The sequence below is a fragment of the Enterococcus sp. DIV2453a genome (genome assembly GCF_050533535.1).
GTDB lineage: Bacteria > Bacillota > Bacilli > Lactobacillales > Enterococcaceae > Enterococcus > Enterococcus faecalis.
Map to the genome: position 1 here is coordinate 1,832,744 of NZ_CP172899.1, position 115,343 is coordinate 1,948,086.

A 115,343-nucleotide genomic window follows, 5' to 3' on the forward strand; every position below is an offset into this window, starting at 1 on the left:
TAATAGTTCATACATATCATCTGCAATGTAATCATCACTGTCTACGAAACCTAAATACTCACCTGTCGCTATTTCAATTCCAGCATTACGAGCATCGCTCAGCCCTCCATTTTCTTTATGGATAACTTTTACCCGTTGATCTTGTTCAGCAAACTGATCACACATTGCTCCAGAACTGTCTGGAGAGCCATCGTCCACCAGAATTAATTCGAAGTCAGTAAACGTTTGAGCTAAAATAGAGCGTACACATTTTTCTAAATATTTTTCTACATTGTATACAGGAACAATAATACTAATTTTGGGCATATCAATTTCCGCTACCTTCTAAAATTTTAATTGTATGTTTTAATGGTTCTTCCATACTGTCGTACAGAGGCCGCCAACCTAATGCGTAGATTTTTTGATTGTCTAGTAGTGCTTTTGTTGCTTTAGAAAATCCTTGTTTTTCTTGGGCGGTGGCTTCACCATGAATCACTTTTGTTCCAGCCACATTGGCTAATGTTTCCGCAAAAGTACGTAACGTAATATCGCAATGTTCGTTTGAAACATTGTAAGCTTCCCCCTTTTGCCCTTTAACTAATAAAAATAAAAGAGCAGATACAATATCTGCAACGTATGCATAAGAGTATAGTTGGGTCCCTGCGCTTTTTAACACAATGTTTTCTTTATGAACTGCATTCATAATAAATTGAGAAGAAGCTTTACTATCCGAAAGTAACATCGTAGGCCCGAAAGTACGACTAATTCTTGGAATAACAACATCAATACCATATTTCTGAATATAGGCTTGACATAATGATTCACTTGCTCTTTTTCCTTCGGGATAACCGGCCCGTAGCGTGTTACAGTCAATATAGCCGCAATAGTCTTCCGTAAATTTATCAAGATCTCCACGATTTTCTCCATAGATTTCAACAGTTGATAAAAATAACACTTTTTCACTATTCGCTTTGACCGCATAATCTAAAATATGCTGCGTACCAGCAATATTGGTCATAATCGTTCCAATTGGATCACTGGCATATGATTTAGGATGTGTATTACTAGCACAATGCAACACATAGTCACAAGCTTCTGCTATCTGAATTTCTTCTGTGACATCTCCGATAACTATATGGAATAACGGATCTTCTAGATAACTAGTAAATCGCTCTTCTAAACGCGACAATGTTCGTCCCATCGCCCAGATCGAAATATTCGCATTTCTCGTTTTATTTTGGTACATAAGCACATCAATTAAAAAGGTCCCAATCATGCCTGAAGCACCAGTTATAAAAACAGATTTATTAGTTACTTTCGTCCAATCTGGTGTCTTCTCTAAAACTCGTTCAACGTCTGATAAATAATTATCGTCTGTAAATAACATGGTATCCCTCCACTACTCTTCTTTCATTTTCAAGAAGCCTTTAAATAACTGTAAGTCATCTTGTGTGGTTAACTTAATGTTTTTATCTGAGCCTAAAGCAAAATACAATGTTTCGCCTAAATCCACCATCATAGTATTTGTGTATGACGATTCAGAAATACCAATATTCTCACGGAATGCTTTTTCGTAAGCCCAAGTTAATTTTTCAAATTTATAGGCTTGTGGTGTTGACACGCGACGTAATGTTTCACGATTAATATATTGTCGAGTTGTTTCCTCAGTTTCTTTTACAAAAATTTGTTCATTATATGGCAACGAAGTCACTGCATTTCCATATTCTTGACACTTAACAATTACATCAGATAAAACTAATTCATCAACTAATGGGCGAATCCCGTCATGGATAACAATAGTATCTTCTGGATTTGAATGTTCTTTTAAGAAATTAACCCCATTGTTAATTGATTCTTGACCAGAATTTCCTCCTGGAATAATCCATTGTAATTTGTCAATATGGTACTCTTTTGCATAGGCATCTAGTGTTTGTTCCCAACCTTTTTTACACACAACTAAGATTCGATCAATGAGTGGATGCTTTTGAAAAGATTCCAATGTGTAGATAATTATCGGTTTTTCCTCTACCATAATAAATTGTTTAGGAATCTCCTGCCCCATTCGTTTACCGACCCCACCGGCAATAATTAAAGCTGTAATCATTTGATACAAAATCCTTTCTCTAACTAGTCAACAACTAGTTTTATTTCAATTTTGTTTAACTTATATATTCATCAACACAGCCAAAACTGCATTCAATCTTTTACATTTTCTCATAACTATCAGTAAGTTTCAATAATTTATCGTAGACCTTAATCGAACTGTAAATATTTGATTAAGAAAAAACTCATTGATGAATATAAATCTGGACAGGTTTCGGAAAGTTTGACTTTTTATTAAGTGTATTTTCCACTTTATTTTTAATTGTTGTTCTTGACAAAAATTGATAGGAATTGCCAAACCAAGTGTTTCTTTACTTCGATGATCGTTATACTAATAAATGTAGCTCCCAATGATCTTCTTCAATTATTGTTAACTTTCAAAAATAGTATTTTCTTTAAGAGCCTGTCCATAATACATTCTTTAACAAACCCTACCTTAGTTGAAATAAAAGATACGACGATAAGAATACTCCTTGATTCATTGACTTTATGTTTTAAACTAGTTGTATAATTCCAATTGTTATACAAGTCCACAACTAATATGAATTAAATTTTTAGATAATAACTTTCCTTGAAATATTTTCAAAATAAAGGAATTCAATAGTACATATTATTGCTTTTTGATGAGGAACCAACGTATGAGATAGTCGCTAAATAAATTTTTTAATCTATGTTTCCATTGTCTCTCTAGTAGTCTCACTTTGTTAGGGAAATCTGCCATTAAAACCTACTCTCTTGCATGAATTTCAAAAGAGTACTCCTTAAATTTGCGACTACGGCGCACTTCCCTTTCCAAAATTCTTTAGAAGAATAAGAAGGACCTTCACCGAATTCTTCAATCTCTTAGTCCTTTAAGACTTAGAAATTGAAGAGATCGAAACGAAGTGTAGTGTACGATGATTTCATCTATTCATGCTTCACAGTGAAACATTGCAACTTTTAACGCTTTAGCTCTTTTGACGGCCGGACTGTGACGAGACGTATGTCGAGAAAACACCATAGAAGTTGTTGAGAACAATGCAACGCGTAGTGTTGCTACTGTTTCCGCCGTTTATCAATTTTTAAGCCTGGGACAAAAATCTGAAGTGATTTTTGTCCCAGGCTCTTTCTGTGTGTGATTCAATAAGTATTTTCACTATTATTTTTTTAATGCTCGACTATCTACCCAGCCGATTGTTTTGCCATTCAATTGAAATTGGTATGTGGTCAGACCATTAGATAATTTTGCAGACTGGATAATAGTTACGACTTGGTTGGCATATTGAGAGGCACGTCCCAAGTTCTCGCCATCTTCGGCAGTATTGTTCGCTTTACTAAAGACCCCATGTCCATTAGAAATTGATGCATCTGCGATAATGCCTTGTTTGTTCATTTTCGTGTAAGTCGCTGTATTGAGAGTAGGGGTAAACGCCTGCTTATTCATCCAGCCAATTGTTTTGCCTCCAATCGCAAATCGCAAAAATTCTGCACGGCTAGTCTTCGCATACCCTGTAATATGGGCGGCTTGCCCTGCGTATATGTCCCCTTTACCCATACTAGAAACTCCTGGACCGACATTGTAAATTCCATTGTATACATCATGTTTTTTTGCTTCACTCGCTACTTTTACTTTTGCGTTGTAATCGTAGTTTTTTTGACTAATTAAATCATCAAAGATTGTTCCAAATGCCCGACTATCTACCCAGCCGATTGTTTTGCCATTCAATTGAAATTGGTATGTGGTCAGACCATTAGATAATTTTGCAGACTGGATAATGGTTACGACTTGGTTGGCATATTGAGAAGCACGTCCCAAGTTCTCGCCATCTTCGGCAGTATTGTTCGCTTTACTAAAGACCCCATGTCCATTAGAAATTGATGCATCTGCGATAATGCCTTGTTTGTTCATTTTCGTGTAAGTCGCTGTATTGAGAGTAGGGGTAAACGCCTGCTTATTCATCCAGCCAATTGTTTTGCCTCCAATCGCAAATCGCAAAAATTCTGCACGGCTAGTCTTCGCATACCCTGTAATATGGGCGGCTTGACCTGCGTATATGTCTCCTTTGCCCATACTAGAAACTCCTGGACCGACATTGTAAATTCCATTGTATACATCATGTTTTTTTGCTTCACTCGCTACTTTTACTTTTGCGTTGTAATCGTAGTTTTTTTGACTAATTAAATCATCAAAGATTGTTCCAAATGCCCGACTATCTACCCAGCCGATTGTTTTACCATTCAATTGAAATTGGTATGCGGTCAGACCATTAGATAATTTTGCAGACTGGATAATAGTTACGACTTGGTTGGCATATTGAGAAGCACGTCCCAAGTTCTCGCCATCTTCGGCAGTATTGTTCGCTTTACTAAAGACCCCATGTCCATTAGAAATTGATGCGTCTGCGATAATGCCTTGTTTGTTCATTTTCGTGTAAGTCGCTGTATTGAGAGCAGGGGTAAACGCCTGCTTATTCATCCAGCCAATCGTTTTGCCTCCAATCGCAAATCGCAAAAACTCTGCACGGCTAGTCTTCGCATACCCTGTAATATGGGCGGATTGACCTGCGTATATGTCCCCTTTACCCATACTAGAAACTCCTGGACCGACATTGTAAATTCCATTGTATACATCATGTTTTTTTGCTTCACTCGCTACTTTTACTTTTGCGTTATAATCGTAGTTTTTTTGACTAATTAAATCATCAAAGATTGTTCCAAATGCTCGACTATCTACCCAGCCGATTGTTTTGCCATTCAATTGAAATTGGTATGCGGTCAGACCATTAGATAATTTTGCAGACTGGATAATAGTTACGACTTGGTTGGCATATTGAGAAGCACGTCCCAAGTTCTCGCCATCTTCGGCAGTATTGTTCGCTTTACTAAAGACCCCATGTCCATTAGAAATTGATGCGTCTGCGATAATGCCTTGTTTGTTCATTTTCGTGTAAGTCGCTGTATTGAGAGCAGGGGTAAACGCCTGCTTATTCATCCAGCCAATCGTTTTGCCTCCAATCGCAAATCGCAAAAACTCTGCACGGCTAGTCTTCGCATACCCTGTAATATGGGCGGATTGACCTGCGTATATGTCCCCTTTACCCATACTAGAAACTCCTGGACCGACATTGTAAATTCCATTGTATACATCATGTTTTTTTGCTTCACTCGCTACTTTTACTTTTGCGTTATAATCGTAGTTTTTTTGACTAATTAAATCATCAAAGATTGTTCCAAATGCTCGACTATCTACCCAGCCGATTGTTTTGCCATTCAATTGAAATTGGTATGCGGTCAGACCATTAGATAATTTTGCAGACTGGATAATGGTTACGACTTGGTTGGCATATTGAGAAGCACGTCCCAAGTTCTCGCCATCTTCGGCAGTATTGTTCGCTTTACTAAAGACCCCATGTCCATTAGAAATTGATGCATCTGCGATAATGCCTTGTTTGTTCATTTTCGTGTAAGTCGCTGTATTGAGAGTAGGGGTAAACGCCTGCTTATTCATCCAGCCAATTGTTTTGCCTCCAATCGCAAATCGCAAAAACTCTGCACGGCTAGTCTTCGCATACCCTGTAATATGGGCGGCTTGCCCTGCGTATATGTCCCCTTTACCCATACTAGAAACTCCTGGACCGACATTGTAAATTCCATTGTATACATCATGTTTTTTTGCTTCACTCGCTACTTTTACTTTTGCGTTATAATCGTAGTTTTTTTGGCTAATTAAATCATCATACTGTTTTCCACCACTAGATGTAAATCGTCCAGTGTAATCAGCATTAATATCAAACACACCTACGCCGATATCAACACCTGGAATCGTTAATAATGAAGACCATTGCCATGCCGCATAACCTTCATTTTTGTGCCATAACTGATCTGCAGTCGGTTCAAAAGGATACTGAGCAATCCAAATATTTTCAGTCCCTAGTTGTGTAGGCGATAAAACTCCTTCTGTAAACCATGCTGCCATTGAATAATGTAATACATTCGTAAAACCTCTTGCTTTTAATTGATTAGCAAAAGCAATTGAATTAGCTGTCAATTGTCCATTATTCATGCTACCTTCTTCTGCATCATTAATCATTAAAGTGTCTTTTGGTAATCCAGTATTAATTGCTGTATCGGCAAAGTAGTTTGCTTCTTTTATTGCCTGATCTTTTGTTGTAAAGTGACTATAGTGATAGGCGGATACTTTTATTCCCACTGCATTTGCATTTTGAACTTGTGCAAATCTTTCTGGATTTTGATAAGTTGTCGCTTCGGTCATTTTAACGACCACTCCGCCTATCCCATAACTTTTCATAGTTTGATAATTTGCTACACTTAAACTACCATTCCAAGAAGATACATCGATAAAGTTTTTAGGCGGACGATTTGCCTCTGTTATGCTAATAGGATCACCATAGGCATATGCGGCTCTTTTTCTTCTCGTTCCTTTCATTCCTGATCCCATAGGTTTGTTCATATCCTCTGTTATTACGATTTCGTCTTCATCTTTATTATTAGCTTCTGAAGAACTAGTCGTTTCCGAAGTTTCTTCAGCATCTTTTGATTGCCAAGTGTCTTTAGCATCACTCGTGTCCAAACTATTTTTTGTTTCCGAAGGAACTGAAGATGAGGTGCTAGAAGAACTTTCTATCGAAGTTTCCCCGCTAGATGACGTAGAGTTTAGTGTTTCTGCTGTATCCGTAGAAATTACTTCTTCTGCACTTTCACTACTTGATGCATCGATTGCATACACTATTGATGAACTAGGAACCAATGCTGTCAACATTAGCATTGTAATAACAGATATTTTATTTATTCTCTTCATTATTTATTTAACCCTTCTTTTTGCGTATTGTTTACAATTAATCCTCATTTAATTATAGTATGTAAATTTTACTTGAAACCAACAATTTTTTACTTTTCAAATTGAAATTTCTCAAAACTGATTAGAATGAGCACTAGTTTCAAATAATTTTCTAATAAATTTTAGCTTACGTCAAGAAAATCTTGCTAACTTTTTTTTACTATTTTATTTCTAAACTTTATCTTTTTATTACATTGATTATGTTATTTATTTTTTTACAACAAAATGCTGAACGCTATTTATAGATAACGTTCAGCCTCAGTATAAATAATTGAAGTTTTTAAAGATATTCTGTGTACGATTTTTTAGTATCAACAATTAGCGCTTCATGATGGGGTTGGCGATCTTCCTCTGGTGGCAATTGCATATAATCCCCAAAAACCTGTGTTAAGTAGCGCTTGTAGCCCACTGGTATTGGCATTTTTGTATCTTCAAACGGAACAAAAATAGCAGATTTAAAATCTTCCAAATGATAAATATTACCCATGTAGCGTGGTCCGACACATAATTCTGTAACATAAGGAGTGGAGCCGAAGGAATACTTAGTCATTCTTTTTTCAGCAAAGCGCCAAATATGATAGCGAACCTTTTTCGATGGAAAGATATTCAATAATACCCGACTCCCCGTTGCTAAAATGCCACCATGTTTTTCTGGTACCACTTGTGAACAGAATAAAGCATAAATTAATGCCCAAATTTTTTGTTTCTTCCTTTGAAAATTTCCTTTTGGCGCACCATCTAAAGGAAAAATATCGATAGGAATACCATGAGGAATCGCTAATCCATCTTGATAGGTTTTAATAAACGTTGTCTGTGCATCCCTAATTGTCATAAATGAATTATGATCATTATAAGTTTTTGAAGCAACTAACAATGGATAACGTTCTGTATCTGCATATTTAGGCCAAAGCACTTTTAATTTTTCATAATCTGGTCTTGGCATAAAGAAATCTAAGTCATCATCCCATGGAATAAAACCTTGACTGCGGATTGCTCCAATACAACCGCCTCCACAAAAATAACAGGTTAGATTATGTTCTTCACAAAAAGCCACAAAATATTTTGACATGCGTAAAACGACTTGTTGAATTTCTACTAATTGCGTCTGTGTTGTTTGTTCCACTTTTCCTTTTCCTCCCTATTCATTCTTTGCATATTTAAATGTTGTATAGAATAAAAAACGCATTAAGTAGAATGAACTTTTAATAACTGAAAATTGTTCATTTTGACGCAAAATTTTCCAAACCCAACTGATTGTATTCCATTTGTTAGAAGATGTAGAGGTGGTTAGCTTACGATAAATGGCTAATTTTTCGTTAATAAAATAAACCATATTTATTTCTTTTAAAATGTTTAACCAAGTAGCATAATCTTCATGTTTTAAATCCGGCATTAAATGGCGTTTAAGCAGATTGGATTCGACTACGACCGTTAAGCAGCCGATAGTATTTGTTTTTAAAAGATCTTGATAGGTTTGTGGTCCCTCACTAAAATTACGCTCATGAGTAATTTTGCCCCCTTCATTACATACAAAATAAGAACTACATGTAAATAAAAGTTTTTTTTCTTCCATCCACTTGATTTGAACTTCTAATTTATTAGGAAGCCATAAATCATCACTATCTAAAAAGGCAATATATTGTCCCTTTGAAGCTTCAATTCCTTTATTTCTGGTCTTTGCAATGCCCATGTTCTGTTCATTTTTCAGTAAAAAGATTCTTGAATCTTTTTCCATAAAGGCAAGTGCAATATCAATAGAATCATCTTTACTTCCATCATCAATGAGTAATAATTCCCAATTCTGATAGGTTTGTTCCAGAACGCTTTCAATAGATTTTGATAAAAATTTGCCTGCATTGTACATAGGCATAATAATTGAAACAAGTGCTGTTTCCATTTGTTCACTCCTCGTTGCATTTTATGTAAGAATGTAACAGTTTATATTATCGCATAGCTCTTTTATTATTTCAACGTTCCTTGTTTCCAAAAAAAGTTTGAGACATAAGCTTAAATAACTTATGTCTCAAACTTTTAACGGTAAATTCTAATAGCATTCTCTTTACAATAATCCATCGTCAATTCTTCACGTTCTTCAGACTCATCCAATCCTCTTGATGATACTTTATCAAAGAGAATTTTGATGGTTTGAAGCAGAATTTTCATATCCAATAGCAATGAATAATTCTTGATGTACAGTAAATCAAAGTTCAATTTACTATTGTAGTCAGAAGCATACTTCCCATAAACTTGGGCATAGCCGGTAATCCCCGCACGTACATTGTGACGTAAATAGTAATTCGGGTTTTCCTGATTAAATTGATCAACAAAGAATGGTCGTTCAGGACGTGGTCCAACAATGGACATATCCCCGCGAATAACATTGATTAGTTGTGGCAACTCATCAATACGTAAAGCGCGCAAGTATTTACCAACTGTAGTGACGCGACTGTCGTTACTTGTAGATAAGACTGGACCTGATTTTGCTTCCGCTGTTGCCGACATCGTTCTAAATTTTAAAATCGAGAACTCACGTTGATCTAATGTAATCCGAGTTTGTTTGTAAATCACTGGTCCCGGTGAGGTTGCTTTGACTAAAATCGCTGCAATAAGCATTAAGGGTGAGGTAATCACAAATAGGCAAACAGAGACTAAAATATCGAATAAACGTTTAATAAAATTCTCTTCTGGTTGAATTTCAAAATTTGAGACTTCGATAATACTTTCATCTTCAAAGTTCATCATGTTTGGTTTTAACATAATTAGATTTTCAAAACTTGTATCTAAAAAGATTTTTTTCTTGTGTTTGACAATTAATTGATACAATTTTACTTTTTCGTTCTCATCAACATTACTTGAAATATAAACAATATCGATTTCATCGATAATTTTTTTTAAGTTTTCATAGTAATTGCTGACAACAACGCTCGTTACTTTATGCTTGTTATTTTTATCAGACATAAAGTTTTGAATTGAACGCATGACTTGATTTTCTTTACCTAGCAAAACAACTTTTCGCTCATTGCTGACCTTTAAGTAAAGATAATAAACAAGAATTCGCCAAAGACTTAGAACAATAATTCCGATTATAAAGGAATATCCTAAAACAGAACGCGGGAACGTAAACCAACGTCCGGCAAATGTCACAATCATAATCGTTAAAGTCATTAAAATTTGACCAATCACCGTGACAAAAATGATGTCACTAATTTTGCGATTATAAAAAATATACGCACCTAACAACAAATTCAAAAAGATAAAAAAGATTGAAATGTAAATTGCAGATTTTTCATAAGCCACAAAGTTAAATGAAGGAATTTCTCGGCCAAATTTCACCATAAACCCTAAGATGATTGATAAATTATAGAGCAAAACGTCTGCTAAAATAATTACAATTCGTCTTGCATTACTCCATTCACTTTTTGATGTCATTAAAAACTTCCTCTCTTCACTTCCAGTAATTACATTATTTGTAATAACATGCAACCCCTATATTACCATAATGTCAGCGGACAAGAAAGTTCTATAGGATGAAAATTATCTGCGATGTCTTTGGACACGACTTAATTCTTCAGGTTGGTCCCAGCCCTCTTCGTCAACAGGTGCTATCGGGCGCTCTTCATTGCTAACAGGACTTGTTTGTTTCATTCGTTTTCTTCTTTTAGGCGTCGTTGGTCTTTCATGTCTTCCTCGTTTTTTCTCTGGCCGGAAGTAGAAGGCTAGCCCAAGGAAACTATAAACAATCGGCATCCAATGAGGCGCTAATAAAATATCTTCCATAAATGAATGAATCCAGATTAAAAGGAAGCCTAAAAGCAAACTAACTTGCAAACGATCCAATGTTTTTTTGCGGAAACCAATCAATAAAATCATACTGACTAAAAAACCAAATAAAATCAGATAGCCAATGACACCAAAATTACTTAACGTAAATAGAAAAGCATTATGTGTCCCCAGCGGTTTCCATGAGGCCACAAAAGGCTCCATACCGACTTTAATATGTTGAGGATCAGATAACCATTTAGCAAAAAACTCATGCCAAATTCGTTCTCTTCCTGTAAATAAATCAACAGTATCCGATTCCGCACATAAGTAAAACAACAATGGTCCCAATGCAGCTACTCCGACAAAACCAAACAGCCAAACTTTCGAACGTTGCAAGAAACGTTTGGGGAAAAGATTATCCACCAGAATAAAACCAACTAAAATGGCAAAAGACGTTTTGGATTGACTGACCCATGTACCTAAAACACCACCAATGTATACAGGTAAAAGCAGCAGGTTAAAAACCTTATTTCTATATGCTTTGATCAAACTACTGGCCATCATTGTTGAAAACATCAATGTTGCACCAATCGTATTGGTATTAATCCAAATACTTTCGAGTTTATTTGATTCTTTAAAAATTTCGTCTGCTGGAATCAACTGAGGCAACTCCACGGACATCCGATACAAAGTCGCGCTCAAAGCAACTAAAGAGACAATTAATAAAAGCGTTTGATCCAAACGATCAAAGACACAAACTTTAAAACAAAGGACCAACAAAATAATTAAAGGAATCATTGTATCTGTTTGCATTGTGCTATGACGGATTGATTCCGTAAAGTGAAACAAGAGCCAGGTGGCTAACGCCAACGCAACGGTTAGCCAGTCAATAAATTTTAATTTCGTACAATTTAATAGCAGTACAAGTATTACTGCTATTAATAATAAAATTGAACTATTGGCATACATATATTTTGTGACTGGCGCATCAATTCCTACGACCCACATCGTATACGAGCCGATCATTGTAACTAATAAAATAAGTCGACCGATTCTATTCAATACTTTTCCCATATTCAAACCTCATTCCATGAATGAATCACTAGTCGTTTATTCGATAAATATATGCCCCGTTCTGATCAGGTCCATATAATTTTTCAAAATGAATCGTTGGTGTGTCTAACGGTTCTAATGGTTTATAAACGACCGCATATTTAATCCCATATTCTTTTAATTTTTCTGGAGATAAACGAGCAATAATCGCATCTTTTTGCATCAACTCTAAAACAGGGGTCTGATTTCCTACTTCAACATTGATGTGCGCATAGCGATTATAAATAAATGTGTCTTTTCCTTTTGGATCTAATGGTTTCCAAGCCTCTAAGTCAGGTGTAAAAGCAACACCGTTAAATGTATGCACACCTAACATTGGCAAATAGCCATACATCAAGCGTTCGCCCACCCACAATTGGTTGGGGTCTTTTTTGTTAATTTCTTCCACTTCTACCGCTAATTTTTTTCCATAGACAGCAGAAACGCCTCGAGAAATTGGATTAACAAAGGCACCAGAAACCATAATGATTCCTAATAAGACAAGGACAAATAACGTGCGCCAACGTTTAAATAAAGCAACAATTAAAACGGTAGCGACAACTAAGACACCAATGATGTCCATTCGTGTAACGTATAACCGTAAATTGCCCGTATATAAAACAAAGAAATACAGAACAACATTTAATCCTAGCGCCCCTAACCAGGCCATCATTGGAATTTTTGCTTGGCGATTCCATAAATAATCGATGAACCATAAACTCAATAACACAGCGGCAAACCCAAAGGATAACATCGCCCGTTGTTCTGGCACATAAGACCACAATGTCAACTTAGCAAAAATTGTTGGAAATTGAACGCTCATCCAAACTAAGTTAAATAAACAATACACGAATAAGACAAAACCGTAAATGTTTTCTTTGATTTTTTTATAAAAAATAAATGGTGAGAGCGGCAAAATAACAAAAAATAATTGATAAAAACTACTGATTTCCGAATTATTTGAATATGGAACATCTTGAAACGGCATTTTCCAATTTGTTAAAAATAACAAAATATCGCGTTTAGGCATATCGCCACCTAAACTTACCCGTTTTCCTGGATAAGCGGTATCCATTACTGCTTTTAAGGAATCCAATGAGCCATATAGCGATCCGCCAACAATAATCGCCGTCATCAAGAGTGCCCCACCTATCAGGACCCCATCCCACTTATCCAACTTAATTTTTTTACGAAATTCTAAAAAGAATAAAATTAAAAATAATAAAATCAAATAACCAAGTGGTACTTGTAACGCAGGATAAATAACTAAAACAAATCCTGAAGCCATAATAACAGCCGTTATCGCACAAATGACACGACGTCGAACACTACTATGATAATAGAAATAATTATAAATTCCCACTAAAAAACCTAAGCCAAAAAATACTAAATCTCCAACTGGCGAGACAAACCACCATTGAAGGGCCGAAGAAAACGGAATCCAAACACTTGCTAACAAAGCTAAATATTTATTCCGCCGTGTGACGATCAAGCCAATTTCAAAAGAAAATAAAATTAAGCCAATTAATTTAAGATTCCAATACCACGATAAGCCATATTCTTTGCCTAATAGTACATAGCCCCACGTAAAAGGTTTCGCTAACGTGGCCAAATTCCACGCTGGTGAATTATAACCTACCACCATGTCTTGCCCATTTAACGTAATCACATCATTATGTGTTTTCAAACCTGTTTGTGTTTGTGAGAGGCTAAATGGGGTTTGAACGAGCCATTCATCCGAGCGAACACCTCTTGGTTCACCAGCAATTAATGAACTTTTTTGACCATCCGCATATTCAGAAACATACGCATCCCACATGTTTAATGAACTACCATGGACTTTAAAGGCGACCAGTAAAATAAAAATGACTGCCGCTAGCAGATAGCGCCAGCGTAACAAATGATCAACCAAGCGAGCGCTCTGCTCAGCTTGGTTGCGTAATGGTTGTTTTTCTTTTCTTGTAGTTAGTTGTTGTTCCATCTTTTCGCTCCATTTCGTCATCCGCAATTGCATCTAGTCAATTCGTAATGAAAAGTTGGGAATATCCCTTGTCAGATTAGGATTATAAAATGGATCATTTTCAATTAAAGGTCCCCATTTTTCTTCCATCATCACTTTTTCTTGTTCAAAACGTTTTTTCTTTTTGCCTTTATCATCATATCCACGAGTTTGAGATTCAAAATGATAAAGCTCTGCTTCATGAAGCCAGACGTTGTCACGTCCTAAAGCTTGGACTTTCAGGCATAAATCAACATCATTGAAAGCTACGGTAAACGCTTCTTCAAAACCACCAACTGCATCAAAATCTGCTTTTTTCATAAGTAAGCATGCGGCAGTTACTGCTGAATAATTAACATTAATAGCTAACCGACCAAAATAGCCTAAGTCACCATGGGGATAACCATAATGACCATGTCCAGCGACACCACCTAATCCTAAAATAACGCCTGCGTGTTGGACCGTATTATTTGGATACAATAATTTCGCACCTACACAGCCAATCCGTTCTTGCTGAGCAAATGAAACCATCAAGGTTAACCAATTCTCTGTAATCACTTCGGTATCATTATTTAAAAATAACAAATACTCTCCGTGCGCTTTTTTCGCTGCACGATTGTTAATAGTTGAGAAATTGAATGGAATATCGATTGATTCAACGAAAAAGCGGCCAGGTAATTGTTGTTCAAATTCTGCATACAATTCGTGCATTTTGGGATCTGTACTTCCATTGTCTGCCATAATAATCTCGTAATTTTTGTAGGTTGTTTTTTCAATAATCGATGAAACACAACGTTGTACGTCTTTATAGCCATTTTTAGTTGGAATAATAATTGAGACTAACTTTTCAGATTCAATGTCATAATAAACATCGTATAAGCCATTAGCCGCCCCATGCGTTGCATGACCATTAATACCTCGACGAACGAGCGCATCTTGCACGGCCCTTAGCCCCGCTTCAAAAGCATAACCTTTGGAACCCTGGTCCACTGCTGTTGAGGTTGGCAGCATCCGCCAATAGTAAAGAACTTTTGGAATATGTTTGATGCGTTCTTTTGTCGTTTTTTCAGTAAATCTTAAAACTAAATCATAGTCTTGAGAACCTTCGTAACCTTTTCGAAAGCCGCCAATTTCTTCTAGAATACTCCGACGATACACGCCTAAATGCGAAATGTAATTGGTTCCTAAAAGTAAATCAGGTGACCAATCTGGTTTAAAGGCTGGATCAGAACGATTTCCATCCATGTCAATCTTATCTTCATCACTATAAATTAAATCCAGTTCTGGGTTTTCATTCAGCACTTTAACCACTTCATAAAAAGCATTGATCGCTAATTCATCATCGTTGTCTAGTAAGGCGACAAATTCTCCGGTAGCAATCGCTAAAGCAGAGTTGGTTGCTTCGGAAATATGACCATTTTGTTCACGAAAGACGACCCGAATTCGCTCATCCAATTGCTGGTACTCTGTTAAAATCTTTTTGACATTGGGATCTGTTGAGGCGTCATCGGCCATACATAATTCCCAATTAGTATAGACTTGATTCAAAATAGAATCAATGCACAACCGAAGCCATTTTTCTTCAACATTATACACTGGCATCGCAATGGAAATTTTAGGTTGATAATGAAATGTTGCGATTTCTTGCGTCATCGCTTCTATGTCTAGTACTTCATTTCTAGCTAACCAGTTAGGATACGAAGCTTGATTTCTTAGTTTCTCAATTTTCGCTCGTTGAATGGTATGAGAAATACCATTTTTAGCCATATACTTAAATCCTTTTTTGGCTTTTATCCAGAGACGAGTCACTTTATCTTCTGTCCCTGGAATCACTGGATATTTTTTATTCAAGGGAAAATCCACCGTTACAACATGTGCTGATGATTGAAAATGAAAAGGGAGTACTTTTTTTTGTTTAATTCCTTCAAGTGTAACAACAAAGCCAGCTTCAATCGCAGGCTCTGTTTGATAAATTTGATTAACATCTTCACGTAAAACGCGCTGAATGTTATAAGCGGACACTTGGTTTTCATTATTAATTGTGAAAGTTGGGCTTTCTTTAGTGATTGTATCTAACGCCCAACCTGTAATGGTCAAATTATTTGTTGCTTTGTCGCGATAGATACTATCAAAGATCACCTTAATGTCTTCATTCATGTGCATTCTCCTTATAGATGTTTCGGATTTCGGTAGGGATCAACTAAAGCTTCCGCGGTCCATTTTTCCGCAAGTTCTTTATAAGATCCTTTTTTATCATGGTTTTGCATTTTTTCGTCTGCTTTCAAAATTGCATAGGACACATATACATTTCGTTTACCAGCGCTAGCAAATTGTAACGATAAATCGACACCCATCCATTCTTTTCCTAAGTTTTCGTTAATTCCTTCTAAATTTAGGTAAAGTTGTTTGTTGAATAGTAAGCAGTCTTCAGTTGCTGCTTGAATATTTCTTGGTAAAGCAATTCTGTAATAGTAACCTAAGCTTTTACCAGGGGTGCCTTTTTCGGGATAAAGTAATCGACCTTTGTCTGTATCAACTGATACTCCTACTGTTTCCACACGATAGCGTGCGTCAACTACGCGGCCAGTCACTAAACCAGAGGTCTCTTGTTGACCAATGTTCATTAACTCTTTTAACCAATCATTTTTCGTTGGTACCAATCCAGCATTTAATAAAGCCACATATTCTCCCTTAGCAGCTTGAATCATGCCATGACGTGTTTCTGTTGAAACATAACGAAGACGGTCATTTTGGATATTTATTTGATTCTCGAAGCGTGCAGGCAATAGAATTTCATAATTTGTATAGGCAGTTTTTTCTAATAATTGACGTAAGTAACTACTCATATTCTCTGTATCATTCGTAATAATCAATGATACCATCGGCACATGATCATAAAGATAGTTAATTTTATAGGAACCATAAAATTCGGCAATCTCTACTTGTGCTTTTAAGCCACGGCGTTCCGTTGCCGCTTGGACCGCTTTTTGACCAGCTACATAGGCGTAACCTTTGCTTTCAGGGTTTAGAGCAGTCGATGATTCAATGGCACGCCAATGATACATCATACCAGGAATATGCTTGATTTTCGTTGCTTGTTCCGTTGCTCGTAATACGAAATCATAGTCTTGAGCGCCGTTATATGCTGAGTTCAATCCGCCTACTTTTTCTAATAAATCACGTTTCACAACAACAAAGTGTGTAATGTAATTATGGTTTAAAATCAGTTCTGGATTCCAGTCCGATTTGTAAAACGCGTTGAAGCGACGACCATTTTCTGTAATTTTATCTTCATCAGTATAAAGAAAATCAATCGTTGGGTCTGTATTTAAAGCTTTGACCACTTCATATAATGCTTGTGGCGCTAATTCATCATCGTTATCCATGAAACCAACAAAATCGCCAGTAGCAATCGACAAAGCTGAGTTAGTTGCTTCTGAAATATGTCCGTTTTCTTCGCGATAAATAACTTTGATTCGTTGATCTAGTTCTTTATATTTTTCTAGCATAGGCTTAATATGTTCGCTTGGCGATGCATCATCTGCTAAACATAACTCCCAATTTTCATAGTACTGATTTTGTAAAGAAGAGACACATGCTGCAAGCCATTTTTCTTCGACATTATAAACAGGCACAGCGACAGAAATTTTAGGCTGAAATTGGAACGTTTTAATTTCCGCTAAAACTGCCTCCACGTCAACAGGGGCTTCTGCTTTTTCTTGTCGTTTAAAGTACCACTTCACTGAGCCCATCAAACCACGTGTCTGAATCGAACGCCATGCTCGATCAAATTTCGTGCCTGGTTGAACCATGTTTGGACGCTCCACCACGTATTGAACCTTCTGGCCTGATTTGGTGTCAATGTTTAGCGTGTAGGCTGGTAAATCTTCTGGATCTTTAATCGTAATGACAAAACCATAATCTTGATCGCCTTCTAATTCAAACATATCAATAACATCCCGACGATATTCTGTTTCCACCGTATAAGTGACTGATTCACTAGCTTCTGCAATGCTGAATCTTAGCGGATAATTTGTTTGTTTGTCATACGCCCACCCTCTGATAACAGAAACGTTATTTTCTACATCGCGAGCAATATCATCGATGGTTAAATTAATCATTTTATCAAATTTAGTTAACGTGATTCGTTTATATTTTCCAGTAGGCATAGGGGCAGTCTCCGTCTGTTTATTCATTTCTTCTAAAAATTGATTTCTTTCATCTAACAGTGCATGAATAAAGGTATTTTCACGTTCTGAATAGTTGCCTTCAAAGAAATAATCAATGGCTACTGTCAGGTCTTTGCCTGCCATTTGTGCATCGGTTACTTCGATTACAGGTACTTGCGTATCTAAGAAATAATAGATATTCTCTTGTACCAGAAAAGCATTCGTGGCTGCGACTGGGACTGTCTCGCCGTCTATCGTCATGGATAATTTAACAATTGCCCCCGTTAAACTTGGGAATAATTTTATCAGTTGGACGTCTTCTGGTATCTTCAGTTGGAACTGTTTTGTTTCAGGTTTTTGTAAATCAACTGGTTGATCCAACTCAGTCTCTTTTTCTTCGCCGCAATTAATTAAAATATGAACGTTTTTTTCATTGTATGAATTTACTGGTGTCACTCGCTCTGGCTGTTCTACTGGTTCAGCAGTCAAGGCAAAAAAGTACTGATACACTTCGCCAAAGGGACGCGCTTTAAAAGCTGCTTGTACTTCTACAGGTAACGCTTCATACGTCGTAGGAATTTCGTTGTAGCCAACTTGATTAAATGTAAAATCTTCTTTGGCAATGTATAAACCTACTTCTGCAAAAACTTTTTCAAATCCTTCTTGTAAATAGAATGATTTATGCGTAGCATCCAACAGCCCAGTTTCATTCCACGTTAAACGATTATTAAATAAATCAATTAAGACCGAATTATGCGCCAAATTAGGGAACGTGATTAAAATTTGACCACCTGGTTTTAAAAATGGTTTGACTTTTGCTAAGGCGCTTTGAGGATTCATTAAATGTTCCAACACATCTGCAAAAACGATATAATCAAACGTCTTACCAGCAAAGTATTCGACCCAATCATTTTCATCAATATTGCCATAAAAGGCATCTGTTGAAAATTGACTGACATGATCATAAAGTTCTTTGTCTAATTCAACAATTGAGACCTGGCACTTTTTTTCTTCCATCAAATAGCTAGTCATTCGCCCATTACCTGGACCAAATTCCAAGACATCACTATTTTCTTTGATTTGTGCTACGATTTTCCCAACACTGGTACTCTCGTCTGTTTCCATTTCAAAATCATACTTCATCTTTTGTCGTATCCTTCCATTTATGATCTAAGATGACAATTCCTTCTCCGGCATAACGACCGGTAATAAACATCGTCACGTATTTTGTTTTGTAGACTAATGGGACTGTTGCATGTTCCTCAAAGAAAGCAATATCAAAATAATATTCACCTGTTAATAATGACATTTTTTCATATTCTAAATAAAAAACATTCCGTCCTTTTTTCCAAGGAATTTGCACGCCATCTAATAACGTATTTAAGCCACAGACATAATGGTTGTCCACTGTTCGAATAGCGACCCCACAAACAGGCTTCTTAATTTGGTCATTTTTGACAGTATATTCAATTTTTACAATCACTTTTTCATCTTGCGTTACCATTTCTAAGGGTTCATAATCCGCGTTTAAAAGTTCCGCATGATCCACTTCAATAATATCTGGCGTTGGGGTTTCATCTTTCATGGTCGCTTCGCGGTCAACTGTTTTAATTGATTTCTTTTTCAAAAAGTTTTCGTAATTGGTAGTCACGTCCATCGTATCTCCATATTCAACGACTTTCCCGTGTTGCAACCAAAAAGTTCTATCACAAAAACGGCGGATGGAGTTTACATCGTGAGAAACAAATAAAATTGTTTTACCAGAATTTTTAATTTCTGTAAATTTTTCCATACATTTTAATTGAAACTCTAAATCCCCGACAGCCAACGCTTCATCGACAATTAAAATATCGGGATCCACGTTAATGGCTACCGCAAAAGCCAAGCGGACAAACATACCACTAGAGTATGTCTTAACTGGTTGATACAAATGATCGCCGATGTCAGCAAAATCAATGACATCTTGGACACGCTCTTCCATCTCTTCTCGGGAAAAACCCAAGACCATTCCATTTAAGAAAATATTTTCATATCCTGAATATTCAGGGTTAAAACCTGAACCTAATTCAAGCAACGCTGAAATTTTCCCATTAATCACCATGGACCCGGAGGTTGGCGTTAATACTCCTGTAATAATTTTTAACATGGTTGATTTTCCAGAACCATTTTCGCCGACAAAGCCAATCATCTCGCCTTTTTTAATTTGCATCGTGACATCGTCTAACGCATAAAACAAATCGTGGTAAGATTTTTTGGTTGGACTAAGCGCTTCTTTAAACCGATCGGACGGCTTTTTATACATGTTGTATGTTTTGGTAATATGTTGGATATCGATTGCATATTCTGACATGTCGTTCTCTCCTTATAGTACATCTGAAAAATGTGGTTTTAAGCGTCTAAACACGGTTGAGCCAATTAATAGTAAAACAATAGTAACTCCCCAGAAATATAAGCTATATTGCCAATGTTCCCAGAACCATGCACCGCCTAAATAAGATTCGCGGTATCCTTGAACAATATAATATAATGGATTGATTTTTAAGATTGTCGCAATCATTCCAGTTGGTTGCCATAAAATTGGCAATGTCCACATAACTGTTTGCATAATGATATTGATAAATTGCATAATATCAGGTAAAAATGGTTGTGTTGAAGCAGTAATCCACGTAATTGCTGTTAAAAAGACTAATAAACAAGCTAAGTAGTAAATTAATTGCAAACTGTACAAACTTGGATAATAACCGTTAGCTGTAGTAATTACAAAACCAATTAGAATGAAAAACAAGTGGGTGTACAAGTTCGATAAAATTTTAGACGTTGGTAAAATTTGTACATTAAACACGACTTTTTTAACTAAATAACTATATTCACGAAACACATTCGTGGCTGATAATAACGAATCTGAAAAGAAGAACCAAGGTACCATCCCTGTTACTAAATAGACAATGAATGGCATATTGTCGCCAGCTCTAGAACGAAGGCCTACAGAAAAGACAAACCAATACGTCAAAACAGTTACTAATGGCGTTAAAAACGCCCAGACAATTCCTAGTGCTGAACCAGCATACTTGGCCTTAAAATCATTAAATGAAAATTGTAATAACAATTTTTTGTTCTGAAAAATATTCTTGAAAATTGAAAATGTTTCTTTAAACATATACTTATTCCTTCCGTAATAAACTATTTTTATCTAAAATTTTTGGATACAAAAATGCCATTTTAAACAACATTTCTATTTTATCGATAAACGCCTAGCTTTTCAATAGTAGACCCCTTTTTATAAAGAAAAATTTAACTGATTTCGCTATATTAAAAAATCTTGTCCAATTTTTAGGAGATTATGCTACAATAATGGAGGTCTTGCATTTTTTGCACGGAAACTATTTTTGAGAGAAGGGAAATTATGGTTCTTTTTATTATTTACGTATTTCTGTCTTCTGCTGGTCTGGTCTTATTTAAACTAGGTTCTAGCAGTTTGAACATCCAACTCCAACAAACAATCTTTTCAATGAATATCTCACTTATTTCTTTATTAGGTTTATTTTGTTATTTAATTAGTTTTATTTTATGGATGTTAATTATTAGTCGTTCCGATGTTTCTTACATTGTTCCTTTAGGCGTTGCCTGTACAAACATTGCTATTTTAATCGCTTCAAATCTGATTCTAAAAGAGACGATCACAACGAACGCCCTTATTGGTGCTGTGGTTATTATTGTCGGCATTGTGATTATGAATCTTAAATAAAAAAGATCGCTATTCATTGAGCTGACCCTTAAAAATTAGACTTTCAGGTCCAACTTTTAAGGGTCACTACACATTAGCGATCTTTTTTATTTTCTTCAGATTTCATGATAGATAATTCCTGCAATAATGTTTTAATGCGATTTTCGTGTTTTGAAATCAACACAGAATTTTTAATTTCCATAATTAAAAGGACAATCACTGCAGCTGATAATAAAAAGTTTGACGTTGTTTCAAACCCAACGGCCATTGCTAACCATTCTGCCAAATGCGGGAAAATAGCAAAAATAATTAAGACAATTGAGATTAATAACCAAATCAAAGCATTTTTTAGGAGAAAAATATTTTTATTAATTCCTCGAATAATGTATAAGAAAAAGCCAATTGCAAATAAAAATAAAGCTAGCCATAACACGGTTGGTAGCATTAATCTCCCTCCTTCATAAAGGCAGCAATCAGAATTGCTGAGCCGACTTCCAGCATATACTTCACAGAAGCCAATGCACGAATCGAAGAAACACCACCAAGCCGTTCCATCATATTGACAGGTCTTTCAACAATCACAAAGTGTTTTTTTATTAAGTGAACAATCGATTCTGGCTCAGGATAATTTGTCGGATAACGCTTTGCAAAAAAAGCAATCACTTTCCGATTTCCCGCTCGATAACCAGAAGTCACATCATAAATTGTTTTACCAGAAGCCATTCGAATACAAAAGGATAACAAACGAATACCAAAACGGCGCATTTTCGTACTTTGAAAAGCCGCTTCGTTTCCAGGAAGGAAACGAGAGCCAATCGAAAAATCGCATTTACCCTCTGCTAATGGTTCCAGTAAGACAGGTAAACTATTGATATCATGTTGACCATCACCATCAAACTGAACCGCCACATCATACTCATTTTCTAAGGCGTATTTATAGCCTGTCTGTACTGCCCCGCCAATACCTAAATTCAACACTAAATGAATGGCATTAATTTGGTTGGCTTCTAAAATTTGTTTGGTTCTATCTGTCGAACCATCATTGATTACCACATAATCCAATTCATGTTGAAAATGCGTAACTTCCTGTTTAAATGTTTCAATGGAAGCAATCGTCCGCAAAATATTTTCTTCCTCATTGTAAGCAGGAATGATTAAAAGAACTTTCATAGAAGAACACCTTTCCACTTTCTCTCTACCCAAAAACCCTTTAGTTAAGTTTTTTATTGTTGAACATTTTCTAACATTTGTGCTAAGGCTTCTTGCCAAGTAGGAATTTTAAAGCCTAACGCTTCTGTTTTACTTAAATCCATGACAGAATATTGTGGTCTTTGCGCCTTTTGTGGAAATTGAGTTGAATCCACTGGCAGTACTTCCACTTCAGTATCTTTTAAAATTTCTTTAGCAAACTGATACCAGCTACAGCTGTTTTCATTAGACAAATGATAAACACCAAATGGCGCTTTTTCTGCAATAACAAATGCCATAAATTCGGCTAACGTTCTTGTCCAAGTTGGGCGGCCAAACTGATCGTCCACTACCGTTAGTTGGTCTCTTGTTTCCGCTAATTTTTGCATGGTAAAGACAAAGTTATGACCGTATTGACCAAATACCCATGATGTTCGAATAATATAATAGTCGTCCAGGATTTCTTGTACCGCTTGTTCCCCTAATAACTTCGTCCGACCATACTCATTTAAAGGATTCGGTTGATCATCAATCGCATAGACGCCTTCTTTTTTAGTTCCATCAAAAATGTAATCTGTACTTACGTAAACAAGTGTCGCCCCCACTGCTTTAGCAGCTTCTGCAACATGACGTGTGCCATCTACATTCACTTTTTCATCTAATTCCTTGCCTTCGTCTTCTGCTTTATCAACAGCTGTATAAGCAGCACAATGATAAATGACGCTTGGTTGAATTTCTTTCACTTTTGCCAACGTACTATCCGCATCAGTAATATCTAATTCTGTTGAATCCGTCGAAACATACTCAATTCCTTGTTCGTCTAATAGGTGACGTAATTCTGTGCCCAATTGGCCATTTCCACCAGTAATTAAAATCATTTTTTTCGCTCCTTCTTGAAAAAAAGGCAGGGCAAAGTAGCTTTTGTACTTTGCCATCGCCTTTCGACTGTTATCTCACATGTCAGAAAAAATTACTGACCATTTTGTGCATATTTTGCTTCAACAGCTTCTTTATCTGCACGCCACCAGTCTTCATTTTCTGTATACCACTTGATTGTTTCTGCCAAGCCTTCACGGAAATTCGTGAATTCTGGTTCCCAACCTAATTCTTCGCGTAATCTGGTTGAATCAATCGCATAACGTAAGTCATGTCCTGCACGATCGTTGACATGCTCATAGGCATCAACAGGTTGTCCCATTAATTCTAAAATTAATTCCATCACTGTTTTATTGTCTTCTTCACCATCGGCTCCGATTAAATATGTTTCGCCAATTTGCCCTTTTGTTAAAATTGCCCAAACAGCCGAAGAATGGTCGTTTGTATGAATCCAGTCACGAACATTTTTACCAGCACCATAAAGTTTTGGTGTAATGCCACTTAAGACATTGGTAATTTGACGAGGAATAAATTTTTCAATATGTTGATATGGCCCATAGTTATTTGAACAATTTGAAATTGTTGCTTGTAAGTTGAAAGAACGAACCCACGCTTTGACTAACAAGTCAGATCCTGCTTTTGTTGAAGAATAAGGACTTGAAGGATTGTAAGGCGTTTCGGCAGTGAATTTTTCCCCTTCGCCTTCTCCATGTCCTGGTAAATCTTCTCTTAAAGGTAAATCGCCATAAACTTCATCAGTCGATACGTGGTGGTAACGAACATTGTTTTTACGGCAAGCTTCGATCAATGTGTACGTCCCAATCAGATTGGTTTGTACAAATGGGAATGGGTCGTTTAATGAGTTGTCGTTATGCGATTCAGCAGCATAGTGAACGACCGCATCTGTTTCAGCGACTAAACGATTAACTAATTCAGCATCAGCGATATCTCCTACGACTAATTCCACACGATCACTTGGTAGACCTTCAAGATTTTTTTCATTTCCTGCATACGTTAATTTATCTAATACAGTTACATGAACTTCTGGATGATTCTTTACAACATAATGAACAAAATTTGAGCCGATAAAACCAGCTCCACCTGTTACGATGATTTTTTTCATAATTGAAACTCTCCTACTTTTTTCTTAAATTTCGCCATAGATAAACGGATTTTCCGCTTCAAATTCTTTTAAGGTTGGATGTTTTTGATCCTTTTCTGACGTAATCGCTTTTTCTGGCGCAATTGGCCAATCAATAGCTAACGCTGGATCGTTAAAAGCAATACCGCCGTCTGCTGCCGCATTGTAGTAATTGTCACACTTGTACATAAAGTTCACGTTCGGTGTCAAGGTGACAAAACCATGAGCAAAACCTTTTGGTACTAAAAGCTGACGGTGATTATGTTCTGATAAAATGTAGCCTTCCCATTGACCATAGGTTGGACTCCCTTTACGAATATCAACAATCACATCTAATACCGCACCTGTTACAACGCGAATTAGTTTTGTTTGCGCAGCTTCGCCTTTTTGAAAATGCAATCCACGCAAGACACCTGCTTCTGTTGATAATGAATGATTATCTTGGACAAAATCAAAGTCTAATCCATGTTCTGCAAATTTAGCTTTGGAATAACTTTCTGTAAAAAAGCCACGATGATCACCGAAAACATCCATTTCGATAATTTTGACATCTTGTAATTTTGTATCAATAACTTTCACGTTTCTTCGCTCCTATTCTGCTGCTAAACGTAGCAAGTATTGGCCGTAGCCATTTTTCTTCAATGGTTGTGCCAATTCTACCAATTGTTCTTTTGTAATATAGCCCATTCGATAAGCAATTTCTTCCAAACAAGCGACTTTTAAATTTTGACGTTTTTCAATTGTTTCAATAAATGTTGACGCTTCTAATAAGGATTCGTGTGTGCCTGTATCTAACCAAGCAAAGCCACGGCCCATTACCTCAACAGAAAGTTTATTTTTTTCAAGGTAGACTTTATTAACGTCTGTTATTTCTAATTCCCCACGTTCTGACGGTTTGATCCCTTTCGCAATTTCAACCACTTCATTGTCGTAAAAATACAAACCTGTCACTGCATAATTTGACTTTGGTTGTGCTGGTTTTTCTTCAATAGAAAGCGCCCGCATCTCTTCATCAAATTCTACCACGCCGAAACGCTCTGGATCATTTACATGGTAACCAAAGACTGTTGCCCCTGATTCTTTAGAAGCCGCTCGTTGCAACATTTTTGATAAGCCGCCACCATAATAAATATTGTCCCCTAAAACTAAGCAGACACTATCATCACCAATAAATTCTTCACCAATAATAAATGCTTGCGCCAAACCATCTGGGCTTTCTTGTACCGCGTATTCGATATGAATGCCTAAATCATGGCCATCGCCGAATAAGCTTTCAAAACGTGGTGTATCTTCTGGTGTAGAGATAATCAAAATTTCATTAATTCCCGCCAACATTAACGTTGACATTGGGTAATAAATCATTGGTTTGTCGTAAATTGGCATTAATTGTTTTGATGTTGCTTTTGTTAACGGATATAAGCGTGTCCCGCTTCCGCCTGCTAAAATAATTCCTTTCATGAACAATCTCCTTAAATACTTCTATTTTTAGTTTCTATAAAACCAAATATCCTTCCCTATTATCGCATTAAGCATAGGGTTTGTCATGTTTTTTACGTAAATTTTACAAATCTGTAAAGGTTTAGCGCTGTTCCTTTAAACGCTGATGTAAAGCTTTTAATAAATTCACACGCCAATTTAATTTTTGTTGGAAACTTGTTTTGGTAATAATGGGGCTGACATTCGCTCCATGTCTTCGGTAAAGCACTAATGGTTCTTTAATGAGACCCGTTTGCTTCTTCCGTGCAGCTAATAAACCAATCCACATATCATGCATAGGAACTTCCGGCGGAATGGGTAAAATGACGTTTTTCATCTCTTGACGAAAGGCCATACCTGCCCCAATATAGCCACTTTTTATCGCATTTCGCCAAAATCCTGGTTTGACTTTTCGAAACTTAAAATAAGAGGGATTGGTAACTTGTAAATCCGCATCAACAATTTTCAAGTCACTAATAACCACTTGGATGTCAGGGTGCGTTTCAAAATATTCTGTCACCGTCGTTACTTTATTTGGCAACCAAACGTCATCTTGATCTGCTAAAAATATTACTTCGCCTTTCGTATGCGTAAGCGCAAATGCAAAATTAGCAATCACTCCTTGCCCTGGACCTTGTAACAATTGAATTTGGGGATAATTCGCTGCATACGTCCTCAAAATTTCCAACGTATGATCAGTAGAACCATCATCTGAAATAATTAGTTCATCTTCTTCACTGACTTGTAAAAGAATACTATCTAATTGTTCCGCGAGATATTTTTCTCCATTATATGTCGCAATACAAACTGAGATCATAGATTATCCTTTCATTAACTTGAGAAATTCTGCCAATGTTTGCCGCCAAATTTGGCGATTTTTGACAGTTAAAAATTGCTTACTACTGCGTAAAAATAAATGGCGTCGATGATGGGAAAACTTTTCTTGATCATATCGACGATAAAATAACGTTTCTGCTTCAATAATAGAGCGATAACGTTGAGGACTCATTGTACGATAATCTAAAACAGACAATTCTTGTTTTAGGTGGATTGGTAAGACTTCAATCTTTTTATTGGCTTGATTTAATTGATAAAAGAACCAATGGTCTAAATAGTCCAAAGGAAATTCTTCCGAAAATCCTTCCAACCAGCGTAGCGTTTCTGCCGTAATAACTGTACCAGAATTGATAGCCATCAACGGTTGGTTGGCTATCCCTGCTGCTGGCTTTGCTCCTTTAAGCCCAACGTATTGATCACTATATACTGGCGAAATTTGTTGTCCATTTGCTTCTACAATTGGAACATAGACTGCCACAGTCGGATCTAATGGCATGATGATCAACGTATCAAAATAAGAGGCTGGCACTTCTGTGTCTTGGTCAAGGAGCAACAATAATTCACATTGATTCGCTTGACTAAAAGCAATTGCTTCATTATAAGCAGTCGCTAAGCCTGGATTATCAGGATTATGTCGATAAGTAACATTTTGTTGTAAAAATAATGCATCTTCTTGAGGAAGTGGACTGTTGTCATAAATAAACAAGTGCAATTCGGGATGATTTACCACTTCTTTTAATAACAAATAATTCGGCGTATCAGCCATTTTCATTTGATATAAGACGATGACTACCGCTAATCTTTGACTCATTAAAAGAACCTCCAGCCCCATTTGTTAAAAAATTTCCCCATTGATTGCATAAAGATTTTAAACAATTTTCGACTTTTATGGGCGCCCTTTTCATACATGTGAACAACCGTTTCAAAAGGCGTATAGAGAATCCGATAGCCTGCTTTGCCAAAACGTAAACATAAATCGTTGTCTTCAAAGTACATGAAGAAACGTTCATCGAACCCACCAATTTCAACGAATTTTTCACGATCAATCAACATAAAACAGCCTGAGCCCATTTTAATATCCGTTGTTTCTGTATCCGACAAATCGCGACATTCATAAATACTCAAACGTTTATCAAAAATTTTCTTTACAAATTGAAAGGGAATAAAACGTAACATATAATCGAAGACATCTAATTTTTGACGAACTAAATATTGCGTCGTGCCATCTTCATTTAACACTTTAGGGCTAACGACTGCAATGTTCTTATCTATTTTGATACGGTCTAATAGACGATCAAGCACGTCTTTAGTAACCAAAACATCGGGATTAAAAATAATTGCATATTTTGTCGAAGCATTGAATAACACTTGATTATGACCATGACCAAACCCTTGATTTTCTTCAGCGCGATGGATAGTAATAAATGGTTCATATGTTGTTAATTTTTCAAGATACGCTGTTTCAGAATGATTGTCATAGATATGAATATCATAAATACTATCAGTACCTAGTTCAGCTTTTAATTGGTCTAGTACATTAAAAATGTAACGACTATTATAAGTGACAATCGAGATTGTTACCATTTCTTGCATGCTCATTTCTCCTTACTACTGAAACATCGTCTTAAAAAAAAAGCATATGTTTCACACATATACTTTTTTAAGTTTAATGGAATTATATCATAGGTTTACGCTCTCGCAAAGCAACCTAAAGATTTCTTTACTTTCTCTTAGAATGCTTGCCAAGTCGCTTTTTCATTTGCTCCTGACGATATTCACGATTCCCTAAAATCCGTAACAAATACATCAACGGTTGATGTCCTTCGCCAACTAGACCGATTAGTTCAATGAATAGTTCTAAGCCAATTAAACAAAAGACAATTAATAAAATTGATGCTACTGTACTTGAATAGCTGAACAATAAAGAAACAAAGGAAAAAACTAACGCTAACGCATAAATAGTCATGACCGCCCCTTTATGGGTAAAACCTAAAGATAACAAGCGGTGATGCAAATGCATTTTATCTGCTGAGGAAATGGGCTTCTTGTTCAATAGCCGTCGAATAATTGCATAAACCGTATCCGTAATTGGCACACCTAAAATCACCATTGGCGTAATTACCGTAATAAACGTAGCATTTTTCAAGCCCTGTAACGACATTACTGCAATCATAAACCCGAGGAATAACGCCCCGGTATCTCCTAGAAATATTTTAGCCGGATAAAAATTGTATGGGAAAAATCCCGCAATGCTCGCAACTAAAATAAAAATAACAATTGGAATATAGACCGTTTTAGCATGTAGGAAAAAATACCCTGTAATACCAATCGTGGTTAATCCAATAATGGATACGCCTGATGCTAAACCATCCAAACCATCAATTAAATTTACTGCATTCGTAATCGCTAAAATCCACAATAAAGTTAGTGGTAAACTAAACCAGCGTAAATCAATCATTCCAACAACTGGCAACGTCACAAAATCTATCCGAATTCCAGCAACAAAATAAATAACTAATGCTGCTAACAAAATACCGATTGTTTTTTTCATTGGAGTAATCTCTTTAATATCATCAATGAGGCCTGTCAAAACAACCATTCCACCAGCCAAAATAATCGGCCAAATATAATCTTGTGGGATAATCGAACGAAAAATCAATAAACATGAACTAGCAAAAGCAATGTAGATTGCAAGTCCTCCTGCTGTAGGCATATTTTTGGTATTGATTCGTCGCTCTCCTGGTGCATCATAGGCGCCAATCCGAAACGCTAGAAGCTTAACAAGTGGTGTTAATAGCAAAGATAAGATAAATGTCATAAATAAACGTATCAAAACTTCATAAATAAATAGTGACATAGTCGAACCCACTTTCTTCTCGTTCAGGGTATATTATACCGTAAACTGAAGCATTTACAAGCTGAAACATGTGTTCTGGCAACGGTTTAGACTTTTTTAAAGAAATCCATTTATTTTTTCCTTTTAAACCATCTAAACAAGCGTTGTTCAAAACTTGGTTGTTTTTTTTCTTTATCTCCAGATAAATATTCATCAACGACAGCGTTGACAATCGCTCCTAAAATAATAATCGTGGCAGCAAAATTCAACCATAACATCAAGATGATAAAACTCCCGATGATTTGATAACTTGCGATTCTAGAACTAAAATATTTTACGTACAAACCAAAAATTTGTGATAATAGCATCCAACCGACTGTCGAAAAAATAGCCCCTGGCAAAATAGAACGTAACGATAATTTCCGATTAGGAACGACCGCATAAATCAAACACATAATCACTAATAAAACAACGGTCGTTAACGGCCATTTTAACGCTTGGAAAGTATCGATCACAGATGTTGAGTAATGGAAAATTGGTTGCAGTAATTCAATAATGTACTGACCCAGACCTAAAATTACTACTACACCAACAATCGCTACCATAAATAACAAAATAACTAAAAATGAGACCACTCTTACGAGAATAAAATTTTTCCTTTGTTCGACACCAAAAGCTTTATTCATCGCATTTTGTAGTGCATTAATACTTTGACTGGCACTCCAAAATGCTGCTAAAGCGGAAACAGAAAGCAACCCGCCTGAACGTTGAGTCAGTAGTGAACGAATCGCTGGTTCTAAGTTCTTATAAACATCTTTCGGAATCGCCTCTGCAATATAAGGCAACACAGAATTAGGGTCGATTCTTAAATAAGGTAAGACATTACCTACCGCAATCAGTAATGGAAACAGCGAGAGTAATAAATAATAGGCAACAACCACTGAGCTGTTGCCTATTTCGGCTGTGACCATGTGACTTTGCGTTGTCTCAATAAAACGCATCAAAGATTGATTCTTTTTGATGTTGTCGAGAAACTTCATCACACACTCTCCTTATTAATAAGTCAATTCTTCGCCTTGTGACGTTAAGATTCTTGGACCTTCTTTCGTAATCGCTAATGAATGTTCATATTGACAACTTAGACCGCCATCTTCAGTATAAGCAGTCCAACCATTTGGGTCCATTTTCATGCGCCAAGTTCCTGTGTTAACCATTGGCTCAATGGTAATAACCATTCCCTCTTTTAAACGTAGCCCTTTACCTGCTTCACCATAGTGAGGGATCATTGGACTTTCATGGATAGTTGGGCCAATGCCGTGGCCTACAAAATCGCGAACTACCCCGTAGCCTTCTCCTTCTACATACGTTTGAATTGCATGACCAATGTCGCCAATTCTATTTCCTACTTGTGCTTGTTCAATCCCAAGATATAGCGCTTTTTTGGTTACTTCCATCAAGCGATTAATTTCAGGTGTTGATTCACCCACGACATAAGACCAGCATGAATCAGAGATTGCGCCCTTTAAGTCGACACACATATCTACTTTGATTAGGTCGCCATCTTTTAATACTTTTTTACGAGGAAATCCGTGGCAAATTTCGTCGTTGATACTACAACAGGTAGCATATTTGTAACCTTCATAGCCAATTTGAGCCGCCACGCCACCATGACTTTCAATAAAGTCTCTCACAAATACTTCAATATCCCAGCTTGTAATGCCAGGTTTAATAAACGTCCGTAAATGACGGTGAACATCCGCTAATAATTCCCCTGATTCATCCATCATTTCAATTTCTCGTGGTGATTTTAATGTAATCATACTATCTCTCCTAAACTTGTTTCATTCAAATTATTTTATCACATTTTTGGCAAAAAAGATTGTTCAAACACCAATTTTCAAAAAGTCCCTTAATAAAAGCACTCGCTAGTCTTTTATAAGAAATGCGCATCTGCTATAATAAGTGACAGAATTGTATGAGGGGGAAGAAAGTTTATGACGTTAGCTAAAATTGTGTATGCAAGCATGACTGGGAATACAGAAGAAATTGCCGACATTGTTGCAGAAGCATTTGAAGATTTAGAATTAGAGGTCGAAATTGATGAGTGTACGCAAGTCGATGCCGCTGATTTTGAAGAGGCCGATATCTGTGTAGTAGCTACATATACGTATGGCGATGGCGATTTACCTGATGAAATTGTCGACTTTTATGAAGACTTACAAGAGATTGATTTATCAGGAAAAATCTTCGGCGTTTGTGGTTCAGGAGACACATTTTATGATGATTTTTGTAAATCGGTGGACGACTTCGAAGCAGTCTTTACTCAAATTGGGGCAAAAAAAGGCGCCGACAGCGTTAAAGTTGATTTAGCCGCTGAAGAAGACGACATCCAACGTTTAGAAGAATTTGCGAAAAAATTAGCAACTGCCGCAGAATAACTACGTTGAAATAAATAAAATAAACACCAGAAAAAAATGGCTAGTTCCCATTTTTCTCTGGTGTTTTGATATTCCTAATTTAAAAATAAAATACTGTAATTTAAAGCTGCCGCAAAAGTAACCCAAAGAATATAAGGAATCATCAACCAGCCACGCGTTATTAATTTATAACGCAAGTAGTCCCACTGTTGAACTATTAATAATAGCCATAACAATGAGATATCAATCACAGATAATAAATTATTTTGTAAAGAAAAAAAGAAAAATGTCCAGAAAAAGTTTGCAATAAATTGTAAAATAAATAGCGTAATCATCCGTTTTTTCTGTTGTTTATTTGGATGAACTAAGATGAAATAAAAAGTAATGCCCATAAAAATATACAACACCAACCACACTGGTCCAAATAACCAGCCTGGCGGAGCAAAACTTGGTAATCTCAACGCTTGATAATATTCTCTCGCATTTACTGAAAATAAGCCCGACAAGAGCCCTAGTCCGGTAATTCCTACAATACTTAGCCATAAACGCTTATCTTTCACTCGGTTCATGTTTTTTGCCCCTTTCTATTTCTCTTCTTTACTGTAGCATGGTTGCGAATAATCTACCATTAATACACTTAACAAAAAAAGACCGTTCTTTTAAGAAACAGTCTTTTGCTGTAACCTCACAGAAGTTATCAGCATGAGGTTACACTTTTTTTAATTTTTATAGGTCAATATCAATTGGTTCATCTCGTTCAAGAATTGCTTCAATACTATCTTTCATTAAATGAATGATTTGTTCTTCTGAAGGATGAATAATTCCAGAAGTCATCAACGCAGCCACACCAGTAGCGACCACCCATGTTCCCATGTGTAAAGAGTCAATTTGAACATCGTTTAAATTAGCATACTCAGGATCAGCTTTTACCGCTTCAGTAAAATAGTGATAAGAGAATTCTTGCATTTTTTTGCCGCCACCATATTCTTCTAAATAAAGCGCACGGTATAACTTACTTTCACTTGTCGCAAAATGAATATAGTTTAAAGCCAAATCAACAATTGTATTTCCGGTATGTTTTACTGGAAAGACTTCTTTCGCTAAGTATTTATGAATTTTTTGGAATAAAGCATCGCGTAAATCATCCATGTTTTTAAATTCCAAATAAATCGGTTGGGTGGAACATTTCATTTTATTAGCAATATTACGTGCAGTGAACTTCGAAAATCCTTCAGTGGCGACTACTTCATAGGCAGCTGTTAAAATCTGCTCTTTCGTAATGGTTTTTTTTCTTGCCATAATTCCCTATCCCCTTTATTCATTCATATACAACGCTTCCAAATAAATGCTTATGGTTATTGTAACACGATTTTTCTATTATGCAAAATTAGAACAACTCTTTGTACAAAAGTTCACTGAGCGGGAGCACGACAACTTTTACCCCAACTTAAAATAACAGTTGATAAAGGCTTTATTTCGTTGAGTTCCCTGCTCTTCCGTGTTATGATATGAGCAGTCATTACCCATCAAAATGAAGGAGGAATCACGAATGACCTTAGAGAATTTTAATGAAAATCTAAAGAAATATGCACGTTTAATTGCTGAAACGGGTGTCAATGTTCAGGACAATCATACGGTTGTTTTACAAATCAGTGTCGATCAAGCGCCCCTTGCCCGCTTAATTACGGAAGAAGCTTATCGCTTAGGTGCGGCCGAAGTAATTGTTCAATGGAGTGACGAAACCATTCAACGTGAATTTTTAGCTCATGCTGCAACTGATCGTATTGAAAATGTTCCTCAATATAAAATTGATCAAACCGATGATTGGATTGCCAAAGGCGCAAGCCGAATTAGCGTGGTTTCTTCTAATCCTGATGCATTAGCTGGCGTGGATGCACAACGTGTAGCAGCTTTCCAAGCGGCTAATGGGAAAGCATTGGTCAACCTACGAAAAGCAACACAAGCCAACAAAGTAAGTTGGACTGTTGTAGCTGCTGCTAGTGAAGGCTGGGCAGCTAAAGTCTTTCCAGAATTAGCAACAAGTGAAGAACAAGTTGATGCACTTTGGAATGAAATTTTCAAAACAACACGAATTTATGAAGAAAACCCAGTTATTGCTTGGGATATCCATGATAAAAAATTACAAGAAAAAGCGGCTGAATTAAACGAACAACAATTTACTGCTTTACACTACACAGCTCCTGGGACAGATTTAACGATTGGTTTGCCTAAAAACCATTTATGGGAAGGCGCTGGTAGTTATAACGCTCGTGGGGAAGAATTTATGGCTAATATGCCAACAGAAGAAGTTTTCACCGCCCCAGATAGTCGCCGCGTTGATGGTTATGTTTCTAGTACAAAACCACTAAGTTATGCTGGCACAATCATTTCGGGAATGAAATTTACATTTAAAGATGGAAAAGTTGTTGACTTCTCAGCTGAACAAGGCGAAGAAGCATTGAAAAATCTCTTAGCTATTGATGAAGGTGCCAAACACTTAGGAGAAGTTGCTTTAGTACCAGACCCTTCACCAATTTCACAATCCGGTTTGATTTTTTATAATACATTGTTCGATGAAAACGCCTCTAATCATTTAGCCTTTGGTTCGGCCTATGCCTTCAACTTACAAGGCGGCACGGAGATGAGCGAAGAAGAATTAGCTGAAGCTGGTTTAAATCGTAGCCAAACACATGTGGACTTTATGGTAGGATCTGACAAAATGAATATTGACGGCATTAAGGAAGACGGGACGATTGTTCCAGTTTTTAGAAATGGCGATTGGGCATAAATTTAAAAAGAAGCAAGCCGTTATTTTTTACGGCTTGCTTCTTTTTATTTCAAATAAAAAAAGGCTTCTCAGCCTTGATACGTTCCTTATTCAATCAGACACATGGCGGCACTTGCTTAGTGCTGCTTCCTTCCGGATCTGACACAATTCACTAGCCCGCCATTGTCCTAGCCTTTCGGCAAAACCTAGTATAACGTATTTTTATTCTTTTGACTAGTCTTTCTTTTGATTTTTTAAAAGTTTCTCTTCTTTTTTCTTTGCCCGTAACTTTTTAAAGAACTGAACTAACAATAAGCGACACTCTTCTTCTAAAACGCCTGCTTCGACATAGGCCACATGATTGAAGCGTTCATCTTCTAATAAATTCATCAATGTGCCAGCAGTGCCTGCTTTAGGATCGGTTGCGCCATAATAAACTTCTGGAATTCGTGCCAAAAGCATCGCCCCACTACACATTGGACAAGGTTCTAAAGTTACAAATAATTGGGTTTCTTCTAGACGCCAATTTTCTATCCCGCGACACGCTTCTTGGATTGCATACATTTCTGCATGCGCCGTTGCTTCTTGCCGTGCTTCTCTCAGATTATGCCCGCGGCCAATAATTTCCCCTTGCCGAACAATTACAGCTCCAATAGGCACCTCAGCCAAACCTTCTGCTTTTTTCGCTTCTGCAATGGCTTCTCGCATAAAAAATTCTTTTTCTTCTTGTGTTAACGTTGTTTCTTTTTTCCCCAATTAATTTCCACCTTTCGGCTTTTTCCCACTAAACTTCTGTCTTGCTTCATGGTACAATAAATCAGTGAGGTGTGTCTATGATTATTGAAAATTTATCTCAGCTTTATCCCAAAGGCTATTTATCAAAAACAATTGGTTCCGAAGCCACCTATTCAATTCCTGTTGACGACCAATTTTTCATTGTGAATAAAGCTTTCTTAAGTATTAAAGAACAGCATTTGTTGGAAGCGCTTTTCCCGATTTCTGAAAACCCAACAATTACTGGTAACCATCCTTGGTTCAGTTACTTATTTCAACAGGCAAAATTACCTGCCGAAGGGACCTTTCGTATGTTGCAAATTCAAACGAATGTCCCAAAAGAATTACAAGCTGAATGGCAATTTAATTTAACAAAGATGTTTCCAGATACAGTTGATTGTTTCAGTCCAAGTAATAATATGTATATTTTAGTTGAAGAACAGTCAAAAAAGACCTTTCAACAAGAAGAAATTCAAGGGATCTTTTTAACATTAGATACAGACTTTGATTGCACTAGTGCTGTATTTGTTGGCAATTTTTATTCCTCTGAAGACATTCTCCGGCGTTGTTTCCATGAAGAACAACGTATTTTTTCAGAAGAACTTAATTCCTCTAGTCGGACGACTGTTTTTAGTTTAACCGATGTCGCCCTCCACTATTTTACCAAGGAAGCCATGAGTCAAAATATACTTGTCGAGTATTATCGTCGTTTATTAAATAAAGACACCGATATTCAGCCAATCATCAGCGCTTTGTGGAAAAATCAAGGCAATATCAGCTCCACTGCAAAAGATTTATTTATGCATCGAAATACTTTACACTATCGGTTGGAAAAGTTTTTTGAACAAACTGGCTTATCTTTAAAAAAAATGGATGATTTAATCTTTTGTTATTTGTTATTAAGAAAGTAGCACGTCCATTTTGTACTCGTATGTTTTTTATTCCCAATTAGAAAGTAGGCGTTCCAATGAAAATTACCGCATATGTCGCTAGTGCATTTAGTAAAAACCACGAAGGTGGCAACAAAGCAGGCGTTGTTTTTATGACACAGCCCTTAACGAGAACCCAAAAAATGGCCATCGCCAAAGAACTAGGATTTGCAGAAACTGCTTTTATTTCAGACTCAAAGATTGCTGATTTCCGCCTTGAATATTTTACACCAAAAGAAGAAGTCGACTTATGTGGCCACGCGACAATTGGCGCTTTCACCATTATGAAGCACTTAAATAAATTATTGCAAACAGCATATACAATCGAAACGAACAGCGGTTTGCTCGCAATCACGGCGAACGGTGAACAACTATTTATGGAACAAACTGTCCCAACTTTTTATGATACGCTCACTTTAGAAGAATTGAGCGGCTGCTTTGATTTAAACGCAGTGGCAACAGCTTTTCCTATCCAGATTGTGTCAACGGGCCTAAAAGATATTTTGGTTCCCATTAAAAATACGCAATTATTACAGGATTTACAACCAAACTTTGAAAAAATTAAGTTACTTAGTCAAAAGTATGGAGTTATTGGGATGCATCTTTTTGCTTTGTCTGAAGAAAATATCATTTGTAGGAATTTTGCGCCCCTTTATGACATCGATGAAGAAGCCGCTACTGGTACATCAAATGGTGCGTTAGCTTGTTATCTGCACCATCACCAAATTTTACAAAAAACCAATTACACCTTTGCCCAAGGTTATACCTTAAACGCTCCTTCAGAAGTCTTAGTGCGTTTGAACACTACATCCCAAAAGACAATTGATCAAGTTCTAGTTGGTGGCAGAGGCTATTATGTTGAAACAAAAGAATTATTTTTATAAAAAAAAGATGGCCTAGGCCATCTTTTTTACTTCATTGCATCTTCAATAAATGTGAAAAAGCGTTCTTTTAAAGAATCTGTATTGTCTTTAACTTTTTCGCCATATTCAGCTAATTTTGAACCGCCATCTTTCACACGATCAACAACATTTAAAACAGAATCTAATTCATCATCGGATAAATCATCGACAATCGATAATAATTTTTGGTTTCCATCAAATTTATCGTCTACAAACTTTTTAACTTTATAACGATTGGAAACATGAGATACCTTCTTAATAATTTTTTCAGAAGCGATGACTGCAACAGAGACACTTGCAACTGCAGCAATGCTTAAACCGATACCAATTTTTGTTGATGCTTTCATTTCCTTCAGCTCCTCTGTTATTTTCTACTTTAATCATAACATATTATTACTTTTATGCGTAATAGAAAGACCTTTACTAGCACTTAGTCTCGTCGGTTGTTACCACCAAATAAAATAACCAAACGTAAAAGTTGTAAAAAGGTCGAAAGCGCCGCTGCTACGTAGGTAAGTGCAGCTGCAAAAAGAACTTTTCTGGCCATTGGGACTTCTTCTTCTGTTAATAACCCACCTTCAGAAAGAATACTTAATGCACGTCTAGACGCATTAAACTCCACCGGTAAAGTCACCAATTGAAAAATCAAGGCTAATGAAAAAGCCAAAATTCCAATGTTGATTAATGTTTGATTCCAACTAAATAAAACACCAATCAAAATTAGTGGAAAGGAGATGGTTGAGCCAATGTTGGCAACTGGAACAATGGCTGCACGAAGACGTAAAGGCACATAGTTCGTATGATCTTGTACCGCATGTCCGCATTCATGAGCCGCCACGCCAATAGCCGCGACCGATGTCGATTGAGCAGTGGCTTCGGATAAGCTCAACATTTTGTTTCCAGAATTATAATTGTCGGTTAAATCACCCGCAATTTGCTGAACTCCAACATCATTAATTTGTTCTTTTTGTAAAATATATTGTGCTGCCTGCGTGCCTGTAACATGTTTACTGCTTCGTACTTGATCATATTTACGAAAGGTACTGTTAACATATGCGGAGGCCGCACCAGAAATCGCAATTCCAATAATTACCAATATATAGGTTGGATCGATTCCAAAATAAAAGGGCATCATTGTCCTACCTCCATCTTTTTTTCTTTATTGTAGCATGATAGTGAAAAAAAGGGAGCGACAAACGTTGTCTTTTGTTTAAAAAAATGATGAATTTTTCAAGAAAGTACCAAAACTAACAAAAGTGTCACTCAATTAACGGAAAAAAATATGGCAAATTTCCCAAAAAAAAGGCATACTATTCCTTGAGGTGAGGAAAATGAAAACATTACTAAAAATATTAATCCCCTTAGTCATTTTAGCCGGTGGTAGCTGGGGCGTTTATAATTACTATTACGGCGGAGAAGCCTATTATACACAAATCACAACATCTGGTGAAAAGAAAGATGAAAAATCAGATTCTGGTGAACCGACGACCATGTATTACTATCAACAACCTGCGTTTAATAAAAACGGCGAAGAAAAGACCGTGGAATTAAATGAATACCGTGATCAACCTTTACGTATGAAAGCCTATCTAAAATTGAAAGTCAATCCCCGTAAAGGCGTGATTAGTTGGAATGAAGTGACAGAAAAAGAAGTCCCTGAAAAAGCTTTAGAAAAATTAAAATAAAGAAAAAACCGTTGGCAAACGACCAACGGTTTTTTCTTTATAATTGATTACTAATTTTTTCGATATTTTTTAGCATAATGGACACTGTGCCATCTGGATTATTGACGAATTCAATTAAATCGCCATTGCGGTAAACATCTAACGGAACAATTAATTCAATACCGTTATCCATTTTTAACTTTTGTTTGCCAAATTTCTTTTCAGAAATTTCGCGAGATTCTCTGACTGGCGGTGTTTTGTCGACAAACTTCGACTCATTCACTTCTTCTTGGTAAGCTAATTTAGCTGATACATTTTCTTTAAACACTTGCTCAGCAATTTGCTCATTGTCAATCGTTCCCGTTTCCTCAATGCTATCATATACCGCTTCTTTTACCGAAGCCATTAGTTCAAACTCATCTTCGTTAAATTTCTTTCCAATGCGTTTGACTGCCTTTTTAATTTCTTTGATATTTTCTTCCATGGAAGGTGCCGCTTGCGTCTCAATCACTTTTTCAGAGAAATACCAGATTTTTTCTCCTGAAAATTCATATCTTTTCTCTAGTAATTCAAATGCTAATGTATCTAAGTCAACCGTAATCCCTTCATCTGGTTTTTGTGATTTTGAAGACAAAATTGCTCGATTGATAATCAGTTTGTTATAAACGGATTCTTCTTCATAGTCGACGTAATGCGTGTAACTTTCTTTATAGTTTAATTTAATCATTGCGACATGTAACACCGTATCTAATTCATATAAAATGAACAAAATATCAGCACTAGGCGCATCTTCGCTTCCTGAATAAACATCATACCAATGTTGGGTAACTTCTTGGCTTTTCTTCACAAAATCACTAGGAATCCCACGTAACGTGTCAACAAAGGAACTATTTTCCGCCAATGTTCCAGTCTTTGTTTGTGCAGTCGAAAGTTTTGAAATTTTTGCAGTTAAATACGTTCGAATATACTCGGTCGTTAAATCTAGTTCCTTTTCAGAGAAAACCGGCGTCCCAGTTTCTCGATCAATAATGTGTAAAATTGCTTTTTTTAAATAAATATCCATTTTTACGCTCTCCTTTTCTCAACCTTTTTAGTCTAACTGAAAGAGAGAAAAAAGCCAATAGTTTCTATAAAAAGAAGAAGAATTCGTAGACAAATGTCTACGAATTCTTCTTTACTTCAAAAAGCGATTACCCTTCTTCGCTGTATAACATCCCTGTTGCTTCATCAACTGGATCGACTTTATTAAAGATGCCTTTCTTTCTGAAAATATAAGTTAAGCCCATTGGTACGATAATCGCAATCACCATTGCGCCTAAAAACGGCAAGTAATATTGTGGCACAATAGATAAAATTCCTGGCAAGCCACCGACGCCGATACTGGTCGCACGAACGCCCATTAAAGTGGCAAACATTCCGGCCATTGCCGAACCAATCATGCCCGCAACAAATGGATAAACATATTTTAAGTTGATCCCAAACATCGCTGGTTCAGTCACACCTAGGTAACAAGAAATCATTGCTGGAATCGAAACTTGTTCTTCTTTTTTGTTTCCACGATGCATAAAGATAACTGCTAAAACCGCTGAACCTTGTGCAATGTTTGATAGAGCAATCATTGGCCATAAGTTGGTTGACTGAAAGTCAGCAATCAACTGTAAGTCAATCGCATTACTCATATGATGCAACCCAGTGATGACTAATGGTGCGTACATAAAGCCAAAGACGGCGCCAAATAACCAATTAAATGTTGACGTTAATCCTGCATTTACGATATCAGAAACCCAACTACCAATCGTCCAACCGATTGGTCCTAAAATGACATGTGCAGCCAATACTGTTGGTACTAAAGCAAACAATGGGACAAAAATCATTGAAATTGCTTGAGGAATCACTTTTCTAAAGAAAATTTCAAGATAGGCAAGCAAGAAGCCGGCTAACATAGCTGGGATAACTTGCGCTTGATAACCAATCATGTTAACTTGAGCAAACCCAAAATCCCAGAAAGGAATTTCTGCTGCTTTAATCGTCGCAACTGAATAAGCATTCAGAAGTTGTGGTGAGACTAATGTAATCCCTAGGACAATCCCCAAAATTTGTGTGGTTCCCATTTTCTTCGTAATACTCCACGTAATCCCAACTGGCAAGAAGTGGAAAATTGCTTCGCCGATTAACCATAAGAATGAATTGACTCCATTCCAAAATTGAGAAACTTCCACGATTGTTTGACCATCAAGAAAGCCAAATGGAACCCCTTCCAAAATATTGCGGAATCCTAAAATCAATCCCCCGATAACAAGTGCAGGAATTAATGGTGTAAAAATCTCAGCTAAAACAGAAACAACTCGTTGAACAGGACTCAAATTACTTTTGGCAGCTGCTTTCCCTTCTTCTTTTGAAACCCCTTCTAAACCGGAAATTGCAGAAAAATCATTATAAAATTGTGGGACTTCATTCCCAATAATTACTTGAAACTGTCCAGCATTGGTAAAGGTTCCTTTTACAGAAGGAATATCTTCAATCACAGGTACATCCGCTTTTTTTGGATCTTTTAATACAAAACGCATTCGAGTTGCACAATGAGAAACAGCTGAAATATTTTCTTTGCCTCCTACTGCTTTCAACAACTGTTGTGCATCGCTTTGAAACTTACCCATTTTACATTCTCCTCTCAAACTTGTATATACAATTAAGTTGTATATACATCATACTTGATTATTCTTTTTTTGGCAAGCGCTTTCTTTCAAAAAAATAATTTTATTTTTTTACAAATCCCTTGTCTTTTCTTAAAGAGTCAAACAGAACGCTTTTTTAGCTGCTTCTTTATTGCTATACTACAGAGGGAAAAAACGAAAAGGAGTATGAAAAATGTTTTTTAAAGAAATTCATCATGTGGCAATCAATGCCTCAAATTATCAAGTAACTAAAAATTTTTATGTCGAAAAGTTGGGCTTTGAAGTTCTTCGCGAAAATCATCGTCCCGAAAAAAACGATATTAAATTAGATTTAAAATTAGGCAGCCAAGAATTGGAAATTTTTATTTCTGATCAATTTCCCGCTCGCCCCTCTTATCCTGAAGCTTTAGGATTACGTCATTTAGCTTTTAAAGTTGAACATATTGAAGAAGTGATTGCTTTTTTAAATGAGCAAGGAATTGAAACAGAACCGCTACGAGTAGATGATTTTACGGGTGAAAAAATGACCTTCTTTTTTGATCCAGATGGACTACCTTTAGAACTTCATGAATAATAAATAAAGGAGAGAAACAAAATGAAAGATACCTTTCGCTTAGAAAACCAGACGATTTATTTTGGTACAGAACGAGCAATTTCAGCCAGCCCTCAAACGATTTGGCGCTACCTGACTGAGACAGACAAGCTAAAACAATGGTTTCCAGAATTAGAAATTGGTGAATTAGGTGTTAACGGGTTTTGGCGGTTTATTCTGCCCGATTTTGAAGAAACGATGCCTTTCACTGATTATGCAGAGGAAAAATATCTGGGCGTGACTTGGGATACTGGTATCATCTATTTTGACTTAAAAGAACAAGCACCTCATCAGACCCTGTTAGTCTTCTCAGAATCTCTCCCAGAAAATTTTACAACACCTCGCCATAAAGATATCGCTGGTTGGTCAATTGTTCTCAACCGCTTGAAGCAAGTACTTGAAACCCCTGATGCAGCACCAGAAAAAATAGATTTTCCGCAAATAGAAAATCATTACTTGGAAAAATTAACGAATTTAGAAAATTAAAAAGTGTGGCACAACGGGTAAATCACCCTCTGTGCCACACTTTTTAAAAACGTAAAATACGCTGATAAACAAATAAACCTAAATCAATTAAGCAAACAACAAAAATTGCCAATAATACAAAAGAGACCCGCAACTCTGCGGCGTACATCCCTCGTAAACTAATTGTTGCCAAACATAACCCAAAAATCGTTGCCATTGTCACTTGTAACACGGTTCCTGGTTTTAGGGAATAAACAAAAATGCCAATCAAACTAGAAACAACGAGGTGTGTCAGTGGCAATTGAAGCCAATTGACAACAAACAGACTAAGGAAACATCCTAAAAGAGTCCCCCAAAAACGTGTCTTAATACGCGTATTCATTTCTGCTTTCACTGGATGCAAGAGTAGAAAAACATTCATCGGAATCCAAATTATTTTAATGCCTCCTACACTCCACATTAAAATAAAACTCAGCGTAATGGTGAAGCTCATACGAACAGCTAAACGAAATCGTTGCACCCTTTCGTCAGGACTTTCTAAAAATTGTTTGAAACTTGTGATCCCAAAAAAAGTCTGTTGTAAGTCGTGCCAGAAATTAATAACCGCCAATTTTTGTTGTTTCATATTTAATTGAATGCTTTTATGGCCTCTACTCTTTAAGCTGGTTAACTGACTTAATCCTGTTTGCCACCAAGCGTTTAATGTTAAAGCCAATAAAAAAAGACCAATTAAAAAGGCCACAACTTGAGATTGCATCAAAAATGTATTTCCTTTAACCTGGATTAACTGACAAAACGTAAACATCATCAAATAACTATGATACCGCATCGGTGTCGCAGATGAATAAAATAAATAAACAATTAAAAATGTCACACTACTATTTAAAATAATAGACCAGCTAAAGGAACTACTAGCTATAAATGCTAAAAAACTGATCACAAATTGCCTGATACTCATTTTGAGCAGCGCTACAAATGAATAATCTTTTTTATAGTTAATTTTAAACATAATAGTAAATACAGGCACCATAATTAAATAGCTTGGGGAAAATAAAAAATCCAATGTATAAAAACTAACCAAAAAAAAGGCGATGACTGGGAAAATGGCCCAAACATACGCAAAAAATTGCTGACTTTTTGTACTAAAAAAATAAATAACAATCACTCCAATATCGATTCCTTATCCATTGTAACATGCTTGTCAATTCCCTCTTCAAATTGAATATACCAATTCGTTAAAAATAAATAAAAAAGCGAATAAATACGCTTTCATTTCTCGTTTTTTGTGCTATAATCAGCCTATATGATATATCATTTAAAACAAAGGAGCTACTTTCATGAATATTCAAGCGATTGATACGCGACACGGAACTGCCAACCAACATAGTTTTTCAAATGGGAATTGTCTACCCTATACTGGCGTGCCATTTGGGATGAACTTTTACGCCCCGCAAACAACTGACCAAAAAGGCAGCTGGTGGTTTCATCCAGAAGATCGTACATTTCAAGGCTATCGAGTAACGCATCAACCAAGTCCTTGGATGGGTGATTTTAGCCATTTATTAATGACCCCTGTCAGTGGTTCATTGTCGGAACTTTCTTTATTCCATGCCCAAAGTTCTTATCGTCCAGAAGAAAGCCTTTTTTCTCCTGTCGAAATTAACTTAACTCAATTACGCTATCAAATAACTTCTCAATTAATCCCAAGCATGTATGGTGGTATCTTAACCATTGATTATCAACAAAAAGATAATCACTTACTGCTAACTCTGCCTGGACGTTATCAAGTAAAACAATTAGATGACCATCAAGTGGCTGTAAAAGTCATCAACTATTCTGGTTGTGAAGATCCAGATTTTAGTTTTTATTTCGTGCTTCATTTTGAACAGCCTTTAACCAAATGGTTTGCCCCTTCTTCAGGTGAAGATGGCAAAATCCTTCTTTCTTTTGGAAATATTGCTCAACAAGTTGTTCATTTTAGTAGTTCATTTATTTCTGAAAAACAAGCGCAGTTAAATTTAGCGCGAGAAATCTCTTTGCATTCTACTGAGATGCTGCAACAAGGAATCGCAGATTGGCATAATTATTTCGATCGCCTTAAAGTAACGCATGAAAATCCTGAACATACTAAAACGTTTTATCATACACTGTATCGAACATTCCTATTTCCGCAAACCTTTTATGAATTGGACGAAAATCAGCAGCCGATTCATTATGATACGTTCTCACAAACGGTTCGTCCTGGTGTACTATATACCAATAATGGCTTTTGGGATACTTATAAAACGGTTTACCCATTGTTCTCACTAATTGCTCAAGAAAAATACGAAGAGATGCTAGAAGGCTTTTTAAATAGTTACAACGAAACAGGTTTCTTGCCAAAATGGTTATCGCCAGATGAGCGTGGTTTAATGCCCGGCACCTTGATTGACGCTGTCATTGCTGATGCCGCCGTGAAAAAGATTCGTCCTGACTTGATGCCTCAGTTCCTAGAAGCGATGAAAAAAGGCGCTACACAACAAAGCGAACGAGAAAATTATGGACGTCAAGGAACTCTGGATTATCTAAAATATGGCTATGTTCCTTCAACCTATCATGAATCTGTCAATCATACCTTAGATTATGCGTACAGCGATTTCTGTATTTCGCAAGTTGCAAAAACACTGAATGATTCAGAGACCGCAACGTTTTATCGTCAACAAGCCTTGAATTATCAACAACTTTTTAATCCTGAAACTGGCTTTATGCAAGCAAAGGATACTGAAGGCAATTTCCGTCCTGACTTTTTAGATATTCGTTGGGGCAAAGATTACGCCGAAGGAAGTGCTTGGCAATCAAGTTTTGCGGTTTATCAAGATTTTGCAGGTTTGATTAAGCTATATGGTAGCGAGTTAGCTTTCGAAAAAAAATTAATTCAGCTCTGCAATCAAGCGCCTAACTTTAACGTTGAAGGCTATGGTTTTGAAATTCATGAAATGAGTGAAATGGCCGCAATTGATTTTGGTCAATTAGCCATCTCAAATCAACCAAGTTTCCATTATCCGTTTCTATTCAGCTACATCGGCAAACCAGAGATGGCTCAACCACTTTTAAAACAACTAATGCAAACATTTGATGCTTCACCAACTGGCTATCCAGGTGATGAAGACAATGGTAGCATGTCTGCTTGGTATATTTTTAATAGCTTAGGCTTTTATCCCGTCACACCAGGAACTGGTGAATATGTAATCGGGATGCCTTTAGTCCAGACGGCGGAAGTAAAACTATCAAATGGTAAACAGTTAACCATTCAGACATCACCAAACAAAGTCCAACAACAATTTATTCATGAAATTCAGTTAAACCAAGAAAAACATACTGCGCCTTATTTTACTCATCAAGAACTATTAAACGGCGGGACTTTAGATTATCAATTAGGGATCGTCCCGAATCCACAAAACACAGCAGAACGACCGTTTTCATTAAGTACAGAAAAATAATAAAAAGAAAGATGTTCATAAAAATTGAACATCTTTCTTTTTATTCTTCGACACCTGCGTAATTTGATTGGTATTGCTCTCGAAATTCTTTTGGCGTAATTCCATTTAATTTTTTAAACATTTTTGAAAAGTAGTTGGTATTGTTAAATCCTACTTTTTCTGAAATTTCGTTGATTGTATCATCCGTGTACAATAATAATTTTTGGGCATGCTTGGTACGCACTTGATTCAAATATTGAGAAAAACTCCGCTTGGTTTCTTTTTTGAAAATTTGGCCTAAATAACTAGGGTTCAAATGGAGCTCATCCGCCACCGTTTTTAAGTTTAATTCTTCTAAATAGCCTTGTTCAATTCTTTCTACAGCTTGGCTAACACTTTCTGAATATTTTTTTATTTTAGGTTTATTTTTCACTTCTGCCAAGACTTGCTGCATTAACGCATACAGTGTATTAAGATTGTTGCTGGCTCGAATTTCTTCCACGATTTTTTCATAGTTTTCTTCTAACACAGTTGGATACTGACGGGAAATATCTGAAAAAAGTAAGAAGACTACATAGCGTACATATTCTGGCGTAGCGTGTTGTTGACTTAACTGATTGAAAATAGCATCTAATTCCCGTTGAATGGTCTGCATATCCCCAATCATCAAGGCTTGGTTAAACGCTAGAAAAGTAAAATCTTCTGCCGAACGATTCATTTGTTCTTTTTGATTATTTGGCAGAAATTCTTGATAGAACGTTTCAATTGCTTGCAACTGTTTTACTTTCTCATAACTTTCATAAACCGTTTCCCATTCATTGACAGATTCCCCTACAAAAATCTGACCTTGACCAGCTAGAATCGCTTCAATTTCACGAATAAATAAGAACGCTTCTTGTCTGGCCCCTTTATAGATAAGTAACAATTGGTGGTACGTACTCATCCAACTTTCAATGAATAACAGTTGACCTTTTTTCATAAATAGTTCCTTGATTGTTTCTAAAAATGGCATCTCAGCTTCAACCAATAAAACGGTAAAATCACCTGGTTTTATAGTCGTAAATTGCTGCATTAACTCTTCGTATTCCCCTTCGCTGATTTCATCATTAAGCCAACGCATCAAGCCATTTTCTAAATATAGACGCACGCGAGCATGGGATTTTTTTTGTTGGTCCAATTCTGTTTTGATTCTTTGGATATTGGCTAATAGTTCTTGCTTATTGACTGGTTTCAAAAGATAATCTTGGACCTGCAAAGCCATGCCTTTTTTGACGTAATCAAACTCTTGATAACCTGATAAAATTAAACTAATAAATTGATGTCCTTTTTTCTTTGCTTGCTCAATTAATTCGATCCCACTCATTTCCGGCATCGTAATATCTGTTAATAAAACATCAATGGATTCTGTTTCTAAAAAAGCCAATGCTTCTTGCGCACTACGCGCTGTTTTAACAATTTCAAAGCCTAACTCTTGCCAAGGAATAATCCATTTTAAGCCTTCTAAAATCATATATTCATCATCAACAAACATCACTCGATACATCTTTTCACCCCTTATGCTACAAACGAAAGACGAATTGTCGTCCCTTCTCCTTCTTTCCCTTCAATGGTTAAACCATAACTCTCCCCAAAAAAGCGTTGTAAACGTTCATGAACATTTCTTAATCCAATGGATTGTTCCGTTTCTATTTCTGTTTGATTTAAACGTTCGCGAATTTCCTCTAACCGATTGGCGGTAATTCCTTTTCCATTATCCACAACAGCCACAATAATTTTTTCGCCTTCTCGGTAGGCGTGGACCTTGATAGCATTGTCTTGTCGTTGATAGTCAATTCCATGCACAAAATAATTTTCGACAAGCGGCTGAATGATGAACTTAGGAATTTCAACATCAGCAATTGTTTCTTCTATTTCGAACTTATAGGCAAATTGGTCGGGATAACGCATTTGATACAAATACACATATTTTTCGCAAAATGAGATTTCCTCTGCCAAGGTCGTGGTTTTTTCTTGGTTAATATTATTCCTAAGTAACGTTGAAAAAGCATAGACAACATCAGCTAGTTCTTCTTGTTGCCGACTCAAGGCATACATGCGAATATATTCCAACGTATTATAAAGAAAATGAGGATTAATTTGCGACTGTAATGCTCTCATGTGGGCATCGCGTTGCTTAATTTCTAAAGTATAAATATCGTGAATGTATTGATCTAAACTGTCTACCATAAAATTAATCGCAGAAGCAATATCATTCAATTCTTCCTGAACTTGATTCGTGTCAATTCGTTCTTTTAAATTGCCATCGCCAATGGCTCGTGTCGCTTCTAAAATTAATTGGACTTGTTGAGAATAGCGTTTAAACAGGCGGTTTAAGCCCACTAATAAAATAACAATCAAAAGTAACCCAATCCCTAAAATGGCTGCATAATTCATAAACAATTGTTGAAATAAGACTCGGCGGCTTGTTAATAAGAGAATGGTACTCCGGCCACTGCTTTCTATTTCCGTAATATCGTAGCGATTATGAAAAACCTGTTGAATGTCACTATCGGTGTGCATTCTTTTATCTAGTTGCCGCTCTTCTTCTTTGGTAAATTGTGCTTTTTCAGAAAAAATTTGATTCCCAGCACTATCATAGATAAACGCATTAATACCTGATTTTTTCAATAAGTCTGCTTGGTTGCCTAGCAACTCTTGACTTGAAAACACAGTGTACAATTCTCCCAGCGGTTGTCCTGTATAAGGATCGGAGATAATTCGCATTAGTTGAAAGCCATGTTTTTTAATTGATGACATATCCATTTTTTTCCCATTTGTAGCTGTGCGATTGGCGAACAAAACCTGATCAAATTCATCTAAGCGAATAATCACTTCTTCTAAGTCAGGAAAGGTGCTAAATAATGTACTTAAATTATTTCCAAAGTGGGTACTGACCCGATCTTCCGACCATTGACTGTAAGTATAGTCAAAATACTCAGGAGGAGAAAGTTCCATATATTTTCGCATGTTTTCAATTTTACTTGCAGAGCCAGCTAATTCATTAATCATATTTGTCGCCGCATTATTTTTATTCGTTACATAGCTGTCAATTTGGGAAACGGCGTTATTTTTTTGTGAATCAATTGATAAGTTAATTGTATAAGTAACATAAACGCACAAAGCAGCCACCGTTAACAAAATAATACTTGTTAACAGTAGACTGTATTTTTGTACTAATCGATTTAATAAATATTTTTTTTTAAACAGTTTTTTGAAGATTCGCTTCATTTTGTTCCAACTTTCCATCAATAAACTGGCGATTTTTGCGCGTGACATAGGCACACCACATCATAATTAAGGCAAACGAAGCAAATAGTAGCAGTCCTTTCATTTTCCAAGTTAAAGCAACGATACTAATTACACCGAATAAGACTTTAAAAAATACACCGAGGTTTAAAAAGATACTGATAAATGAAAGCTTCATTAAATCAATAGTTGAGATAAAATAGCTTCCTTCATATAGTAGCATATAAATGTAAAAAATAACGAGTATTAGGGAAACAAAAAATAAAATAAATGTAATAATTAACCACATTATTCCGGTAAATTGAACGGCTAAATAAATATTATAAAAAACAAATCCTAAAGTGAAGAGAAAAAGTAGAAAATAACAGTTACTTCTTTTAAAATGTGCTTTCCATGATTCAAATGCTCGTTTAACGGTGATTGCTTGATAATTCATGCCCTCTTCCAAAATGAAATCAGTCATCATTTGGAGTGCTGGACCAACACCAAAAATAATCCCTCCAGCTAAACTAAATAAAACAAACAGTAAATTTAGTTTGATTACTGTCCAGGAAAGGTAAAACAACCGTTGAATCCCTGTACTTTCCATCTTCCTCTTCCTTTCTATTATGTAAAAGGCTGAGCCAAAAGCGCTCAGCTAATGCCTCAGCCTCCTGTGATTATTTTTGAGATTGGATATATTCGTCTAATTGTGTTTGCATTTCTTTTTGAACTTTATCCCAGCCAGCTGTTTTTAGGTCATCCATTAATTTTGGAAGTGTTTCTTCTGGATCAACAGTTCCTGTATTTAAGCTTGCTGCGTAACGATTCATAACTGTAGCAACGTTAGTGATTTCAGTTTTCACTTTATCATTTACAAAAGTAAAACCAAGAATTGGTGAATCTTTTGCTTCTTCGATGCTCTTATCACGTTCTTTAACCATTTCTTCAGTGACAGATTCTTCTGGCCAAATGATTAAGTTGTTTCCTGTGTTCCAAGCACTCAAATGAGTTGTTGGTGTGTAATCTTTCAATAATTTCACGCGATCATCGCCAACTTTTTCATATTGTTTGCCTTCTTCACCATAAACAAGTCCGTTTAACAATTCTGGATTGCTGTTTAATAAACCTAACAATTCAACAGATTTTTCTTTGTTTTTAGACGTATTTGCAACAACATAGTTAGCCATTTGCGCTTGTGCTGTTGTTTTTAATGGTTCTGTTAGTGGACGAGAAACAAGTGGTTTGCCAGCAGCTTGTGTTAAGATTGTATCACCATAATCCATAGGTCCTTGTGTTTCTTGACGCATGAACCAAGTATTGGTATTTAAGTCATATGGTGTTGTACTTGTAGCAGCATCTGTTGGAATCAAGCCATCTTTATACCATTGATGTAAGACTTTTAAGTTATTAATCATGTCTTTGTCGGCATATTGGTTAATAATTTTTGGTGAGCCAGTATCAGTTGTTTTCACTGCAAATGGATATTGGTTACCAATAGGGAAGTCATAATTACCTGTTGCAAAGAATGTTTGGCCGATAGCAAAAGCAGCAATATTTGGTTCTTTTTTATGGAATTCTTTTAGAACTTCCGTTGCACTTTCATAACTACCATCGACTTTACTAATATCTAAATTGTATTTATCGACATATTCTTTATTAAAAGTTAAAACTTGTTGACCGTAAGAGTTACCTAAAATTGGGAACGCATACAGTTTTCCATTGATCGTATTTCCTTTAATATAGTTATCTGGCAATTGATCATAGGCTTCTTTGGCATATTTAGGTGCTAAATCAGTTAAATCAGCATAGGCGCCTTTTTGTGCATTCGTTGCATAATTTTGTGCTAATGAAATATCATAGCTTTCACCAGAAGCAACGATTGTTGACATTTTTTGGTCCCAATCGCCCCAACCAACAAATTCCATTTTTAATTTTGCCCCAATTTTTTTCTCGATAATCTTATTCGCATTATCGATTAATTGGTCATAATTATCTGGTTTGTCCCCAACACGATACATTAATAACGTTGGTGTACTATCATCACCTTTTGACGCTGCATCTTTTGAAGATTTACCGCACGCGCTTAATCCTACAGCTAAAGCTGCTGCGCCAGCTACGGCTAATCCTTTTTGCCATTTTTTCATTCCTTATTTCCTCCTGTACAATTTTATTCTTTCACGCCGCCGATTGTTAAACCACCCACGAAATATTTTTGGAAGAATGGGTAAGTTAACGCAATTGGTAACGTAGATAAGACAACAATCGCCATTCGAGCCGATTCACTTGGTAGAACGCCTAACCCTTCTTGTGCTGCTGCACCCATATCCGTACTTCTTGATAAGAACTCTAAGTTGTTTTGAATTTTCATCAATAAATACTGTAATGGTACCAAGGTATCTTTTTGAATGTAAAGTAACGCATTGAACCAATCGTTCCAATAACCCAAAGCCGCAAACAAACTAATTGTGGCAATCCCTGGAACGGCTAGCGGTAACACAATGCTGACAAAAATGCGCATTTCACTTGCGCCATCAATACGTGCTGATTCAATAATACTGTCAGGCACGGTTTTCTTGAAAAACGTTCGCATCACTAAAATATTAAATGGTCCTAAAGCTAAAGGCAAAATTAACGCCCAAATTGTATCTTTCAATTGCAATAAGTTTGTCATTACTAAATAGTTCGCAACCATCCCTGGTGAAAATAACATTGTAATTAAAGCAAACAATGTAAAGAATTTTTTAAACGGAAAGTTGGAACGAGAAATGACATAGGCATATAATGACGTCATTGTTGCATTGACAATCGTCCCTGTCACCGTAATGAAGACCGTTACCCCTAAGGCATGAATAATGCGTTGACTCATTGCCCCTTGGAAAATGTAACGATAGGCCTCCAATGAAAATTCTTTTGGCCAAAACCGATAGCCGTTTGCTGCTAATGATCCTTCACTTGTCAATGAAATCATAATAACAAAGAAAAACGGAACCACACAGGAAATAGCAAAAATAGCAATGACAATATTGAAAATCAAATTCGCTGTCGGGTTGAAGGATCGAACGTTAACGCTAGTGACTTTTTTCTTTTTCATAATCCTTCCTCCTAAAATAGTGCTGAATCTGGTTCAATTCGACGAACAACTAAATTCGCAATTAATAATAAACATGCCCCAACGACAGATTGATATAACGCTGCAGCTGCCGTCATGCCTACATCACCAGTAGCCGTTAAGCCATTGTAAATATAGGTATCTAACACACTTGTCACGTTGTAAAGCGCACCTGAATTTCTTGGTACGATGTAGAACAAACCAAAGTCTGCTCTGAAGATACCGCCGATGTTTAAAATTAATAAAACAGACATCATTGGTAAAATTTGTGGAATCGTAACATTTTTTATTTGTTGCCATTTGTTGGCACCATCTACCATCGCTGCTTCATAGTATGTCGGATCAATCCCCATCACAGAAGCATAGTAGATAATACTGTTGTAGCCTAGACTCTTCCAAACATTTAGGAAGACAAAAATTACTGGCCACCAACGTGGATCTGCATACCAGTTAATCATTGTGCCGCCATTACCAGTAATCCATTGATTCAAAATCCCTTTATCTGGACTTAAAAAGGCATAAACAAAATAGTTAATAACCATCCAAGATAAGAAATATGGTAGCAATGACATCGTGTGATAAACTTTAACCAAGCGACGATTTCTTAATTCACTCATAATAATAGCAAAAGCAATCGCAAAGAATAAGTTAAAGGCTAAAAAGACGACATTGTACAAAATGGTGTTTCTAGTAATTAACCAAGCATCTTTTGACGCAAATAAAAATTTAAAGTTTTCAAAACCAACCCAAGGACTTTCTCTTAGACTAGCTAAGAAACCATCTGGTGAAATATGAAAATCTTTAAATGCGACCACATTGGCTAAGACTGGTATATAGAAGAAAAATATAAACCAGATAAATCCTGGTAACGCCATAAGGATTAAGGCCTTATAACGCCATACATTTTGAAAAAACCCGTTTTTCTTCTTCATTCGTTTCGCTCCTTTCATAAATATAATAGCGTTTTCATAATATCTTTTTAAGGAACAAATTATAGGATTTGAGAAACAAATTATAGATTTTGTGTCATTTAAGGTAAAAATTTGCCGAATTGACCGTTCTTTGTGAAAACGTTTATCTGATATTTTTTTTACAACTGTTTAAGAACCTTAAAAATAATTGGATAAGCCTCACTCATAAAGCGATTTTGCTAGTGTGTATTTGTTTTATAAAACCTGAGAACTTGATAGTTTCACAAAGGTTATCCTCTAATTATTTTTGAGGAGGACTATTTTTGAATTTTATCCGTAAAAACACTAGAGCAATTCGTTTAATTGTAGTTTATTTTTTTGCAGTTTTAATGCAAGCTGGTTCTTTATTATTACTAGCTATTTCACTACTATTTTTCTATTTGACTTTATGCACACACAATATGTTGGGTTTCTTGTTATAAATCAAAAAGAGTTGGCGACATAGGTCATTTTGACTTATGTTGCCAACTCTTAAATTTTCAGCTAATTAGTCGTTCTAAAACAATCGATTTTGTTTACTCCTCTTTTTCTTTGTTTCTCTTTATAACATAGAGAATTAATACAATTAAGATCAGTCCTACACCCAGATACGCAAATATTTTTTGGACTTTTTCTCCTGTTTTTGGTAAATAGGATGATTTAGACGTTTCTTTCTTGTTTATGGCAATTTCATTTTTACTATTTTTTGTAGGTTTGTTCTGGTCTGTAACAACTTTTTTTGTTTCCTTTTTATTTTTCGCTGGTTCTTCAGGCGTAATGGGCACTTCTGGTTCTTCGGGTGGATTAACTGTGTCATCTACTTTGGCTTTGTTGAGAATTATTTCGCCTGCCTTGGCTTCTTCATTAACGATCACTTTAAAACGAATACTCCGTTCTTTCATATCGGTGATACTTGGGTATTCCGCTGTGATTGTGCCGTTAGCTTCTTTCAAGCTGGTTGGTTTTGGTTCATCACCAACACTTGTTAGGCTATCTTTGACATACGTTAGTCCTTTGGGTAGTTGGTCTGTGATAACTACTTTGTTTAGGACGCCGTTTTCGACAGTGTTGCGGAAGCTAATGGTGTACTCGATAGTTTCGCCTAGTTTTGGTTTAGCGTTATTAACGGTTTTTGTTGCGGTTAGTTTGCCTTCTTTTATTCGAGGTGTGATTGGTTCTTCGGGTGTAATGGGCACCTTTGGTTCTTCTGGTGGATTGACTGTGTCATCTACTTTGGCTTTGTTGAGAATTGTTTCGCCTGCTTTGGCTTTTTCGTTAACGATCACTTTGAAACGAATACTCCGTTCTTTCGTATCGGTGATACTTGGGTATTCCGCTGTGATTGTGCCGTTAGCTTCTTTCAAGCTGGTTGGCTTTGGTTCATCACCGACACTTGTTAGGCTATCTTTGACATATGTCAGTCCTTTGGGTAGTTGGTCTGTGATAACTACTTTGTTTAGGACGCCGTTTTCGACAGTGTTGCGGAAGCTGATGGTGTATTCGATAGTTTCGCCTAGTTTTGGTTTGGCGTTATTAACGGTTTTTGTAGCGGTTAATTTGCCTTCTTTTGTTCGAGGTGTGATTGGTTCTTCGGGTGTAATGGGCACCTCTGGTTCTTCTGGTGGATTAACTGTGTCATCTACTTTGGCTTTGTTGAGAATTGTTGCGCCCGCTTTCGCTTCTTCGTTAACGATCACTTTAAAACGAATACTTCGCTCTTTTGTATCGGTGATACTTGGGTATTCCGCTGTGATTGTGCCGTTGGCTTCTTTCAAGCTGGTAGGTTTTGGTTCATCACCGACACTTGTTAGGCTATCTTTGACATACGTTAGTCCTTTTGGTAGTTGGTCTGTGATAACTACTTTGTTTAGGACGCCGTTTTCGATGGTGTTGCGGAAACTGATTGTGTACTCGATTTCTTCCCCTAGTTTTGGTTTAGCGTTATTAACAGTTTTTGTTGCGGTTAATTTGCCTTCTTTTACTTGAGGTGTGATTGGTTCTTCGGGCGTAATGGGCACCTCTGGTTCTTCGGGCGGATTAACTGTGTCATCTACTTTGGCTTTGTTGAGAATTGTTTCGCCCGCTTTGGCTTCTTCGTTAACGATCACTTTGAAACGAATAATCCGCTCTTTTGTATCAGTGATACTTGGGTATTCCGCCGTGATTATGCCGTTGGTTTCTTTCAAGCTGGTTGGTTTTGGTTCATCACCAACACTTGTTAGGCTATCTTTGACATACGTTAGTCCTTTGGGTAGTTGGTCTGTGATAACTACTTTGTTTAGGATGCCGTTTTCGATAGTGTTGCGGAAGCTGATGGTGTATTCGATTTCTTCCCCTAGTTTTGGTTTGGCGTTATTAACGGTTTTTGTTGCGGTTAATTTGCCAGTTACCTGTTCGTCCGCAATTTTTGCTTCTACTATATTAGAAGTTTCGTTGACTTTTGCAGATGTTAAAATATCTACTGCCTCAACGGTTGCGCTATTAGGCACTAATTCATTTGCTTTTGCTCGTTCATTTATCTGCGCTTTAAATTCGTAAATTGTTTCAGCTGTATCAGCTTTGTAGCTACCTCCTTGTGTAGCAGTTGCACCATTGCCGACACGGACTATAATTTGTTTATTGGTTTCATCATATTCAGCTTGATCATCGCCTGAAGCATCCGTTTTTTCACCAGAATTTGGTCCACTAATAATTTTTAAAGAGCCTGGCAAATAATTTAAGCGACCATCTAGTGCATCCTTCGAGACTGAATTTATCGCTTCTGAATCAGCTTTTGTATTTTTTAGTGAGACACGATACGTGATTGTTTCACCAACTTTGTAAGTTTCTTTTGGTTCCACAATTTCTTTCTTAATTTCAAATTCAGGTGTTTCTGCGTTTACAGCAAAACCAATCGCATTCGTAGAATAATCGTCACCACTACTTGTTGTTCTAAAATTAATTTGGTTTTGTCCAGCATTTAAAACACCTTCGGGAATTGCCATACGATCGATATCAATATCTAAAAAATTAGGATGATCCGGCGCAAATTTTCCTGGATACTTATCTACCATATGTTCATCGTTATCTGTCACAGTTGCGTTCATAGCATTATTAACTGGATTGAGCGTGTTCGAAATATTTACCCAAGTTCCTGCGCTATTTTTAATTTGTGCGTTGTCTCCAGTCCAGTATTTATCTCCTTGAACAGTAAACCAGGTCACAATTGGATCAAGATTTCCTTGTTTTGCTGTTAAAAAGTTGCTCATAGTAAATTCATTATTAGTTCCAGCAGCATTGCCACGTGCTCCATAGTAAATACTAAAAGCTCTTGACTTACTTGCCTGATCCTTTGTAACAACAAACAAACTCCAACCACTAAAGTTATAATATTGATATTGACCATTTAAACTACTTGTCATAGGAATATCTGCTAACGTATAACTTCCTGTCGCACTTTTATCCCCTTGTAAAATTGAAGTTACATCTGCATAATTAGAAAATCCAGTATTATTGTATCCGAAACGTTGTCCTGGATTTGTTGCATCTTGATCGATACGATGGTACCTTTGGGGCGAAACGCGCTGTACGGTTCCATTTGGTGTTGTAAATTGAACTGGTGCACTAATTTCTTCATCAGAAAGATTTGTTCCGTAAGCAGGGCCTTTATATCTAGATGCACTCCAAAATAAGCCCGCCCAAGCAATCTCTTTTGCACCATTTAAATCAATATAAGCCCGACTAGAGTTATACGTATTTGGATCATTGTCAACATCTGCAAATTCTAAAGGAAAATTGTTAATTGCATAACCACTACTTGCTCCTCGTGTGTTTAAAAATGTTTGCGCAGCCGCCGTACTTTCATTCGCAATTTTTAAGTTGGTATTTCCCGTTGAAAAAAGTTCTCCTTTATGAACGCTTTGATAAATCGGTGTATTAAACCCCCGACCAGGTGTTGGTGGCACTAACGGACCAGTAGGTTGCGCCTTTAATGGAGGTTGCTCAGGACTTTCGGTAGCCTGCGTTAGTGCAGTCTCTTGAATACTTTCTGTCGCCTTTCCTGCTTCAGGCTTTGTTTCGTTACTAGTAGTTGCGGTCATTTCATTTGTAGAAGAGGCTGTTTCGCTTGCCTGATTTTCTACTTTTGTTTCTGAAGTTTCCTGTTTTTCCTTCGAAACAAACTCTTTATCTGCTAGCATATCTTTACTAGGTAAATCAATTACTAGTGTCCCTTTTTCATTATCTTCTATTAGTACGCTGACCAATAACTTGCTCGACGCTTTTGTAGTTATTTGCCCATTTATGGTAATCTTTCTTGTCGAATTTGGTTGAAGGTTAAGCAGTTTAATATCGGTTGTTCGATCTTTCTCATTTGTTTCAACCTTTGCTTGTTCTTCTAAAGACGTAGGTCCTCGCTCTTCGCTTAAAGTATCTAATACAAATTTGATTGGACTATCATTGTTATTTTTTTGTTTTAAAATGAGATTTTTGATTGGTACATCTCGTGTATTTGTTACTTCGTAAGTGACCGTTTTAATATCTTCTTGAGACGATGTATCTTCTATTTTCCCTATTACTTTGAGCCCGTCTTTTTCAACAGTATTCTCAGCATCACTTGTTACTTCTTGAGCAAATGCGTTCATCATTGGTAACAAATTTAAAATAAACAGCATGGTAATCATAAGGTAACTCACAAAATTTTTAACTGCTCTATTCATTTACATTCTCCTTCGTTCTTTTCATTTACTTAAACAAATCATCTTCAAACAACTTTTACAATTACTAATTGTTTCTCAATATCCACCTCCATAAAATACTTTTCAACCTTCAATTCTTTCTTTATTTAGCTACAACAACTTTTTTTAACGTACGATTTTCCGTTTCTCCTTATAATCAAAAAGTAACACATTATATTAGCTAAAAAAAGAAAAAAAACCCGATATTTCAACAAAAAATAGCGAATTAAATAACACGTTTTATATGAAGCAAATATATTGACTTTCCCTAAAAAAATACAAATATAGGTAAGTTCTAGCTTTAAGAGTAATTTTTTTATTGTTTTCCCTTTAATAACATTCGTTCTAAATTGTTTTAAAAACTAAAACTTTTTTCATGTAATTTTCATTACATTTACCAAAAAAAGAAACTAGCTTAGCTACATTTGCTATTGCTAGTTCCTTTTTTTAATTGTTTTACTTTTCCCCTAAAATTTCAATCCAACCATAATAATATTCAATATATTGATTTTCCTCTTCTAGTTGTGTCAAGATATGCTCCCCGACAACGATGCCTGTTTCAAATCCTTGTTTTGCTAAACGCTTTTTTACTTCTTCGATATTATTCAAACGGGTATCTTGTGTATTGACTTTTAAAATAAAGCCTTTGTATTGGCTACTTGGTTCTTTGAGCCAAATCACTTTGTCTAAACTTTTTTTATTCACATGATTTGCCAAACAAATCCCATACGTCAATTCATTGGATTCACTTAAATCCCCGTAAATACCTAAAGTTGAAATGTGTTCCATGTAAACTTTCATCTCTTCTGGATCCTCAATATCAACAACAACAATTTTATCAAAAGGAATTGGTTCATCTGAAAAAACCAATGTTTCTAAATCAATTAACGCATGTAAATGTAATTTTCTTTTCTTGATTTCTTTGTATTTATGCTGAAGCCTTTTTATTTCTTGCCCCAGTTGTTCTTCTGTTGCTTCCATGGTGGCATAGAGATCGGTAGGAGTCTTTTTATATAAATTCAACATATCTTTGATAGGAATCCCCATTTTTCGATAAAAATCAATATCATATATTTTGAACAAATCTTCTAAATCAAAGGTTCGATATCCGTTTTCTTCATTGCGTGTTGTACTAATCAACCCTTGCTCGTCCCAATAACGAATCGTGGACTTAGGGATATTTAACAACTCAGAAACATCTTTTATTGTGTAATTTTTTTCCATACTGTTCCCTCCATCAAAAAGTTTAGCATTTCTACTGTTGACATTCAAGTTACTTGAACGTGTACAATGACTCTTTGTAACAGCTAAAACGGTATTGTTTAAGGAGGAAATTTCATGAAATTAATGAAAGAGTTTATTAAAGAAAATAAATGGATTGTTCTTGCGACAACTTTAACCATCTGTTTGCAAATCGCAGGAACCCTTGGCGTCCCTAAATTAGTTGGCAAGTTGATTGATGTGGGCATCGTTAGCGGTGACCAACAAGTAATTAAAACGATTGGCATACAAATGTTTCTTGTGGCATTCATTGGAACAATTGCCGCAATTATTTCTAGCTATTTGTCTGCTTTAGTAGCTGCTAAGTTTGGTTTTCAAGTTAGAGGATTGTTCTTTAAAAAATTTCAACAATTCTCGATGAAAAATGTTGATAAATTTGGTTCAAATTCTTTGCTAACTAGAATGACCAACGATGTAGACAATGTTCAAACAATGATTGTGCTGTTTTGCCAATTAATCTTTCCAGCGCCTATTATTAGTTTATTTGCCTTAGTGATGACATTTTCTTATTCAGTTTCACTCGCTTGGGTAACATTGGCTTCCATCGTATTTTACTTAGTCGTTGTTTATTTTTTAATGAAAAAAGGTACCCCTTTATCTTTAAAAATTCAACCAAAAATGGATCGAATTACTACGACTTTACGAGAGTTCTTTACTGGAATTAATATGATTCGTGCGTTCAATAATCAAGACTTTGAAGAGCAGCGAACCAATCAAACATTTAAAAATTATGCTGAACGCATGAGTAAAGTGAATCAAATCTTTGCTTGGATTACTCCCGTTGCCTTTTTATTAATGGGCGTTGTGTACGCCTCTATTTTGTGGTTTGGCGGTAATTTAGTTGCAGTAGGCACCCTACAAATTGGCACCGTTACAGCTGTGATTGAATATACGCTTCTAACTTTGGCCTACTTAATGATTGCGGCTATGGTATTAGTTGTCATTCCACGGTCCGTTGCTTCCTTGAATCGCTTGCAAGAAGTTTTGTCAGAAGAAATTGAAATTAGCGATCCTCATACTGAAGCAACCATTGCTTATCATCCTGAGAAAGCCTTGATTTGCTTCGATCACGTCACGTTTCAATACACAGAAACAGCTGATCCTGTTTTAGAAAATGTTAGTTTTGTCATCCCTAAAGGAAAAACAACGGCGATTGTTGGGGCAACTGGCGCTGGTAAAAGTACTTTAGTTAAGTTACTTTTACGAATAAATGAGGTCACAGCCGGCACGATTAGCTATTCTGGCACAGATATCCGCTCATTATCTCAGCAAACGATTCGCCAAGTCATCAGTTATGTGCCACAAAAAGCCTTTCTTTTCAGTGGGACAATCTTATCAAACTTATTAATGGGAAATGCCAAAGCAACTACAGAAGAAATAAGAACGGCACTAGAAATTTCACAATCTTCTGAATTTATCGATTCCTTACCACAAGGGATTGAAAGTTTCGTAGCACAAGGCGGGTCCAACTATTCTGGTGGTCAAAAACAAAGAATGTGTATTGCACGAGCCTTAATCAAACCGGCAGACGTTTATATTTTCGATGATAGCTTTTCCGCATTAGATTACAAAACTGACGCCGCTCTACGTGCCGCTTTACATGCACAAATGTCGGACAAAACTTTACTCATTGTTGCTCAACGGTTAAGTACAATCATGAACGCTGACAATATTATCGTCCTAGATGAAGGAAGGATTGTTGGTCAAGGCACCCACGCTGATTTACTTACCACTAATAGCTATTACCAAGACTTTGCTAAATCGCAAGGTATCTTACCCAAGTAACTAAAGAAAGGATGTGACTGCTTGAAAGAAAGTTTTCTTTTCAAGCCATACAATGAAAAAAACAATGAATCTTCAAAGCTTTAAACGTTTCTGGAAAATGATTAAACCTGAGCATCCAATCTTTTATGGTCTAATGATCTGCAGTTTAATTGGAAACTTATTAATTGTTGCCATGACCTATATTATGGCAATCGGGATTGATAACCTCTTAGAAGCTATCAAGCGTGTCGGGCTCAAAGGCATGACACTTCCTTTAGTTGAAGAAGCACTCTTAGGTCCCGTCTTACTTTTAATTCTCTTTTCAATCATTAGTAGTATCACTTCTTTTATTCAGGAACGAGCAATGGCTTCTTTAAGCGAACGGGTTACTTTAAGAATTAGAAAAGAAGTGACAAAAAAGTTTAAAACTTTACCAATGGCCTTCTTTGACAATCACCAAGTGGGCGATATCATTAGTCGTTCAACAACTGGCTTAAACCAATTGTCACAAGTTCTTTTAACAGGCATCAACCAATTTTTCACTTCCGTCGTGACTATCCTTTTTGCAGGAATCATGTTGTTCTATATTGATGCAAAATTAACCATTTTAGTGTTGCTCCTAATTGGCGGCAGTACTTTCATGACGACAAAAATCGCGAATAAAAACAAGGTGTTTGCTGATCAAAGTCAAGCTGAATTAGGTCAATTAAATAATAAGATGGAAGAATATTTAGCAGGAAATTTGGTCACAAAAACCTTTAATCAACAGCAAAATGCTGAAAAAACAATTGATGCTGTTAATCAACAACATTATCGTGCCTTTAAAAAAGCACAGTTTCTAAATTTTGCGATTTATCCAGCTATTCGTTTTATCAATCAGTTGGCTTTTATTATTAGTGCTATCTTCGGCGCAATGCTCGTTTTATCTGGTGGTATTACGATTGGTTTCTTGCAAGCATATTTGCAATATATCAACCAAATTTCTGAGCCGATTTCTACCGCTTCTTATGTCATTAACTCAATTCAAGCAGCGATGGCTTCCATTGATCGGATTTTTGTTATCTTAGATGAAGCTGATGAACAGCCAGAAGCAACTCATTTAGAAACTATTTCTTCTCCTAAAGGAGCCATTGAATTTAAAAATGTTCAATTTGGCTACACACCAGAAAAAATTTTAATGAAAAATGTTGATTTTTCTGTTCAACCGAAAAAAACAGTGGCCATTGTGGGACCCACCGGCGCTGGTAAAACAACATTAGTTAACTTATTAATGCGTTTCTATGAAATAAATCAAGGCGCCATTACTTTTGATGGGATTGATATTACGAAACTTTCTCGACAAAATCTAAGAAATTTATTTGGCATGGTTTTACAAAACACTTGGCTATTTGAAGGAACCGTAGCAGATAATATTGCCTATGGAAAAAAAGATGCTTCTCGTGAAGAAATAATTGAAGCAGCTAAAATTGCTCAATGTGATCATTTTATTCGGACCCTTCCTCAAGGATATGACACAATTATTTCTAGCGAAAATGGTGCATTATCACAAGGGCAACAACAGTTATTAACCATCGCCCGAATCATTTTAGCAAATCCGCCCGTTGTTATTCTCGATGAAGCAACTTCGAGTGTGGACACACGAACAGAAGCCCATATTCAAAAAGCGATGGAAACTGTCACAGAAAATCGAACAAGCTTCGTTATCGCTCATCGATTATCTACGATTGAAAATGCTGATTTAATTTTAGTGATGAAAAATGGCGATATTATTGAAAAAGGAACGCATCAGGAACTATTACAAGCTCCGACTCTTTACGCCAGCTTATATAATAGTCAATTTCAAACCACTTAAAAAGAACTGGAACAAGTCATTCTTCTTTTGACTTGTTCCAGTTCTTTTATTGCTTAGAAATATTGAATTCCCATCGCTTTTTTGACTTCTGTTAAGGTTTGTGCTGCCACTTTTTCAGCAGCAAGACTTCCTTTATGCAACATTTCCATAATCGCTTCTGGATTTTTAGCCAGCTCTTCACGACGTCGACGAATCGGTGCGAGTTCTTCTTCTAGGACATCAATTAAGTAACGTTTAATTTTCACATCTCCTAAACCGCCATGACGATAGTGCTCTTTTAATTCTTCAATATATTCTTTCTCTTTCCCAAAGACATCCAAGTAAGTAAAGACCATATTTCCTTCAACTTGTCCTGGGTCCTCTATACGAATATGATTTGGATCGGTATACATACTCATTACTTTTTTCTGTACCACTTCAGCTGGATCTGAAAGATAAATACCATTGCCTAAAGACTTACTCATTTTTCCGTTGCCATCAATTCCTGGCAAGCGTCCCATGCCTTTTGGTGGTAACACAGCTTCCGGTCTAACTAAAACTTCACCGTACGTCTGATTAAAACTATGCACAATTTCTTGCGCTTGTTCCAACATTGGTTTTTGGTCTTCCCCAACTGGGACTAAGTTCGCTTGAAAGGCAGTAATATCAGCAGCTTGTGAAACGGGATAAATAAAGAATCCTGTCGGAACACCTTCCCCAAATTTTTTTTGCTCAATTTCTGCTTTGACCGTTGGATTCCGACGTACACGTGACGTGGTCACTAAATTTAGATAGTACATTGTTAATTCAGCTAACTGTGGAATTTGCGATTGGATAAAAATTGTTGTTTTCGTAGGGTCTAAACCAACTGCTAAATAGTCCAAAGCAACTTCTAAAACATTGGCTGAAACTTTTTCGGGATTTTTTGCATTATCTGTCAATGCTTGTAAATCTGCAATCATGACAAATAATTGATTTGTAGGGTCTGCTTGCATTTCTACTCGTTTTTTTAAGGAACCTACGTAATGTCCTAGGTGCAATTTACCAGTTGGACGATCACCTGTTAAGATAGTATTCATTGTCTACACACCTTTATCGTTTACTTTCATTTATTATTTTACCTTGTTTTAAAAAGAATGAATAGTAGGCAATAGAATATTTATTGATTCTAGATAATCGAAGAGACTAGAAAGATTGCAAGCTACAGCAATTCTTGTTCCAGTCTCTTCAAACAGTTTATTTATTTTGTGACTTTAATTGAAAATTGTGCAGTCACTACCGGTAAAACTTTGCTTGTTACTTTGATTTGATAATTTCCTGCAGCAGTCGTTGCTTCTGTCCTAATCAGACCGTTCTCATCTACACTTACTGTATTGCCAGCATCTGGTGTAACCAACTCATACGTTACTTGCGAGCTCCAAGCATCCGTTTCTGTGTGCGGCGCTTGACCAATCACTTTAGATTGAATTTGATAATTTTCGCCTGATTTTATAGTGGCTGTTTCTGTAGCAAATTGAACTCTTTCAGGAATCGCATGAGTTTGCACGACTTGGAAGATTTTTCGTTCATCAGGATTCGCAATTCCTATTTTTTCTTCTACTGCAGCAGGGAACTGGTAAGTACCTGGCGGGCTACTTGGCGAATAATTACTAACATCGTCATCCCAAGAAATAACCTTCAATTTCGTTTCGCTACCATCATCTAATTTTGCAATTACTTCAGTTGGCAAATTCAGTTCGCCTCGCGAGGTGCCTGTTAGTCGATCCAGCGTAGGCAATTCCTTGAATCCAACAATATGTTTAGCGGTGACTTTTACATTGGCAATAATTGGCATTGAGACACCTGCTGCTCGTCCTACAACAGTGAATGTTCCTTCTTTTTGATAAGAAGATGCTGGAACTTCTGACCAATTGACAGTCACTTCTCGTTGTGAACCATCCGAATAAAAAATAGTTGTTTTTTCTGGTAGTTTAGGGGCTTGACCCGCTTCTGTCGCAACCTCAATCGACTCATGTTTGACTTCGAAAACATTCGATAAAACAATTTTAGGAGCTAAACTATCCTCTGTTAGCTGTTGACCAGTTGGCAAGGTCAATTTGCCTGCTAAAAAGTCTTGATAGGCCTTTTGTGCGCCTTCTTTTGAAAAAGCATCAAACCCAGCATTATCAGAATCATAACCAGGCAAACGACTGTCTGTAATCGCTAATAAGAAACTTAACTTGGCTGGAATTTTCTCACCACTTTGAATTAGCTTTCGTAGATAGTTACTAATATCAATAGAGATTGTATTTTGATTATTCATAATTGAACTATTTGTAAAAGATTGTCGAGCAATAAATTCTTCATTTGATACATTTAAATTATTTGGACCATTATTCCAAGTAATGGTGTTACTCATCCAATTAGTATCTGTTCCATAAACATCTACTTGGAACTGCGTATTTTTCAAACGTTCATCAGTTGTATTGCCAGCACCATTCCACGCATCATAACGCATCACATTTAGTTCTAAATTGGCACTTTTTAGTGATTGATAGTTCTTCAATTCTTGTGTATCAATTTCAACGTAAATCCGGCGATTATACCCCGCAGAACTAGCATTTTTTAATTTTAATGCGTAATTACCCGTATAGTTTACTCCATAAGGATATTTATAGGCGTCTCCTGAACTAATGGCAGCGGTACCGCCTGCTATAGCAGAGTATGCTCGGTTACCATCACTCTTTTGAACATAGGCAGTTTGAGCTGTTTTTAGTTTAACGGTGTCTTTTCCTTCACCAAGTTCACCCTCAAAAGAGACCTTGGCTGTTACTTTGACAGCATCTATCGGTAAGCCGATAACTGTTGCTGCAACTTCAACTGTGCCTGCTGTATTAATTTTTTCTTGAGGGATTGCTTCCCATTGTAACTTAAATTCTTTTTTGCCTGTCGCAACCACTTCTTCATTAACGACTTCTTCGTACGTTAATTCAACTTGCTCTGGCAAATTAGGATACACACCTGTTGCCGAACTAATTTCTAACACTTGATTTTGATAACGAATACTTTTTTCAATTGTGGATGCTTGTTGCGCACCAATATCTAAAACTTTATTTTTCAAGCTATTTCCAAAGAAGTCTTCGGCCGCACTGTTCACTTCCGACAAGCCTTTACCAATCGCTGGAGAGGTTTCTTTTAACTGGAACATTTGTGCTCGCTGACGTAAGCGTTCTTTGGAAGTAAATTCAACCACATTATCTTTTGTTGGTTTCATTGTCGTAAATTCTTGCTCTGCCAACTCTTTCACTTTTTCAGGGTTATCTGTGATTTCTAATTGTGGTTTTTCAAAAATGTTTCCACTTGATACTAATTTTGCAACAGTTGCACCACTTTTTTCTGTAGCAATTTCTTTTGGCCAAATAACATTATTTTTGAAATATTTTTCTGGATTATCGACCATTTTACGTTCAATTGGTTGTGTCCCATTTGTTGGATAATTAGATAAGAATTTTAATTGTCCGGTACCTTCTTTGTATAAAATATTATTGTAAAAATTGGCTACTGTACCACTGTTGTCAGAACTATTTCCTTCACCAAATAATGATGTTGAAATGCCATCGCCAACATAAATCGTATTATTGTGGATAGTTGGCATTGCCGCTCCATCATTTTTTACCCAATAATGGAAAATGCTTTGTTCTTTATAATTGTAGCCACCAGCTCCGCCTGGATTATCTTTACCTGTTCCTCGGTTACCACCGCCGTCATTAGCTGAGATATTGTAACGAATAACCGAATTTTTTTGATCAGACATAAGCAATAAAAAGCCGCCAGTATTATGATGTGAATAGTTATATTGATAAATAACATTGTTTGACTGCATGTCCACATCATAAGCTTCAGCATCGTTAAATCCATATTTGATTCCGTATACTTCGTTATATTGGAACAGTCCGTCATCTACAGACATTGCCCAAACGCCCGCGTAATTTTGTGTACCATAATCGGCATTGCACATTCGGACAGCAACATTTCCTTCGACGACACCGCCACTTTTGGCTTCTGACAAGACAATTCCGTCGCCAGCAATATCTTCTAAATAGTTATTACGAATCGTAATATTAGAAAACGTTTTGTAGAAAGTGTTGCCTCTTGAGGTATCTGAATCAGCTTTTGTTCGAATTCCTTCAAGTCCCACTCGTTGAATCACATTATTTTCAATCAAAATATCATTAAATCCAGTCGTTGTTCGATGATCATTGGCTGCCGTTACTACATTGCCATTCTCATCAAACCAACTTCCTAAAACAATAATTCCACCTACCGCTTTTAATCGTTTGGTTGCAGTATTCCCACTTAGATTCAAATAATATTCTGTTTGAACGTCATGAACATAGTTATTCCGTATCGTGACACTATTGAACGTTCGATTTTGTTCATATCCTAGGACTAATATCCCCGCTCTTTGAGCATCTCCTGGTTTCTTATAGCCTTCGAGATTATCTAGCTCTGGTGTATTTGTCACTTCTAAGTTTGAAATATCCCAATATTCTTGGTTCACTAACTGCACGGCCCCTGAGATTGCACGTTTGAAAGTCCCTGTGCTGTAGGTGCCACCACCGTTAATAATCGGACGCCGTGTTGTTTCAAAAATGGTTTCTCCTTTGTCATTCGTATCATAAAAATCAATGACAATCTTTTGTGCCGCTGTCCCATTCCCTTTTGGATGCAACAATTGGTTGTTCCAGGTACTTTGCGCATTCAACAGAAGATGGTCGCCTGGCTGAAACTCCGTCTGATTCACTTTTTCAAAATCACGCCAAGCACTGGCTGGAGACTGCCCATCATTGGCATTATTTCCTCCTTCCCCATCCACATAGTAGGTCGTTCCATTTTGAGCGACACCTACTGAACGAAAAAGTAACGGTTGATCACTCACCGTTTCCCCATAAGCAGGAAGACTAAATAATTGAAGCTGGGAAAAAACAAGCAAAATAGAAAGGAAAATGGTTACACTTTTAAAATACGCTTTTTTTCTCATTTTCTGCTCCTTAACTGTTTTTATTTTGATAATTTTGAAAAAACTTTTCTCTGTCTTTCTCCAACAAGTCTACTTTGGTTGCTTGTTGATACGTAGCTAATTTCTCTTTGTAGCATGTGTTGATATAGGCATTTTTGCCAAATTGTGGTGCTTCTTCAAACTGTAAAAGTTGCCCTCCTTCCTTATTAAAAATATAAAAGTATTGGTTTTCGTGGTATCCTTTCACCACGGTACCAACAGCTTTTTCACTAAGAATCTCCCCAACAGACAACGAATAAATATCCTCTTTTTGGATTTCTGCACTCTTCAATTGATACGATGCAATAACAAGATTAGGTAATTTATTTTGCCACTCCAATAACGTCTCCTCATAAGATAGATTCGGAGAGATTGCTTCGGCTATTTTTTCTAATTCTGCTTGCTTACCTGAAAAAGTTGGAATTTCAATTGCTTCAATAAAGTAATCGGTCTTTTTATATTTATCCTCCAATTGCTCAAAGGCCTGCCGCAATTCTTTTTGCGTTGGCTTTTCTTTCTCCATTAATTTCTCTTTTATTTGGTCCTGTAATTGTTGATCTTTTACATCTAGAAATTGCCAGAGCGTTAAACTGCTCTTTTGGTCTTGCCATTCTTTTTTTTCTTGCCCAAATGTTTGTGAGTGGGCTATTTCTAACTCCGTCGCCAGCTGTTTAATCATTTTATGTTGTACTAAATCCTCCGTTGCAACCTTCAGTAGTTCCTGAGTGGGTGATTTTCCGTTATACGTTTTGCGCCAGAAATTTTTCCCAAACGAAGTTAAATTATTCTGATCAGAGAATTGCTTCGCTACACGATTCATATTTTTATCGCCATAAACAATTAATTCTTCGACTTGGATTGCTTCGTTATTAATCATACTTTGCTGGCTGGTGGTAAAAATAACGAGCACAAAAATAGCACCTATCAAAAAGCTACTTAAAATAATTATTTTTTTCTTCATTCGTTCGCTCCCTCCACTTTAATAAACAAGGCAAGAACAAAATAAGCAACCCCACCTTCATTCATTTTCCTGAAAATCGAGATTACTTATTAGGTAAAAATTATTTATTCTTTTTTTGCTTTTCATGCAATTTCCCAGTATTTAAATAAATAATCCCTAGGAACAGGACAGGGGTTACAACAAACCCAAACTGTGGCTTCAAAAACATCATTGCAAACATTGAGAATAGTAAAAAAACATTTAGACAGCTGACATACCATTTCCGCAGTCCATAGTAAATTGAAATCCGAAACACATCTTTAAAAGAAGCTTGCGGGTTTCGTACTTGAAAATACCAAGCATTCAGCATAATAGCTAACCCAAAAATTAGCAGAAGGACCATCAATGGAATAAACCATTTACCAATCGTTGTTTTGGCAAAAAAGAATATATCTGTCACACTGATGATGCTACTTCCTAAGCCTAGCAAGCTGATAAGAAAGCCTCTTAACCCAAACTGACGAAACTTTTGGAAAAAAGTTTTAAATGGATCCAGCTCCTTTTCTTCTTTAAAAGTATCGATTAAACCTAAAAGTGCAATCATCCCTGCCCCCATCGGCAACAACGTTACTACAAAAAGTGGGAGGTTTCGTGGATCAATGTCTAAGCTAATCACCGCTATGAAAAAAGGAATGTTCACTAAGAGAAGCCCTAGATTACCGATAAATAAAATGTAAAGCCAGCGAAAAATTTTCATATAGATATTATTATCAAAGGTTTGCTTAGTAAACATTCAAACTTCCTCCTAATTCTTCATTCCAGATGTAGCAATACCTTCAACAAAGTATTTTTGCATTGCTAAAAAGACAATCCCTACTGGTAAAATAGAAACCACTGATGCGGCCATGATTAAGGCATATTCAGCATCAAATAAACCGACGAACATTTTCAAACCTAACTGAATCGTTTTATTCTCAGTAGAAGATAAATAAATGAAAGGTCCCATATAGTCATTCCATGTATTCACAAAAGTAATAATCGTGAGACTGGCTAAAGCTGGTTTGGTTAATGGTAAAATAATTTTCCAATAAATTCCCCACTCACTTAACCCATCAATCCGCGCGCTTTCACATAGTGAATCTGGAATACTGCTGTAATATTGTTTCAGTAAAAAGACCCCAAATGCATTAAATGCTTGTAATAAAACAAGTGACCATAACGTGTCAGTCAAACCTAATTGACGCATCATAATAAATTGTGGAATCATATACGATTGCCAAGGAATAGCAATTGTTGCGATGTACGTAATAAAAAGTGTATCTCTTCCTCTAAAATTCATTTTTGAAAAGCCATATGCTGCAAAACTTGAAGTAAATAGTTGAATAATCGTAATCACAATACTTAAAAATAACGTATTTTTAAAGAAAGTTAACAATGGAATGCGTTCCCAAATAACGGAATAGTTTTCTGGATGCCAACTTTTAGGAATCCATTGAATTGGAATGGTGAAAACTTCATTGTTTGTTTTAAATGATGCTGAAACCATCCAAATGAAAGGCACCAAAGTAATTAACGCAAGTAAAGTTAAGAGAATGATTACAAGGATCCCACCAGGTGTGACTTTTTCTGCTTTTTTCGTTTTTGCTTTTCGAGTATTTTCTTTTTTTGAAAAAGTTGCTTCCATCTTTTCTCCTCCTAAACTTTCTCTTGATGTTGATTCCATTTAAATTGGGCCACAGTAATCGCTAGAACGATGATGAATAAGACCATCGCAATGGCTGATGCATAACCAAAATTAAATTTGACAAAGGCTTCATTGTAAATTTCATAAACTAACACATTCGTTGCACGTCCTGGTCCACCACCAGTCATAACTTGAACTAAGTCAAACACTTTGAAACAGTTAATTACAAGCATGATAGTCACGAAAAAGGTCGTTGGTCGTAATGAAGGTAAGGTAACATTTAAAAATTGATTCCATTTACCCGCGCCATCCATTGACGCTGCTTCATATAATTCTCTTGGCACACTTTGTAAACCAGCTAAATACAAAATCATATAATACCCCATAAAGCGCCACACACTAACGATGATAATTGCTGGTAAAGCCCAAGTAGAACTAGATGTCCAGCCAGGAGGATTTTCAATAAATAATTTCAAAAATTGATTAATTGGTCCCATCGTTGGATGAAATAGCATATTCCAAACGACCGCAATCGCAACTAATGACGTTACATAAGGAAAGAAAAAAGCCGTTCTAAAAAATTTCATCCCTCTAATTTTACGATTCAACAAAATCGCTAGTCCTAATGAGCAAATCAATGTTAACGGAACAACACCAATCGTATAGATAAACGTTTGTTTTAACGAAATCCAAAACGTATCATCATGAATCATTTTGGTGAAATTTTTCATTCCGACAAATTCAGGAGTTGAAAAAGAATCCCAACTCATAAAAGCTAAAATCAGTGAACAGATAACCGGGATTAAAGTGAAGAGGAAAAAGCCAATAAAGTTTGGTGCGATAAAAGATAACGCAGTCCACGTATTTTTTCGTCTCAATTTATTTGCTGTTTTTGTTTTTGAAGTAATTTCCATAATTGTATTCTGTTAAGTGAACTTAACAGGCCCTCCTTCCAAACTCAAGCTACATTCTTTATTTAAAAAAATAAGCTGAAATTCATTGTAGGTTACTCATTTCAGCTTATTTTTTTCATCAATCTTTTGTGTTTTTGCTGGAAATAATAATTAGTCTATCTCTGCTTTGACACGTTTTTCCATGTTAGCAATACCATCTTTTGGTTTTTCGTCGCCGACCATAATTAAATCATGTTCTTCTTGTAATACTTTATCAATTGCGGCACCGTTTTTATCAGATGGGAATTCTAAATTAATTGTATCTGGGTTAAAGGCTTTTTGTGAGACTTCATCTGAAGGCATTCCTTTTCTTGCAAAGTAGATTTTATCAATTTCATCTGTTTTATAAGAAGGAACCACCCCTACTTCTGCTAAAAGTTTTGCACCTTCTTTACCTGAAGCAAAGTCTAAGAATTTTTGAGCAGCTTTTTGTTTTTTACTGTTTTTATTAATTGCAAAACTTGTCGGTGAGCCAAAGGTAGTTGCTTTGCCTTTTTCTTGTTGTGGTATTTCGGCAATCCCCCATTCGACATTTGTTTTGCCATCATCAATGTTGGTTAATAAAGTCCCCATGTACCAGCTACCCATGTACATCATCGCCGCTTTTGAATTTTCAAATTGTGATTGATACGTTACTTTTGTTGATTTTGCTGTTCCAAAATCCATTTGTGATTGATCTTTTTGCATTCTCAATGCGCGATCATAGTAAGTTTCCATATAATTGTATTTTGGTTCAATCAAATTGGCATTGTTTTGAGCAGCAGCAATCGCTTGAACAGTTGAGCGCCAAGTATGTTGATAGGCACCATATACTTGTTCTTCTGGTTTAGATAATTTTTTCGCTAACGCTTCATATTCATCCCAAGTTAAGTTATCGGGATAGGCAATTCCGGCTTCATCAAACATTTTTTTATTGTAATACAATACCCAGAAATCTGTACGGTAAGGCTGAGCATAGGTTTTACCATCGATTTCATACATCTCGTAACTTGCTTTGGCAGGTGCGATATCTAAATCTTTAACGTGATCGGTTAAATCCACCAATTGATTGCGTAGCGCGTAATTAGAATATGAAAGTAAGTTTTTCATGGTTAAAATATCCGTCGTATCTCCTGATGAAAGCATCGTTGTTACTTTTGTGTCATAATCATCTGAAGCAATGTCCACCGGTTCAATAGTGATATCAGGATTTTCCGCTTCAAAAGCTCTGAATAATTTCTCAAATTCTGGGGTCGTGTCATAATTCCAAGTAGTTACTGTTAATTTTGTTTTGCCATCTTCACTCTTTTCAGTTGCTTTCTTTTCACTTGAACCACCACATGCTGTTAAAGTTACTGCCGCCACTGCTAACAACGCTGCCGCTGTTAAGCCTTTTTTCCAAAATTTCATTTGTACTACCTCCGCTATTTATTATTTTTTAGGAGTTTTCCTCCATGAATTACCAAAAAGAATACCAGCTTTTCGCTAAACGAGTTAACGCTTCCAAATAAAAGTAGTCGCCCCAAATCATGCATTCATCGACTCCTGTATTTGTTTTTTTATCATAGACACCATGAAGCAATAGGCCGTTCGACTCTGGTCGTAAAACCGTTGTATACTTTTCCGCTAATGCTTGTAATAGTTCTAGCGCAACCTTTTCATAATAGCCATGTTTTTCATCATTTAATGGAAGCTGACGAGATAATTCTAGTAAGCCACATGCAGCAATTGCAGCAGATGAGCTATCACGTTCTTCTTCACTCCCTTCATTGAAAATTAAATCCCAGTAACAGATTTTGTCCTCTGGTAATTCTTGAATAAAGTAATCAGCAACATTTTTGGCTGTTTCCAGAAAACTACTATCTCCTGTATATAAATAACTTAACGTAAAGCCGTAAATTCCCCAGGCTTGGCCGCGAGCCCAACAAGAATCATCTGAGTATCCTTGCTGTGTCTTTCCGTATAAGGCTTCGCCTGTTTCCGTATCAAAATAATACGTATGGAACGTGGTGTGATTTTCTCGCACAATATATTTTTGTGTTTGTTTCGCATGATTGTAGGCAGCTTCATAATACTCTTGCTTGCCAGTCATTTTTGCTGCAAAGTATAATAATGGTAAGTTCATTAAACAATCAATAATCATTCTACCTCGTTGCTCTGGATCGTCTAAATTCCCCCAAGCTTGAATAATCTTGGCTTTTGGTGAATAACGTTTCATTAATAAGTCCGCAGCTTGCAAGGCCATTTCTTTTGAGGCCTCATGACCATTGACTTGATAATCGGCAATGGCTGTTAAAATATACAAAAAGCCTATATCATGTGTCTCCAGCTCAATTTGTTCATCTAAGCGATGTTGAAAAGAAGCCATCTGTGTGGCAATCACCTCATCGAACTCTGTTGAATTTGTTAATTCCTTTGCTAAAAATAACATTCCTGGCCAAAAGCTGGCCGTCCAGTCAATATTTTCTTCAGGATAATAAATTTGATTTAAACTTGCCGCGGGTGGAACTAATTCTTTAAATGTCTCTAAATTTCCTCGAACTTTGTTTAAAGCAAAACTGATTTGCTTCGGCAACCACTCAATCTGTCCATTTTCTGTCATTGTGTATTTCTCCCCCTAATTCCCCAAAATTACAACTTTTTCTTCAACTAAAAGCTGATTTTCTTTTAACCTAACTTTAACTGGCTCAATTTGTTCATTCGGTAGTACGCCTGTCACCAATGAAATTAAAAGATGTTTCCCTTTCGACAAGTTTGCTTTCAAATATGGCAACTCCGTTAACGGATAAAGTAAATTTGTATTCGGTTCTGTCCGAATAATCGCAGCTTCAGAAAAACCGTTGATATTTTCTACTTTTGACACACCTTTTGCATTTTTTACCTCAGCCATTTGATCAGAAACACAAGTGACCTTTTCATCGAAGAGCGGGATTGAGAAGCCACCTTCATAAGCCACTAATGCACGTTGTGTCTCAATTTCGTGGATCCGTAAATGCTGGCCTTCTAATGGTACAATTGTCGTTTTGATTGCTACATCGGACCAAGGATACCATTGATGAATGATACGATCATCAAGAATTTCGTACTGATCATCTAATCCCTTCGTGCGGAAATAATGGTCGTCTTCAGCTAAAGCCAAGCAATTATCATAAGCACCTTCGTAATACCAATAATCACTCTTTATAGTACTGAAACCAAAATGGGAAGAATAAACAAATTTACTATATTTATCATGCGCATGAGCTTGATAATTAATAAATTGTCCCGCTGGAAACATTAAACCATGTGTCCCTGCATCATTTACTTGATAGTAGTTCCGACTTTCTGGTGAAGGTAAGTGTTTTTCTGGAAAGCTAATAGGCTGTGTTTCTGCTTGCCAATAAGGATGATCTTTTGGAACCGCTAACAAAATAAATGTTTTAAAGGCCCAATAAGGTGAACCAGGACCATTATAGCCTTCAGCAAAGACCATATTTTGATAATCATAACCTACCGACAATAATCCATCTGTTGTAAAAATATCTTTGTTCATCCATTGATGAAGATGTCGGCTGATTAGACCTTTGATCTCACCCCACGGCAATGCTTCAACATCTGCAAAAACTAAGGCACTAAAAAATGACACTTGAGCAAAACGATACGTTAAGCTACGTCCAAAGGGAATCGCTTCTCCTGGCTGAGTAAACCAATATTTAAACTCTTGCGCGAACAAAGTTGCTCGTTCCTTCATAATAGCCACTCTTGCGGTATCTTCCGGGGCAAAACGACAATACAATAAACTATAATAATGAATAGCGAAAGAAACATAATAATCAACTTGTGTCTCGACTCCGTCATAATACCAACCATTACCGACATAAAAACGATCAATTACAGCCAAATCAACAGCGATCTGTTCTTTTGAATACGGCATTTCACAATGTTTCATCGCTAAATTCAGCAACACTCTAAAGAAATGCCAATTATTTGGCGGAATAATGTTTTCATTGGCTTGTATCAGCCAACTGTGTAAATTATTTTGCTGTTCTTTTGTTAGCTGGTCCCACGTTTTTTCTTTGTTTAACAAAAGAAATGTACTTAATGCTGCCATCTCAACAATCAATTGATCATAGTCTTTTGTTTTTCCCCAATAAGATGAACTCTCAGGATCGGTGCCTTCGATAATTCCCGTTAGAAAGTCATTCAAATACTCACTTTCATTTTGCGTTACATAAGGACCTAGTCCCCATAATGGTCGTAAAAATGCCTCCGCATCACGTGTTCCTTTAGAATAAACTGTCCCGTGTGTCCCTAAATCCAGATGACCTTGATATTCTCGATCAAAAAACAATTCCAGTGGCGCTAATAAATCTTCAAATCCTTCTGCAACTTCTTCGTATGTTTCAAAAGGATTCTGTCTAATTCGTGGCTGAATCATGATTCTCCTCACTTTCAATTAATGTCCCTTTCAAAAAGCCGTAATATTCTCCGTAAACTGTCACTTCGTCACCAATTTTCAATTTTTTCTTTTGCTCATTAAAAACTTGATATTTACTAGAACCACTTTTCAAAATAAAACGATCACCTTTTTTTATTAAACTGGAACGACTGTCGCTCTCAACAATCTCCCCTTTCAAAGAAATATATTCATTTAAACGAACGTCACCATTTTGTAATTCTGTTTCTGAATAAGACTGTGCCGTTTCCTTTAGATTTTGAAGAGATTCTTCATCAAATTCTTTTTCACCGGATTTACAACCTGTTAAAGCAAGTAAAATTAGTAAAAAAAGTGAAAATCTTTTCACTAAACCACCTTCTCCATCGAATTAAAGCGCTTTCTTTGACTTTATAGTATATTTTTTTAGTCAAAAAATCAATAGTTTTTGCTAAAAAAAAGTAAAAAAAGCTTTTTCTTGCTTTTTTTTACTAAAAAGAAATATACTATATGCTATAATAGTACTTGAGAAGGAGGCATTTAGAATGGCAACTATCACAGATATCGCAAAAGTCGCGAATGTTTCAATTTCAACTGTATCGCGAGTTCTGAACTATGATCCAAACTTATCCGTTACAGAGGAAACCAAGCGAAAAATTTTTGAAGCAGCAGAAACCCTGAATTATACGAAATATAAAACTAAAAATAAAAACAAACAGCAGGAGCAACTGACACCTAACCTTTCCGTACAAACAGCTCCGCAAGAGCCTTCGATTGCCGTCGTTCAGTGGCGTTCAGATGACGAAGAACTAACGGATATTTACTATATGTCGATTCGTTTAGGCGCTGAAAAACGGGCCGAAGAGTTAGGTTACAATATTCTCAAAGTTTCTCAATTGGAACAACATAACCTTCAAGGGATTGATGGCATTTTGGCAATTGGTAAATTCACTCAAAAGACGCTACAAGAGTTGCAGCAACTGCATCCAAACCTTTGTGTAATTGGCAGTAATTTCCCATTGGAAGAATTTGATTCTGTAAATACTGATTTTTATCAAGCAACCGAGATTGCCTTAACCCATCTTTTGGAATTGGGCCACGAAAAAATTGCCTTTATTGGTGCCGAAGAAAGCGAAAATATGTATGGTTTCCGTCGTTATAAAACGCCGACAACCAATGCTTATCTTGACATTATGCAGCATTATCACTTGTTTAACGAAGATTATTTTATCTTAAAAGAAAATGGCATGTTGGATGTCAAAACGGGGGAACAATTGACAGAAGAAGCGTTAGAGAAATGGGGAAATGATTTACCTACTGCGATTCTTGCTTATAACGACGCCTTTGCAATCGGTGTGATACATACGTTAGCCGCACACGGTATAAAGGTTCCTGAAGAAATTAGTGTCATGGGGATCAATGATATCTCTATTTCTCAATATGTCTCACCACCGCTATCCTCTGTCCATGCCTTTACTGAAGAAATGGGCGAGACAGGCATTAATTTATTGCACAAACGAATTCAAATGCCTAGCATTCCTCGTAGAGTCCTGTTAAACACAGAATTGGTTGTCCGCCAATCGACAACTAGCCCACGCCAGAAATAAAAAATAAGGACCGCTCCTATAAAGGAACCGTCCTTATTTTTTATTTGTTTTGACCAAATAATTCAATTTGTGTTAATGCTGGAAATGGTGATGGTTCATCTGCTTGAATTAACTCTGTTAGTATCACCCACTCCGCTGCCCGTTTCGCAAAGGTAAAGCTCTGGCGTTGCTCAGTCTTAACAGTTTTAAAAACTTCATGTGTACCGTCGGAAAATTTTAAAGTCACTTGTTGCCAATAATTATCATGGGGAAAGTCCGCTCGTAATGTTAAGATCACTTTATCCAACAAGACTTCACGCCCAAATTCAATTTTTAATGCGGCATCTAATTGCTGATTAATCCCCCATGATTGATAAGGATACGGCCCGTGATAAAGATTAGCAAAGGTACCGTCAATCGCATTGCAAGCAAAAAAAGTGGCATCATTTCGCGTTTCCACGTTGGCAGATGCATGAGGATACGCACCAGTAAAATGTTGTAAATCATGCGGATTTAACGCCCAATTACGATAACTCTTAATTTCTTCTTTAGTGGCAATACGCACACTTATATAAGGTTTCTTGGTTTCAAAACGATACGCTGCTCGCGCTTCGATAGCGTTTTCATTTTTTATGATTGGAAACGTCCATTTTTGTTCTGGAACATAAATCAAACTGCTATCAAGCGTAGCATCTAACTTCACCATTAAATAAGTATTGGGCGTATCTAAACAAACTTGAATCACATCGCCGTCTTGTAATTGACAATCCCGAGCAGCTAAACAAACAAAATCTTTTCCTGTAATAGTTAACTCTTTCAAAGAATCTGAATCATCTATCTTAGCTTTTCTAACTTCTTGTTCTTGATTTAAAATCGATAATGAAATACACGTCATATGCTTCCCTCCTAGTTTTACCTTTATTATATATTATTTTAGTAAATTAATCTATTTTTTACTAAAATAATGACTTTAGCTTTATTTCTATAAAAGCATTTGATATTCACTATAAAACGTAAGATTTTGATTCTGCTCTTTTTGAACACAATAAAAAAGCAAGACATCAACCAAAGTTGACTGATGTCCCACTCTCTAAATCTTACTTTTCGATACTTGCGAGTATCTTCTCTGTGTTCATATAACGAAAATCTTCTTGATCGATAAAAACAACCTGCCCCTGACAGCCTTCTAAATATTTTTCCACTTTTTCTTTGACACGAGCGACTTGTGGGGTCAACATTAACACATCATACTCTTTATAACCAAGTTTTTCCTCAATCCGACAAACAGGTGCATAATCTAAATCATAAGATAACTCTTTTTCCCTAATTGCTTCAAGTAATTTTGAAACTAACAGCGATGCACTAATTCCTGTCTCACAAATAATCAATATGTTTTTGCTCATAAACCTCTCCTCATTCATGAAATATTTTTATCTAGCAAATCCAATTGGTGAAAATGCTGCATAGGTTAGGATAACCACGACAACTAATATACTTGCGACAAGTTTTGTATGTTTCCAAGGTTCAATATTTACTTTCGTATCAAAAGAATTTAAAACAAATTCGCCATCTGGTTTTATTTTAGAAACCACTATTAAAATAAGAATATCTAAGAAGAAGAGCAGGCTTAAGACATATAAAAAATGGATATCTTTCAAAAACACTTTTGACAGCGCATACAAAACAATGTGGATAGCAATTGTCATTTTTGCTCCAAAAGCAGTTGCTTTTTTGGAATAAAATGCAAAAAGTATAATCACTAACAACGGCATATTGTATAATCCATTAAACTCTTGAACAAATTGATACAATCCAGCTGGTGCAAAAGAAATAAACGGTGCAACGATAATCGAAATAATCCCTACAATAACTGTAACTGTTTTTCCCGCACGAGCAATTTGTTTGTCATCTGCTTTCTTATTGATAATTGGTTTGTAAAAATCTAGCGAAAATAGAGTGGAGGTTGCATTTAAAGCCCCCGCAAAGGAAGATAAAATTGCTCCAAAAATAACTGCAGCAAAAATGCCGAAAAGCATTTTTGGTAAAACTTCAGTTACTAAATATGGATATGCGTTATCAGGATTGGACATCAACGCATCCCCAAAAAGATTTCTTGCAACAATTCCTGGAAATACTAAGAATAAAGCACCAAACACTTTGAAAATCCCCACTAAAAAAGCCCCTTTTTGTGCTTCTGCTAAATTTTTTCCTGAAAGTGCTTTTTGAACAATCATCTGATTGGTACACCAGAAATACAAATTATTAAACAACATCCCTGTAAATAATGTTGGCCATGGTACAACAGCAGAATCAATTGCACCTACAGAGTTCAGTAACCATGGTGTGTTTTCAACAACCTGTTCAATCCCACCAATAAAACTGCCATCACCCAGTTTCATTAAACCTAGTATTGGAACCAACAAACCACAAACCAATAAACCAACGCCATAAATCGAATCGCTATTGGCACTTAAAGATAGGCCGCCAATCAGCAGATAAAGAATCCCAACAATACCAATCACCATCGCCACAAGAATGATTGCGACAATAGGTTCGACACCCAGCAGCTCATCAATATGAAAAATCTTATTGAATACTAGTGACCCAGAATAAAGAACTACTGGTAAAAAAGAAATCATATAGGTAACAATAAACAAGATTGAAATAATTCGTTTTGTAACTGTATCATAACGAATTTCAATGAAATCTGAAACCGTATTAATACCGTATTTAAAATATTTTGGTAAAAAAATGACTGCCAATGCGACAATTGCAATTGCAGCAGTTACTTCCCAAGCCATAACTTCCATTCCTGCATGATAGCTTTGACCGTTTTGTCCAACAATTTGCTCTGTGGATAGGTTGGTCATAATAATTGTCCCAGCAATCGGTAAGGCTGTTAAGCTTCGGCCACCCATGAAGAAACCTTCTGATCCAGAAGTATCTACACTTCTGGATCGAGAATAGGCAAAAATCCATACGCAGATGACAATTACTAGGAAACTGATTATTGAAAATAGATTCATTGTCTAGCTCCTTCTCGATTAGATTAAAGATCGGTGACCTTTCGGATATAGTTTCGTGCTTTGACGGCATATTCAAACGGATTGGCTTTGGCCGGATCTTGTTCCGCTTCAACCACAATCCAACCTTCATAGCCACTCTCTTCGATTGCTGACCAAATTGGTTTGAAATCAATCATACCATCCCCAGGGACTGTAAAGACGCCTTTTTTCACGGCCTTTAAGAAGCTATCTTCTTCTGTTCTAACTTTCTCTGCCATTTGTTGGCGAATATCTTTGAAGTGAATGTGTTTAATCCGGTCTTGATAGCGCTGATAGATTGCGATTGGATCTTCTCCTGAGAAGACAAGATGGCCAGTGTCAAACAATAATTTAACTTTTGTCGAATCCGTCATTTTCATTAATCGATCGATTTCTTCAGTCGTTTGGACTCCTGTCCCCATATGGTGATGGTAAACAATCTCCATACCTTTTTCATGTGCCAAGTCTCCTAGTTTTTCTAATCCTTCAGCTAGTTTTTGCCATTCTTCATCAGAAAAAATTGGTTTCTCATTAAAAACAGGAGCCGTCATAATTCCTTGTATGCTGTGTCCTTGTTCAGCCACAACAATAACCTTAGCATCCATTGCATGTAAAAAATCTCGATGTTTTTTGAAGTCTTCCGCGGTTTCTTCGAAAGGTTTTGTTGTTAAAAATGTACTAAACCAGGCACTCGCTACTTTTAGTCCACGAATATCTAAATATTGTTTTAAAACCTGTGGATCTTTTGGATACTTGTTGCCAATTTCCGTACCTGTGAATCCAGCCAGCGCCATCTCACTAACGCATTGTTCAAACGTATTTTCGCTTCCTAGCTCTGGCATATCATCATTTGTCCATGCAATCGGCGCAATAGCTAGTTGAATTTGTTTCGCCATTATGTCACTCTCCTACTTCATTTATAGTTGTACCAAACGATTCGTATCAAATGATTCTTGACAAGCTAATGCAATTTTTGTTGATTGTAAACCATCTTCTGCATTAACTGCTGGTTGACGTTTTACTTGAATACAGGAAATAAATTCTTGTGCTTCTCGAATGAACGCTTCTCTAAATCTTTCTGGAAAGTTTTGAGAGCAAGGTCGCACAACCCCTTGATTATTCATAACAGTCACTAAATTTTTTTCAGGTACTTGCGCTACTCGTAACATCCCTTTGGTGCCCATAATTTCTGTTTCGACATGGTAACCATGTGCAGCATTTCTTCCAGCAACTAGTAAAGCCATTGTTTTATCTTTAAGACTCATCATAGCTGCTCCGGTTTCCAATTCACCGACTTGATCTAATTCTGGATATGCAGCATTTTTACCAATTGCCCAAACTTGTTCTACCTCTTGACCAGTAAACCAACGAACCAAATCAATATCGTGAATCGCCATATCTAGAAATAAACCGCCACTATCATTGTTCATTGCAAACTTAACGAAGCTTTCCAGCCCATCACTCGGATCAATTCCATAACAACGGATTAATGTGACTTCCCCGATTTCCCCATCTTCTACCATTTTTTTGGCATACTGATAAGATTCATCGTAACGGCGCATGAAACCTAACATAAATACTTGCTCGGGATATTTTCCAATAACCTCTTGTGTCTTTTTTATGTCCTCAATTTCAATTCCCAATGGTTTTTCAGTAAATACGTGTTTCCCATTTTCCATAGCTAAACGGACTTGTTCACAGTGGAATCCTGAAGGTGAAACAATAAAAACGGCATCAATTACAGCGCTTTGAACCATTTTTTCATAACTAGAAAACGTATACTTAACACCTAACTCCTTCTGTGCAAATGCTAATTCTGATTCAACTAAACTACAGGCGGCCGTAAGCTCACAGCCACTAACAGCAGAAGATAAATTTTTTGCGTGTACCTTGCCTAATCTACCTAGTCCTACGATTCCTACTCTAATATTTTCCACAAAACCCCTCCTTTTTTTAAGAATTATTTGGTATATAACGCTGGTTGTTCATCTATTTCAATCATTACTTTTTCCCCTGACTCACGAGATTCATGACAAGCCATCATTGTGATTGCTGCCACGTAGCCATCCCAAGCAGTTGGACCAACAAGTTTATCGTTTTTAATTGAATCAACCCATAACTTAAATTCGTAATCATACGCATCTAAAAAACGCGTTTGCCAGTCGGGCGAAATTGGTGTGTAATTTTTCTCCGCAGCTTTAATTTTGGTATAGGCTGGATCCGTCATTCCGACTTCTGCCGTTTCAAAAACTACGTCACACTTAATGTCGTAGCCAAAACGACAATTAACAAAAATTTCTAAATCAATTGTTACACCTGATTTCGTCTGGAAAATCAGTAATTGAGGATCATGTAAATCTGCATGTGTATGACTGGTTTTCTTTGGTAAAATCATTTGCACTGAGGCATAATCTTCGGCTAATAGCCAACGAAGAACATCAATTTCATGGATTGCAGTATTACTGATTGCCATTGGCGTCTTATAATTTTCATCAGCGCTTGGATTTCTATGCGCACAATGGAGCATCAGAGCTTCACCATACTGTTTTGATTCAATTGCTTCTTTCAACTCAATGTAGCCACGATCGTATCGACGCATGAAGCCCACCTGTACCAATTTTTTACCATAAGCGACTTCTGCATCTACAATTCGGCGACATCCTGCGGCATCCATTGCTAATGGTTTTTCGCAGAATACGTATTTTCCATGCTTGATTGCTTCCAAGACATATTTTTCGTGTGTTGGGTCCCAGGAAGTAACAACAACAACTTCCACTTCTTCAGAAGCAATTAATTCTTCGCCTGTTTTGAAAAATTGAGCCCCAATCTCCTCAGCAATTTTACTTGCCGCTTCAACATTAATATCTGATACTGCTGTTACAAAAGCGCCTTGTGTCTTGTGATTAATTCTGTTAATATGTTCGATTCCAATCGCCCCTGTACCAATTACGCCTACTTTTACTTTCAATTATTTGTCCTCCGATTTCTTTATTTTATGCGCATTATGTATACGCTTACAATTTAATTCAGTCAATCATTATTTTCAGAAAGTCCTGTCTTACATTTGTACTAACAAAAGATACTTTCACCGCTTTAATCATAGAATCCTCGAAGCTCCTTTGACAGAGCTTCGAAGTAAAACTAGTTTATTTCGCTAGGAGCGTATCGAGCGGTCACAACTTTTCGATGTGTATAAAATTCTACACTGTCTTTTCCATTGGCGTGTAAGTCACCATAGAAAGAGTGTTTCCAACCGGAAAAAGCAAACCAAGCCATTGGTGCTGGTACACCTAAGTTGATGCCTAACATTCCTGCATCAACATTCTCTCTAAAGTAACGGATAGCTGAAGCATTACTCGTATAGAGGCATGAACCGTTAGCAAATTCTGATTGATTGGTCAGTGTAACTGCTGCTTCTAGATTTTTCACACGAACAATTGAGGCAACGGGTGCAAAAATTTCATCTTGCCAAATCTTCATGTCCATCGTGACACGATCAAAGATCGTAGGTCCCACGAAGTAGCCTTTTTCAGGAATATTTTCACGGCCATCTAACAATAAGTCCGCTCCTTCATCAATACCTTTTTGAATGTAATCAAATGTTCGTTGCTGCGCCTCTTTTCGAATCACGGGGCCTAAAAAGACTCCTTCTTCCAGACCATTTCCAATTTTTATCGTCTGCGCTGCAGCCTTAAATTTTTCAACGAATTGATCTGCAATAGTTTCTTCTACAACGATCACCGAAGCAGCCATACAGCGTTCACCCGCTGATCCAAAAGAGCCACCGATAATGTCTTTTACTGCACGATCAAGGTTGGCATCTTTTAAAACGATAACATGATTTTTTGCGCCAGTTAATGCCTGGACTCGTTTCAGATTTTTTGTTCCTTCTTTATAGACATATTCACCAACATTTTTTGAGCCCACAAAGCTAATTCCTTTTACTAATGGATCACGCAATAAAGTATTAACAACATCGTGTGCCCCATAGACAACATTAAAGACGCCACTTGGAAATCCTGCTTCTTCTATTAATTCAACAATTTTTTCCATCAATAATGGCGTTTTTTCGGAAGGCTTCAGCACCACCGTATTCCCTGCTGCTAACGCCATTGGGAAAATCCAAAACGGTACCATCATCGGAAAATTGAAAGGAGTAATTCCCCCAACAACACCGATGGGATAACGGTAATTGGTAATTTCAATATCTGTAGCCGCTGTGGATAGAGAATCACCCATTATTAAATTCGTAATGCCCGCTGCATGCTCGACATTTTCAATCCCTCGCTGAACCTCACCTAATGATTCTGACAAAGATTTTCCATTTTCAAGCGTAATTAATCGTGCTAGCTTTTCTTTATTCGTCATCAATAAATGATGCAATTTGAAAAGATAGCGGCCACGAACTGGAACACTTACTTTTTTCCATGTTTGAAAAGCCTCATCCGCTACTCTGATTGCTTCTGCAGTTTCTGCTTCACTAGATAATGGAACATTTACTAATGCTTCTTCTGTTGCCGGATTGACCACTTCTTCAAATTCAGTGGCTGCACTTGTTACCCAGCGGCCACCTATATAATTCTTTAAAAATCGAGTCATTTATTTTCCTCCTAAAAAAGTCTACTTATTTTTTTATTTCTAATTGTTAGTCAATTCGTTCCGATTTAAAATCCACTCGTGTTTTTTCTCGTTATGAAACTTCCAAATTCGTTCAGGTCCTGCCATCACATTTAAATAATAAGAGGTGTAACCATCTGGCACGCCGACAGGATGATATCCCTTAGGTACCTCCACAACATTTTGATGCTCTACAGTCATCGTTTCATCTATAGAACCATCCTCTGTATATACTCGTTGAAAAACAAAGCCTTGCTCTGGATTCAGCTCATGATAATACGTCTCTTCTAAATAAGATTCGTCAGGTAAATTTTCTTGGTCATGTTTGTGTGGTGGATAGCTAGAAAAGTTACCACCTTCAGTGTAGACTTCAACCACCAACAAACTACTGGCAGTATCAACATTGTCTGGTAAAATGTTATGCACTAGTCGTTTATTCTGATATATCCCTCGTTTTTCAACCGTATTTTCCTCAGCGGTAATCACGTGCACTGGTAACGTTTTTTTAGCTGGCGAATAACAAAGGGCCAAACGAACAGTAGCAGAAGTTGCTATTAGTTCAAACGACGTTTTTGCTGAGATATAGATACTATCTGTCGGAATTTTTTCAAAAACAGAGGTTCGTTTACCTAAATTCTCGTACCATTTATCGCTCACCTTAACATTGATTTTGCCAGTTAATACGACGATACAAACTTCCAGTTCATTACCAGCTTCTTGATACATTGCTCCATTATCTAATTCAAGAACTTGAAACTCAATATACTGTAAATCAGTGTTGTTTTTTCGAATATTTTGAACTTGTCGAACACCGGGAGCTAGTTCTTTTATCAACGGTTGATGTTTCAATGTTTTTTTCAATTCATTCGCTCCTAACTTTTTGGTTGTATGACGAATACCTAATATTTTCTAGCAGTTGCAAGTTTTTCTTTTTTAACTTGGTATGCTTCTTGAATCGCTGGTTTTTCTGATACTTCAGCAACACCGACATTCCACCAACTACCATCGTAACCAGCAGTCATCGTTTTAGGAAGAACATTTATTTCAATCAATGTCGATTGCGTTTGGTTTTTCGCGTCGACAATCGCCTGTTTTAGTTCTTCAATCGAATGGACTTGATACGCTTTGGCACCATATCCTTCAGCGATTTTAGCATAATTGATATTCATAATTTCGCCTTTTGTATTTCTAAATTCCGTCCCTTGACTTACGCCGCCATTCTCCATTTGCAGATTATTAATGCATCCGAACCCAGAATTATTGAACAGAACAATATTGATTTTTTTGTCATATTGTAATGCAGAGACCAGTTCGCTATGCAACATCAAAAAACTACCGTCACCGACTAATGCGTAAACCTCTTGATTAGGATTAGCAAGCCGTACCCCCATTGCACCAGCAATTTCATAGCCCATACAAGAATAGCCATACTCTAAATGATAAGTATTTTCCTTTACAGGATTCCACAATCGTTGCATATCGCCTGGCAATGACCCTGCCGAACCAATCACAATCGCATCATCTTCGACAAAATCATTCAAATGAACGAAAACCTCTGTTTGTGTCAGAGTTGTATTCAAAGAATCAGCATAATCATTTAAAATATCCTGTGTAAAGTGGTTTTTGATTTCCGGATCAAAATCTTTCCGTTTAAAATGAGTTGTTTTTAATCGCTCCCGCTCTTTCACCCATTCGTTCTTCAGTTCAGTGATTTTTTCACCATAAGTCGTTCGATATCCTTCAATCATTGGCAGAATTCCTTCTAAGGTTGCTCGAGCATCTCCCACAATTTGAAACGCTTCCATTTTGTAAGTCTGTGGTCGACTTACGTTAATATTTATCATTTTTGATTGTTCAAAATTAAAAATACTTTTTGATGCAGTGGTAAAATCCGTATAACGCGTGCCAATTCCAATAATCAAATCCGCTTGCTGAACAGCTTTATTAGCAGCTGAGGTACCTAAAATTCCCAAGCCTCCAAGATTATTTTCAAATTTCCATGAAACAGTTGATTTACCAGCATGTGTTTCAACCAAAGGTATCTGATGAACTTGAGAAATTTTCTGAAGGCTCTCACCTGCTTCTGAATACTTGCAACCGCCCCCCACAATAATTACTGGGTGTTTACTATCCTTTATCAAGTGACTAGCTGTTTCAAGCTCACGAATTGTCGGCATCCGTCGATCGATATAATGAACTCTTTTTCTAAAAAACTCTACTGGATAATCATAGGCTTCTGACTCAACATCTTGTGGCAAACAAATAGTGGCAGGTCCTGTAGTTGCAGGATTGGTCATAACTTCAAATGCCCGTAGCAATGCTGACATCAGCTGTTCTGGCCGATTAATACGATCCCAATAGCGAGAAACCGCTTGGAAAGCATCGTTGGTAGAAAAGGTTACACTTGATTCATGTTCCAACTGCTGTAATACAGGATCTGGTTGCCGAGTAGCAAACGTATCTGCTGGCAGAAACAATACAGGTATATTATTAGCGAAAGCCGTTCCAGCAGCAGTCAATAAATTAGCTGAACCTGGACCAGCAGACGCTGAAACTGCGAATATTTTCTTACGTAAACTTTGTCTAGCAAAAGCGATAGCAGCATGAGCCATCCCTTGTTCGTTTTTTCCACTGTAACTTTTTAAATGTCCCGGAGCTTGTTCCAACGCTTGACCAATCCCTAAAACATTCCCATGACCATATACATGAAAGATTCCTTCCACATAAGGTGTTTCTTTTCCATCAATGCTGATATATTGTTGATTCAAAAATTTTAATAATGCTTGTGCTGTCGTTAAACGAATCGTCTTTTCCATTTTATCCACCTTAAATCCTAGCGATCATTTCGCCGTATATTTCCTTCTCCAGTTTAATGAACTCTTTTACTTCTTGCGTCGTTGGTAAAGAATCTGAGCAATTGTTACTTTTGACCATCATCGAAGCTTCCGCTGAGCCAAACTCCAAGCAATCGATAATTTCCCAACCTTCAAATAAACCATATAAAAATCCAGCAGCATAGCCATCACCGCCACCAAATCCCTTGCGTGCCTCCACTGGAAATGGTTTAATTGAAAACTGTTGTTGATCTGCTGTATAAGCTGTTGAGCCTTTCATCCCGTGTTTAATAACGACTATTTGAGCGCCACAATTATGCCAAAAAACAGCGCTTTCATTATCTGTCATATTTAGTTGAATCAATCTTTCAGTTAAATCAAATTCTTCTCTCGAGCCCATAATAATATCTGATTCTTTCGCAACTATTGAATAATAAATAGCGATTTCATCCACATTTTTCCAATTGTATTCTCGATAGTCTATATCAAAAATAATTTTGACGTTGTTTTTTTTCGCTAACATCACAGCTTTTAACACGGCTTCTCTTGAAGGGCTTTCCGCCAAAGCAGTCCCTGAAATTAATAAGGCTTTTGAACGTTTCAAATAATCTTCATCGATATCTTCGACACTTAGTTGTAAATCCGAAGCTTGGTTCCGATACATTAAAATACTACTTTCTTTAGGCGATAACATTTCTGTAAAAGTCAGACCCAACTTTTCGCCATGCTGCGCTTTACTTATCTGAGAAGTATCAATGCCTTGCTCATTAAAATAATCAATAACATATTCTCCGAACTGGTCATCGGATACTTTCCCAATGAAGCCAGCTTTCATCCCATGTTTGGTGATACCCACGGAAATATTTGCAGGAGACCCTCCCACAAACTTTTCAAACATATGAACATTTTTTAAAGGCTTAAATTCTTCTTTAACTTGCTCATTATAGGCAGGGTTAAAATCGATAGCCACTCTACCTAAAAGAACTAGATCAAATTCTTTTGATTGATCAAAGCTAATATAACTCATAGATCCACCTCTTCTTCGTTCTTCTATTATTTACAAACGAATTATAGCACGCTTTCAAAATGCGTGCAACATTAAATTAGCACATATTTTTCGCGTGCATTTTGAAAAAACGCAAAAAAAGAAGCATGAATTGCTTTACAGCAAGATTCACACTTCTTTTAAAGATTATATTTTGTTTTAATAATGATATCTGTAAATAACATCTCTTCTGTCATAAATTTATTATTCTGTAGTTGATTCGCTAATAATAGCAAAGAACGATAACCCTGCGTAAAACCATCTTGATCAATTAGAAAGTCAACTTGATTTTTTTTCAGCATCTCGATATTTTTCTCAGTTAAATCATAGATAATCACATACGGTCTGTCTTTCCCTGCCCTTTTTTTCAACACACGAGCAATTCCTGCTTGACCTCCTGAAAACACAACGACACCTTTTAAATTAGTATAGTTCTCTAATGTGTCACTTAAAATCTTTTCGACTTCATCGCTCGAATCAAAACTGCTTTGAACACCTGTTAATTTCAATTGCGGAAATGACTGTTTCAATTCTTCAACAAAACCAGCAACCCGTAAACTATTCACACTATTTCCAAAATATCCAGTAATAGCTAGGACATCTCCCTCTCCTTTTGTCAACATTCCTAATAATCCAGCAGCTGTCTTCCCGCTTTTAAAGTTATCCATTCCGACAAAGCATTGACGTTTACTACCAACAATGTCCGAATTGAATGTGATGACCTTAATGCCTTGTTCCGTAAGCTGATTGATTTTTTCCCTAATCGCCACACTATCAACTGGCATGATGGCAATTCCTTTTACACCAAGTTCTAACAAGCGTTCAAGTGCCTGTAACTGCGCCGCTTCATCGACCCCGTCTATTTCCTCTAAAAAGCAATCAATATTTCTTTTTTTTAGATCACCTATAACTGCTTGTAAACCTGATCGAATTGGAATCATAAAAGAAGATTTTGCCAATTGTGTCACAACACCTAATTTGATTGGTTCTTCTTTGGCCATCTTTTTTTTCTTCGGAACATAGTTCATTTCTTTCGCTATTGTTTTAATTTTTTCAGCAACCTCAGGATTGATTCGGCCGCGATTATTCAATGCTCGATCCACAGTTCCCCTAGATACTCCTGCTTTTTCAGCAATTTCTTTTATTGTTCCAGCCATTTGTTCTCTCCTTATTTACTTGATTTGCAAAATTATTTTGATTATTTATAAGCTTTCGTATGTATATTCTATCACAATATAAAAAAGCACGCAATTTTGCGTGTTTTATTTTAAAATGTAGTTTACTTTAATTTATATTTTCAAAAAAAGCACCTCAGCTCAGACTGAGGTACTTTTTTAATAAGTTATTTTTTCTGATCATCTTCATCCATTTTCAGAACCGCCATAAAGGCTTCTTGAGGAACTTCCACGGATCCAATTTGTTTCATCCGTTTCTTCCCTTCTTTTTGTTTCTCTAACAATTTACGTTTACGAGAAACATCGCCACCATAGCATTTAGCCAGTACGTTTTTGCGTAAGGCTTTAATATCTGAACGAGCCACAATTTTTTGACCAATTGCCGCTTGAACTGGGACTTCAAACTGTTGACGTGGAATTAGTTTTTTCAGTTTCTCAACAATCGCTTTACCACGCTCAAATGCGAAATCTCGGTGAACAATAAAGCTTAACGCATCCACTTTTTCAGCATTTAATAGAATATCCATTTTCACTAGGCGGCTAGTACGATAGCCAGCCATTTCGTAATCTAAGGATGCATAGCCTTTTGTACTTGATTTCAATTTATCGAAAAAGTCAAACACGATTTCAGATAACGGAATTTCATAAACTACGTTTACACGATAATCGTCTAAGTAATCCATTGTAATGAATTCGCCACGTTTACGTTGTGATAATTCCATTACTGCTCCTACATAATCATTTGGCACCATGATTTGCGCTTTAACATAAGGTTCTTCCACAGATTCAATCGTTACTGGTTCTGGAAATTCAGCTGGGTTGTCAACAACAACGGTTGTTCCGTCAGTTTTATTAACGTGATAGATTACAGACGGTGCTGTTGTAATTAACTCTAAATTAAATTCTCGTTCCAAACGTTCCTGAACAACATCCATGTGCAGCAAACCTAAGAAACCACAACGGAAACCAAACCCTAAAGCTTGCGATGTTTCCGGTTCAAATTGTAACGCCGCATCATTTAATTGTAATTTTTCTAATGCTTCCCGTAAATCGTTGTAGCGCGACGTATCAATTGGATATAAACCACAATAAACCATTGGATTCATTTTGCGATAGCCTGGTAGTGCTTCTGCTGCTGGATTGTCGGCCAAAGTCACTGTATCCCCGACCCGTGTATCTTGAACCGTTTTAATGCTAGCGGTGATATAGCCCACATCACCAACCATTAAATAATCACGAGCAATTGGTTTCGGTGAAAAAACGCCGACTTCTGTTACATCAAACGTTTTACCGTTACTCATCATTTGGATTTTATCCCCAGGACGAACGACACCGTCAATTACACGGATGTTTAAAACGACCCCCCGATAACTATCGTAAATAGAGTCAAAAATCAAAGCCTTTAAAGGAGCCTCAATATCGCCTGATGGAGCTGGTACATACTCCACCACTTGTTCTAAAATATCTTCAATACCAATCCCTGCTTTTGCACTTGCTAAAACAGCTTCCGATGCATCAATTCCAATTACGTCTTCAATCTCTGTCCGAACACGCTCTGGATCAGCGGCGGGTAAATCAATTTTATTAATAACAGGTAAAATTTCTAAGTCATTATCCAATGCCAAATAGACATTTGCTAGCGTTTGCGCTTCAATTCCTTGCGCCGCATCAACAACTAGAACAGCCCCTTCACAAGCTGCCAAGCTACGAGAAACTTCATAGGTGAAATCGACGTGCCCTGGTGTGTCAATCAAATGGAAAGTATAGGTTTCACCATCTTTGGCTGTATAGTTTAATTCAATTGCGTTTAATTTGATGGTAATGCCGCGTTCTCTCTCTAAATCCATTGAATCAAGTAATTGATCTTGCATTTCTCGACTGCTAACTGTATTTGTTTTTTCCAAAATCCGGTCGGCTAAAGTTGACTTCCCATGGTCAATGTGGGCAATGATCGAGAAATTACGAATTTTCTCTTGTCTTGCTTTCATTTCTTTATTGTTCATTTTTTGCCTCATTTCTTTTAAGAAAAGCTAGCTCCCTGCTAGCTTCATCAATCAATTGTTATATTTTAGTTGCCTTTTTTATCAAATTATCATGTTTAAAGGTCTAGGATAATCAGCACTTTTCATTATACCAATTTTTGAAGAAGATTTAAAGCACTTCCCTTTTATTCTTTTGGTTTCGAAAGGCTAACAGAGTTTCGAAAAATTTGGTATACTAAAAACAGTAAATTTATTGGAGATGGAAAAATGGATGAACAAGAATTTCGAAAGCAACTGACCTTAAAGCCTGTTGAGGAAGGACACATTGATCAATTTAATGAACTTCTTTCCTATGTTTTTCAAGTAACTGAAGCAGATATTGAAGAAAGTGGTTTTGAAAACAAACGCGCATTTATCAAATCAAAACAACCGATTTTAGAACTTTCAAAAGTATTTGGCTGGTTTCACGAAAATCAATTAATTTCACAAATTGCTATCTATCCATGCGAAGTCAATATCCATGGTGCTTTGTATAAAATGGGCGGCGTTACTGGTGTCGGTACCTATCCTGAATATGCCAACCACGGTTTAATGAAAGACTTGATTCAAACGGCATTAGAAGAAATGCGCCAAGATAAACAGTGGATTTCTTATCTTTTCCCTTACAACATTCCTTATTACCGACGTAAAGGTTGGGAAATCATGTCCGACAAGTTATCTTTTAAAATTCGGGATACGCAATTACCAAAAACCGTTCCTGTTCCGGGAATGATTGAACGGTTAGCTGTCGATCACCCAGATGTCTTTGATGTCTATGCGCGATTCGCTCGTCAAAATCACGGCGCGCTCATTCGTAGTGCCTTCAACTGGGAAGAATATTGGCGTTTCGAAAACGAGGAAGAACGGACTGCTGCTGTCTATTATGGTGCCAATCAAGAACCTTTAGGAGTACTTTTCTATTGGGTGGCCGATGAGGTATTTCATATTAAGGAAATGTTTTACTTGAACCAAGAAGCCCGAAATGGCTTGTGGAATTTTATTACTGCGCATTTTTCGATGGTTTATTGGGTCAAGGGCGATATCTATAAAAACGAACCACTAGCCTTTCTTTTAGAAGACAGCCAAATTAAAGAAAGCATTGAACCCTATTATATGGCTCGAATTGTTGATGTCAAAGCCTTTTTAGAAAATTTTCCTTTTGAAAGTACGGCTAAGCCCTTCCATTTTGTCGTTAAAGATCCTGTGGCTGAGTGGAATAATGGTATTTTTGGCTTAATTTGGGATGAAAATGATCAAGTGACCATTACGGATGAACCTTTAGGCACCGCCGTTCACTTAGATATTCAAACACTAACTTGTTTAGTCATGAATTACCGACGCCCTTCGTACTTACATCGAATTGAGCGCATTGATACAGATAAAGAAACTTTAAATTCTTTGGAACGGATTTTTCCTGACCAGGAAGCTTATTTCAGTGATTATTTCTAAACCCTTGGATTGGAGACAGACAAATGACAAAAATTTATTTTGCAGGACCTTTATTTTCGCAAGCTGACTTACGTTATAATGCCTATTTAGTCGAACAAATTCGACAATTGGATAAAACAATCGATCTTTATTTACCACAAGAAAATGCGGCGATTAACGACAAATCGGCTTATGCCGATAGTAAAATGATTGCCTTAGCAGATACAGAAAATGTCCTTGCTAGCGATTTATTGGTTGCTTTATTAGATGGCCCAACCATTGATGCGGGCGTAGCTTCCGAAATTGGTGTTGCTTATGCCAAAGGAATTCCGGTGGTTGCCCTTTACACAGACAGCCGCCAACAAGGTGCTGATAATCACCAAAAGCTTGATGCTTTGAACGAAGTCGCTGAAAATCAATTCCATTATTTAAACCTTTACACAGTTGGTTTAATTAAATTGAATGGTCGGGTTGTTTCTTCAGAAGAGGACTTGTTGGAAGAAATTAAGCAACGATTGTAAAAGTATATATTATATATAGGGCGAAAGAAAAAACTCAAAAGTTAGACTAACTTTTGAGTTTTTTCTTTCTAATCCTTACTTTTTTATTTCTTATTTTCAAAACTTAAATTAAGAGACAAAAATATTATTTTAAACTAATTGTCTATGTATAAAGGATATTTTAAGCTATAATAGTTATGATTTTACATTTTACATTTGGGGGTTTATACATGTTTCGTTTTATTATTGGCATAACTGCTTTTATTTTAAGCTTTGTCGGTTACGGCATATATCTAAGAAAAAAAGAAGTGCCACGTGACTTTATTCCTATTATTATTTTCTCTTCAATAATTGTAGCTATGTTTTTAGGCGGTCTTCTTAACATTCTAAAAGTCATGATACTTATTATTATTTTCAGTGGTATATTCTTATTGTTATTTGATTTTTGGAAAAATAAAAGTATTCGGCGATCTTTAAAAGATCTATTATCGCCAGGTATACTTTTTTTCCTGTTATTTAGTTTTATTTTCTTTCTTGTTAGTCGAAACAGACTATTCATGCATTACGATAATTTTTCACATTGGGCTTTAATTGTTAAATCAATGTCTCTGACAAATAGCTTTCCTAGTTTTAAAACGGATGTCATAATGTTTACTTCTTATCCACCAGGATCGGCTGTTTTTATTTATTATTTTATTAAATTAGTTGGCGTCACAGAAAGCAATGCTATTTTTGCACAAATATTATTAATTTTAGCTTCCATAACGACCATCTTTAATTGGAAAAATATTTTTTCTACCAGCTTTTCGCAAAAACAAAATAAAAATGTTAAAAAACTACTAGTATTCTTTTTGGCTGTTTTTTCATTTTACTTGTTTAAAGGCCCAACTTCTCTAATGGATCTTTTGGTAGACAATCTATTGCTGCTTTTGGGAACAGCAACCATGAATATTATTTTTTATTACTATCATGATTTCAAACGCGGCTTAATCCTGTCAAGTCCGTTAATGATTAGCCTTTTACTAGTGAAAAATAGCGGAGTTATTTTCATTGGATTAAATACTATATTTTTACTAATAAGTTTTTGGAATTGCTATGTCTTAGGGAAAGAGCGTTGTACAAAAAAAGAACTGTTCCAATTTTTATTACTCTTACTAACGCCCTGGATTTCTTTTTTTCTTTGGCTACGCCATACAAAATATGTATATCCAGATGGAATGTCTGGGAAGCATGATATGAGTATTGCTTACTATAAAAAAATATTTTCAGAAAAAAGTTTTTCAGATATTGTTGAAATAAGCAAACGGTTTTTACTTAGAATGTTCTCCTTTACAAGCTCAAATTTTCTATACGAATTGTTACTTTTCATTATAATTGCACTAGGGATTGCCTTCTATCTTAATAAAAAAACTGCTATTCCGATTAAAACATTAAAGCTACAAATTATCAGTAGTTTGGTTTTATTTTTAGGTTATATGTGTATTTTGTGGGCGATGTATCTTCTTTCTATGCCGACTCCAGAAGCTTTAAACTTAGGAAGTTTTGATCGTTACGCTGGAAGTATTTTTAACTTTCTAATTGCTTTTATTATTGTGCAACTGCTGTGTTATATAGCTAAAACAGACAATTATAAAATTATCATGACTTCCTTGTTATCATTAACGCTATTGTTCTCCTGTGTTATATTTGTTCGAATTTCTGATTACTCATCAATCTTTTTAAGTAATCGTTATCCAAATAGCTTACGCGAACAAATAGAGCAAGCCTTACCTAATTCAAAAAATGCTTTAAAAGACAGAGACACTTCACATTCATATGCTGTCTATTCACCAGCCAGCAAAAATGATGCTGGTTACTCAGGTTTCTTTTTACGATATAAATTATTTAATAAAAATTCTTCTGTAATTTATGATTTAAATGATTCTTCTACTTTTAATGATAAAATTAAAGGTAAGGATTACTTAGTTGTAGTGAAAGATGATCCTAAAATCTTGGAATACATTCAACGTAATAATTTAACTAAAGTAGAAAATAACACGTATAAACTTCAGTAAAAAAAGAACGAGCGAATTCGCTCGTTCTTTTTTTATACTTCTTCTATCGGTTCATTTTCAAAAACTAATTGATTGTCTAATAGACTAATCGTGACTTTTGTTTTTGGCATTACTCGACCAGAAACAATTTCTTTTGCTAATGGTGTTTCGACTTCGCGAGTAATGAAACGTTTTAACGGACGAGCTCCATAAGCTGGCTCATACCCATTTTCAGCAATCCATGTTTTAGCTTCATCAGTGATTTCCAACACAATTTCTTGTTGCTCTAAACGATGAGCAAGTTGTGCGGTCATTTTACCAATGATTCCTTTCACATTATCCAAGCTCAATGGTGTGAATAAAATAGTATCATCAATTCTGTTTAAGAACTCTGGTTTAAAGTGTCCTTTTAGAATATTCATGACTTGATTTTCAACTTCTTCTGGAATTGTTCCTTCAGGTGTCACACCTTCCAATAAAAGCTGAGAGCCGATGTTACTTGTCATAATTAAAACCGTATTTTTAAAATCAACGACCCGACCTTTAGAATCTGTCAAACGACCATCATCTAAAACTTGTAATAAGATATTAAAGACATCTGGGTGCGCTTTTTCAATTTCGTCTAATAAGACAATTGTATAAGGGTTTCGACGAACAGCTTCTGTTAACTGGCCACCTTCTTCATAACCAATATAGCCTGGAGGGGCACCAACCAAACGAGACACGGCATGTTTTTCCATGTATTCACTCATGTCAATCCGTACCATATGATCTTCAGAATCAAACAAATCTTCAGCTAAAGCTTTAGCAAGTTCTGTTTTACCAACACCAGTTGGTCCTAAGAAAAGGAACGAACCGAGTGGGCGATTTGGATCTTGTAAGCCTGCTCTTGAACGAATCACCGCATCACTAACAGCATCGACGGCTTCATCTTGACCAATCACACGTTTGTGTAATGTTTCATTCAGTTTCATTAATTTTTCTCGTTCGCCTTCAACTAATTTTGTCACAGGAATGCCGGTTAAACGACCGACCACTTGCGCAATTTCGTTTTCAGTAACCGATTCTTGTACCATTTTGACGTTATCTTTAGCGTTCTTTTCTTCCAATTCTTTCAATTCATGTTCTAATTGTGGAATTGTTCCATGACGCAAAACAGCCGCTCGTTCTAAATCATAATTATTTTCAGCATCTTCTAATTCGTGTTTTGCTTTATCAATCTCTGCACGTTTGTTGGAAACCGCATTAACTTCTTCTTTTTCCGTTTCCCATTGCATTTTCATTGAGTTGGCTTCTTCACGCAAATCTGCTAATTCTTCTTGCAAGTTGGCTAACCGTTTTTTACTTGCATCATCTGATTCTTTTTTCAAGGCCGCTTCTTCAATTTCTAGTTGCATTAACCGACGTGTTACTTGATCGAGCTCTGTAGGCATCGAATTCATTTCCACTCGAATCGTTGCGCTTGCTTCATCGACTAAGTCAATCGCTTTATCTGGTAAGAAACGATCAGTAATATAGCGATCGGATAAAGTAGCGGCAGCAACTAAAGCATTGTCATGAATATTCACGCCGTGGTGAATTTCAAATCGTTCTTTTAAGCCACGCAAAATAGAAATGGTATCTTCTACTGTTGGTTCTTTGACTAATACTTTTTGGAAACGACGTTCTAAGGCTTTATCTTTTTCCATATATTGGCGATATTCATCAAGCGTTGTGGCACCGATTAAATGCAATTCACCACGTGCTAGCATCGGTTTTAATAAATTCCCGGCGTCCATACTGCCTTCAGTTTTACCAGCTCCGACGATATTATGAATTTCATCAATGAATAAAATGATTTTGCCATCACTTTTTTTCACTTCTTTTAAAACAGCTTTTAACCGTTCTTCAAATTCGCCACGGAATTTTGCTCCCGCAATTAAGGCACCCATATCTAAAGAAAAAATGGTTTTATCTTTTAAGTTTTCGGGGACATCTTTACGAACGATTCGTTGTGCTAATCCTTCAACAATCGCTGTTTTACCAACACCTGGTTCACCAATTAAGACTGGATTATTTTTAGTTTTTCTTGATAAAATCCGAATAACGTCACGAATTTCTTCGTCACGACCAATGATTGGATCTTGTTTTCCTGCTTTTACTTGTTGTACTAAGTCAACACCGTATTTTTCTAGTGCTTTATATTGTTCTTCCTGGTTTTGAGAAGTCACACGATCTCCTCCTCTCATCTCTTCAATATTTTTTCTTAACTCTTTTTCTGTAATGCCTTGTTGCATTAAATATTTTGTTAAACGATAATTTTTCAATTTCATTAAAGCTAAAAGTACAATTTCGGTTGATAAAAATTCATCTTGGAATTCTTCTCGAAGTGAATCAGCTTCTTGCAATAAATGGAACAAATTTTGACTTAAATTTTGACCATATTGCACATTACCGCCTGCCACACTTGGATATTCATCTAACGCGTTATCTACTTCTCGTTCAAATGCATCAACATCTAAACCAGCATCTGTGTAAAAATTACGCCCAAAATGGTTTGGTTGAAGAAAAATTTTCCATAAATGTGCAATATCAATTTCTTGATGTTGCCGTGTCACCGCAACTTTTTGAGCTTCAGCAATCGCCTCTTGTAGCGTTGTTGTCATTTTTTCAATATTCATAAACGATCCCTCCCGTTTATTGTTTTGTCTTTTTTTATTTTAACATTCTTTACAATTATTATTATCCGACTTTTGATGGATTTCTTCAAAAGTTAAGGTATTCGTAAACCTTATAAATTTATTATACCCTATTGGTCAGTAAAGGTCAATAAATAAATTGACCTTTTTTGACCTTTTTGATAAAAAAAAACCTAAAACAGTTAAATATCACTGTTTTAGGGCTTTTTTCGCAATAACAACTAGTTTGACCAACTCTTTATTACATTGATTTATTAAAAATAAAGTTTTAACGTAAGATACTTTTTATCGGCATGGCTAACCAAAATAGCCAAACTGGTTATTGCTAAAAATAATTCGTACTCATAACCACTAAAACCACTTGCCAAACCAAAAGAAAAAATAGCTCCGACTAAAACTGCTATGAATCCTACTGATACCAATGGAATTAAAAAGCCAATAATCATAAATAATCCACCAATTAATTCAATTGCCGCTACACCATACACGAAAAGGCTTGGCAAACCAATACTAGCAAAAAACGCTAAAGTATCTTCCAATGACGTTACTTTCATCACTCCATGAATTAACATCGTCGCCCCTAGCCAAATTCTAATCACTTGAATGCCTCGCTGTTGTTTATCCATACTTCTCCTCCTTTGTTTGCATTAAATAGTTAATGTAACTATTTAAGTTACATTATAAAGGATAAATCGAAAAAGTATAGAAAAAAACAAACGTATTTAACAATACGTTTGTTTTTTAATATTACTATAAAACTTATATTTTTTCTTAATACAATTAACTTTCCTTTCAAGTGAAACATACTAAGATTAGACTACATCGTCCAATGACCAGGTTACTGTCGATTGATATACTTTTGATATTTCTCCTACATTTGCAGGCACAGTTAATTTTATCTCTTCAAAAGGAAAATATAGTTGCCAAGTTCCACTTCCTTGTGCTCCAGTTGCTGTGATTATTGATTGGGCTGTTGCACCCGATCGAAAAGCTTGAGAACCTAACATCGGTCCATTGGTAAAACCAGTCGTTACTGATTCCTCATCTGTATTAGCATATTGAACTTTTTGAAGCTGAGTGTCCGCAAAGTTTAAGGTAATTCCTTCTCCTTGTGGTAAAGATTTACCAGTTTTATCTTTAAATTCAGATAAACTAACGTTTAATTTCCAACCTGTGCTAGTTGGTCGATTATCTTCTAGACGTAACATAAAACCAGCTTGTTGTAATTCGGGACTTCCTACATAGCTAGCTGAATTTAGTCCATAACTTTTTGCCGTTGGCGAAATCGTTTGTTTGCCAAAATCAAACGTACTTGGTGTCCCCATCAATACAGGTCGTTGCCCACTCCATTTCGCATATAAAGTTACAGTCCCATTATTAGTAGCAGTTAATGTCGAAATTATTTGTTTATCCGTATAGACAACTGCACTTGTCCGTGTCCTTGACCAACCAAGGAACGTATTACTCTCTTTCGTAAAGGTGTTGGCTGGTAATGGCTTGCCTGTTCCATAAATAAAACTAGCGTTAGGCATAGTACCAGTTCCCCCATTCGCATCAAACTTTACGGTATAAGCGTTCCCCTTCCAAACAGCATAATAGGTCTTAGCTGAGGCATAATTAACGAGAGGGTTTGTTGTAATATCTGGTGTTGTGGCACTGGCTGTTGTCGCCCAACCTTGAAAAATATAGCCTGTTCTTGTTGGCTTCACAACCGTGCTTAAATTAACTACTGTCCCAAAAGTATAGGCTTTAGCAGCCGTACCACCCGAGCCCCCATTGGCACTAAAAGTCACATTCACTGAGATTGGTTTCCAAATAGCTTTCAGAGTTATTTTTGTGGTAGTTGACGTAGACGTAAAGCTAATCGTTGCTCCAGGTTGATATTTTTTGGTTGGTGTTTCAACATCTTGCCATTCTACAAAAGTATAACCACTAAGCGTTGGTTTGGCTGTTGGAATGACAATTTTGCCGGCATCATTCACATCTAACTGGATTGTTTGCGGAGAAGGTAAATCTTTCACTCCACTTCCAGGAACTGTAATACTCGGTAAATTTTGTTCATAGGCTACTTGAGCAAACTCTGTGCTAAAGGTAATTTCATCACTAACTGCTGTTAAAGTGGCTCCTGCCTTAGCTTCTTTAGCAGAATATTGAAATTGGTTAATTGCTTTTTGATTCTCTGCATCTGGCACTAAAAAACTCATAATCGCATCTAATGTCTCACTTGGTTTGATTGTCGTTGCGCCAAAATCGACATAGATTGCTGTGATTAAAGCTGAATTAGCGGGTTTAGTTGTAGTGAACCCTAAACTGGTTAGTTTAGTGGCATTCCACGCTTGCAAATCATTGTTAGCATAACTAGGCAATTGTGAGACAGGCTTAGTTGTATAGTAAGTTTTGGCTGTCCCATTATTACTGGTCAAGTTTGTAAACCCGATGCTGCCTGTTGAACCACGACCATCACTAGAAGAAGGTAAAATATTATACAAGCGAACGTTATTGAAGTTTGTATTTCCAGAATTTTTAATGACCGTTTGCATTTGCGGGGTGCCTTTGCGATCTACCGCAAAGATATTCGTATTTGACCAAGCTTGCGTCGCGGAGCCACGAGCATTAGTAGCGCTGTCTAACTTAGAAGAATCCACAACAGAAAAGCCAATATTAGAAGTAGATGAGTTAATCACGTAGCTATTTTCGTTCGTGTTGTCTAAGCCAATTTTTTTTGCTTCTGCAGCAGATAATTGAGTAAGTACACCATGAAAGAAATCAGTTGCCTTAGGGCTACTATAGGCGATATAAGGAATTTGATAGCTTCCAGAAGCCGCTGAACTATCCACTACAAATTCTAAAGGAATCCGAAAAATACTAGCCGCTCCCGTTACTTTAGATTTATAAGCCGTGCTGGACGTCTTAAAACGATAATAATTATAAGTTGTGTCATTTATAGCTAAGGTTTCAGCGGTCACCGAAGCTGGATAGGTCACTTGATTACTCTCATCAATAAAATCTTTTTTCGTAGTCGCTTTTAAACGTAACTGTTTGGGAACTTTAATTGTAATAATGGGATTCTCCCAATCCCCAAAAGAAGTATCTGTATAGTAGCCATGATTTCTCCCGACTATTTCATAGTTAATCGTGTCCCCAGGCAGTTTATTTTCACTATTAACACTGGTAAAGCTAGCACCACCACGTAAAGCTACGCCTTTATTATAATATACTACATTATTGTTTAATTTAAGCTCTGTAGGAGTCCCCGTTGCATCTTGGTACTGCATTGTGGCTCCAAAGGTGATTGGATTAGTCTTGCTAGAAAGCCCTGTGCCGTCTGGCCACTTTCCACTAGGCCAACTTTTGACCTGATATCGAAAGACCATCCCATTCCCAGGAGGTAACGAATTGGCAGTTGTGCCATCGGTTCCCATAGGAATAATATCAATGGTTGAAATATACTCATTGATTGCTAAAGTCGGTAAAGCTGGACTAAAGCTACCAGTCTTAGCCGGTGTACTACTCCAAACAGAACGACTCGTTCCAGTTACAGCATTTTTAATATGATACAAAGGGCGATAATAGGCGGGGGCACTCACTCCATCAGTCAAACCTAAAATATATAAATTAGTAAAGTTTCCCTTTGCTGATCCTGCAGTTAATTCTTGTAATTTATATGTCACTCCTTGAATTGGTTTGGCGCCAGTATTCTTAATAGTAATTATGCGGTTAAATGAACCATAGCCAAAAGTGTAAAAAGTTCCAGCTGTTGCTATACTGTCTAAGTTATTAACTGTGTTGGTAGAACCTGTGACAGTCGAATGATAGCCTGTTCCTGACAATTGAAAATCTGGCCGAGAACGTTTTATATAACGTTTCGTAGTGGTGAGCGTATTTATTTTCCCATTCAGGTATTTTACCTTCATTCCAAAATTAACGGAAAAAGAACTCCCTTCTGCATACGTTTTATTCAAAGTAACCTTTGTGTCGAGATAGGTTAAATCAATTCGAGTTGCTGGGTTGTCTAAAATATTTGGTGAGAGAGTTACTAACTTCTGATAGTACCGAGTAAAACCCACTGGCACACTAGGATCTTGTGCATTTGTGACCCCGGTTTTTAATAATTTATTGGCTAAATTTCCCGTTAGTGTAGCTCCCGTGGGAATTTCAACATACACTTGATGCTCATAACTAGGGTCTAAATTCGCTCTAGCTAAATAATTAAACCAATAACTATGTCCTATAACAATATCACCGTCAAAATAATTGTCATCACTAGGAACTGCGTAACTAGAACTTACATTTGAAGCACTAGAACCAGCCACATTAGTTTTTAAGACTTTATTTGCCGCTGAACTTGCTATTTGTGTCCCCGTATTATCAAACACCTTCGCTTGGAGATTATTCCACACAATTTGTTCAGGTGGGATTTTGGCATCATAGACATTATTAAATTTAAAACGTAAATTAATCGTCTCTAAAGTTGTCTTGGTTTCTTTCAAGCGAATAATTAATTTTTTATTGGCCGTATCGTTTACATACGAAGCCACAATGGAGTTAGCACTAGGTGTACTAGGTGTCACCAACGAAAATATCGGTGCTGTACTATCAAAGTCTTTAAAAATCGGGTCACTTTTACTTGGATAAAAGCCATAAGGAAGCTCAATCGAAGTACCAGTGAGGCCCGCTTGGCTGATGGAAACTGGTAAAGAAACAGTTAAGTAATCTGGTGCTGTTCCTGTCGCAGGGTCAGTATATGTACGATAAGTGGCTGGTGCAGTCAAACCGACCATAATCCCATTCGCTTTAGCGGCAATGTTTTTAGACTTAACGACGGGGTTGCTTTTTTCATTTTCCTTTGTTTGCTTCTGCTCACTACTCTTCTGGGTCTCTTGTGGCACTACTACTTGCTCTTTCACAATCGTCACGTCTAAATTATTAGCCAACGTTTCTTGGTTTTTATCTTTGACTGACAAGGTAAAGGTTCCTGCTTTTGTTGTCGTTAACAGCAAGTAACTCTCCCCCAACTGGGCTAAGTCTCTTAAAACCAAGCTATGTTGTTCTTGATTATAAGAACTATGCTCCTGCAATTGTTGGTTCTTTTGGGGATTATATTGAATTTCCTGAGGCAATTGGATTTCCGCCCAAGTTACATTACTAGTTATTTTTAGATAAAAATCCGCTCCGGCAGTTACTTGACGTTCTGATTCTTGTTGTGACCAAGTAAAGGAAACAGTTTCTACTTCTTTCGTTGCTTCAGTTGCTTGAGTTTTTTCAATTGAAGAATCGGTTGTTTCAGTTGTTTCTATCGTTTGCTTGGACGGTTCTGATAGCTTAGGTAATGAATCTTCAATAATTTGTTGCATTTCACTCGTTACTGTTGTTGACTCAGTCCCCTCAGCTAAGCCATTAATTGGTAAAATCATCGTGCCTAATAATATGACACAGATTAGATTAGTCATTTTCTTGTTCATAACCAACACCTGCTTTTCCTTTTTATTTCTTTACTATTTAGTTCTACTCTTTTTAAGGTAAAAATAAATGCTAACTACAACGAGGACCATTGCACTACCGCCCACTAACAAAAACGGTTGCCTTTTTGCTGAAGGTGTATTCGTCGACCATTGTTTTATTTGCGTTTGTGTAATTGTAAAATCTTTTCGCCACTGCCATTCGCGATTACCAGCGCTTACTTGGCTGTGAACAGTATAAGTTCCCGCTGGCAGGACAACGTCATTCAATGGCAGATCCATAGCTAATAGCGAATTAGGTGCCACTGTCACATCTGCTTGTACTTTTTTTAGTAACTCTTTTGTCTGACCTTTTTTGGTTAACCAATTGGTAATTGTTGCTTCTTTCATAACTTTTGGTTGCCGATTTTGGTATGTTACTTGAACCACAGGTTGGCCAGCACTGATCGTTGTACCAACTTTTTTTAGTTGCAATTCTGCTCCTTCATCAAATGGTTGTTTATCTTCTGTCAACATGACGGAAATAGTATACGCATAGGTTGATGTAAACTGATTACTTGTTAATGATTCATCCTCTAATTGTTTAATAAACCGTAATGCGCCTAATTTAACTCCAGAAAATGGCTCTTTGGGTATTTTGATTTCATAATTCACTATTTTTTCTTCAAAGTTTTTTACAGTGACCGTAGCTTCCTTATTTTGCAAATGAACAATTTGTGTGATGGAATTTGTCAAACTAGAATCTAGTTTGGGGCTCGTCTGCGTATAGTCAATCTGTCCTTCCGTTCCGTTCACTGCATCATGAATACTTAAAGCGACAGTTACGGGCTCTTTTTGCAAACTTCTGATTTTCACTTGAATAATCTGCTGATTACTTGGCCGAACACCTAAATAAAAATAAGTTTGGTTCTTATCTAGCTGATTATCTGGTATCACACTTTCAACTGTGAAACCCGCCAGTGGCTGTGGCTCTGGTTGTTGGGATAAAGCAACTTCGAAGCGTAAAAAGATTAGATAACAGCTAACTATAAAACAGAGATAACAGAATATTTTTATTCCATTCCCCGTCGTTTTATTTGGGACTTGTGACAATTTCATTACAATCAACTTTCCCTCCATTCTTTTAATAATTATCGTTAATAGACTCATTATAGCTAAAGATACACAAAAAAAAATTTTGAATTTTTAAACCCATAATTAAAAAATGATATATGCTTATCCTATAAGGGTTTGATAGCGCTTTACACCTATGAAAACACCTAAATTCCATCTTTTTTTGAAAATATCTCCTTTATAATCTAAAGAAAAACCAAACAAATAGCGAGCAAACGTCAAAAGGTAAATAAATGAATTATACCTTTTGACGTTTGCTCGCTAAAAATTAATACTTTTTCTTCTTATTTCTACTAAATAACTTTTCAACTTTTTTTCTGAAAATAAAAAAAGCGCTCAGGAAGAAACTGTTTTTTCCTGAACGCTCTTTTTTATCCTAAACCAACACGTTCAAAAATCGTGTCAACATTTTTTAAATGATAATGATAATCAAAGGCATCATCTAGCTCTTCTTTTGATAAGACAGATGTAATTTTTTCATCCGCATCTAACAACGGACGGAACGCCGTTTGATGATCCCATGCGTAAGCTGTTTTTGGTTGGACCAGATCATACGCTTCTTCACGTGTCATGCCATGGTCAATCAATTTTAACAAGACACGTTGGCTATAAATTAGTCCATAGGTCGCATCCATGTTACGTTTCATATTTTCTGGGAAGACCGTTAAGTTTTTGACAATATTACCAAAACGATTCAACATGTAATTTAGCAAAATCGTCGTATCGGGAATAATAATCCGTTCAGCAGACGAGTGAGAAATATCTCGTTCATGCCATAAACTCACATTTTCAAAGGCAGTAATGACATGACCACGAATCACACGTGCCAAACCAGTCATATTTTCAGAACCAATTGGATTCCGTTTATGCGGCATTGCCGAAGATCCTTTTTGTCCTTTTGCAAAAAATTCTTCTACTTCACGCGTTTCTGATTTTTGTAGACCACGAATTTCTGTTGCAAATTTTTCAATACTTGTCGCAATTAATGCCATAGCAGAAACATATTCTGCATGTAAATCACGTGGTAAAACTTGTGTCGAAATCTCTTGAGCGCGGATCCCCAAATGTTCGCAAACATATTCTTCAACAAATGGTGAAATATTGGCAAAGGTACCTACGGCTCCACTGATTTTACCTGCTTCGACACCTTTGGCTGCATGTTCAAAACGTTCAATGTTGCGTTTCATTTCAGAATACCACAACGCTAATTTCAAACCAAATGTAGTCGGTTCTGCATGAACACCATGCGTTCTTCCCATCATGACCGTATGTTTATACTCTTTGGCTTTGGCTCCGACAATCTCCGTAAATGTTTGTAAATCTTTCCGTAAAATATCATTCGCCTGTTTCAATAGATAACCATAGGCAGTATCCACAACATCTGTGCTGGTTAAGCCATAGTGCACCCATTTTCGCTCTTCACCAAGCGTTTCTGAAACGGCACGGGTAAAAGCGACAACATCATGACGGGTTTCTGCTTCAATTTCTAAAATACGTGCAACATCAAATGATGCATTTTCTCGGATTTTTTGTACATCTTCTTTAGGAATTTCGCCAAGTTCTGCCCAAGCTTCATCCGCCAAAATTTCAACTTCTAGCCATGCCTTGTAGCGGTTCTCATCTGTCCAAATTGCGCCCATTTCGGGTCTTGTATAACGATCAATCATTGTACCTTATCCCCTCTTTACTCCTCAATTTTTGAAAAATAATTACGACCAAATCTTTGTTTCTTTAATTTCTTCCAGTGTTTCATCGATTTCTTTGGTTAATATAGTAATATGCCCCATCGCTCGTTGCGCTTTTGCTTCACTATGGCCATAATAGTGGAAATGCCAATCTGGATGTTCATTAATAATGTCCATCGTTTCATAGGCTTCATTCCCAAGCACATTGACCGTAACCGCTTCTGACAACAGTTGAATCGTTGGCATTGGCCAATTACATAAACCACGAATATGCGTATCATATTGGCTAAAAGAACAAGCATCTATTGAAAAATTCCCAGCATCTTCTGGACGAGGTAAAATTTTATTTACATAAATCCCGCCTGTTTCTGTATAAAACATTTCAATTGAAAGGGTGCCGACTAAACCAACTGCTTTAGCAATCACCTTAGCAATTCGTTGCAACTCGCCACTGACTTCGTCATCAATTCGGGCTGGCGCAATCGTTTCATGTAGCTTACGCTCTTTTTTAATTGTTTCCACAACTGGAAATGTCGCAAATTCGCCACGACCATTACCAGAAATCAGAACAGATAATTCTTTTTCGTAAGGAATCCAAGCTTCCAAGACACAGGTTCCTTCTCTCAGAAGATTCATGGATGGCGCTAAGTCTGAAGTACTATGTAGTACATAACGACCTTCCCCTCGCGTATTCTTCAAGATACACGGATAACCAATGCCATCAATTGCTTCTTGAATATCAGTCGGACTAACAATCGTTGCATAAGGTGCAATCACAATATTATTATCTTCCAAGAAACTTTTTTCCATTAAGCGATCTTGCGTAATCGCTAAAATGTCTGTTCCTTGTGGTATATTCGCTAAATGTTGAATCGCTGTTAACGCATCAACATCTGCATGTTCAAATTCATACGTAATCACTTGGGCACGTTTTGCCAATTTCTCTAACGCTTCAGGATCATTATATGCTCCTAATAATTGCCAATCGGCAACTTGTGCAGCAGGACAATCAATTTGTGGATCTAGCACACCCACTCGAAACCCCATTTCTCTTGCACTAAGGGCCATCATTTTTGCTAAATGTCCGCCACCAATGATACCAATCACTTGACCAGGTAATAGTGGTTTATCCAAGTTCATCACAACTTTCCATCACAGTTTTATCCTTAAAATCCTTCTGCGGTTTCTCGTCGCAGTCTAGCCTTTAAGAGTGCTCTTTTTACATGATACAAGGAAAAAGGCTCAACTTCAAGTGCCAGCAGTGTTTCCCTTAGGTTTTCTCATCAGAATTTATTAACATACTTTAGGATAAAACAGCGGTAACTTACTACTCGTCTCTTTGTAACCAAGCTTTTTTCTCTTTTTCTCTTCAGATTGATGAAAACATTAAATTTTTCTAAACGATGATTAGGTCAAAAAAGTATGAAAGAAAAGCCACCTGACCTTATCTATCATACTTTTTTGAAACTATTCGTTACTTTCTGAGGTTTCTTTTAAACCATTGAATAAAAGATTTAAAATAATTGCGGTAATGCTGCTCATGACAATTCCATTACCAGTAAACATGCTAACAGTTTCTGGTACTTTATTAAAGAGCGTCGGCATAATATTAAAGCCTAAACCAAAGCCAATCGAGATGGCAATAATTAATAAATTTTTGTCATTTGAGTAGTCAACTTTTGACAACATCCGCATTCCTTGGACAGCCACCATTCCAAACATAACCAGCATTCCGCCGCCTAAAACTGGCTCTGGGATAATTTGGGCCATCGCACCAATTTTTGGTAATAAGCCTAAAATAATTAAGAAAAAAGCAGAAAAATAAATTGGTCGACGTGTTTTGATCCCAGATAATTGAACTAACCCGACATTTTGAGAGAAACCTGTATAAGGAAACGTATTAAAAATCCCCCCTAAAATGACGGCTAAACCTTCTGCATGATACCCACGACGTAAATCATCTTCGCCAATTTTCTTCCCTGTAATGTCTCCTAAGGCAAAATAAACACCTGTTGATTCAACCATACTAACAATTGAAATAATAATCATCAACACAATAGAAGAAAGATCAAACGTTGGTTTGCCAAAATAAAATGGCTGTGGAAAGTGAAACCACGTAGCTTGACCAACAGGAGACAAATCAACTAATCCCAGAAACGCAGCTAAAATTGTGCCACCGACTAGGCCGATTAACACGGCAATTGACTTGATAAAGCCACGTCCCCAAACTTGCACAACAATGATTAAGGCAATTGTTACAAATGCGAGGAGCAAGTTTTTAGGATCACCAAAACTTTTGTCCGTTGCTAAGCCGCCACCCATTTTTTCAACAGCAACAGGAATTAAGGTCAAACCAATAACTGTAATGACTGTGCCGGTGACTAAAGGCGGAAATAGACGCTTAATTTTTGAGAAAAATCCTGCAATAAGAACGACAAAAATGCCCGAAGCAATAATTGAACCGTAAATTGCACCAACCCCTTTGTTCGTACCAATCATGATTAAAGGCGCAACTGCTTGAATGGCACAACCTAAAACGACTGGCAAGCCAATCCCAAAAAACTTATTCACCGTTAATTGTAAAAGTGTCGCAACGCCGCACATAAAAATATCGATTGAAATCAAATACGTCATTTGTTGCGAATCAAAATTCAAGCCGGTTCCGATTAATAAAGGTACCGCAACTGCTCCAGCATACATCGCTAATAAATGTTGCAATCCTAAAACGGCGGCTTTCCCATTTGGTGTTTCCGTCTGTTGTGGTGTATTCAATTGTTTTGTTTCCAAGATTATGCATCCTCCTCTAAAAACGTCACCGTTCCTTCACTTAATGAAGCGATACGTGCTAAAGAGACTACATTTAAGCCCATGTCTTCTAATAACTGACGACCATCTTGGAATGATTTTTCAATTACGATACCAATTCCTTCAACCTTTGCACCAGCCTGTTGGCATAATTCTACCAATCCTTTAGCAGCTTGTCCGTTAGCTAAAAAGTCATCAATAATCAACACTTTATCAGCATCAGATAAAAATTTTCTTGAAATTGAAATTTGACTTGTCACTTGTTTTGTAAATGAATAAACTGAAGCCGTTAAAAGCTCTTCATCCATGGTTAAACTTTTTGCCTTACGAGCGAAGATCATTGGCACGCCTAATTTTTGCGCTGCGTATAAGGCAGGAGCGATTCCTGATGCTTCAATTGTAATTACTTTGGTAATGCCTGCTTCTGCGAAAACCTCAGCAAAACGATTACCCATAGCCTCCATCAATTCTGGATCCACTTGGTGCGTAATAAAACTATCTACTTTTAAAACACCTTCACCTAATACACGGCCATCATTTTTAATACGTTCGACTAATTCCTTCACAATATGAACTCCTTTACTTATTTTTCGATAGATGCTTTGTTCTCATCCTGAGGAAAGGACGGTTCGTTAAAAACGAACGAAATAAAACAAAGTGCTATTTATATTCGTGTTCTAACAAAAGAAAAAAGCCCATTTTGCCAAAGCAAAAAAGGGCTATCCGCTCTTCTTCACTTATAGACCAGCATTTACGGTGCTGGGTAGAGACGGTCAACCGTATTTTGACCTTATACAAGCTTCTATGTTTCTCTAGGATAGTACAAAAATCTCTAACTTTCAATGGTTTAACAACTTTTTTTCATTAGAATTTTCAAATAATTGGTTCATTCTTCCATTGTTCCGTAAAAGCGAACATTAAATAGCCAAAAACGCTTTGGCAGGATAGACTGCCAAAGCGTTTTTTATTCTTCATCGGTTGCTTTTTCTTGTTCACGATATTTTTTCATTTTTTTGCTGAATAATTCACCGTTACTAGGGGGCGTATATGTAATAGCATTCGCTCCGGCGATAATGGTTTCATGAATACTCGATTCAGTTGGTCCTCCTGTTGCAATAATCGGTAATTCTGGATACTTGCCACGGAAATAGCGTACAGTGGCTGCAGTGTCTTTTCCTGCACTGATATTAATCATATCCACGCCAGCCGCAAGTTTTTCATCAATTGGCGTATGAATAGAAGTTACTGTGCTGATAATAGGAATATCGATTGCTTCATCCACCATTTTAATTGTTTCAATTGGTGTAGGACCATTCAAAACGACACCCATTGAGCCTTGTGCTTCTGCAAATAAACTCATATAAGCAGAACGCATGCCTTGCGTTAAACCGCCGCCGACTCCTGAAAAGACAGGAATATCCGCTGCTTCAATAATGCCTTTTGTAATCGCTGGATGCGGTGTAAAAGGATATACAGCAATCACTGCCTGTGCATCCGTATTGCGGATAATCGCAATATCTGTCGTAAAAATAATTGATTTTATTTTACGGCCAAAAATTTTAATGCCACTGGCTTGCCGAATAATCTCTGGCATTTTTACAATATCTTGTTTCAGCGGCGTCATAATTTCTGGAATCCACTTTTCGCTCATTGTCATCGTTCCTCCATGCTTAACGGTCGTATTTATTTAAATTGTATTCTTCAATTACATGAATGATCTTATCAGCGTATGTAGGATCCGTTGCGTATCCAGCATCTTGAAGCGCTTGTGCAGCCTCTTTATAATTTTTGGCTAACAAGACTTTTTCATATAAATTTGGATCCCAATCGACCCCATCAACAAATAACTTGGTATGATCTCGCATGGATTCTTCCCAATTGTCATAAACTCGAAAATCACCCTGAATCGTAATCCAGACCTCATTGACATACTCTTTTGTTTCTAAATTGACTTTTGGTTGATTGCCATATGCTTTAATCCCAAAAAGATTGTTATATTTCGATGCTAATTGACTTTGTCCAAAATTTGATTCTAAAACTGCTTGCCCCATAATAATACTTGGTAACACCCCGTAAGATTCTTGTAATTCACGTGCATACGGTGTGATTTCAGCAACAAATTCTTCTTTTGAGATGTTTTCATTTTGGCGATTGACTGACTCGCTTTGTCCCTTATCTGAATCAGAAAGGACAGATAACGAAAAGACAAAGGCCAAACCGACGACAACTACGCCTAAGAATAACTTTGGCAAATTCAGCTGCTTTTTTCTTTTTTTCTGATAGTTGCTCACTTCATTAATTCCCCACTTCATCTTTTATTTTCCGATAAAATGTTTCACTATCTTTCACTTTCGTGATTGATTTCATTTGTTACTATAACCGAATAATTGTATCATTTTCACAGAAAATTATCAACTTTCATCACTGCTTACGCTCGTGATTTCAGTACTTGATTCAGTGGTAGCAGTTGAAGAAACTGTACTACTTTCAGAAATTTTAGTGGACGATTTCACTGTTGTTTCAGTTGATGTGTGAACAGATTCTTCAACTGGCTTTTTGCCAAAAAAGACAAAAATTACCGCACCAAACATAATAATCACAGATAAAATCCCAGCAATTGTGTATTTCAAAAGACCATCCTTCCTATTCGTTATTCACCTACGTAAGTATCCATCAGATTTTCATTGACCCAATCTAATAATTCAACTTTTGAACCTTCCAATTGTCGTTGAATCGTAGCTGGTAACCGGAATGTAATAATATCATCAAAACCCCATTCACCATAGGCCAGCGTCACTTTCAAATCGATATAACCAGCAGCAATTTCTTGTTCCTGTTTATTGTTAGGAATCAATTCTACAACGCCCAAATCAGATTGTAACCATTTTTTGGCAATTGTTGTTTTTAACCGTTTATATTCCGAAACAGCTAGGTTACGTTTTTCCGGAAATAAGATGGTTTGGCGGAGTATTTTTTGAGTCAGCATCCACTCATAATCCGTAAACAAATTCTTAATTTTTTGCATGACTTCATTGTCCAAACCAAATTGGCCTTCTTTCCAAGCTTGCCAATCGGCTGCTTGAATTTGATAAGCGGAGTAAAAATTTTCTTCTGTTTGGTACTGTTCAATAATTGCGTCAACAATAATATCTACATAAACTTGATGCATAATCATTCGCCTCCATTTTCTATTTTACTGAAATTCTCTAAAAAAAGCATCTTTTTATCTCTGGATTTTATCATATTTACAAAATTGTCCTTGTTTTCTAATTTCTCTTGTTTACAGTATAATAAATAATGAAGAAGATTTGAAGAAATTGCATAGATTAGGAGGACTTCTTTTGACAAAAAAATTATATCAATGGGGCATCGTCGGATTAGGTGGAATTGCCCACGAATTTGCTTCAACGTTTAAACAAGAAACTAGCCAACTTGCAGCTGTTGCTTCACGGACATTGTCTAAAGCAGAACAATTTGCCGCTGATTATTCAATCCCTAAAGCCTATGGTTCTTATGAAGAATTGCTAGCAGATGAAACAATCGATGTTGTCTATATAGCAGTGCCAAATAAACAACATGCTGAACACATTTTAAAAGCGCTCCAGGCCGGAAAACATGTGTTGTGTGAAAAAGCTATTACGATGAACGCAGCAGAATTAAAACAAGCCTTGGCAGTTGCAGAAAAAAATGACCTTATTTTAGCAGAAGCCATGACTATTTTTAACATGCCACTATACGACGAATTACGTCGCTTGATGGATGCTGGCAAATTTGGTCAGTTAAAAATGATTCAAGCACCATTTGGAAGTTACAAAGAACCCGATCCTAAAAATCGCTTTTTTAATCCTGACTTAGCAGGCGGCGCATTGTTAGATATTGGTACTTATGCGGTTTCGTTTGCTCGTTGGTTTCTCAGCTCACAGCCAGACGTTTTAGCTTCTAGCATGGTTCCCTTCTCTACTGGCGTTGATGAACAATCGGTGACATTGCTTCGGAATAAAGAAAATGAGTTGGCTACTATTTCATTAACATTCCAAGCAAAAATGCCAAAGCAAGGAATTGTTGCTTTTGAAGATGCCTATATTACCATTACAGATTATCCACGTGCAGATGAAGCAATCGTTCACTACAATGACGGTACGGTTGAGACCATCGTTTCTGGGTACTCAGCTGAAGCCATGAATTATGAAATCTACAATATGGTTGAAGCAATCAAAGGTACACAACCCAACCGCTCCTTATTTTTCACGACAGAAGTCATTGATATTTTGGACCAGATGCAAAAATTATGGCAGAATTAAAAAAAGAACTTCGGCTTTTGCCGAAGTTCTCTTTTTTATTTGTTCTCTATGGATAAATACGGTTTAACATACGTGGGAACGGAATCGCTTCACGAATGTGTTCATTACCAGTAATGAACGTAACAGCACGTTCTAAACCTAACCCGAAGCCGGAATGTGGCACAGAACCGTATTTACGTAAATCTAAATACCAGCTGTATTCTTCTTCAGATAAGCCAAACTCAGCTACTTTTTCTTTCAAATAATCATAATCAGTTGCACGCTCTGAACCACCGATAATTTCACCATAACCTTCTGGCGCAATTAAATCGGCACAAATTACAACATCTTCACGTGTTGGATGTGGTTTCATATAGAAGGCTTTAATTGCTTTTGGATAATTTAAAATGAATGTTGGAACGCCATAGTAATTTGAAATAAAGGTTTCATGTG

General features: G+C 36.6%; 92 protein-coding genes, 1 other RNA gene and 1 riboswitch (2 of these 94 running past the window's edge). Of the genes, 16 read left to right on the forward strand and 77 right to left on the reverse strand.

The window, feature by feature from the left end; genetic code table 11:
* The 13 genes from IGK03_RS09055 to IGK03_RS09115 all read right to left on the reverse strand — a co-directional run.
* Positions 1-306, reverse strand: partial view of a glycosyltransferase family 2 protein gene (locus IGK03_RS09055; RefSeq protein ID WP_010713260.1) — the 5' portion only. Its footprint begins 675 nt before the window's first position; 306 of the gene's 981 nt are visible here — the first part of the coding sequence; the start codon lies at positions 304-306; its stop codon lies off the left edge, out of view.
* A 1-nt stretch (position 307) separates the two neighbouring features.
* Entirely contained in the window at positions 308-1,366 is a 1,059-nt protein-coding gene (locus tag IGK03_RS09060) for an NAD-dependent epimerase/dehydratase family protein (protein WP_002378507.1), read from the reverse strand.
* Positions 1,367-1,378: 12 nt separating this feature from the next.
* A complete protein-coding gene (locus IGK03_RS09065; protein WP_002378508.1) occupies positions 1,379-2,083 on the reverse strand; it encodes an IspD/TarI family cytidylyltransferase in 705 nt (234 codons plus the stop codon).
* Between the two features lie 1,137 nt (positions 2,084-3,220).
* Positions 3,221-6,880 carry a GW dipeptide domain-containing protein gene (locus IGK03_RS09070; protein ID WP_430605037.1) on the reverse strand — a complete coding sequence of 1,220 codons (3,660 nt, stop codon included), beginning with the start codon at positions 6,878-6,880 and terminating at the stop codon, positions 3,221-3,223.
* 319 nt (positions 6,881-7,199) lie between these two features.
* On the reverse strand, positions 7,200-8,042 hold the full coding sequence (locus IGK03_RS09075) for a LicD family protein (protein WP_033625052.1): 843 nt from the start codon (positions 8,040-8,042) through the stop codon (positions 7,200-7,202).
* 15 nt (positions 8,043-8,057) lie between these two features.
* On the reverse strand, positions 8,058-8,816 hold the full coding sequence (locus IGK03_RS09080; protein ID WP_202334866.1) for a glycosyltransferase family 2 protein: 759 nt from the start codon (positions 8,814-8,816) through the stop codon (positions 8,058-8,060).
* A gap of 134 nt (positions 8,817-8,950) precedes the next feature.
* The gene (locus IGK03_RS09085; RefSeq protein ID WP_002356909.1) at positions 8,951-10,348 is read right to left on the reverse strand and encodes a sugar transferase; all 1,398 of its coding nucleotides are present in this window, start codon (positions 10,346-10,348) and stop codon (positions 8,951-8,953) included.
* 105 nt (positions 10,349-10,453) lie between these two features.
* On the reverse strand, positions 10,454-11,755 hold the full coding sequence (locus IGK03_RS09090) for an EpaQ family protein (protein WP_202334867.1): 1,302 nt from the start codon (positions 11,753-11,755) through the stop codon (positions 10,454-10,456).
* A gap of 28 nt (positions 11,756-11,783) precedes the next feature.
* Entirely contained in the window at positions 11,784-13,787 is a 2,004-nt protein-coding gene (locus tag IGK03_RS09095) for a DUF7657 domain-containing protein (RefSeq protein WP_002383759.1), read from the reverse strand.
* The gene (locus tag IGK03_RS09100; RefSeq protein ID WP_075578702.1) at positions 13,788-15,929 is read right to left on the reverse strand and encodes a glycosyltransferase family 2 protein; all 2,142 of its coding nucleotides are present in this window, start codon (positions 15,927-15,929) and stop codon (positions 13,788-13,790) included.
* Positions 15,930-15,940: 11 nt separating this feature from the next.
* Complete coding sequence (locus IGK03_RS09105; RefSeq protein ID WP_010828888.1) at positions 15,941-19,084, reverse strand: glycosyltransferase; 3,144 nt, start codon at positions 19,082-19,084, stop codon at positions 15,941-15,943.
* Positions 19,074-20,291, reverse strand: a complete 1,218-nt coding sequence (locus IGK03_RS09110) for an ABC transporter ATP-binding protein (protein ID WP_002356901.1) — start codon at positions 20,289-20,291, stop codon at positions 19,074-19,076. Before IGK03_RS09110 ends, IGK03_RS09105 begins: the two co-directional genes overlap by 11 nt.
* Positions 20,292-20,303: 12 nt before the next feature.
* A complete protein-coding gene (locus IGK03_RS09115; protein ID WP_002356900.1) occupies positions 20,304-21,098 on the reverse strand; it encodes an ABC transporter permease in 795 nt (264 codons plus the stop codon).
* Positions 21,099-21,344: 246 nt separating this feature from the next.
* Here IGK03_RS09115 and IGK03_RS09120 point away from each other — a divergent pair, with 246 nt between their 5' ends.
* Positions 21,345-21,686: an EamA family transporter gene (locus IGK03_RS09120; protein WP_002356899.1), complete on the forward strand. Its 342-nt coding sequence runs from the start codon at positions 21,345-21,347 to the stop codon at positions 21,684-21,686.
* 73 nt (positions 21,687-21,759) lie between these two features.
* Here IGK03_RS09120 and IGK03_RS09125 read toward each other — a convergent pair whose 3' ends face one another.
* From IGK03_RS09125 to map, 12 genes are all read right to left on the reverse strand, one after another.
* Positions 21,760-22,110, reverse strand: coding sequence for a DUF2304 domain-containing protein (locus IGK03_RS09125; protein ID WP_010713253.1), 351 nt, complete (start codon positions 22,108-22,110; stop codon positions 21,760-21,762).
* Positions 22,110-22,835, reverse strand: coding sequence for a glycosyltransferase family 2 protein (locus tag IGK03_RS09130; protein ID WP_010713252.1), 726 nt, complete (start codon positions 22,833-22,835; stop codon positions 22,110-22,112). The genes IGK03_RS09125 and IGK03_RS09130 overlap by 1 nt, the downstream gene beginning before the upstream one ends.
* Before the next feature lie 53 nt (positions 22,836-22,888).
* Positions 22,889-23,731, reverse strand: a complete 843-nt coding sequence (gene rfbD / locus IGK03_RS09135) for a dTDP-4-dehydrorhamnose reductase (protein WP_002356895.1) — start codon at positions 23,729-23,731, stop codon at positions 22,889-22,891.
* 92 nt (positions 23,732-23,823) lie between these two features.
* Positions 23,824-24,852, reverse strand: a complete 1,029-nt coding sequence (gene rfbB, locus IGK03_RS09140; RefSeq protein WP_002359895.1) for a dTDP-glucose 4,6-dehydratase — start codon at positions 24,850-24,852, stop codon at positions 23,824-23,826.
* Between the two features lie 24 nt (positions 24,853-24,876).
* Positions 24,877-25,449 carry a dTDP-4-dehydrorhamnose 3,5-epimerase gene (rfbC, locus tag IGK03_RS09145; RefSeq protein WP_002356893.1) on the reverse strand — a complete coding sequence of 191 codons (573 nt, stop codon included), beginning with the start codon at positions 25,447-25,449 and terminating at the stop codon, positions 24,877-24,879.
* 12 nt (positions 25,450-25,461) lie between these two features.
* Positions 25,462-26,328 (reverse strand): glucose-1-phosphate thymidylyltransferase RfbA, encoded by an 867-nt coding sequence (gene rfbA, locus IGK03_RS09150; RefSeq protein ID WP_002364387.1) that lies wholly within the window; start codon positions 26,326-26,328, stop codon positions 25,462-25,464.
* A gap of 121 nt (positions 26,329-26,449) precedes the next feature.
* On the reverse strand, positions 26,450-27,163 hold the full coding sequence (locus IGK03_RS09155; protein WP_002362119.1) for a glycosyltransferase family 2 protein: 714 nt from the start codon (positions 27,161-27,163) through the stop codon (positions 26,450-26,452).
* A 3-nt stretch (positions 27,164-27,166) separates the two neighbouring features.
* Positions 27,167-27,994, reverse strand: coding sequence for a glycosyltransferase (locus IGK03_RS09160; RefSeq protein ID WP_010713251.1), 828 nt, complete (start codon positions 27,992-27,994; stop codon positions 27,167-27,169).
* On the reverse strand, positions 27,994-28,782 hold the full coding sequence (locus IGK03_RS09165) for a glycosyltransferase family 2 protein (protein ID WP_002359892.1): 789 nt from the start codon (positions 28,780-28,782) through the stop codon (positions 27,994-27,996). Before IGK03_RS09165 ends, IGK03_RS09160 begins: the two co-directional genes overlap by 1 nt.
* A gap of 121 nt (positions 28,783-28,903) precedes the next feature.
* Positions 28,904-30,040, reverse strand: a complete 1,137-nt coding sequence (locus tag IGK03_RS09170; RefSeq protein WP_002366956.1) for an MraY family glycosyltransferase — start codon at positions 30,038-30,040, stop codon at positions 28,904-28,906.
* A gap of 110 nt (positions 30,041-30,150) precedes the next feature.
* A complete protein-coding gene (locus IGK03_RS09175; protein WP_010713249.1) occupies positions 30,151-31,059 on the reverse strand; it encodes a YihY/virulence factor BrkB family protein in 909 nt (302 codons plus the stop codon).
* A 15-nt stretch (positions 31,060-31,074) separates the two neighbouring features.
* Positions 31,075-31,839, reverse strand: coding sequence for a type I methionyl aminopeptidase (map, locus tag IGK03_RS09180; protein ID WP_202334869.1), 765 nt, complete (start codon positions 31,837-31,839; stop codon positions 31,075-31,077).
* 174 nt (positions 31,840-32,013) lie between these two features.
* On the opposite strand from map, the gene IGK03_RS09185 reads away from it, so the two are divergent.
* Positions 32,014-32,457 (forward strand): flavodoxin, encoded by a 444-nt coding sequence (locus tag IGK03_RS09185; RefSeq protein ID WP_002356885.1) that lies wholly within the window; start codon positions 32,014-32,016, stop codon positions 32,455-32,457.
* Between the two features lie 74 nt (positions 32,458-32,531).
* Here IGK03_RS09185 and IGK03_RS09190 read toward each other — a convergent pair whose 3' ends face one another.
* On the reverse strand, positions 32,532-33,005 hold the full coding sequence (locus tag IGK03_RS09190; RefSeq protein ID WP_002356884.1) for a TspO/MBR family protein: 474 nt from the start codon (positions 33,003-33,005) through the stop codon (positions 32,532-32,534).
* Positions 33,006-33,162: 157 nt separating this feature from the next.
* On the reverse strand, positions 33,163-33,735 hold the full coding sequence (locus IGK03_RS09195; protein WP_002356883.1) for a TetR/AcrR family transcriptional regulator: 573 nt from the start codon (positions 33,733-33,735) through the stop codon (positions 33,163-33,165).
* Between the two features lie 250 nt (positions 33,736-33,985).
* On the opposite strand from IGK03_RS09195, the gene IGK03_RS09200 reads away from it, so the two are divergent.
* Positions 33,986-35,224, forward strand: a complete 1,239-nt coding sequence (locus IGK03_RS09200) for an aminopeptidase (RefSeq protein ID WP_002362125.1) — start codon at positions 33,986-33,988, stop codon at positions 35,222-35,224.
* A gap of 87 nt (positions 35,225-35,311) precedes the next feature.
* Here the strand turns inward: IGK03_RS09200 and ffs are convergent.
* Positions 35,312-35,398: signal recognition particle sRNA small type (gene ffs, locus IGK03_RS09205), an RNA gene on the reverse strand.
* A gap of 39 nt (positions 35,399-35,437) precedes the next feature.
* The gene (tadA, locus tag IGK03_RS09210; RefSeq protein ID WP_002362126.1) at positions 35,438-35,959 is read right to left on the reverse strand and encodes a tRNA adenosine(34) deaminase TadA; all 522 of its coding nucleotides are present in this window, start codon (positions 35,957-35,959) and stop codon (positions 35,438-35,440) included.
* 77 nt (positions 35,960-36,036) lie between these two features.
* On the opposite strand from tadA, the gene IGK03_RS09215 reads away from it, so the two are divergent.
* Together IGK03_RS09215 and IGK03_RS09220 are read left to right on the forward strand one after the other, a co-directional pair.
* A complete protein-coding gene (locus IGK03_RS09215; protein ID WP_033625058.1) occupies positions 36,037-36,888 on the forward strand; it encodes a PucR family transcriptional regulator in 852 nt (283 codons plus the stop codon).
* A 56-nt stretch (positions 36,889-36,944) separates the two neighbouring features.
* On the forward strand, positions 36,945-37,790 hold the full coding sequence (locus tag IGK03_RS09220; RefSeq protein ID WP_049095937.1) for a PhzF family phenazine biosynthesis protein: 846 nt from the start codon (positions 36,945-36,947) through the stop codon (positions 37,788-37,790).
* A gap of 26 nt (positions 37,791-37,816) precedes the next feature.
* On the opposite strand, the gene IGK03_RS09225 is transcribed toward IGK03_RS09220, so the two are convergent.
* Together IGK03_RS09225 and IGK03_RS09230 are read right to left on the reverse strand one after the other, a co-directional pair.
* Positions 37,817-38,155: a hypothetical protein gene (locus tag IGK03_RS09225; RefSeq protein ID WP_002356871.1), complete on the reverse strand. Its 339-nt coding sequence runs from the start codon at positions 38,153-38,155 to the stop codon at positions 37,817-37,819.
* Positions 38,156-38,238: 83 nt separating this feature from the next.
* Positions 38,239-38,943, reverse strand: a complete 705-nt coding sequence (locus IGK03_RS09230) for a zinc metallopeptidase (protein ID WP_002384290.1) — start codon at positions 38,941-38,943, stop codon at positions 38,239-38,241.
* A 196-nt stretch (positions 38,944-39,139) separates the two neighbouring features.
* On the opposite strand from IGK03_RS09230, the gene IGK03_RS09235 reads away from it, so the two are divergent.
* Positions 39,140-39,493 (forward strand): YxeA family protein, encoded by a 354-nt coding sequence (locus tag IGK03_RS09235; protein ID WP_002398569.1) that lies wholly within the window; start codon positions 39,140-39,142, stop codon positions 39,491-39,493.
* 37 nt (positions 39,494-39,530) lie between these two features.
* Here the strand turns inward: IGK03_RS09235 and IGK03_RS09240 are convergent, their stop codons facing one another.
* Both IGK03_RS09240 and treP read right to left on the reverse strand, forming a co-directional pair.
* Positions 39,531-40,535 (reverse strand): nucleoid-associated protein, encoded by a 1,005-nt coding sequence (locus IGK03_RS09240; RefSeq protein ID WP_002356866.1) that lies wholly within the window; start codon positions 40,533-40,535, stop codon positions 39,531-39,533.
* Between the two features lie 127 nt (positions 40,536-40,662).
* Positions 40,663-42,129, reverse strand: a complete 1,467-nt coding sequence (gene treP, locus IGK03_RS09245) for a PTS system trehalose-specific EIIBC component (protein WP_430602253.1) — start codon at positions 42,127-42,129, stop codon at positions 40,663-40,665.
* Between the two features lie 211 nt (positions 42,130-42,340).
* Here treP and gloA2 point away from each other — a divergent pair, with 211 nt between their 5' ends.
* Together gloA2 and IGK03_RS09255 are read left to right on the forward strand one after the other, a co-directional pair.
* Positions 42,341-42,721: an SMU1112c/YaeR family gloxylase I-like metalloprotein gene (gloA2, locus tag IGK03_RS09250; RefSeq protein WP_002366964.1), complete on the forward strand. Its 381-nt coding sequence runs from the start codon at positions 42,341-42,343 to the stop codon at positions 42,719-42,721.
* Between the two features lie 21 nt (positions 42,722-42,742).
* Positions 42,743-43,225, forward strand: a complete 483-nt coding sequence (locus IGK03_RS09255; protein ID WP_010713246.1) for an SRPBCC family protein — start codon at positions 42,743-42,745, stop codon at positions 43,223-43,225.
* Positions 43,226-43,268: 43 nt separating this feature from the next.
* On the opposite strand, the gene IGK03_RS09260 is transcribed toward IGK03_RS09255, so the two are convergent.
* A complete protein-coding gene (locus IGK03_RS09260; protein ID WP_010775975.1) occupies positions 43,269-44,369 on the reverse strand; it encodes an FUSC family protein in 1,101 nt (366 codons plus the stop codon).
* A 172-nt stretch (positions 44,370-44,541) separates the two neighbouring features.
* Between IGK03_RS09260 and IGK03_RS09265 the strand changes: the two genes are divergently transcribed.
* Complete coding sequence (locus IGK03_RS09265; protein WP_010713244.1) at positions 44,542-46,683, forward strand: GH92 family glycosyl hydrolase; 2,142 nt, start codon at positions 44,542-44,544, stop codon at positions 46,681-46,683.
* A 40-nt stretch (positions 46,684-46,723) separates the two neighbouring features.
* Here IGK03_RS09265 and IGK03_RS09270 read toward each other — a convergent pair whose 3' ends face one another.
* From IGK03_RS09270 to IGK03_RS09305, 8 genes are all read right to left on the reverse strand, one after another.
* Positions 46,724-48,205 (reverse strand): response regulator transcription factor, encoded by a 1,482-nt coding sequence (locus tag IGK03_RS09270; RefSeq protein WP_002356858.1) that lies wholly within the window; start codon positions 48,203-48,205, stop codon positions 46,724-46,726.
* An 11-nt stretch (positions 48,206-48,216) separates the two neighbouring features.
* Positions 48,217-49,947 carry a sensor histidine kinase gene (locus IGK03_RS09275; RefSeq protein ID WP_002356857.1) on the reverse strand — a complete coding sequence of 577 codons (1,731 nt, stop codon included), beginning with the start codon at positions 49,945-49,947 and terminating at the stop codon, positions 48,217-48,219.
* The gene (locus IGK03_RS09280) at positions 49,901-50,536 is read right to left on the reverse strand and encodes a YesL family protein (RefSeq protein ID WP_002362905.1); all 636 of its coding nucleotides are present in this window, start codon (positions 50,534-50,536) and stop codon (positions 49,901-49,903) included. Before IGK03_RS09280 ends, IGK03_RS09275 begins: the two co-directional genes overlap by 47 nt.
* Positions 50,537-50,606: 70 nt before the next feature.
* Entirely contained in the window at positions 50,607-52,073 is a 1,467-nt protein-coding gene (locus IGK03_RS09285) for an ABC transporter substrate-binding protein (RefSeq protein ID WP_002370392.1), read from the reverse strand.
* 23 nt (positions 52,074-52,096) lie between these two features.
* Entirely contained in the window at positions 52,097-53,020 is a 924-nt protein-coding gene (locus IGK03_RS09290; RefSeq protein WP_002359877.1) for a carbohydrate ABC transporter permease, read from the reverse strand.
* A gap of 11 nt (positions 53,021-53,031) precedes the next feature.
* A complete protein-coding gene (locus tag IGK03_RS09295; RefSeq protein ID WP_002356852.1) occupies positions 53,032-53,988 on the reverse strand; it encodes an ABC transporter permease in 957 nt (318 codons plus the stop codon).
* Between the two features lie 536 nt (positions 53,989-54,524).
* A complete protein-coding gene (locus tag IGK03_RS09300; RefSeq protein WP_202334871.1) occupies positions 54,525-58,685 on the reverse strand; it encodes an isopeptide-forming domain-containing fimbrial protein in 4,161 nt (1,386 codons plus the stop codon).
* Positions 58,686-59,159: 474 nt separating this feature from the next.
* Positions 59,160-59,975, reverse strand: a complete 816-nt coding sequence (locus IGK03_RS09305; RefSeq protein WP_002395516.1) for a MerR family transcriptional regulator — start codon at positions 59,973-59,975, stop codon at positions 59,160-59,162.
* 66 nt (positions 59,976-60,041) lie between these two features.
* Between IGK03_RS09305 and IGK03_RS09310 the strand changes: the two genes are divergently transcribed.
* Positions 60,042-61,769, forward strand: a complete 1,728-nt coding sequence (locus IGK03_RS09310) for an ABC transporter ATP-binding protein (RefSeq protein WP_002359874.1) — start codon at positions 60,042-60,044, stop codon at positions 61,767-61,769.
* Positions 61,770-61,821: 52 nt separating this feature from the next.
* Positions 61,822-63,600, forward strand: coding sequence for an ABC transporter ATP-binding protein (locus tag IGK03_RS09315; protein WP_010729996.1), 1,779 nt, complete (start codon positions 61,822-61,824; stop codon positions 63,598-63,600).
* Positions 63,601-63,653: 53 nt separating this feature from the next.
* On the opposite strand, the gene trpS is transcribed toward IGK03_RS09315, so the two are convergent.
* From trpS to IGK03_RS09365, 10 genes are all read right to left on the reverse strand, one after another.
* Entirely contained in the window at positions 63,654-64,658 is a 1,005-nt protein-coding gene (gene trpS / locus IGK03_RS09320) for a tryptophan--tRNA ligase (RefSeq protein ID WP_002356846.1), read from the reverse strand.
* 161 nt (positions 64,659-64,819) lie between these two features.
* Positions 64,820-68,599 carry an Ig-like domain-containing protein gene (locus IGK03_RS09325; protein WP_049096080.1) on the reverse strand — a complete coding sequence of 1,260 codons (3,780 nt, stop codon included), beginning with the start codon at positions 68,597-68,599 and terminating at the stop codon, positions 64,820-64,822.
* A gap of 10 nt (positions 68,600-68,609) precedes the next feature.
* The gene (locus tag IGK03_RS09330) at positions 68,610-69,578 is read right to left on the reverse strand and encodes a hypothetical protein (RefSeq protein ID WP_202334872.1); all 969 of its coding nucleotides are present in this window, start codon (positions 69,576-69,578) and stop codon (positions 68,610-68,612) included.
* Positions 69,579-69,678: 100 nt separating this feature from the next.
* Positions 69,679-70,350 carry a hypothetical protein gene (locus IGK03_RS09335; RefSeq protein ID WP_002389950.1) on the reverse strand — a complete coding sequence of 224 codons (672 nt, stop codon included), beginning with the start codon at positions 70,348-70,350 and terminating at the stop codon, positions 69,679-69,681.
* A gap of 12 nt (positions 70,351-70,362) precedes the next feature.
* Complete coding sequence (locus IGK03_RS09340) at positions 70,363-71,280, reverse strand: carbohydrate ABC transporter permease (protein ID WP_002383582.1); 918 nt, start codon at positions 71,278-71,280, stop codon at positions 70,363-70,365.
* Positions 71,253-72,155 carry a carbohydrate ABC transporter permease gene (locus IGK03_RS09345; protein ID WP_002356840.1) on the reverse strand — a complete coding sequence of 301 codons (903 nt, stop codon included), beginning with the start codon at positions 72,153-72,155 and terminating at the stop codon, positions 71,253-71,255. The genes IGK03_RS09340 and IGK03_RS09345 overlap by 28 nt, the downstream gene beginning before the upstream one ends.
* A gap of 150 nt (positions 72,156-72,305) precedes the next feature.
* The gene (locus tag IGK03_RS09350) at positions 72,306-73,583 is read right to left on the reverse strand and encodes an ABC transporter substrate-binding protein (RefSeq protein ID WP_002356838.1); all 1,278 of its coding nucleotides are present in this window, start codon (positions 73,581-73,583) and stop codon (positions 72,306-72,308) included.
* 49 nt (positions 73,584-73,632) lie between these two features.
* Positions 73,633-74,775 carry a glycoside hydrolase family 88 protein gene (locus tag IGK03_RS09355; protein WP_002362143.1) on the reverse strand — a complete coding sequence of 381 codons (1,143 nt, stop codon included), beginning with the start codon at positions 74,773-74,775 and terminating at the stop codon, positions 73,633-73,635.
* 15 nt (positions 74,776-74,790) lie between these two features.
* Positions 74,791-76,590: a DUF2264 domain-containing protein gene (locus IGK03_RS09360; RefSeq protein WP_010823826.1), complete on the reverse strand. Its 1,800-nt coding sequence runs from the start codon at positions 76,588-76,590 to the stop codon at positions 74,791-74,793.
* A complete protein-coding gene (locus tag IGK03_RS09365) occupies positions 76,571-76,957 on the reverse strand; it encodes a hypothetical protein (RefSeq protein WP_002356835.1) in 387 nt (128 codons plus the stop codon). Before IGK03_RS09365 ends, IGK03_RS09360 begins: the two co-directional genes overlap by 20 nt.
* Positions 76,958-77,132: 175 nt before the next feature.
* Between IGK03_RS09365 and IGK03_RS09370 the strand changes: the two genes are divergently transcribed.
* A complete protein-coding gene (locus IGK03_RS09370) occupies positions 77,133-78,194 on the forward strand; it encodes a LacI family DNA-binding transcriptional regulator (RefSeq protein WP_002356832.1) in 1,062 nt (353 codons plus the stop codon).
* A gap of 40 nt (positions 78,195-78,234) precedes the next feature.
* Here the strand turns inward: IGK03_RS09370 and IGK03_RS09375 are convergent, their stop codons facing one another.
* The 12 genes from IGK03_RS09375 to lepA all read right to left on the reverse strand — a co-directional run bounded on the left by IGK03_RS09375 (position 78,235) and on the right by lepA (position 92,891).
* The gene (locus tag IGK03_RS09375) at positions 78,235-79,068 is read right to left on the reverse strand and encodes a hypothetical protein (RefSeq protein WP_002369000.1); all 834 of its coding nucleotides are present in this window, start codon (positions 79,066-79,068) and stop codon (positions 78,235-78,237) included.
* A 202-nt stretch (positions 79,069-79,270) separates the two neighbouring features.
* Positions 79,271-79,594 carry a PTS sugar transporter subunit IIB gene (locus IGK03_RS09380; RefSeq protein WP_002374407.1) on the reverse strand — a complete coding sequence of 108 codons (324 nt, stop codon included), beginning with the start codon at positions 79,592-79,594 and terminating at the stop codon, positions 79,271-79,273.
* Positions 79,595-79,603: 9 nt separating this feature from the next.
* Complete coding sequence (locus tag IGK03_RS09385; protein ID WP_002356828.1) at positions 79,604-81,199, reverse strand: solute:sodium symporter family transporter; 1,596 nt, start codon at positions 81,197-81,199, stop codon at positions 79,604-79,606.
* A gap of 23 nt (positions 81,200-81,222) precedes the next feature.
* Complete coding sequence (iolE, locus tag IGK03_RS09390) at positions 81,223-82,113, reverse strand: myo-inosose-2 dehydratase (RefSeq protein WP_033921827.1); 891 nt, start codon at positions 82,111-82,113, stop codon at positions 81,223-81,225.
* A gap of 21 nt (positions 82,114-82,134) precedes the next feature.
* Entirely contained in the window at positions 82,135-83,154 is a 1,020-nt protein-coding gene (iolG, locus tag IGK03_RS09395) for an inositol 2-dehydrogenase (protein WP_033921830.1), read from the reverse strand.
* A 23-nt stretch (positions 83,155-83,177) separates the two neighbouring features.
* A complete protein-coding gene (locus tag IGK03_RS09400; protein ID WP_002364407.1) occupies positions 83,178-84,185 on the reverse strand; it encodes a Gfo/Idh/MocA family protein in 1,008 nt (335 codons plus the stop codon).
* Positions 84,186-84,358: 173 nt separating this feature from the next.
* Positions 84,359-85,816 carry a CoA-acylating methylmalonate-semialdehyde dehydrogenase gene (locus IGK03_RS09405; protein WP_010713233.1) on the reverse strand — a complete coding sequence of 486 codons (1,458 nt, stop codon included), beginning with the start codon at positions 85,814-85,816 and terminating at the stop codon, positions 84,359-84,361.
* A gap of 39 nt (positions 85,817-85,855) precedes the next feature.
* Positions 85,856-86,695 carry a 5-deoxy-glucuronate isomerase gene (gene iolB / locus IGK03_RS09410; RefSeq protein WP_010713232.1) on the reverse strand — a complete coding sequence of 280 codons (840 nt, stop codon included), beginning with the start codon at positions 86,693-86,695 and terminating at the stop codon, positions 85,856-85,858.
* Between the two features lie 38 nt (positions 86,696-86,733).
* Positions 86,734-88,650, reverse strand: a complete 1,917-nt coding sequence (gene iolD / locus IGK03_RS09415) for a 3D-(3,5/4)-trihydroxycyclohexane-1,2-dione acylhydrolase (decyclizing) (RefSeq protein WP_033921831.1) — start codon at positions 88,648-88,650, stop codon at positions 86,734-86,736.
* Positions 88,651-88,660: 10 nt separating this feature from the next.
* Positions 88,661-89,695, reverse strand: a complete 1,035-nt coding sequence (gene iolC / locus IGK03_RS09420) for a 5-dehydro-2-deoxygluconokinase (RefSeq protein WP_033921834.1) — start codon at positions 89,693-89,695, stop codon at positions 88,661-88,663.
* 158 nt (positions 89,696-89,853) lie between these two features.
* Entirely contained in the window at positions 89,854-90,870 is a 1,017-nt protein-coding gene (locus IGK03_RS09425; RefSeq protein ID WP_010775993.1) for a LacI family DNA-binding transcriptional regulator, read from the reverse strand.
* A 185-nt stretch (positions 90,871-91,055) separates the two neighbouring features.
* Positions 91,056-92,891, reverse strand: coding sequence for a translation elongation factor 4 (gene lepA / locus IGK03_RS09430; RefSeq protein WP_002362155.1), 1,836 nt, complete (start codon positions 92,889-92,891; stop codon positions 91,056-91,058).
* 246 nt (positions 92,892-93,137) lie between these two features.
* On the opposite strand from lepA, the gene IGK03_RS09435 reads away from it, so the two are divergent.
* The 3 genes from IGK03_RS09435 (at position 93,138) to IGK03_RS09445 (ending at position 96,891) form a co-directional block, all read left to right on the forward strand.
* A complete protein-coding gene (locus IGK03_RS09435; protein ID WP_002366990.1) occupies positions 93,138-94,358 on the forward strand; it encodes a GNAT family N-acetyltransferase in 1,221 nt (406 codons plus the stop codon).
* 23 nt (positions 94,359-94,381) lie between these two features.
* Complete coding sequence (locus IGK03_RS09440; protein WP_010713229.1) at positions 94,382-94,858, forward strand: nucleoside 2-deoxyribosyltransferase; 477 nt, start codon at positions 94,382-94,384, stop codon at positions 94,856-94,858.
* Between the two features lie 209 nt (positions 94,859-95,067).
* On the forward strand, positions 95,068-96,891 hold the full coding sequence (locus IGK03_RS09445) for a hypothetical protein (RefSeq protein ID WP_010713228.1): 1,824 nt from the start codon (positions 95,068-95,070) through the stop codon (positions 96,889-96,891).
* Positions 96,892-96,923: 32 nt separating this feature from the next.
* Here the strand turns inward: IGK03_RS09445 and clpB are convergent, their stop codons facing one another.
* From clpB to IGK03_RS09505, 12 genes are all read right to left on the reverse strand, one after another.
* The gene (gene clpB, locus IGK03_RS09450) at positions 96,924-99,530 is read right to left on the reverse strand and encodes an ATP-dependent chaperone ClpB (RefSeq protein ID WP_002362158.1); all 2,607 of its coding nucleotides are present in this window, start codon (positions 99,528-99,530) and stop codon (positions 96,924-96,926) included.
* Positions 99,531-99,802: 272 nt separating this feature from the next.
* The gene (locus IGK03_RS09455) at positions 99,803-100,174 is read right to left on the reverse strand and encodes a DoxX family protein (RefSeq protein ID WP_010713227.1); all 372 of its coding nucleotides are present in this window, start codon (positions 100,172-100,174) and stop codon (positions 99,803-99,805) included.
* Between the two features lie 186 nt (positions 100,175-100,360).
* Entirely contained in the window at positions 100,361-105,010 is a 4,650-nt protein-coding gene (locus IGK03_RS09460) for a WxL domain-containing protein (RefSeq protein WP_010713226.1), read from the reverse strand.
* Positions 105,011-105,043: 33 nt separating this feature from the next.
* Complete coding sequence (locus IGK03_RS09465) at positions 105,044-106,105, reverse strand: DUF916 and DUF3324 domain-containing protein (protein WP_033921837.1); 1,062 nt, start codon at positions 106,103-106,105, stop codon at positions 105,044-105,046.
* Positions 106,106-106,491: 386 nt separating this feature from the next.
* The gene (gene purB, locus IGK03_RS09470; protein WP_002356808.1) at positions 106,492-107,787 is read right to left on the reverse strand and encodes an adenylosuccinate lyase; all 1,296 of its coding nucleotides are present in this window, start codon (positions 107,785-107,787) and stop codon (positions 106,492-106,494) included.
* A gap of 42 nt (positions 107,788-107,829) precedes the next feature.
* On the reverse strand, positions 107,830-108,945 hold the full coding sequence (purK, locus tag IGK03_RS09475) for a 5-(carboxyamino)imidazole ribonucleotide synthase (RefSeq protein ID WP_002382795.1): 1,116 nt from the start codon (positions 108,943-108,945) through the stop codon (positions 107,830-107,832).
* Between the two features lie 327 nt (positions 108,946-109,272).
* The gene (locus IGK03_RS09480) at positions 109,273-110,592 is read right to left on the reverse strand and encodes a nucleobase:cation symporter-2 family protein (RefSeq protein WP_002382793.1); all 1,320 of its coding nucleotides are present in this window, start codon (positions 110,590-110,592) and stop codon (positions 109,273-109,275) included.
* A 2-nt stretch (positions 110,593-110,594) separates the two neighbouring features.
* The gene (locus IGK03_RS09485; protein WP_002356804.1) at positions 110,595-111,176 is read right to left on the reverse strand and encodes a xanthine phosphoribosyltransferase; all 582 of its coding nucleotides are present in this window, start codon (positions 111,174-111,176) and stop codon (positions 110,595-110,597) included.
* Positions 111,177-111,330: 154 nt separating this feature from the next.
* A riboswitch (purine riboswitch) is annotated at positions 111,331-111,428 on the reverse strand.
* A gap of 146 nt (positions 111,429-111,574) precedes the next feature.
* Complete coding sequence (locus tag IGK03_RS09490; protein WP_002356802.1) at positions 111,575-112,261, reverse strand: hydrolase; 687 nt, start codon at positions 112,259-112,261, stop codon at positions 111,575-111,577.
* A 19-nt stretch (positions 112,262-112,280) separates the two neighbouring features.
* Positions 112,281-112,922 (reverse strand): glycoside hydrolase family 73 protein, encoded by a 642-nt coding sequence (locus IGK03_RS09495; protein WP_002366997.1) that lies wholly within the window; start codon positions 112,920-112,922, stop codon positions 112,281-112,283.
* A gap of 99 nt (positions 112,923-113,021) precedes the next feature.
* Positions 113,022-113,201: a hypothetical protein gene (locus IGK03_RS09500; protein ID WP_002384259.1), complete on the reverse strand. Its 180-nt coding sequence runs from the start codon at positions 113,199-113,201 to the stop codon at positions 113,022-113,024.
* A gap of 59 nt (positions 113,202-113,260) precedes the next feature.
* On the reverse strand, positions 113,261-113,785 hold the full coding sequence (locus IGK03_RS09505; protein ID WP_002382789.1) for a hypothetical protein: 525 nt from the start codon (positions 113,783-113,785) through the stop codon (positions 113,261-113,263).
* 166 nt (positions 113,786-113,951) lie between these two features.
* On the opposite strand from IGK03_RS09505, the gene IGK03_RS09510 reads away from it, so the two are divergent.
* Complete coding sequence (locus IGK03_RS09510) at positions 113,952-114,911, forward strand: Gfo/Idh/MocA family protein (RefSeq protein ID WP_002382786.1); 960 nt, start codon at positions 113,952-113,954, stop codon at positions 114,909-114,911.
* A 46-nt stretch (positions 114,912-114,957) separates the two neighbouring features.
* Here the strand turns inward: IGK03_RS09510 and asnS are convergent, their stop codons facing one another.
* Positions 114,958-115,343: the 3' portion of an asparagine--tRNA ligase gene (asnS, locus tag IGK03_RS09515; protein ID WP_002376912.1), read on the reverse strand. Its footprint extends 967 nt past the window's final position; only the last 386 of its 1,353 coding nucleotides appear in the window; its start codon lies beyond the right edge, outside the window; its stop codon occupies positions 114,958-114,960.

Bases quoted from the DNA above. Each gene is read 5' to 3' on its own strand.
- IGK03_RS09060 (WP_002378507.1), bottom strand. From the start codon at position 1,366: ATGTTATTTACAGACGATAATTATTTATCAGACGTTGAACGAGTTTTA.
- IGK03_RS09065 (WP_002378508.1), bottom strand. From the start codon at position 2,083: ATGATTACAGCTTTAATTATTGCCGGTGGGGTCGGTAAACGAATGGGG.
- IGK03_RS09070 (WP_430605037.1), bottom strand. From the start codon at position 6,880: ATGAAGAGAATAAATAAAATATCTGTTATTACAATGCTAATGTTGACA.
- IGK03_RS09080 (WP_202334866.1), bottom strand. From the start codon at position 8,816: ATGGAAACAGCACTTGTTTCAATTATTATGCCTATGTACAATGCAGGC.
- IGK03_RS09085 (WP_002356909.1), bottom strand. From the start codon at position 10,348: ATGACATCAAAAAGTGAATGGAGTAATGCAAGACGAATTGTAATTATT.
- IGK03_RS09090 (WP_202334867.1), bottom strand. From the start codon at position 11,755: ATGGGAAAAGTATTGAATAGAATCGGTCGACTTATTTTATTAGTTACA.
- IGK03_RS09095 (WP_002383759.1), bottom strand. From the start codon at position 13,787: ATGCAATTGCGGATGACGAAATGGAGCGAAAAGATGGAACAACAACTA.
- IGK03_RS09100 (WP_075578702.1), bottom strand. From the start codon at position 15,929: ATGAATGAAGACATTAAGGTGATCTTTGATAGTATCTATCGCGACAAA.
- IGK03_RS09105 (WP_010828888.1), bottom strand. From the start codon at position 19,084: ATGAAGTATGATTTTGAAATGGAAACAGACGAGAGTACCAGTGTTGGG.
- IGK03_RS09110 (WP_002356901.1), bottom strand. From the start codon at position 20,291: ATGTCAGAATATGCAATCGATATCCAACATATTACCAAAACATACAAC.
- IGK03_RS09115 (WP_002356900.1), bottom strand. From the start codon at position 21,098: ATGTTTAAAGAAACATTTTCAATTTTCAAGAATATTTTTCAGAACAAA.
- IGK03_RS09120 (WP_002356899.1), top strand. From the start codon at position 21,345: ATGGTTCTTTTTATTATTTACGTATTTCTGTCTTCTGCTGGTCTGGTC.
- IGK03_RS09125 (WP_010713253.1), bottom strand. From the start codon at position 22,110: ATGCTACCAACCGTGTTATGGCTAGCTTTATTTTTATTTGCAATTGGC.
- IGK03_RS09130 (WP_010713252.1), bottom strand. From the start codon at position 22,835: ATGAAAGTTCTTTTAATCATTCCTGCTTACAATGAGGAAGAAAATATT.
- rfbD (WP_002356895.1), bottom strand. From the start codon at position 23,731: ATGATTTTAATTACTGGTGGAAATGGCCAATTGGGCACAGAATTACGT.
- rfbB (WP_002359895.1), bottom strand. From the start codon at position 24,852: ATGAAAAAAATCATCGTAACAGGTGGAGCTGGTTTTATCGGCTCAAAT.
- rfbA (WP_002364387.1), bottom strand. From the start codon at position 26,328: ATGAAAGGAATTATTTTAGCAGGCGGAAGCGGGACACGCTTATATCCG.
- IGK03_RS09155 (WP_002362119.1), bottom strand. From the start codon at position 27,163: ATGATCTCAGTTTGTATTGCGACATATAATGGAGAAAAATATCTCGCG.
- IGK03_RS09160 (WP_010713251.1), bottom strand. From the start codon at position 27,994: ATGAGTCAAAGATTAGCGGTAGTCATCGTCTTATATCAAATGAAAATG.
- IGK03_RS09165 (WP_002359892.1), bottom strand. From the start codon at position 28,782: ATGAGCATGCAAGAAATGGTAACAATCTCGATTGTCACTTATAATAGT.
- IGK03_RS09170 (WP_002366956.1), bottom strand. From the start codon at position 30,040: ATGTCACTATTTATTTATGAAGTTTTGATACGTTTATTTATGACATTT.
- IGK03_RS09175 (WP_010713249.1), bottom strand. From the start codon at position 31,059: ATGAAGTTTCTCGACAACATCAAAAAGAATCAATCTTTGATGCGTTTT.
- map (WP_202334869.1), bottom strand. From the start codon at position 31,839: ATGATTACATTAAAATCACCACGAGAAATTGAAATGATGGATGAATCA.
- IGK03_RS09185 (WP_002356885.1), top strand. From the start codon at position 32,014: ATGACGTTAGCTAAAATTGTGTATGCAAGCATGACTGGGAATACAGAA.
- IGK03_RS09190 (WP_002356884.1), bottom strand. From the start codon at position 33,005: ATGAACCGAGTGAAAGATAAGCGTTTATGGCTAAGTATTGTAGGAATT.
- IGK03_RS09195 (WP_002356883.1), bottom strand. From the start codon at position 33,735: ATGGCAAGAAAAAAAACCATTACGAAAGAGCAGATTTTAACAGCTGCC.
- IGK03_RS09200 (WP_002362125.1), top strand. From the start codon at position 33,986: ATGACCTTAGAGAATTTTAATGAAAATCTAAAGAAATATGCACGTTTA.
- IGK03_RS09215 (WP_033625058.1), top strand. From the start codon at position 36,037: ATGATTATTGAAAATTTATCTCAGCTTTATCCCAAAGGCTATTTATCA.
- IGK03_RS09220 (WP_049095937.1), top strand. From the start codon at position 36,945: ATGAAAATTACCGCATATGTCGCTAGTGCATTTAGTAAAAACCACGAA.
- IGK03_RS09225 (WP_002356871.1), bottom strand. From the start codon at position 38,155: ATGAAAGCATCAACAAAAATTGGTATCGGTTTAAGCATTGCTGCAGTT.
- IGK03_RS09230 (WP_002384290.1), bottom strand. From the start codon at position 38,943: ATGATGCCCTTTTATTTTGGAATCGATCCAACCTATATATTGGTAATT.
- IGK03_RS09235 (WP_002398569.1), top strand. From the start codon at position 39,140: ATGAAAACATTACTAAAAATATTAATCCCCTTAGTCATTTTAGCCGGT.
- IGK03_RS09240 (WP_002356866.1), bottom strand. From the start codon at position 40,535: ATGGATATTTATTTAAAAAAAGCAATTTTACACATTATTGATCGAGAA.
- treP (WP_430602253.1), bottom strand. From the start codon at position 42,129: ATGGGTAAGTTTCAAAGCGATGCACAACAGTTGTTGAAAGCAGTAGGA.
- gloA2 (WP_002366964.1), top strand. From the start codon at position 42,341: ATGTTTTTTAAAGAAATTCATCATGTGGCAATCAATGCCTCAAATTAT.
- IGK03_RS09255 (WP_010713246.1), top strand. From the start codon at position 42,743: ATGAAAGATACCTTTCGCTTAGAAAACCAGACGATTTATTTTGGTACA.
- IGK03_RS09265 (WP_010713244.1), top strand. From the start codon at position 44,542: ATGAATATTCAAGCGATTGATACGCGACACGGAACTGCCAACCAACAT.
- IGK03_RS09270 (WP_002356858.1), bottom strand. From the start codon at position 48,205: ATGTATCGAGTGATGTTTGTTGATGATGAATATATGATTTTAGAAGGC.
- IGK03_RS09275 (WP_002356857.1), bottom strand. From the start codon at position 49,947: ATGGAAAGTTGGAACAAAATGAAGCGAATCTTCAAAAAACTGTTTAAA.
- IGK03_RS09280 (WP_002362905.1), bottom strand. From the start codon at position 50,536: ATGGAAAGTACAGGGATTCAACGGTTGTTTTACCTTTCCTGGACAGTA.
- IGK03_RS09285 (WP_002370392.1), bottom strand. From the start codon at position 52,073: ATGAAAAAATGGCAAAAAGGATTAGCCGTAGCTGGCGCAGCAGCTTTA.
- IGK03_RS09290 (WP_002359877.1), bottom strand. From the start codon at position 53,020: ATGAAAAAGAAAAAAGTCACTAGCGTTAACGTTCGATCCTTCAACCCG.
- IGK03_RS09295 (WP_002356852.1), bottom strand. From the start codon at position 53,988: ATGAAAGGAGCGAAACGAATGAAGAAGAAAAACGGGTTTTTTCAAAAT.
- IGK03_RS09300 (WP_202334871.1), bottom strand. From the start codon at position 58,685: ATGAATAGAGCAGTTAAAAATTTTGTGAGTTACCTTATGATTACCATG.
- IGK03_RS09310 (WP_002359874.1), top strand. From the start codon at position 60,042: ATGAAATTAATGAAAGAGTTTATTAAAGAAAATAAATGGATTGTTCTT.
- IGK03_RS09315 (WP_010729996.1), top strand. From the start codon at position 61,822: ATGAAAAAAACAATGAATCTTCAAAGCTTTAAACGTTTCTGGAAAATG.
- trpS (WP_002356846.1), bottom strand. From the start codon at position 64,658: ATGAATACTATCTTAACAGGTGATCGTCCAACTGGTAAATTGCACCTA.
- IGK03_RS09325 (WP_049096080.1), bottom strand. From the start codon at position 68,599: ATGAGAAAAAAAGCGTATTTTAAAAGTGTAACCATTTTCCTTTCTATT.
- IGK03_RS09330 (WP_202334872.1), bottom strand. From the start codon at position 69,578: ATGAAGAAAAAAATAATTATTTTAAGTAGCTTTTTGATAGGTGCTATT.
- IGK03_RS09335 (WP_002389950.1), bottom strand. From the start codon at position 70,350: ATGTTTACTAAGCAAACCTTTGATAATAATATCTATATGAAAATTTTT.
- IGK03_RS09340 (WP_002383582.1), bottom strand. From the start codon at position 71,280: ATGGAATCAACATCAAGAGAAAGTTTAGGAGGAGAAAAGATGGAAGCA.
- IGK03_RS09345 (WP_002356840.1), bottom strand. From the start codon at position 72,155: ATGGAAATTACTTCAAAAACAAAAACAGCAAATAAATTGAGACGAAAA.
- IGK03_RS09350 (WP_002356838.1), bottom strand. From the start codon at position 73,583: ATGAAATTTTGGAAAAAAGGCTTAACAGCGGCAGCGTTGTTAGCAGTG.
- IGK03_RS09355 (WP_002362143.1), bottom strand. From the start codon at position 74,775: ATGACAGAAAATGGACAGATTGAGTGGTTGCCGAAGCAAATCAGTTTT.
- IGK03_RS09360 (WP_010823826.1), bottom strand. From the start codon at position 76,590: ATGATTCAGCCACGAATTAGACAGAATCCTTTTGAAACATACGAAGAA.
- IGK03_RS09370 (WP_002356832.1), top strand. From the start codon at position 77,133: ATGGCAACTATCACAGATATCGCAAAAGTCGCGAATGTTTCAATTTCA.
- IGK03_RS09375 (WP_002369000.1), bottom strand. From the start codon at position 79,068: ATGACGTGTATTTCATTATCGATTTTAAATCAAGAACAAGAAGTTAGA.
- IGK03_RS09380 (WP_002374407.1), bottom strand. From the start codon at position 79,594: ATGAATGAGGAGAGGTTTATGAGCAAAAACATATTGATTATTTGTGAG.
- IGK03_RS09385 (WP_002356828.1), bottom strand. From the start codon at position 81,199: ATGAATCTATTTTCAATAATCAGTTTCCTAGTAATTGTCATCTGCGTA.
- iolE (WP_033921827.1), bottom strand. From the start codon at position 82,113: ATGGCGAAACAAATTCAACTAGCTATTGCGCCGATTGCATGGACAAAT.
- IGK03_RS09405 (WP_010713233.1), bottom strand. From the start codon at position 85,816: ATGACTCGATTTTTAAAGAATTATATAGGTGGCCGCTGGGTAACAAGT.
- iolD (WP_033921831.1), bottom strand. From the start codon at position 88,650: ATGGAAAAGACGATTCGTTTAACGACAGCACAAGCATTATTAAAATTT.
- iolC (WP_033921834.1), bottom strand. From the start codon at position 89,695: ATGAGTTATATTAGCTTTGATCAATCAAAAGAATTTGATCTAGTTCTT.
- IGK03_RS09425 (WP_010775993.1), bottom strand. From the start codon at position 90,870: ATGGCTGGAACAATAAAAGAAATTGCTGAAAAAGCAGGAGTATCTAGG.
- lepA (WP_002362155.1), bottom strand. From the start codon at position 92,891: ATGAACAATAAAGAAATGAAAGCAAGACAAGAGAAAATTCGTAATTTC.
- IGK03_RS09435 (WP_002366990.1), top strand. From the start codon at position 93,138: ATGGATGAACAAGAATTTCGAAAGCAACTGACCTTAAAGCCTGTTGAG.
- IGK03_RS09440 (WP_010713229.1), top strand. From the start codon at position 94,382: ATGACAAAAATTTATTTTGCAGGACCTTTATTTTCGCAAGCTGACTTA.
- IGK03_RS09445 (WP_010713228.1), top strand. From the start codon at position 95,068: ATGTTTCGTTTTATTATTGGCATAACTGCTTTTATTTTAAGCTTTGTC.
- clpB (WP_002362158.1), bottom strand. From the start codon at position 99,530: ATGAATATTGAAAAAATGACAACAACGCTACAAGAGGCGATTGCTGAA.
- IGK03_RS09455 (WP_010713227.1), bottom strand. From the start codon at position 100,174: ATGGATAAACAACAGCGAGGCATTCAAGTGATTAGAATTTGGCTAGGG.
- IGK03_RS09460 (WP_010713226.1), bottom strand. From the start codon at position 105,010: ATGAACAAGAAAATGACTAATCTAATCTGTGTCATATTATTAGGCACG.
- IGK03_RS09465 (WP_033921837.1), bottom strand. From the start codon at position 106,105: ATGAAATTGTCACAAGTCCCAAATAAAACGACGGGGAATGGAATAAAA.
- purB (WP_002356808.1), bottom strand. From the start codon at position 107,787: ATGATTGATCGTTATACAAGACCCGAAATGGGCGCAATTTGGACAGAT.
- purK (WP_002382795.1), bottom strand. From the start codon at position 108,945: ATGAACTTGGATAAACCACTATTACCTGGTCAAGTGATTGGTATCATT.
- IGK03_RS09490 (WP_002356802.1), bottom strand. From the start codon at position 112,261: ATGAGCGAAAAGTGGATTCCAGAAATTATGACGCCGCTGAAACAAGAT.
- IGK03_RS09495 (WP_002366997.1), bottom strand. From the start codon at position 112,922: ATGAAGTGGGGAATTAATGAAGTGAGCAACTATCAGAAAAAAAGAAAA.
- IGK03_RS09500 (WP_002384259.1), bottom strand. From the start codon at position 113,201: ATGTTTGGTGCGGTAATTTTTGTCTTTTTTGGCAAAAAGCCAGTTGAA.
- IGK03_RS09505 (WP_002382789.1), bottom strand. From the start codon at position 113,785: ATGATTATGCATCAAGTTTATGTAGATATTATTGTTGACGCAATTATT.